The sequence below is a fragment of the Ralstonia psammae genome, from assembly GCF_958405935.1.
Classification (GTDB): domain Bacteria; phylum Pseudomonadota; class Gammaproteobacteria; order Burkholderiales; family Burkholderiaceae; genus Ralstonia; species Ralstonia psammae.
In genome coordinates this window covers 393694-503645 of sequence record NZ_CATZBU010000001.1, presented here as the reverse complement: position 1 = coordinate 503645, position 109952 = coordinate 393694, and the positions used below count along the sequence as shown (strand labels likewise).

116 protein-coding genes and 1 tRNA gene (2 of these 117 only partly in view) are annotated in these 109952 nt (G+C 64.3%); 54 read left to right on the top strand and 63 right to left on the bottom strand.

All coding sequences use genetic code 11. The annotated features are described in order from the left end of the window. Together R2N16_RS02440 and R2N16_RS02435 are read right to left on the bottom strand one after the other, a co-directional pair. Nucleotides 1–219: the 5' portion of an alpha/beta hydrolase gene (locus R2N16_RS02440; protein WP_316663995.1), read on the bottom strand. The gene continues 429 nt to the left of window position 1, outside the view; the window shows 219 of its 648 coding nt (coding positions 1–219); its start codon is at nucleotides 217–219; the stop codon falls past the left edge of the window. 28 nt (nucleotides 220–247) lie between these two features. Continuing rightward, nucleotides 248–577 (bottom strand): (2Fe-2S) ferredoxin domain-containing protein, encoded by a 330-nt coding sequence (locus tag R2N16_RS02435; RefSeq protein ID WP_316663994.1) that lies wholly within the window; start codon nucleotides 575–577, stop codon nucleotides 248–250. Between the two features lie 452 nt (nucleotides 578–1029). On the opposite strand from R2N16_RS02435, the gene R2N16_RS02430 reads away from it, so the two are divergent. The 3 genes from R2N16_RS02430 (at nucleotide 1030) to R2N16_RS02420 (ending at nucleotide 5780) form a co-directional block, all read left to right on the top strand. Beyond that, nucleotides 1030–2319 (top strand): dicarboxylate/amino acid:cation symporter, encoded by a 1290-nt coding sequence (locus R2N16_RS02430; protein WP_316663993.1) that lies wholly within the window; start codon nucleotides 1030–1032, stop codon nucleotides 2317–2319. Nucleotides 2320–2419: 100 nt separating this feature from the next. Further along, entirely contained in the window at nucleotides 2420–4438 is a 2019-nt protein-coding gene (locus R2N16_RS02425) for a sensor histidine kinase (RefSeq protein WP_316663992.1), read from the top strand. A 25-nt stretch (nucleotides 4439–4463) separates the two neighbouring features. Continuing rightward, nucleotides 4464–5780 (top strand): sigma-54-dependent transcriptional regulator, encoded by a 1317-nt coding sequence (locus tag R2N16_RS02420; protein WP_316663990.1) that lies wholly within the window; start codon nucleotides 4464–4466, stop codon nucleotides 5778–5780. Nucleotides 5781–5834: 54 nt separating this feature from the next. On the opposite strand, the gene R2N16_RS02415 is transcribed toward R2N16_RS02420, so the two are convergent. The 3 genes from R2N16_RS02415 to R2N16_RS02405 form a co-directional block, all read right to left on the bottom strand. Beyond that, complete coding sequence (locus R2N16_RS02415; RefSeq protein WP_316663987.1) at nucleotides 5835–6572, bottom strand: DUF2278 family protein; 738 nt, start codon at nucleotides 6570–6572, stop codon at nucleotides 5835–5837. A 140-nt stretch (nucleotides 6573–6712) separates the two neighbouring features. Next, the gene (locus R2N16_RS02410) at nucleotides 6713–7273 is read right to left on the bottom strand and encodes a TlpA disulfide reductase family protein (RefSeq protein ID WP_316663985.1); all 561 of its coding nucleotides are present in this window, start codon (nucleotides 7271–7273) and stop codon (nucleotides 6713–6715) included. A gap of 103 nt (nucleotides 7274–7376) precedes the next feature. Then, nucleotides 7377–7892 carry an O-acetyl-ADP-ribose deacetylase gene (locus R2N16_RS02405; protein WP_316663984.1) on the bottom strand — a complete coding sequence of 172 codons (516 nt, stop codon included), beginning with the start codon at nucleotides 7890–7892 and terminating at the stop codon, nucleotides 7377–7379. 86 nt (nucleotides 7893–7978) lie between these two features. Here R2N16_RS02405 and R2N16_RS02400 point away from each other — a divergent pair, with 86 nt between their 5' ends. Further along, nucleotides 7979–8548: a hypothetical protein gene (locus R2N16_RS02400; RefSeq protein ID WP_316663982.1), complete on the top strand. Its 570-nt coding sequence runs from the start codon at nucleotides 7979–7981 to the stop codon at nucleotides 8546–8548. A gap of 95 nt (nucleotides 8549–8643) precedes the next feature. Then, nucleotides 8644–9285 carry a LysE family transporter gene (locus tag R2N16_RS02395; protein ID WP_316663980.1) on the top strand — a complete coding sequence of 214 codons (642 nt, stop codon included), beginning with the start codon at nucleotides 8644–8646 and terminating at the stop codon, nucleotides 9283–9285. A 63-nt stretch (nucleotides 9286–9348) separates the two neighbouring features. Here the strand turns inward: R2N16_RS02395 and R2N16_RS02390 are convergent, their stop codons facing one another. The 3 genes from R2N16_RS02390 to R2N16_RS02380 form a co-directional block, all read right to left on the bottom strand. Continuing rightward, nucleotides 9349–10881, bottom strand: a complete 1533-nt coding sequence (locus R2N16_RS02390) for a YifB family Mg chelatase-like AAA ATPase (RefSeq protein ID WP_316663979.1) — start codon at nucleotides 10879–10881, stop codon at nucleotides 9349–9351. A gap of 216 nt (nucleotides 10882–11097) precedes the next feature. Further along, the gene (locus tag R2N16_RS02385) at nucleotides 11098–11610 is read right to left on the bottom strand and encodes a DUF1269 domain-containing protein (RefSeq protein ID WP_316663978.1); all 513 of its coding nucleotides are present in this window, start codon (nucleotides 11608–11610) and stop codon (nucleotides 11098–11100) included. Nucleotides 11611–11780: 170 nt separating this feature from the next. Further along, a complete protein-coding gene (locus tag R2N16_RS02380; protein WP_316663977.1) occupies nucleotides 11781–12038 on the bottom strand; it encodes an accessory factor UbiK family protein in 258 nt (85 codons plus the stop codon). 534 nt (nucleotides 12039–12572) lie between these two features. Here R2N16_RS02380 and R2N16_RS02375 point away from each other — a divergent pair. The 10 genes from R2N16_RS02375 to bfr all read left to right on the top strand — a co-directional run bounded on the left by R2N16_RS02375 (nucleotide 12573) and on the right by bfr (nucleotide 21740). Further along, on the top strand, nucleotides 12573–13388 hold the full coding sequence (locus R2N16_RS02375; RefSeq protein WP_316663975.1) for a TorF family putative porin: 816 nt from the start codon (nucleotides 12573–12575) through the stop codon (nucleotides 13386–13388). A gap of 46 nt (nucleotides 13389–13434) precedes the next feature. Continuing rightward, nucleotides 13435–13773 carry a P-II family nitrogen regulator gene (locus tag R2N16_RS02370; protein ID WP_027678364.1) on the top strand — a complete coding sequence of 113 codons (339 nt, stop codon included), beginning with the start codon at nucleotides 13435–13437 and terminating at the stop codon, nucleotides 13771–13773. 30 nt (nucleotides 13774–13803) lie between these two features. Then, complete coding sequence (locus tag R2N16_RS02365) at nucleotides 13804–15342, top strand: ammonium transporter (protein ID WP_316663973.1); 1539 nt, start codon at nucleotides 13804–13806, stop codon at nucleotides 15340–15342. A gap of 366 nt (nucleotides 15343–15708) precedes the next feature. Next, entirely contained in the window at nucleotides 15709–17004 is a 1296-nt protein-coding gene (gene gshA, locus R2N16_RS02360; protein WP_316663972.1) for a glutamate--cysteine ligase, read from the top strand. Between the two features lie 31 nt (nucleotides 17005–17035). After that, on the top strand, nucleotides 17036–18007 hold the full coding sequence (gene gshB, locus R2N16_RS02355) for a glutathione synthase (protein WP_316663971.1): 972 nt from the start codon (nucleotides 17036–17038) through the stop codon (nucleotides 18005–18007). Between the two features lie 119 nt (nucleotides 18008–18126). Then, nucleotides 18127–18582: a PTS sugar transporter subunit IIA gene (locus tag R2N16_RS02350; RefSeq protein ID WP_316663969.1), complete on the top strand. Its 456-nt coding sequence runs from the start codon at nucleotides 18127–18129 to the stop codon at nucleotides 18580–18582. Then, nucleotides 18551–18820: an HPr family phosphocarrier protein gene (locus tag R2N16_RS02345; RefSeq protein WP_004637085.1), complete on the top strand. Its 270-nt coding sequence runs from the start codon at nucleotides 18551–18553 to the stop codon at nucleotides 18818–18820. The genes R2N16_RS02350 and R2N16_RS02345 overlap by 32 nt, the downstream gene beginning before the upstream one ends. Nucleotides 18821–18864: 44 nt before the next feature. Continuing rightward, the gene (ptsP, locus tag R2N16_RS02340; protein WP_316663968.1) at nucleotides 18865–20616 is read left to right on the top strand and encodes a phosphoenolpyruvate--protein phosphotransferase; all 1752 of its coding nucleotides are present in this window, start codon (nucleotides 18865–18867) and stop codon (nucleotides 20614–20616) included. 231 nt (nucleotides 20617–20847) lie between these two features. Then, nucleotides 20848–21123, top strand: a complete 276-nt coding sequence (locus R2N16_RS02335; protein WP_316663966.1) for a (2Fe-2S)-binding protein — start codon at nucleotides 20848–20850, stop codon at nucleotides 21121–21123. A 137-nt stretch (nucleotides 21124–21260) separates the two neighbouring features. Beyond that, nucleotides 21261–21740, top strand: coding sequence for a bacterioferritin (gene bfr / locus R2N16_RS02330; protein ID WP_004637092.1), 480 nt, complete (start codon nucleotides 21261–21263; stop codon nucleotides 21738–21740). 69 nt (nucleotides 21741–21809) lie between these two features. Here bfr and R2N16_RS02325 read toward each other — a convergent pair whose 3' ends face one another. The 3 genes from R2N16_RS02325 to gpmA all read right to left on the bottom strand — a co-directional run bounded on the left by R2N16_RS02325 (nucleotide 21810) and on the right by gpmA (nucleotide 25110). Next, on the bottom strand, nucleotides 21810–22559 hold the full coding sequence (locus tag R2N16_RS02325) for a HesA/MoeB/ThiF family protein (protein WP_316663964.1): 750 nt from the start codon (nucleotides 22557–22559) through the stop codon (nucleotides 21810–21812). 69 nt (nucleotides 22560–22628) lie between these two features. Beyond that, nucleotides 22629–24245 (bottom strand): S41 family peptidase, encoded by a 1617-nt coding sequence (locus tag R2N16_RS02320; protein ID WP_316663962.1) that lies wholly within the window; start codon nucleotides 24243–24245, stop codon nucleotides 22629–22631. A gap of 118 nt (nucleotides 24246–24363) precedes the next feature. Continuing rightward, nucleotides 24364–25110 (bottom strand): 2,3-diphosphoglycerate-dependent phosphoglycerate mutase, encoded by a 747-nt coding sequence (gene gpmA, locus R2N16_RS02315; protein ID WP_316663961.1) that lies wholly within the window; start codon nucleotides 25108–25110, stop codon nucleotides 24364–24366. Nucleotides 25111–25288: 178 nt separating this feature from the next. Between gpmA and R2N16_RS02310 the strand changes: the two genes are divergently transcribed. The 4 genes from R2N16_RS02310 to R2N16_RS02295 all read left to right on the top strand — a co-directional run bounded on the left by R2N16_RS02310 (nucleotide 25289) and on the right by R2N16_RS02295 (nucleotide 27805). Next, a complete protein-coding gene (locus R2N16_RS02310) occupies nucleotides 25289–25711 on the top strand; it encodes a rhodanese-like domain-containing protein (protein WP_316663959.1) in 423 nt (140 codons plus the stop codon). A gap of 18 nt (nucleotides 25712–25729) precedes the next feature. Continuing rightward, the gene (gene grxC / locus R2N16_RS02305; RefSeq protein WP_004633497.1) at nucleotides 25730–25987 is read left to right on the top strand and encodes a glutaredoxin 3; all 258 of its coding nucleotides are present in this window, start codon (nucleotides 25730–25732) and stop codon (nucleotides 25985–25987) included. A 173-nt stretch (nucleotides 25988–26160) separates the two neighbouring features. Beyond that, on the top strand, nucleotides 26161–26679 hold the full coding sequence (gene secB, locus R2N16_RS02300) for a protein-export chaperone SecB (protein WP_316663957.1): 519 nt from the start codon (nucleotides 26161–26163) through the stop codon (nucleotides 26677–26679). 109 nt (nucleotides 26680–26788) lie between these two features. After that, on the top strand, nucleotides 26789–27805 hold the full coding sequence (locus R2N16_RS02295; protein ID WP_316663956.1) for an NAD(P)H-dependent glycerol-3-phosphate dehydrogenase: 1017 nt from the start codon (nucleotides 26789–26791) through the stop codon (nucleotides 27803–27805). A 30-nt stretch (nucleotides 27806–27835) separates the two neighbouring features. Here R2N16_RS02295 and trmL read toward each other — a convergent pair whose 3' ends face one another. After that, nucleotides 27836–28306 carry a tRNA (uridine(34)/cytosine(34)/5-carboxymethylaminomethyluridine(34)-2'-O)-methyltransferase TrmL gene (gene trmL / locus R2N16_RS02290; protein WP_316663955.1) on the bottom strand — a complete coding sequence of 157 codons (471 nt, stop codon included), beginning with the start codon at nucleotides 28304–28306 and terminating at the stop codon, nucleotides 27836–27838. A 111-nt stretch (nucleotides 28307–28417) separates the two neighbouring features. Continuing rightward, nucleotides 28418–29140 (bottom strand): ComF family protein, encoded by a 723-nt coding sequence (locus tag R2N16_RS02285; RefSeq protein WP_316663954.1) that lies wholly within the window; start codon nucleotides 29138–29140, stop codon nucleotides 28418–28420. Nucleotides 29141–29248: 108 nt separating this feature from the next. On the opposite strand from R2N16_RS02285, the gene R2N16_RS02280 reads away from it, so the two are divergent. The 8 genes from R2N16_RS02280 to R2N16_RS02245 all read left to right on the top strand — a co-directional run bounded on the left by R2N16_RS02280 (nucleotide 29249) and on the right by R2N16_RS02245 (nucleotide 35729). Next, a complete protein-coding gene (locus tag R2N16_RS02280; protein ID WP_316663953.1) occupies nucleotides 29249–30190 on the top strand; it encodes a methyltransferase domain-containing protein in 942 nt (313 codons plus the stop codon). A 193-nt stretch (nucleotides 30191–30383) separates the two neighbouring features. Continuing rightward, nucleotides 30384–30569 carry a hypothetical protein gene (locus R2N16_RS02275; RefSeq protein ID WP_316663951.1) on the top strand — a complete coding sequence of 62 codons (186 nt, stop codon included), beginning with the start codon at nucleotides 30384–30386 and terminating at the stop codon, nucleotides 30567–30569. 248 nt (nucleotides 30570–30817) lie between these two features. Beyond that, entirely contained in the window at nucleotides 30818–32074 is a 1257-nt protein-coding gene (coxB, locus tag R2N16_RS02270; RefSeq protein WP_316663949.1) for a cytochrome c oxidase subunit II, read from the top strand. A gap of 41 nt (nucleotides 32075–32115) precedes the next feature. Next, entirely contained in the window at nucleotides 32116–33720 is a 1605-nt protein-coding gene (ctaD, locus tag R2N16_RS02265) for a cytochrome c oxidase subunit I (RefSeq protein ID WP_316663948.1), read from the top strand. A gap of 52 nt (nucleotides 33721–33772) precedes the next feature. Then, nucleotides 33773–33904, top strand: coding sequence for a cytochrome oxidase small assembly protein (locus R2N16_RS02260; RefSeq protein ID WP_009277177.1), 132 nt, complete (start codon nucleotides 33773–33775; stop codon nucleotides 33902–33904). Nucleotides 33905–33953: 49 nt separating this feature from the next. Continuing rightward, complete coding sequence (locus R2N16_RS02255; RefSeq protein WP_316663947.1) at nucleotides 33954–34562, top strand: cytochrome c oxidase assembly protein; 609 nt, start codon at nucleotides 33954–33956, stop codon at nucleotides 34560–34562. A 4-nt stretch (nucleotides 34563–34566) separates the two neighbouring features. Then, a complete protein-coding gene (locus R2N16_RS02250; protein ID WP_316663945.1) occupies nucleotides 34567–34779 on the top strand; it encodes a DUF2970 domain-containing protein in 213 nt (70 codons plus the stop codon). An 89-nt stretch (nucleotides 34780–34868) separates the two neighbouring features. After that, nucleotides 34869–35729, top strand: coding sequence for a cytochrome c oxidase subunit 3 (locus R2N16_RS02245; protein WP_045202471.1), 861 nt, complete (start codon nucleotides 34869–34871; stop codon nucleotides 35727–35729). A 126-nt stretch (nucleotides 35730–35855) separates the two neighbouring features. On the opposite strand, the gene R2N16_RS02240 is transcribed toward R2N16_RS02245, so the two are convergent. Next, nucleotides 35856–36065 (bottom strand): twin transmembrane helix small protein, encoded by a 210-nt coding sequence (locus tag R2N16_RS02240; RefSeq protein WP_024976747.1) that lies wholly within the window; start codon nucleotides 36063–36065, stop codon nucleotides 35856–35858. 69 nt (nucleotides 36066–36134) lie between these two features. Here R2N16_RS02240 and R2N16_RS02235 point away from each other — a divergent pair, with 69 nt between their 5' ends. The 5 genes from R2N16_RS02235 (at nucleotide 36135) to R2N16_RS02215 (ending at nucleotide 40346) form a co-directional block, all read left to right on the top strand. Beyond that, nucleotides 36135–36905, top strand: coding sequence for an SURF1 family protein (locus tag R2N16_RS02235; protein WP_316663941.1), 771 nt, complete (start codon nucleotides 36135–36137; stop codon nucleotides 36903–36905). A gap of 52 nt (nucleotides 36906–36957) precedes the next feature. Beyond that, a complete protein-coding gene (locus tag R2N16_RS02230; protein ID WP_316663939.1) occupies nucleotides 36958–37614 on the top strand; it encodes an SCO family protein in 657 nt (218 codons plus the stop codon). Nucleotides 37615–37617: 3 nt separating this feature from the next. Further along, on the top strand, nucleotides 37618–38709 hold the full coding sequence (locus tag R2N16_RS02225; RefSeq protein WP_316663937.1) for a COX15/CtaA family protein: 1092 nt from the start codon (nucleotides 37618–37620) through the stop codon (nucleotides 38707–38709). A gap of 20 nt (nucleotides 38710–38729) precedes the next feature. Then, nucleotides 38730–39671, top strand: a complete 942-nt coding sequence (cyoE, locus tag R2N16_RS02220) for a heme o synthase (protein WP_004633461.1) — start codon at nucleotides 38730–38732, stop codon at nucleotides 39669–39671. 69 nt (nucleotides 39672–39740) lie between these two features. Continuing rightward, nucleotides 39741–40346, top strand: coding sequence for an SCO family protein (locus R2N16_RS02215; protein ID WP_316663936.1), 606 nt, complete (start codon nucleotides 39741–39743; stop codon nucleotides 40344–40346). 68 nt (nucleotides 40347–40414) lie between these two features. On the opposite strand, the gene rpoH is transcribed toward R2N16_RS02215, so the two are convergent. Beyond that, complete coding sequence (rpoH, locus tag R2N16_RS02210; RefSeq protein ID WP_428984084.1) at nucleotides 40415–41308, bottom strand: RNA polymerase sigma factor RpoH; 894 nt, start codon at nucleotides 41306–41308, stop codon at nucleotides 40415–40417. 234 nt (nucleotides 41309–41542) lie between these two features. Further along, entirely contained in the window at nucleotides 41543–44461 is a 2919-nt protein-coding gene (locus R2N16_RS02205) for a diguanylate cyclase domain-containing protein (RefSeq protein WP_316663933.1), read from the bottom strand. Nucleotides 44462–44701: 240 nt separating this feature from the next. Here R2N16_RS02205 and R2N16_RS02200 point away from each other — a divergent pair, with 240 nt between their 5' ends. Both R2N16_RS02200 and R2N16_RS02195 read left to right on the top strand, forming a co-directional pair. Further along, a complete protein-coding gene (locus R2N16_RS02200; protein ID WP_316663931.1) occupies nucleotides 44702–45106 on the top strand; it encodes an OsmC family protein in 405 nt (134 codons plus the stop codon). Between the two features lie 14 nt (nucleotides 45107–45120). Continuing rightward, nucleotides 45121–45990 (top strand): pirin family protein, encoded by an 870-nt coding sequence (locus R2N16_RS02195; protein ID WP_316663930.1) that lies wholly within the window; start codon nucleotides 45121–45123, stop codon nucleotides 45988–45990. 14 nt (nucleotides 45991–46004) lie between these two features. Here the strand turns inward: R2N16_RS02195 and ybiB are convergent, their stop codons facing one another. The 5 genes from ybiB to R2N16_RS02170 all read right to left on the bottom strand — a co-directional run bounded on the left by ybiB (nucleotide 46005) and on the right by R2N16_RS02170 (nucleotide 51589). After that, nucleotides 46005–47015, bottom strand: coding sequence for a DNA-binding protein YbiB (gene ybiB, locus R2N16_RS02190; RefSeq protein ID WP_316663928.1), 1011 nt, complete (start codon nucleotides 47013–47015; stop codon nucleotides 46005–46007). A gap of 172 nt (nucleotides 47016–47187) precedes the next feature. Continuing rightward, a complete protein-coding gene (locus R2N16_RS02185) occupies nucleotides 47188–47991 on the bottom strand; it encodes an ABC transporter ATP-binding protein (protein WP_316663927.1) in 804 nt (267 codons plus the stop codon). A gap of 20 nt (nucleotides 47992–48011) precedes the next feature. After that, nucleotides 48012–48863 (bottom strand): nitrate ABC transporter permease, encoded by an 852-nt coding sequence (ntrB, locus tag R2N16_RS02180; RefSeq protein WP_428984077.1) that lies wholly within the window; start codon nucleotides 48861–48863, stop codon nucleotides 48012–48014. Between the two features lie 55 nt (nucleotides 48864–48918). Continuing rightward, the gene (locus R2N16_RS02175; RefSeq protein ID WP_316663925.1) at nucleotides 48919–50199 is read right to left on the bottom strand and encodes a CmpA/NrtA family ABC transporter substrate-binding protein; all 1281 of its coding nucleotides are present in this window, start codon (nucleotides 50197–50199) and stop codon (nucleotides 48919–48921) included. Between the two features lie 751 nt (nucleotides 50200–50950). After that, on the bottom strand, nucleotides 50951–51589 hold the full coding sequence (locus tag R2N16_RS02170; protein ID WP_316663923.1) for an ANTAR domain-containing response regulator: 639 nt from the start codon (nucleotides 51587–51589) through the stop codon (nucleotides 50951–50953). A gap of 148 nt (nucleotides 51590–51737) precedes the next feature. Between R2N16_RS02170 and R2N16_RS02165 the strand changes: the two genes are divergently transcribed. Both R2N16_RS02165 and maiA read left to right on the top strand, forming a co-directional pair. Further along, nucleotides 51738–52439, top strand: coding sequence for a fumarylacetoacetate hydrolase family protein (locus R2N16_RS02165; protein ID WP_316663921.1), 702 nt, complete (start codon nucleotides 51738–51740; stop codon nucleotides 52437–52439). Nucleotides 52440–52457: 18 nt separating this feature from the next. Further along, the gene (gene maiA, locus R2N16_RS02160; protein ID WP_316663920.1) at nucleotides 52458–53102 is read left to right on the top strand and encodes a maleylacetoacetate isomerase; all 645 of its coding nucleotides are present in this window, start codon (nucleotides 52458–52460) and stop codon (nucleotides 53100–53102) included. Between the two features lie 118 nt (nucleotides 53103–53220). Here the strand turns inward: maiA and R2N16_RS02155 are convergent, their stop codons facing one another. The 5 genes from R2N16_RS02155 to ftsY all read right to left on the bottom strand — a co-directional run bounded on the left by R2N16_RS02155 (nucleotide 53221) and on the right by ftsY (nucleotide 57020). Continuing rightward, nucleotides 53221–53628, bottom strand: a complete 408-nt coding sequence (locus R2N16_RS02155; protein WP_316663919.1) for a hypothetical protein — start codon at nucleotides 53626–53628, stop codon at nucleotides 53221–53223. Between the two features lie 148 nt (nucleotides 53629–53776). Then, nucleotides 53777–54202: a hypothetical protein gene (locus R2N16_RS02150; protein ID WP_316663917.1), complete on the bottom strand. Its 426-nt coding sequence runs from the start codon at nucleotides 54200–54202 to the stop codon at nucleotides 53777–53779. Next, the gene (locus tag R2N16_RS02145) at nucleotides 54192–55184 is read right to left on the bottom strand and encodes a M35 family metalloendopeptidase (RefSeq protein WP_316663916.1); all 993 of its coding nucleotides are present in this window, start codon (nucleotides 55182–55184) and stop codon (nucleotides 54192–54194) included. Before R2N16_RS02145 ends, R2N16_RS02150 begins: the two co-directional genes overlap by 11 nt. Nucleotides 55185–55195: 11 nt before the next feature. After that, entirely contained in the window at nucleotides 55196–55558 is a 363-nt protein-coding gene (locus R2N16_RS02140) for a PAAR domain-containing protein (RefSeq protein ID WP_316663915.1), read from the bottom strand. A gap of 253 nt (nucleotides 55559–55811) precedes the next feature. Continuing rightward, complete coding sequence (gene ftsY / locus R2N16_RS02135; protein ID WP_316663914.1) at nucleotides 55812–57020, bottom strand: signal recognition particle-docking protein FtsY; 1209 nt, start codon at nucleotides 57018–57020, stop codon at nucleotides 55812–55814. A 61-nt stretch (nucleotides 57021–57081) separates the two neighbouring features. On the opposite strand from ftsY, the gene R2N16_RS02130 reads away from it, so the two are divergent. The 5 genes from R2N16_RS02130 (at nucleotide 57082) to R2N16_RS02110 (ending at nucleotide 61694) form a co-directional block, all read left to right on the top strand. Then, nucleotides 57082–58578, top strand: a complete 1497-nt coding sequence (locus R2N16_RS02130) for a M16 family metallopeptidase (RefSeq protein ID WP_316663913.1) — start codon at nucleotides 57082–57084, stop codon at nucleotides 58576–58578. Next, nucleotides 58578–59930: a M16 family metallopeptidase gene (locus R2N16_RS02125; protein WP_316663912.1), complete on the top strand. Its 1353-nt coding sequence runs from the start codon at nucleotides 58578–58580 to the stop codon at nucleotides 59928–59930. Before R2N16_RS02130 ends, R2N16_RS02125 begins: the two co-directional genes overlap by 1 nt. Nucleotides 59931–60025: 95 nt before the next feature. Beyond that, nucleotides 60026–60682 (top strand): 16S rRNA (guanine(966)-N(2))-methyltransferase RsmD, encoded by a 657-nt coding sequence (gene rsmD / locus R2N16_RS02120; RefSeq protein ID WP_316663911.1) that lies wholly within the window; start codon nucleotides 60026–60028, stop codon nucleotides 60680–60682. A 197-nt stretch (nucleotides 60683–60879) separates the two neighbouring features. Beyond that, nucleotides 60880–61383 carry a pantetheine-phosphate adenylyltransferase gene (coaD, locus tag R2N16_RS02115; protein WP_004633426.1) on the top strand — a complete coding sequence of 168 codons (504 nt, stop codon included), beginning with the start codon at nucleotides 60880–60882 and terminating at the stop codon, nucleotides 61381–61383. A gap of 50 nt (nucleotides 61384–61433) precedes the next feature. Further along, entirely contained in the window at nucleotides 61434–61694 is a 261-nt protein-coding gene (locus R2N16_RS02110) for a YfhL family 4Fe-4S dicluster ferredoxin (RefSeq protein ID WP_316663910.1), read from the top strand. A 68-nt stretch (nucleotides 61695–61762) separates the two neighbouring features. On the opposite strand, the gene R2N16_RS02105 is transcribed toward R2N16_RS02110, so the two are convergent. The 8 genes from R2N16_RS02105 to R2N16_RS02070 all read right to left on the bottom strand — a co-directional run bounded on the left by R2N16_RS02105 (nucleotide 61763) and on the right by R2N16_RS02070 (nucleotide 68575). Beyond that, nucleotides 61763–62398: a DUF4124 domain-containing protein gene (locus tag R2N16_RS02105; protein ID WP_316663908.1), complete on the bottom strand. Its 636-nt coding sequence runs from the start codon at nucleotides 62396–62398 to the stop codon at nucleotides 61763–61765. Between the two features lie 24 nt (nucleotides 62399–62422). Beyond that, entirely contained in the window at nucleotides 62423–63025 is a 603-nt protein-coding gene (gene pth, locus R2N16_RS02100; RefSeq protein WP_316663907.1) for an aminoacyl-tRNA hydrolase, read from the bottom strand. Between the two features lie 169 nt (nucleotides 63026–63194). Beyond that, complete coding sequence (locus R2N16_RS02095; RefSeq protein WP_316663905.1) at nucleotides 63195–63818, bottom strand: 50S ribosomal protein L25/general stress protein Ctc; 624 nt, start codon at nucleotides 63816–63818, stop codon at nucleotides 63195–63197. A gap of 152 nt (nucleotides 63819–63970) precedes the next feature. Beyond that, nucleotides 63971–64921, bottom strand: coding sequence for a ribose-phosphate pyrophosphokinase (locus R2N16_RS02090; RefSeq protein WP_004633415.1), 951 nt, complete (start codon nucleotides 64919–64921; stop codon nucleotides 63971–63973). Between the two features lie 82 nt (nucleotides 64922–65003). Continuing rightward, nucleotides 65004–65080, bottom strand: a tRNA-Gln gene (locus R2N16_RS02085). Between the two features lie 50 nt (nucleotides 65081–65130). Further along, nucleotides 65131–66000 carry a 4-(cytidine 5'-diphospho)-2-C-methyl-D-erythritol kinase gene (gene ispE, locus R2N16_RS02080; protein WP_316663904.1) on the bottom strand — a complete coding sequence of 290 codons (870 nt, stop codon included), beginning with the start codon at nucleotides 65998–66000 and terminating at the stop codon, nucleotides 65131–65133. 14 nt (nucleotides 66001–66014) lie between these two features. Next, nucleotides 66015–66638 (bottom strand): lipoprotein insertase outer membrane protein LolB, encoded by a 624-nt coding sequence (gene lolB, locus R2N16_RS02075; protein ID WP_316663903.1) that lies wholly within the window; start codon nucleotides 66636–66638, stop codon nucleotides 66015–66017. Then, a complete protein-coding gene (locus R2N16_RS02070) occupies nucleotides 66638–68575 on the bottom strand; it encodes a tetratricopeptide repeat protein (protein ID WP_316663901.1) in 1938 nt (645 codons plus the stop codon). Before R2N16_RS02070 ends, lolB begins: the two co-directional genes overlap by 1 nt. Nucleotides 68576–68676: 101 nt before the next feature. On the opposite strand from R2N16_RS02070, the gene mutM reads away from it, so the two are divergent. From mutM to mutY, 3 genes are all read left to right on the top strand, one after another. Further along, the gene (mutM, locus tag R2N16_RS02065; RefSeq protein WP_316663900.1) at nucleotides 68677–69552 is read left to right on the top strand and encodes a bifunctional DNA-formamidopyrimidine glycosylase/DNA-(apurinic or apyrimidinic site) lyase; all 876 of its coding nucleotides are present in this window, start codon (nucleotides 68677–68679) and stop codon (nucleotides 69550–69552) included. A gap of 288 nt (nucleotides 69553–69840) precedes the next feature. Continuing rightward, a complete protein-coding gene (locus R2N16_RS02060) occupies nucleotides 69841–71784 on the top strand; it encodes a dynamin family protein (RefSeq protein ID WP_316663899.1) in 1944 nt (647 codons plus the stop codon). Between the two features lie 103 nt (nucleotides 71785–71887). Beyond that, the gene (mutY, locus tag R2N16_RS02055) at nucleotides 71888–73036 is read left to right on the top strand and encodes an A/G-specific adenine glycosylase (protein ID WP_316663898.1); all 1149 of its coding nucleotides are present in this window, start codon (nucleotides 71888–71890) and stop codon (nucleotides 73034–73036) included. A 31-nt stretch (nucleotides 73037–73067) separates the two neighbouring features. Here the strand turns inward: mutY and R2N16_RS02050 are convergent, their stop codons facing one another. The 12 genes from R2N16_RS02050 to R2N16_RS01995 all read right to left on the bottom strand — a co-directional run bounded on the left by R2N16_RS02050 (nucleotide 73068) and on the right by R2N16_RS01995 (nucleotide 82893). After that, nucleotides 73068–73721: an LON peptidase substrate-binding domain-containing protein gene (locus R2N16_RS02050; protein WP_316663897.1), complete on the bottom strand. Its 654-nt coding sequence runs from the start codon at nucleotides 73719–73721 to the stop codon at nucleotides 73068–73070. A gap of 104 nt (nucleotides 73722–73825) precedes the next feature. After that, nucleotides 73826–74719, bottom strand: coding sequence for an RNase adapter RapZ (rapZ, locus tag R2N16_RS02045; RefSeq protein ID WP_316663896.1), 894 nt, complete (start codon nucleotides 74717–74719; stop codon nucleotides 73826–73828). A gap of 93 nt (nucleotides 74720–74812) precedes the next feature. After that, nucleotides 74813–75154: a PsiF family protein gene (locus R2N16_RS02040; protein ID WP_316663895.1), complete on the bottom strand. Its 342-nt coding sequence runs from the start codon at nucleotides 75152–75154 to the stop codon at nucleotides 74813–74815. A gap of 186 nt (nucleotides 75155–75340) precedes the next feature. Next, nucleotides 75341–76315 (bottom strand): HPr(Ser) kinase/phosphatase, encoded by a 975-nt coding sequence (gene hprK, locus R2N16_RS02035; RefSeq protein WP_004633393.1) that lies wholly within the window; start codon nucleotides 76313–76315, stop codon nucleotides 75341–75343. A 73-nt stretch (nucleotides 76316–76388) separates the two neighbouring features. After that, complete coding sequence (gene ptsN, locus R2N16_RS02030; protein ID WP_012761097.1) at nucleotides 76389–76844, bottom strand: PTS IIA-like nitrogen regulatory protein PtsN; 456 nt, start codon at nucleotides 76842–76844, stop codon at nucleotides 76389–76391. A gap of 346 nt (nucleotides 76845–77190) precedes the next feature. Continuing rightward, nucleotides 77191–77544 (bottom strand): ribosome hibernation-promoting factor, HPF/YfiA family, encoded by a 354-nt coding sequence (gene hpf / locus R2N16_RS02025; protein WP_004633388.1) that lies wholly within the window; start codon nucleotides 77542–77544, stop codon nucleotides 77191–77193. A 50-nt stretch (nucleotides 77545–77594) separates the two neighbouring features. Then, nucleotides 77595–79109 (bottom strand): RNA polymerase factor sigma-54, encoded by a 1515-nt coding sequence (locus tag R2N16_RS02020; protein WP_316663891.1) that lies wholly within the window; start codon nucleotides 79107–79109, stop codon nucleotides 77595–77597. Nucleotides 79110–79205: 96 nt separating this feature from the next. After that, nucleotides 79206–79994, bottom strand: a complete 789-nt coding sequence (lptB, locus tag R2N16_RS02015) for an LPS export ABC transporter ATP-binding protein (RefSeq protein ID WP_199026767.1) — start codon at nucleotides 79992–79994, stop codon at nucleotides 79206–79208. A 30-nt stretch (nucleotides 79995–80024) separates the two neighbouring features. Beyond that, nucleotides 80025–80612 carry a lipopolysaccharide transport periplasmic protein LptA gene (lptA, locus tag R2N16_RS02010; RefSeq protein ID WP_316663888.1) on the bottom strand — a complete coding sequence of 196 codons (588 nt, stop codon included), beginning with the start codon at nucleotides 80610–80612 and terminating at the stop codon, nucleotides 80025–80027. A gap of 59 nt (nucleotides 80613–80671) precedes the next feature. Then, on the bottom strand, nucleotides 80672–81304 hold the full coding sequence (lptC, locus tag R2N16_RS02005; RefSeq protein WP_316663887.1) for an LPS export ABC transporter periplasmic protein LptC: 633 nt from the start codon (nucleotides 81302–81304) through the stop codon (nucleotides 80672–80674). A 4-nt stretch (nucleotides 81305–81308) separates the two neighbouring features. Further along, nucleotides 81309–81893 carry a KdsC family phosphatase gene (locus R2N16_RS02000; RefSeq protein WP_316663886.1) on the bottom strand — a complete coding sequence of 195 codons (585 nt, stop codon included), beginning with the start codon at nucleotides 81891–81893 and terminating at the stop codon, nucleotides 81309–81311. Between the two features lie 16 nt (nucleotides 81894–81909). After that, the gene (locus tag R2N16_RS01995; RefSeq protein ID WP_316663885.1) at nucleotides 81910–82893 is read right to left on the bottom strand and encodes a KpsF/GutQ family sugar-phosphate isomerase; all 984 of its coding nucleotides are present in this window, start codon (nucleotides 82891–82893) and stop codon (nucleotides 81910–81912) included. Between the two features lie 310 nt (nucleotides 82894–83203). Between R2N16_RS01995 and R2N16_RS01990 the strand changes: the two genes are divergently transcribed. Continuing rightward, nucleotides 83204–85183, top strand: a complete 1980-nt coding sequence (locus R2N16_RS01990; RefSeq protein WP_316663884.1) for a monovalent cation:proton antiporter family protein — start codon at nucleotides 83204–83206, stop codon at nucleotides 85181–85183. A 9-nt stretch (nucleotides 85184–85192) separates the two neighbouring features. On the opposite strand, the gene R2N16_RS01985 is transcribed toward R2N16_RS01990, so the two are convergent. Beyond that, entirely contained in the window at nucleotides 85193–85597 is a 405-nt protein-coding gene (locus R2N16_RS01985; protein ID WP_316663883.1) for a ribbon-helix-helix domain-containing protein, read from the bottom strand. 40 nt (nucleotides 85598–85637) lie between these two features. Beyond that, nucleotides 85638–86216: a DJ-1/PfpI family protein gene (locus tag R2N16_RS01980; RefSeq protein ID WP_316663882.1), complete on the bottom strand. Its 579-nt coding sequence runs from the start codon at nucleotides 86214–86216 to the stop codon at nucleotides 85638–85640. A gap of 108 nt (nucleotides 86217–86324) precedes the next feature. On the opposite strand from R2N16_RS01980, the gene R2N16_RS01975 reads away from it, so the two are divergent. From R2N16_RS01975 to R2N16_RS01965, 3 genes are all read left to right on the top strand, one after another. Then, entirely contained in the window at nucleotides 86325–86933 is a 609-nt protein-coding gene (locus tag R2N16_RS01975; RefSeq protein ID WP_316663880.1) for an adenine phosphoribosyltransferase, read from the top strand. Nucleotides 86934–87057: 124 nt separating this feature from the next. Then, nucleotides 87058–87678: a LysE family translocator gene (locus tag R2N16_RS01970; RefSeq protein WP_316663879.1), complete on the top strand. Its 621-nt coding sequence runs from the start codon at nucleotides 87058–87060 to the stop codon at nucleotides 87676–87678. A 19-nt stretch (nucleotides 87679–87697) separates the two neighbouring features. Further along, a complete protein-coding gene (locus R2N16_RS01965; RefSeq protein WP_316663878.1) occupies nucleotides 87698–89374 on the top strand; it encodes a Na/Pi cotransporter family protein in 1677 nt (558 codons plus the stop codon). 68 nt (nucleotides 89375–89442) lie between these two features. On the opposite strand, the gene uvrA is transcribed toward R2N16_RS01965, so the two are convergent. Continuing rightward, complete coding sequence (gene uvrA, locus R2N16_RS01960) at nucleotides 89443–92307, bottom strand: excinuclease ABC subunit UvrA (RefSeq protein WP_316663876.1); 2865 nt, start codon at nucleotides 92305–92307, stop codon at nucleotides 89443–89445. 245 nt (nucleotides 92308–92552) lie between these two features. Here uvrA and R2N16_RS01955 point away from each other — a divergent pair, with 245 nt between their 5' ends. Next, complete coding sequence (locus R2N16_RS01955) at nucleotides 92553–93716, top strand: MFS transporter (protein WP_316664213.1); 1164 nt, start codon at nucleotides 92553–92555, stop codon at nucleotides 93714–93716. Between the two features lie 47 nt (nucleotides 93717–93763). Further along, entirely contained in the window at nucleotides 93764–94321 is a 558-nt protein-coding gene (locus tag R2N16_RS01950; protein ID WP_316663874.1) for a single-stranded DNA-binding protein, read from the top strand. Between the two features lie 87 nt (nucleotides 94322–94408). Here the strand turns inward: R2N16_RS01950 and R2N16_RS01945 are convergent, their stop codons facing one another. The 10 genes from R2N16_RS01945 to R2N16_RS01900 form a co-directional block, all read right to left on the bottom strand. Then, nucleotides 94409–94669: a hypothetical protein gene (locus R2N16_RS01945; RefSeq protein WP_316664212.1), complete on the bottom strand. Its 261-nt coding sequence runs from the start codon at nucleotides 94667–94669 to the stop codon at nucleotides 94409–94411. Between the two features lie 23 nt (nucleotides 94670–94692). Continuing rightward, nucleotides 94693–95154, bottom strand: a complete 462-nt coding sequence (locus R2N16_RS01940; RefSeq protein ID WP_316663873.1) for a hotdog family protein — start codon at nucleotides 95152–95154, stop codon at nucleotides 94693–94695. Next, nucleotides 95151–95954: a beta-ketoacyl synthase chain length factor gene (locus tag R2N16_RS01935; RefSeq protein WP_316663871.1), complete on the bottom strand. Its 804-nt coding sequence runs from the start codon at nucleotides 95952–95954 to the stop codon at nucleotides 95151–95153. The genes R2N16_RS01940 and R2N16_RS01935 overlap by 4 nt, the downstream gene beginning before the upstream one ends. Further along, nucleotides 95951–97171, bottom strand: a complete 1221-nt coding sequence (locus R2N16_RS01930; protein ID WP_316663869.1) for a beta-ketoacyl-[acyl-carrier-protein] synthase family protein — start codon at nucleotides 97169–97171, stop codon at nucleotides 95951–95953. The genes R2N16_RS01935 and R2N16_RS01930 overlap by 4 nt, the downstream gene beginning before the upstream one ends. Nucleotides 97172–97244: 73 nt before the next feature. Beyond that, the gene (locus tag R2N16_RS01925; RefSeq protein WP_316663868.1) at nucleotides 97245–98108 is read right to left on the bottom strand and encodes a polysaccharide deacetylase family protein; all 864 of its coding nucleotides are present in this window, start codon (nucleotides 98106–98108) and stop codon (nucleotides 97245–97247) included. Further along, complete coding sequence (locus tag R2N16_RS01920) at nucleotides 98105–100525, bottom strand: MMPL family transporter (protein ID WP_316663866.1); 2421 nt, start codon at nucleotides 100523–100525, stop codon at nucleotides 98105–98107. Before R2N16_RS01920 ends, R2N16_RS01925 begins: the two co-directional genes overlap by 4 nt. A 13-nt stretch (nucleotides 100526–100538) precedes the next feature. Next, entirely contained in the window at nucleotides 100539–101135 is a 597-nt protein-coding gene (locus R2N16_RS01915; protein ID WP_316663865.1) for a LolA family protein, read from the bottom strand. Next, nucleotides 101132–102094, bottom strand: coding sequence for a lysophospholipid acyltransferase family protein (locus R2N16_RS01910; protein WP_316663864.1), 963 nt, complete (start codon nucleotides 102092–102094; stop codon nucleotides 101132–101134). Before R2N16_RS01910 ends, R2N16_RS01915 begins: the two co-directional genes overlap by 4 nt. Further along, the gene (locus R2N16_RS01905) at nucleotides 102091–103788 is read right to left on the bottom strand and encodes an AMP-binding protein (RefSeq protein WP_316663862.1); all 1698 of its coding nucleotides are present in this window, start codon (nucleotides 103786–103788) and stop codon (nucleotides 102091–102093) included. Before R2N16_RS01905 ends, R2N16_RS01910 begins: the two co-directional genes overlap by 4 nt. 27 nt (nucleotides 103789–103815) lie before the next feature. Next, entirely contained in the window at nucleotides 103816–104526 is a 711-nt protein-coding gene (locus tag R2N16_RS01900; RefSeq protein WP_316663861.1) for a COG4648 family protein, read from the bottom strand. A gap of 412 nt (nucleotides 104527–104938) precedes the next feature. On the opposite strand from R2N16_RS01900, the gene R2N16_RS01895 reads away from it, so the two are divergent. Further along, a complete protein-coding gene (locus tag R2N16_RS01895; RefSeq protein ID WP_124382773.1) occupies nucleotides 104939–105199 on the top strand; it encodes a phosphopantetheine-binding protein in 261 nt (86 codons plus the stop codon). Between the two features lie 54 nt (nucleotides 105200–105253). Further along, nucleotides 105254–106024, top strand: a complete 771-nt coding sequence (locus R2N16_RS01890; RefSeq protein ID WP_316663860.1) for a glycosyltransferase family 2 protein — start codon at nucleotides 105254–105256, stop codon at nucleotides 106022–106024. A 16-nt stretch (nucleotides 106025–106040) separates the two neighbouring features. On the opposite strand, the gene R2N16_RS01885 is transcribed toward R2N16_RS01890, so the two are convergent. After that, nucleotides 106041–106619 carry a TetR/AcrR family transcriptional regulator gene (locus R2N16_RS01885; RefSeq protein WP_316663858.1) on the bottom strand — a complete coding sequence of 193 codons (579 nt, stop codon included), beginning with the start codon at nucleotides 106617–106619 and terminating at the stop codon, nucleotides 106041–106043. Between the two features lie 328 nt (nucleotides 106620–106947). Here R2N16_RS01885 and R2N16_RS01880 point away from each other — a divergent pair, with 328 nt between their 5' ends. Then, on the top strand, nucleotides 106948–107529 hold the full coding sequence (locus tag R2N16_RS01880; RefSeq protein ID WP_316663857.1) for a tetratricopeptide repeat protein: 582 nt from the start codon (nucleotides 106948–106950) through the stop codon (nucleotides 107527–107529). A 153-nt stretch (nucleotides 107530–107682) separates the two neighbouring features. Beyond that, nucleotides 107683–108516 (top strand): hypothetical protein, encoded by an 834-nt coding sequence (locus R2N16_RS01875; protein ID WP_316663856.1) that lies wholly within the window; start codon nucleotides 107683–107685, stop codon nucleotides 108514–108516. Between the two features lie 133 nt (nucleotides 108517–108649). Here R2N16_RS01875 and R2N16_RS01870 read toward each other — a convergent pair whose 3' ends face one another. The 3 genes in view from R2N16_RS01870 to R2N16_RS01860 are tightly spaced (at most 50 nt apart) and all read right to left on the bottom strand, a layout consistent with a single transcriptional unit that may run on beyond the window. After that, nucleotides 108650–109459 carry a c-type cytochrome gene (locus tag R2N16_RS01870; protein WP_316663855.1) on the bottom strand — a complete coding sequence of 270 codons (810 nt, stop codon included), beginning with the start codon at nucleotides 109457–109459 and terminating at the stop codon, nucleotides 108650–108652. 50 nt (nucleotides 109460–109509) lie between these two features. Beyond that, complete coding sequence (locus R2N16_RS01865) at nucleotides 109510–109923, bottom strand: DUF6691 family protein (RefSeq protein ID WP_316663854.1); 414 nt, start codon at nucleotides 109921–109923, stop codon at nucleotides 109510–109512. Nucleotide 109924: 1 nt separating this feature from the next. Further along, nucleotides 109925–109952, bottom strand: partial view of a YeeE/YedE family protein gene (locus R2N16_RS01860; RefSeq protein WP_316663852.1) — the 3' portion only. The gene runs 407 nt beyond the window's last position; only the last 28 of its 435 coding nucleotides appear in the window; its start codon lies beyond the right edge, outside the window — the gene reads right to left on this strand; it ends in the stop codon at nucleotides 109925–109927.

Genomic DNA, 109952 nt, shown 5'->3' with positions numbered 1-109952 from the left:
GCCTACGCCGCGAAAGTTCAGGCGCACCGTCACATAGCCCAGGCCGACGAAGGTGCGTGCCAACGTCTGCGCGACCTTGTTGTCCTTGGTGCCGCCGAACAGCGGATGCGGATGGCCGATCAGCGCCAGGCCGCGCGGGGCGCTGTCCGGCTGGTCGATCGACAGGTCGATCTGCCCGACGGGGCCGGGAATCAGGCGTTCTTCGGTATGAACGTTCATGGAAAAGCAGATGCAGTAAAGCGCTGGCTCACGCGTTGGCGGGGCGGTCGATCATCAGCCGTTCGACCGGTTTGCCTTCAATCAGATGGCCCTGGATGATCTCGTCGATGTCTTCCTTGTCGACAAAGGTGTACCAGACGGCCTCGGGGTAGACCACCATGACCGGACCGAGTTCGCAGCGGTCCAGGCAGCCTGCCTTGTTGATGCGCACGCGGCCTTCGCCGTTGATGCCCAGTTCCTTGCAGCGCTTCTTGGCGTATTCCTGCATGGCCTTGGCGCCAAAATCGGCACAGCAGCGCGAGCCGTCCTCGCGTTCGTTCAGGCAGAAGAAAACGTGGTGCTGGTAGTGGCTGCTCATGGGCTGACCGAGAGGGCTGGGAGGGCTGCGTGACGGCATGCGCGGCAGGACGCGAATGGCTTCCTGGCGTCGCACGCACCTGTGGATTTGCGTAACGAGCCGGCATTATACGGCCCGGATGTCCCCCTTCCCCCAGGATGCGGGCGCGACACCACGGCAGCGCTGCTGCGTCGCAACACGTTTTCCGGATGTCTGGACACCTCGCGTGCGCGGATTCCGGGATTGACGACGGCTGGAGCGGGTGCCATCGTAGTCACACCAAGCTGGTACAAGGGCTGGCGGGCCGCCAGTGCTGGAAATTAACGTTGGCATAGCCCTTGCGATAAAGAGCGACCTGCTGCGGGAAGCGCCGGCAACATCAGCGTATCGAGGCAGGAGAGAGACCACACCAGGGCGGGTCGGACCGGGCGAGCAGTCGAGCGCACGGCCGGTCTGTGACACTCGAGGAAGACATGAAAAAACCGTTCTACAAAATCCTGTACGTGCAGGTGCTGGCGGCCATCGTCATTGGCGTTCTGCTGGGCCATTACTCGCCCGAACTCGCCGTGAAGATGAAGCCGCTGGGCGATGGCTTCATCCAACTGATCAAGATGGTGATCGGGCCGATCATCTTCTGTACCGTCGTCTCCGGCATTGCCGGCATGCGCGACATGAAGAAGGTGGGCCGCGTGGGCGGCAAGGCGCTGATCTACTTTGAAGTTGTCTCGACCTTCGCGCTGGTGATTGGCCTGGCCGCGGGCCACATCTTCAACCCGGGCGCGGGCTTCAACGTTGATGTGAACACCATCGACGCCAAGGCCGTTGCCCAGTACGCTGCCAAGGCGCACTCGGCCAGCACGGTCGACTTCCTGCTCAACATCATCCCGAGCACGGTGGTCGACGCGTTTGCCAAGGGCGACATCCTGCAGATCCTGCTGATCGCGCTGCTGTTTGGCGGTGCGCTCTCCGCCATGGGCGACCGCGCGCAGATGGTGACGGACTTCATCGACCAGATCTCGCACGTGTTCTTCCGCATCGTGCACGTCATCACGCGCGTGGCCCCGCTCGGCGCGTTTGGCGCGATGGCCTTCACCATCGGCAAGTACGGCGTGATCTCCCTGGTGCCGCTGCTCAAGCTCGTCGGTACGTTCTACCTGACGGCCATCATCTTCGTGGTGGTGGTGCTGGGCATCATTGCCAAGCTGACGGGTTTCAACATCTTCCGCTTTGTCGCGTACATCAAGGAAGAGCTGCTGATCGTGCTGGGTACCAGCTCGTCGGAATCGGCGCTGCCGCACCTGATGGAAAAGATGGAGAAGCTGGGTTGCTCGAAATCGGTGGTGGGCCTGGTGGTTCCGACCGGTTACTCGTTCAACCTGGACGGCACCAACATCTACATGACGATGGCGGTGATCTTCATCTCGCAGGCGCTGAACATCGAGCTGACCTGGACGCAGCAATTGACCATCCTGGCCGTCGCCATGCTGACGTCGAAGGGTGCATCGGGCATCACCGGTGCGGGCTTCATCACGCTGGCGGCAACGCTGGCCGTGGTGCCGGACATTCCGGTGGCAGGCATGGTGCTGATTCTCGGTATCGACCGCTTCATGAGCGAATGCCGTGCCCTGACCAACATCACCGGCAATGGCGTGGCCTGCGTGGTGATCTCGGCCTGGGAACGTGAACTGGATCGCACCAAGCTGACGCGCGTGCTCTCGGGCGACCGTAGCGATGAGGGCGTGCCGGTCACCCCGGCAGTTTGAGCGATCGATTCTGCTGGCGCCTGCGGGCGCCAGCGCTTGAAAGCGCTAAGCGTATGATTGCGGGGCCAGTCCTTCCAGACGGCCCCGCTTCTTTTTTGGGATGCACCTCGTGAAGCACCTCGGCGACATGCCGACCGCAGGCACGGCGTTGGAAGGCACGGCAACACCCTCTGCCGCCGACCTCCAGCCGATGTCCGATCCCGATTTCTCCTTGACCAGTGCCTCCGGCTCGCGACGCGGGTTCTGGTGGCTGGTGGCGCTCGGGCTCGTGGTGGTGATGGCCATGGTGTGTGCGACCACCTTCGTGGTGGCGTGGAACCGGGGCCTCACGCAGGCCCAGCAGGCCGCCGGAGGGCGGGTCGATCGCTATGCCGCCAACCTCAAGAGCACGCTCGACCGCTACGAATACCTGCCAGCGCTGGTGGCGCTGCATCCGTTCATCCACGATCTGCTCGCCAATCCGACGCCTGGCAACGTCGACCGCGCAAACCGCTATCTGCGGGAAGTCAATGATCGGGCGCACGCCACCGCCACCTATGTGATTGCCCCGAGCGGCAAGGCGCTGGCCGCATCCAACTACAACCAGCCCGACAGCTTCGTCGGTGCCGAATATCTGTTCCGGCCATATTTCCAGCAGGCAGCGGAAGGCCACGTGGGGCGCTTTTACGGCATTGGTATCACGCGCGAAGAGCCGGGCTATTACATCTCGCAGCCGGTCATGCAGGACGGCCGCGTGATCGGCGTGACGGTCGTCAAGCTCAACCTCGAATGGTTCGGTCGCGCCAGCCACGATGCGTCGGAACCCGTGATGGTGGCCGACGAAAACGGCGTGATCTTCCTGTCGTCCGTGCCGGGGTGGCAGTACCGCACGGTGGAGCCGCTCACGCCCAGGCTGCAGGCGCAGTTGGAGGCGACGCGCCAGTATTACCGCAAGCAGATCACGCCACTGCCGCTGCAGCCCGAGACGCCGGCCTTCCTGCGATTGACCGGACGATTGCCGGAGGGGGCCGAACTGATCCGCGTTGGCGAGCGCACAAACGCCACGCGCTACCTGCAGGTTTCACGTGACCTGGTCGAGCCCGACTGGACGCTGATGTACCTCACGCCGGTGGATCCGGTGATGAGCGCCGCGCGTAGCGCCACCGTGGCGGCGGCATTTGCCTTTGCGTTTGCGTGCCTGCTGCTCTTCTACTGGCGCCAGCGCCGCCTGCGCATGATGGAGATGCTGCGTAGCCGCCGCCTGCTCGAAGCCGCGTATGACCAGCTCGAACGTCGCGTCGAAGACCGCACGGCCGACCTGATGGCCACCAACGAACAACTGCAGCACGAAATCGTCGACCGCACGCGCGCCGAGGCCGAACTGCGCGCCACGCAGGACGAGCTCGTGCAGGCCAGCAAGCTCGCCGCGCTGGGCCAGATGGCCGCCGGCATCACGCACGAACTCAACCAGCCGCTGGCCGCGCTGCGCACCTTTTCCGACAACACGCGCATCTTGCTCGAACGCGGCCAGCACGGCGCCGCCACAGACAATCTGCAGGCGATTGCCGACCTGACCGAGCGCATGGGCAAGATCACTGCGCAACTCAAGCTGTTCGCGGGCCGCTCGCGGCGCAAGGTGGTGGATGTGCAGGTGCGCGTGGCGCTCGACCATACGCTCGCGCTGCTGCGCCCGCGCCTGGGCGACGTGCGGCTCGAACTGCATTGGCGCATCCCCGAGGCAGAGGCCATCGTTCGCGCGGATGAGCTGAAGCTGGAGCAAGTGCTGATCAATCTGGTCGGCAACGCGCTTGATGCGATCCATGCCAATGAACCCGCACGCGCCGGACGCATCGACATCCATATCGGCCCCGCCGAGGGGGCCCCGTCGCAATCGAATCAACTGAACATCGCCGTGCGCGACAACGGCCCCGGCATTGCGCCCGACGCCATGCCGCACCTGTTCGAGCCGTTCTTCACCACCAAGGAGATTGGCCAGGGGCTGGGTCTTGGCCTGGCGATCTCCACCAGCATCGCGCGCGACTTTGGTGGCTCGCTGTCGGCCGTGAACATGCCGGGCGGAGGAGCGCAATTTACGCTGACATTGGTACGCGCCGAGGTCACCTCCGCGGCGCCCACCTGATCCGTTTTCTACACAGACACGAACCATGTCCGAAGGCTTGAACGTTCTCTTCATCGAAGACGACCCGCCTGTGCGCCAGGCCACCGCGCAGAGCCTGGAACTGGCCGGCTTCAACGTGCAGGCGTTCGGCAGCGCCGAAGAAGCCGTTGGCAAGATCGACGCGAACTTTCCCGGCGTGGTCGTGAGCGACCTGCGCTTGCCCGGCGCAAGTGGCCTGGATGTGCTCGCGCATTGCCAGTCGTTCGGCACGGGGATCCCCGTGGTGCTCGTCACCGGCCACGGCGACATCACCATGGCCGTGCAGGCGATGCGCGAAGGCGCGTTCGACTTCATCGAGAAGCCATTTCCCGCCGAACGCCTGACCGAAACCGTACGCCGCGCCGTCGAGCGCCGTGCGCTGGAGCTGGAAAACCGTGCGCTGCGCCGTGAACTGGCCGGGCCGGCGGCAGGCACGCGCATCATCGGGCGCTCGCCTGCGATGGGGGCCGTGCGCGCGCTGATCGAAAACGTCGCGACCACCGATGCGCCGGTGCTCATCAACGGGGAAACCGGCACGGGCAAGGAGCTGGTCGCGCGCAGTTTGCACATGCTCTCGCCGCGCCACGACAAATCGTTCATCGCGCTGAACTGCGGTGCCGTGCCCGAACAGATTTTCGAGAGCGAGATGTTCGGCCACGAAGCGGGCGCGTTCACCGGCGCGGGCAAGCGGCGCATCGGCAAGCTCGAGCATGCTTCGGGCGGCACGCTGTTCCTTGACGAGATCGAGAGCATGCCGATCGCGCTGCAGGTCAAGCTGCTGCGTGTGCTGCAGGAGGGCGCGCTGGAGCGGCTGGGCTCGAACGCTTCGGTGCGTATCGACGTGCGCATTGTTGCGGCCGCCAAGGGCGATATGGAAGCGCTGATTGAGGCGGGCGGTTTCCGGCGCGATCTGTACTACCGCCTGAACGTTGTCGCCATCGACCTGCCGCCGCTGCGTGAACGCCGCGAAGACATCATCCCGCTGTTCGAACACTTCCTGCTTGAAGCCGCCGTGCGCTATCAGCGCCCGCTGCCGATGCTGGCCGAACGCCAGCGCCACGAGCTGATGCAATCGAACTGGCCCGGCAACGTGCGCGAGCTGCGTAATGCGGCCGATCGTCTTGTGCTTGGCGTCGGCCGCACGCCGGTCGTGCCGGATGCGTCGGAAGACGGCATGCCGCTCAAGGAGCGCGTCGAACGCTACGAGCGCACGGTGATTGCCGAAACACTGGCGCGCACGGGCGGCTCGGTCCACCAGGCGGCGGACATTCTGCAGGTCGGCCGGGCGACGCTGTATGACAAGATCAAGCGTTACGGCCTCTGACGTAGCACGTCTGCAGGCAACAGCGCCCGGCATTCCACCGGGCGTTTTTTTCGCTCAGCCGAGGATGGGATGCGCATCCGCCACGGGATATCCACGATCGTCTGTCGGAATCCGCTGTGTCTGAAAAGCGATCAGCAGCGCCTGGAACTTGCCGTCGATTTCCACGATGACCGCACCGTCCTGCCGTGTGCCGTTCTCGCGCGAATGGTCCTTCGCACCTTGCGTACGCACAACCGGGTTGCCCTGGTTCATGTGCGTTTCGTGCAGGCCGCTGTGCTGCGGCTCGAACAGGAAGCCGAATCCGTAGACCGTCACATCGGTGCGCGGCGGCCAGCCTTTGCGGTCGTCGTCGCCGGAACTGCCGTGGTAGACGTAGTCGATCGGCGTGGCGGTGCGGTCGAGGTTGAGCATGTCGTCAACGAGCGCGTTGATGTCGTTGCGTTCGGTCTCGGTATCCAGCGCGATCGGCCGCATGTTCGGGAAGTCGACCAGCCCCGCGTCGCGCACGTAGTCCAGACGCGGGAAACCGCTCTCGTGCAGGCCCGGTGCCAGCGCGGCCAGATCGGTGGTGATCGGCAACTGCAGATCGGTCGTCCACTGATACAGCACGTGATAACCGGCGGCACCCGCGCCCGGCATGCTCGAGTCGGATTTCACGTTGGCGAGCACCACGAACTCCGCGCCATCCGGCGCTTCCACCACGATCGCGTAATGCGGATTGCCGTTGTAGCCCTCCAGATAAGGCACGCCGAATTTCAGCTTGCCCTTGAACATGCAGTAGTGATTAGCCATGCGCACTCCATCGCTCCAGCCATTGACGGACTGCCATTGCAACAGGCCCGCATGAACCTAGTGTGGAACCTGTGTCGCCCGGAAACAAAAACGCCCGGCATCGACCGGGCGTTTCGCTTGAATTGGGGCGCGCCGACTACTTAGGCCTGCTTGCCCAGCGTCTGCTTGAGCAACGCGTCGAACGACGACCATTCCGGTTCGCCCACGTAGCGCTTGAGGATGCGGCCGTCGCGGTCGACCAGGAAGGTGGTGGGCGTGAGCTGCACGTCGCCGAAGGCCTTTGCGGCGGAGCCGTCGGCGTCCATTGCCACCTTGAAGGGCAACTGGCGCGTCTGGCTGAAGTTCATCACGTACATCGGCGCGTCGTAGCTCATCGCCACGGCCACGTACTCCAGACCTTCGCCTTTGTACTTGTTGTACGTCTGGACCATGTTGGGCATTTCCTTGATGCAGGTGGCGCAGCTCGTGGCCCAGAAGTTGACGAGATAGACCTTGCCCTTCAGGTCCTGCGTCGAGAGCTTTTGCCCATTCAGCAGTGTGAAGGTGGCCGCGGGGACCTGCTGCGACGGCGAGAACGCACGCCAGCCGAACCAGCCGGCCACAGCCAGCACCAGCACGATCACGGGCAGCAGCCAGCGGCGACCGCCGGACGTGGCGGCGGCAGATGCTGGGGCTGCGGAGGAAGTCAGGGTCGAGGCCATGTCGGCAACGGGTCCGGTCGTGGGAATCAAACGCCTATTGTAGGCCCGCCGTGCCAGCGCCGCATGTCGGCCGCGACAATCCGTCCACGGAGCGCCCTGTGCGTCACTTTCCGCTGGCGAGGGCGGCTTCATACAAGGCCAGGTCGGCCGTCGAGAAGCAGCAAAAAGTGATCACGTCCAGACCGGCGCCATGCTCTCGCGCGGCACGTATGGCAATCGGTGCGGCCAACTGCGGCGGGAAGCCGTACACGCCGGTGCTGATGCACGGAAATGCGATGCTGCGTACGTCGTGCTTGCCCGCCAGTGCCAAGCTGTTGCGGTAGCACGCGGCCAGCAACGCCGCCTCGTCCTGCCGGCCGCCGCGCCAGATCGGCCCGACGGTGTGGATGACGTAGCGGGCACGCAGGTCAAAGCCCGGCGTGAGCTTGGCTTCGCCGGTGCGGCAGCCATGGAGTGCACGGCACGCCTCGAGCAGTTCTGGCCCGGCGGCACGGTGGATGGCGCCGTCCACGCCGCCGCCACCAAGCAACGAGCTGTTTGCCGCGTTGACGATGGCATCGCAGTCGAGCGTCGTGATGTCGGCACGCAGGGCACGGAGGGTAACGGGCGGGGTTGGCATGGCGCGGTCCTTGTCGAGCGGAGGGCGGGCCTCTGTGTCCGATAATAGGCGGCTCAGAAACGGATCGAAAAACGACGGGAGGCGACGTGACAGTCACAGCAACGGCAGGCTGGCGGGTAGGGTTAGGCACGGTGGCGTGTGCGCTGCTGATGGCCTGCTCGCCCAAGTACGACTGGCGCACGGTCCATTCCAACGAGGGCGCCTACGCCGTGGATTACCCCGCCAAGCCCACCGCAGAAGCGCGTCCCATCGCCATCAACGGCCGGCGCATGCCGATGACGATGCAGGCCGCCAGCGTCGACGGCACGCTGTTCGCCATCGGTGTGGTGGAACTGCCCGCGGACGATCCGGTCTGGCGTCAGCGCGCGGTGGAGGCGCTGCGCAATGGGTTGTCCGCCAACTTGAAGGGCAGCGTGACCGAGCGCGACATCGCCGTGCAGACCGCCGCCCAGCCGCCTTTGTCATTACCGGCGGTGGAATTGATTGCCCAGGGTGCCGGCGGAGACGATCCCGCGCCGCGCCGGCTGACCGCCCGCGTGGTCGCCACGGGCAAGCGCGCCTACCAGGCCGTTGTGCTGGAATCGGGCGATGCCGCACGCGATGCGCGCCAGCAGGAGCAGGTCGACCAGTTCCTCGCCAGCTTCCACCCGTACTAGGCCCAAGCAGGCCCGAGCGCACTGGCCGCTGCCGGTGCACAATCGTCGTATTCCGCATTTCCGCAACACAACTCACCACATCACGGGGAACCATCATGACGTTGCAAGTCTGGCTAGCCTTCTTTCTGGCGGCCTGGGTGATCGCTATTTCGCCGGGGTCGGGCGCCATCCTGTGCATGAGCCACGGCCTGACGCATGGTGTGCGCCGCACGTCGGTCACGATTGCAGGGCTGGAGCTGGGCATTGTCGTGATCCTGTTCATTGCCGGTGCGGGGCTGGGCGCGCTGCTGATTGCATCGGAGCACGCCTTCACGGCCATCAAGATCATCGGTGCGATGTATCTGATCTATCTGGGCATCGTGCAATGGCGCACGCCCATCCAGATCGCCAAGCCGGCTGAGGGCGAGCCCGTTAGGGTGTCGGGCAGTGGTGCGCGCCGCCGCTTCCTGGTTGGGTTGCTGACCAACCTGACGAACCCGAAGGGCATCCTGTTCATGGTGGCCGTGCTACCGCAGTTCATCGATCCGGCCAAGCCACTGCTTTCGCAGCTCGGCATCCTGGCGGCGACGATGGTGTTCGTCGACTTGATCGTCATGCACGGTTATGCGCTGCTGGCCTCGCGGGCGCAGCGCCTGTTCCGCAATCCGCGCGCACTGCGTTGGCAGAGCCGCTTCTTCGGCGGCATGCTGATGAGCATCGGCGCGGCCCTGTTCTTCGTGAAGCGGCAGACTGCCTGAGCTTCAGCGCGCTCAGCAGGGCTGCTCGCCAAGTGGATTGAAGGCGCAGGGCGTGGAAGAGGACTAATCTGCCTTCACCCCACGCCGATACTGAATTGCCTCGCCCACATGCACCGCGTCGATCTGTTCGTCGCCCGCCAGGTCGGCGATCGTGCGGGCGAGCTTGAGCACGCGAGCATAAGCGCGGGCGGACCACGAAAAACGCGTCATCGCGTGGCGCAGCAGGCCATCGGCTGCATCGGTGCGGCTGCAATGCAGATCGATTTCATGACCGCCCAGCAAGGCGTTGCGTTTGCCTTGCCGTGCGAGTTGTCGCGCGTGCGCGGCAGAGACACGCTCGGCCACGTTGAGCGTCGGTTCGCCCGGCGGCCCGTCGAGCAGCTCTTCTTGTGAAGGCGTCGGCACTTCGATCTGCACGTCGATGCGATCGAGCAGCGGTCCGGAAATGCGCGCCTGGTAACGCTCCACCTGATCCGGTGTGCAGCGGCACGCCCGCAACGGATGTCCGCGATAGCCGCATGGACACGGGTTCATTGCGGCAATCAGCTGGAAGCTGGCAGGGAAGTCTGTCTGATGCGCGGCGCGTGAGATCGTGATGTGGCCAGTCTCCAGTGGCTCACGCAGGACTTCGAGCACGCGGCGCTCGAACTCTGGAAGTTCGTCAAGGAAGAGCACCCCCTGATGCGCCAGCGAGATTTCGCCGGGCCTTGGCGTGTTGCCCCCGCCCACCATCGCCACAGCAGATGCCGTGTGGTGTGGCGAACGGAACGGCCGCACCTTCCAGCGCCGTGCGTCGAAGCCGCGCGTGGTCAGGCTCATCACGGCGGCGGCGGAGAGTGCTTCGTCATCGCTCATGTCCGGCAGCAAGCCGGGAAAGCGTTGCGCGAGCATCGACTTGCCGGTGCCGGGCGGCCCGATCATCAGCATTGAATGCCCGCCGGCGGCGGCCACTTCCAGCGCGCGCCGCGCTTGCGGCTGCCCACGCACGTCAGCCAAGTCGGGATAGCGGATATCGGCATCGACCGGCGCAGGCAGCGCAGGCGCAAGCTTGCGATCCGGCGCGCTCAGGTGGTCGCACACCTCGATGAGCGTGCGCGCAGGCAGGACCTTGGTGCCGCTCACGAGCGCAGCTTCGGCGGCGTTCTCGGCGGGCAGCACGAAGGCGCGGGCGAGCAGCGCATCGCCATCGGCCGGGACGGGGTTGCGCGACAGCGCATACGCCATCGCCAGCGCACCGCGAATCGGCCGCAGATCACCGGAGAGTGACAGCTCGCCCGCAAACTCGTGCGCGTCCAGATGTGTGTGCGGAATCTGCCGGCTCGCGGCGAGAATTCCCAGCGCGATTGCCAAGTCGAACCGGCCGGATTCTTTCGGGAGATCCGCGGGCGCCAGGTTGACGGTGATGCGCCGCGCCGGAAACTCGAAGCGGCTGTTTTGGATCGCCGCGCGTACGCGATCCTTGCTCTCCTTCACCTCGGTGTCCGGCAGGCCGACGATGGTGAACGATGGCAGGCCATTCGCCAGATGGACCTCCACCGAGACGGCCGGGGCATCGATGCCCGAGAGCGCGCGCGAGCGCAGCACAGCAAGGCTCATCGCGCGGCCCTCCGAGAGAACTCGCTAGCGAGGCGGAGGGCGTGGCATCGGTTCATGGCGTGACGGTGTGCGGCGGTTGCGGAACCCTCCACTGTGCCAGCGGCGTTGCGCCATCATGTTCACCGGCATCCAAATTTGACGATCGTCGCCGACATGAGAAGCGGGCAAAAAAAAAACCGGAGCACTGGGCTCCGGCTTCGTTGTCGGCAGATCAACTCAGGGGAAGGCCGGCATGGCCGTGTCTTCGCCACTGAAGTGGCCTTCGGGGTGCGTCTTCTGCAGCAGCGCGCGCACCTCTTTCACGCGCGAGCGCGGCACATCGACCATCAGCAGGATCTGCCCATCCTCCACTGCCTGCCGGAACGGTTTCAGGCGGCTGTTCGGCACCGAGCTGCCGATCATGCTCGAGGCCCACGCGCCAAACAGCGCACCAACCACGGTGGTAATGCCGACCATGCCCCACTGCGGACCTTCGCCGATCACCGGGAAGATGGCCGCCACGATGCCCGCGAGCACACCCGCGCCACCGCCGATCACCAGCCCGTTCTGGGTGGCGTGGACGATGTCGGAAGTCTGAAGGATGTTGGCTTCGTGCAGGCCGGTGAGATCGATACCGGGCTTGGAGACGAAGTGGATGTGGCGCTCGGTAATGCGCGCCAGCAGGAGGTCGTTCATCACGCGCCGGGCGCTGGCGACATCCGGCATTAGGAAGTAGAGGCGATGCTGCATGATCTTCTCCTCAAGCGCGGCTGCGCGTGCGTCTTAAGGACGTTCTAGATCAGTTCGCCAGCCGCAACAAGGCGGCGCATCGATCTTTTTCGCTGTGCGTCGCAGCAAGGGTGCGGCGGTCAGCACAGCAGCCATGCAGATGCGCATCCGGCGCAACACCGGGCGGCGGGTTACTGATCTGCGGGGGCGGCAGGCTTCAGTTTCGCTTCCAGCGCGGCTACGCGCGTTTCCAGTTCTTCCAGACGCGCACGCGTACGCGCCAGGACTTGCGATTGCACATCGAATTCCTCACGCGTGACCAGATCGAGCTTTGAAAAGCCCTGGGCCATCATCGCGCGGACGTTCTTCTCGATGTCGGCGGCTGGCGAGTTCCGCAGGGCTTCGCTTACGCGGTTTTGGAAGTCGGAAAAGAGATCGGTCGGTTTCATGGTGTTTGCTCCGTGGGTCGTGCTGTCTGCGCCAAGCCGGTGCATGCACCGCAACTGTGCGTGAAAATTGCTGTGCCGTGGTGCGAGGGCCACCGTCTGGCGCGTGGTTTCGGTGCTGCTGGCCGCGATGGTACCGGCTGAGCGCTCTGAACGGCACACCTTGCGTCAAATCTCGCTGCGATGCGGCATTGGCGGCGCCAGACAAACGGGGACAGAGCCGGTCGCCGCAGTGCCCGCGACTCACTCCATGCGCCACTGCACAGGGCTGAAATCACTCTATCACACGGTTTTCATCGCGCCATGACGGTGTAGGCCGCCAGGGCCCGAACCCGCCTGCGGCAACCGTTGGCGGGCAGCGGGGGTTGCCAAGCGTGACCCGTCCCCAATTTCACCCGCTTTCCGCCCTGGGCGCAGCGCGACGCCGCAACCGAAGACGCCCTCCAATTTGAGGACATCGACTTGGCATGACAGTTGCAGAACTGGTGCGAATTTTTTTCCATCGCCGTTGCGACTTTCTAAAGGGGGAGAGCCGTTATGAAGAAGTTTGCGTACGCAGCCAGCCTGGTACTGCTGACCGGTGCCGTTGCCGGTGTGAGCCAATCCGCCATCGCACAGTCCGCACCTGCGGCTGATGCACCGGCCGCCGCACCCGCGCCCGCGCCGGCCGCGCTCACGGCCAACGTCACGCTGGCCAGCCAATACCGCTACCGCGGCATCATGCAGACCAACAACAAGCCGGCCATCCAGGGTGGCTTTGACTACGCCATTCCGGGCGGTGTGTTGCCCGAAGGCTTCTACATCGGTAACTGGAACTCGTCGATCAGTTGGTTGAGCGATTCGAACTCGAACGTCTCCGCACCGATCGAGATGGATTTCTACGGTGGCTACAAGACCGAGATCGTCAAGGATGTGCCGATCGACGTGGGCGTGCTCCAGTACTACTACCCAGGCAGCTATCCTGATGGCTTCACGCGCCCGCACACCACCGAAGGCTATGCGCAGATCGGCTACGGCCCTGTCACGTTCAAGTATTCGCACGCATTCTCGAACCTGTTCGGCACGCCCGATTCGCATCACAGCCAGTACTTTGACCTGTCGGGCAACTTCGACACCGGCTTCTGGGGCCTGACGCTGAACCTGCATGCCGGCTACCAGCAGGTGCCGCATCAGGCGGTGCGCGCCTCGTATGCCGACTGGAAGGTCGGCGTGACGAAGGATTTCGGCAACGGCTGGGCGGCGTCGCTGGCCTACATCGATACGAATGCTTCGCGCGTGTTCTATACGAACACACGCGGCAACTACATGGGCAAGGCCACGGCCCTGCTGTCGATCACCAAGACTTTCCAATAATGATGCGCGGCGGTGCTCCGGTGCCGCCGACTGAGGAGCAACCAGCATGAAACTCATCATGGCCATCATCAAGCCGTTCAAGCTCGACGAGGTCCGCGAGGCGTTGTCCGAAGTGGGTGTATCGGGCATTACCGTCACGGAAGTCAAAGGCTTCGGGCGCCAGAAAGGTCATACCGAGCTTTACCGCGGCGCGGAGTACATCGTCGACTTCCTGCCTAAAGTAAAGATCGAAGTGGCCGTGCCCGACGACGTGGTCGAGCGCGCCGTCGAGGCCATCGAAAAATCCGCGCGTACCGGCAAGATTGGCGACGGCAAGATCTTCGTGGCCGAGGTCGAACAAGTCATCCGCATCCGCACCGGTGAGACCGGCGGCGACGCCCTATAAGCCCCAATCCGCCAAGGAAGAGGTCAAAACATGAAAACCTGGTTCACACGATTCCTGACGGCTGGGGCCGTCGTTGCCGTGCTCGCAGGCGCCGTGATGTCGGCGCCGGCCGTTGCACAGGACAAGCCGGCCGCTGAAGCTTCGGCGCCGGCTGCAGCGGCTGCCGCTTCCGAGCCGGCCGCTGCTGCACCGGCTGCAGCCCCCGCCGCCGCGGCTGCTCCGGCCGCTGCCGCCGCCGCGCCTGCTGCCGCTGCACCTGTTCCCAACAAGGGCGACACGGCGTGGCTGCTGATTTCCACCGCCTTCGTCATCCTGATGACGCTGCCGGGTCTGGCGCTGTTCTACGGCGGCCTGGTGCGCAAGAAGAACATGCTGTCGGTGCTGATGCAGTGCATGGGCATCTTCTCGCTCATCATCATCCTGTGGGCCGTCTACGGCTACAGCTTCGCGTTCACCGAGGGCAACGCGTTCTTCGGCGGGCTTGATCGTCTGTTCCTGAAGGGCCTGACGCCGGATTCGGTGGCCGCCACCTTCAGCAAGGGCGTGGTGGTGCCGGAATACGCGTACTTCGCCTTCCAGGGGGCGTTTGCGGCGATTACCTGCGCGCTGATCATCGGCGCTTTCGCCGAGCGTGCGAAGTTCTCGGCGGTCCTGCTGTTCGTGGTGCTCTGGTTCACCTTTAGCTACCTGCCGATCGCTCACATGGTCTGGTTCTGGCCGGGTCCGGACGGTTTCACGGACGCCAAGGCTGCTGAAGTCATGACGGCCAAGTCGGGCTGGCTGTTCCAGAAGGGCGCGCTGGACTTTGCCGGCGGTACCGTGGTGCACATCAATGCCGCCGTCGCGGGCCTCGTGGGTGCCTTCCTGTTCGGCAAGCGCCTCGGCTTTGGCCGTGAGGCGCTCAAGCCGCACAGCCTGACGCTGACCATGGTCGGTGCCTCGCTGCTGTGGTTCGGCTGGTTCGGCTTCAACGCCGGTTCGGCCCTGGAAGCCAACGGCAGCGCCGCGCTGGCCTTCGTCAACACGCTGCTGGCGACCGCCGCTGCCGTGCTGTCGTGGAGCTTCGGCGAGTGGGTCGGCAAGAGCAAGCCGTCGATGCTGGGTGCCGCATCGGGTGCCGTGGCTGGCCTGGTGGCCATCACCCCGGCGGCCGGTTTTGTCGGCCCGATGGGTTCGATCGTGCTCGGCATCATCGCCGGCCTGCTGTGCCTGTGGGGCGTGAATGGCCTCAAGCGCATGCTGGGCATGGACGACACGCTGGATGTGTTCGGTGTGCACGGCGTGGGCGGTATCCTCGGGGCGTTGCTGACCGGCGTGTTCGCGGCACCGAGCCTCGGCGGCACCGGCATCTACGACTATGTTGCCAACAAGGTTGCTGACGATTACTCGATCGGCGGCCAGCTGTGGATCCAGTTCCAGGGCGTGGCGACCACGGTCATCTGGTCCGCAGTGGTGGCGTTCATCTCGTACAAGATCGTCGATGCCATTGTTGGCCTGCGCGTGCCGGAAGAAGAGGAGCGCGAGGGTCTGGACATCACGTCCCACGGCGAAACCGCCTACGAAGACTGATCATCTGCCTCATCCCGCAAAAGACCCGGCCGTGCGCCGGGTTTTTTGTTATGTCGCCCCTGAGCCCGACGCCCTTAAGTCCGATGTAAAAAACCTTCAATTGCCTCTCGTTATGCGGACGCTTACATTGCAGACGTGGTTTCCTCCACCTGCAGAACGCTCCCCGTATCTGTCAGGCTATTCCCCAAGCGCGGCAGCCCCGCGCTTTTTTTTGTCCGCCTTTTTTGTGCCGCTTGCTGCACTGCCGCACTACCCCCTTGCGAATCCGCTCTCCTGACCGCATATCGATAGCCCGCTGTCGTCTGCAAGCTATTGCCTGTTCCTCTACAATCGGAGTGGGCGATAAATAACATCAATAGGAAGGGTATGGTTCCGCACTTGATCACCGCGCTGAACGGGCCGCTGCTGGAGCTCGAGCAGAAGATTCTTGACGCCACGCCCGCCATCGAACGCTGGTTCCGCCTGGAGTGGCAGGAACACACGCCGCCGTTCTACTGTTCCGTGGATCTGCGCAACGCCGGTTTCAAGCTGGCCCCGGTCGACACGAACCTGTTCCCGGGAGGCTTCAACAACCTCGCGCCCGAGATGCTGCCGTTGGCTGTGCAAGCCGCCATGGCCGCTATCGAGAAGATCTGCCCCGACGCCAAGAACCTCCTGCTGATCCCCGAGCGCCACACGCGCAACATGTTCTATCTGCAGAACGTGGCGCGCCTGTCGCAGATCATGCGACAAGCCGGGTTGAATGTGCGCCTTGGATCGCTCTCCGAAGACATCACTGAGCCGACCCCGATCGACCTGCCCGATGGACAACGCTTGGTGGTCGAACCGATCAAGCGCATCGGTACCAAGGGCCGTCGCCTGGGCATGGACGATTTCGATCCGTGCTCGATCCTGCTGAACAACGATCTGTCGGCCGGTGTGCCGCCCATCCTTGAGAACATCAACGAGCAATATCTGCTGCCGCCGCTCCATGCCGGCTGGTCGCAGCGTCGCAAGACCAACCACTTTGCCGCCTACGACGAAGTGGCCAAGAAGTTTGCCAAGCTGATCGACATCGACCCGTGGATGGTCAACCCGTACTTCACCAAATGCAGTGGGCTGGACTTCCATGAACGGGCCGGCGAGGAAGAGCTTGCCCACGCAGTGGAGACGGTGCTCAAGAAAACGGCCAAGAAGTACAAGGAATACGGGGTGCACGAGACCCCATACGTGGTGGTCAAGGCCGACGCCGGCACCTATGGCATGGGCGTGATGACCGTGCGCGATCCTTCCGAGGTCAAGGGCCTCAACCGGAAGGAGCGCAACAAGATGAGCGTGGTCAAGGAAGGCCTGGAGGTCTCGGAAGTGATCGTGCAGGAGGGCGTGCACACCTTCGAGAAGATCAACGAAGCTGTGGCCGAGCCCGTCGTCTACATGATCGACCGCTATGTGGTGGGCGGTTTCTACCGGGTTCACACGGGCCGCGGCGTGGACGAGAATCTCAATGCGCCGGGCATGCACTTCGTGCCGCTGCCGTTTGCGTCGAATTCGCTGCCGGACAGCCATGCCAAGCCGGGCGCCGGCGAGCCGAACCGCTTCTATATGTATGGCGTGGTGGCGCGCTTGGCGCTGTTGGCTGCGTCGCTCGAGCTTGAGAAAACCGACCCGAACCCGCTGATCTGATCGGCCGTACCCTGCTGCAGAAGGAACCGCCATGCGCATCCTGTTCATCGTCGATCCGCTGTCAACGTTCAAGACCTACAAGGATTCCACCTTCGCGATGATGCGCGAGGCGGCGGCGCGTGGTTACGCCATCTACACGTGCCTGCAGTCACAGCTCACGCTGGCGAACAATGTGGTCGAAACCGTTGCCACGCCTATCGCCCTGACCGGCGACGAGCACGATTGGTATCGCGCCGGCGACGCGCGCCTGCTGCCGCTCACTGGCTTTGACGCCGTGCTGATGCGCAAGGACCCCCCGTTCGACATGGAGTACGTCACCAGCACGTGGCTGCTGGAGATTGCCGAGCGTCAGGGCGCGCGCGTGTTCAACAAGCCGCAGGCGATTCGTGATCATTCGGAGAAGCTGGCCATCGCCCAGTTCCGGGAGTTCACCGTGCCGACCGTCGTGTCGCGTGATGCCAAGCGCCTGCGCGAATTCCACGCCGAGCAGGGCGACGTCATCTTCAAGCCGCTCGACGGCATGGGCGGTGCGGGCATCTTCCGCGTGGGACCCGATGGCATGAACCTCGGTGCGGTCATCGAATCGCTCACCGACAACGGCGCGCGCACGATCATGGCTCAGCAGTACATTCCGGCGATCCGCGAGGGCGACAAGCGCATCCTTCTGATCGGCGGTTCGCCCGTGCCGCATTCGCTGGCGCGCGTGCCCATGGCCGGCGAGGTACGGGGCAATCTGGCCGCGGGCGGCACAGGGAAGGCCCAGCCGCTGTCCGAGCGTGATCATGTGATTGCGCATGCACTTGCGCCGGTGCTGTGGCAACGCGGTCTGTTGCTCGTCGGCCTGGACGTGATTGGGGACTACCTCACCGAAGTCAACGTCACCAGCCCGACGTGCTTCCAGGAAATCACTCAGCAGACGGGCTTCAATGTAGCCGGCATGTTCATCGACGCACTGGAGCGCGCTGCAGGCAAGACCAGCGGATTGGGGCGCAAGCCCGCCTGATATGGCGGCATGGCCCGTCCGCCGAGGGTCCTCCACAAGGGGGAGATTCGGTACATGGGAGCACAATTGCGCCAAATGGCCCTGATACAATCGGCGTCACACCGATTCGCTTTTCGATCATGGCAGGGATTCTGATCATCGCTCATGCGCCGCTGGCCAGCGCACTGCGCGATTGCGCTGCACACGTCTATTGCGGCCAGCCCGAAGGGCTGGTCGCAATCGATGTCCTGCCCGATGCCGAGCCGGCTGCCGTGCTGGCTCAGGCGCGTGACAAGCTCGCCGAACTCATTGAGGCCAACGGCGCGCTGGTGCTGACCGACATCTTCGGGGCCACGCCCGCCAATATCGCCTCGCGTCTGGCTGATCCGGGCCGCGTGCGCGTGCTGGCAGGCGTGAACCTGCCGATGCTCGTGCGCGCCATCTGCTATCGCTCCGAAAAACTCGAACAACTTGCCGCCAAGGCCCTGGCCGGCGGCGCGCAAGGCGTACTGCAGGTCGGCTCGACAGCCGTTCAGAACCAGGTTGCCAACCATCCGGACAAATATGCTGCAGAGGGATATCACCATCATCAATAAGCTCGGGCTGCATGCCCGCGCCTCCGCAAAACTCACGCAGCTCGCCAGCAAGTTCGACAGCCAGATCAAGATGTCGCGCAACGGCCGTCAGGTCGACGCCAAGAGCATCATGGGCGTGATGATGCTGGCCGCGGGCATCGGCTCCACCGTCACGCTGGAGATCGACGGCCCCGACGAGCACGACGCCATGGATGGTCTCGTCGCGCTCATCAACGATCGCTTCGGCGAAGGCGAATAACCCCGCCCGCCGCACCCACTTCAACGCCGCTCCGGCCAGCGTCTATGCCTTTTACCCTGCACGGTATTCCGGTCTCGCGTGGCATCGCCATCGGCCGCGCCCACATGCTGGCGCGTGCGGCGCTCGATGTGTCGCACTACCTGGTCGACGAGGACAAGGTCGACGCCGAGGTCGAGCGCTTGCGCAGTGCCCGCGCCACGGTGCGCGCCGAACTGGCGGCACTCAAGCGCGACCTGCCCACCGATGTGCCCGAAGAGATGGGCGCCTTCCTCGACGTGCACGCGATGATTCTGGATGACGCGTTGCTCTCGCAGGTGCCCGAGACGTTGATTCGCCAGCGACGCTACAACGCAGAGTGGGCGCTCACAACGCAGCTTGAAGAGCTGATCCGCCAGTTTGGTGAAATCGAAGACGAATACCTGCGTGAGCGCAAAGCCGACATCGAGCAGGTGGTCGAACGCATTCTGAAGGTGCTGGCCGGCGCGCCCGCGTTGGCGCCCGCGCCGGTGGCGGTCGGCTGCGATCCGGATGCCGGCATGATTGTTGTCGCGCACGATATTGCGCCGGCCGATATGCTGCAATTTCGCGGCCAGACCTTCGCTGGCTTCGTGACCGACACGGGCGGTCGCACCTCGCACACCGCCATCGTGGCGCGCAGCCTCGACATTCCGGCGGCCGTGGGCGTGCATAACGCGAGCACGCTGATTCGCCAAGACGACATCGTCGTCATTGACGGCGACAACGGCATCGTCATCGTCGATCCGAGCGCGTCCATCCTCGAGGAATACCGCCATCGCCGCAGCGAAGGCGAGTTGCAGAAGAAGCGCCTCGAACGCCTGCGCCATACGCCCACCGTCACGCTCGACGGCACGCAAATCGATCTGCAGGCGAACATCGAAATGCCGGAAGATGCGGCGGCCGCTGTCAAAGCCGGTGCCGTGGGCGTGGGCCTTTTCCGCTCCGAATTCCTCTTCATGAACCGTCGTGGCGCGCTGCCCGACGAGGAGGAGCAGTTCCGCGCGTACCGCACTGCCGTTGAATCGATGAGGGGCCTGCCCGTCACGATCCGTACCATCGACATCGGTGCCGACAAACCGCTGGATGTCCGCGACGGCGCGTTCGAGACTGCGCCCAATCCGGCGCTGGGTTTGCGTGCAATCCGCTGGTCGCTGTCGGAGCCGGCGATGTTCCTGACGCAGTTGCGCGCGCTGTTGCGGGCGTCGGCATTCGGGCCCATCAAGATTCTCGTGCCGATGCTTGCGCACGCACGCGAAATCGACCAGACGCTCGAATTGCTGGCACGCGCCAAGGCTTCGCTCGACGCCGAAGGCGTGGCCTACGACCCGACCATCAAAGTCGGCGCCATGATCGAGATTCCGGCCGCCGTGCTGATTCTTCCGGTGTTCCTGCGCCGTATGGATTTTTTCTCGATCGGCACGAACGACCTGATCCAGTACACGCTCGCCATCGACCGCGCCGACAACGCGGTCGCGCATCTATACGACCCGCTGCATCCGGCGGTGCTGCAATTGATCGCGCGCACCATCCGCGAAGCACATCAGGCAGGCAAGCCGGTTTCGGTGTGCGGCGAGATGGCAGGCGACGCCACCATGACGCGCCTGCTGCTCGGCATGGGCCTCACTGAGTTCTCGATGCATCCGTCGCAGTTGCTGAGCGTCAAGCAGCAGATTCTGCGCTCGGACCGCCCCCGCCTGATGCGCGAGGCTGACCGCCTGCTGCACGCCTGCGAACCGGCCGAAATCGAAGAGGCGCTTGGCGCGCTGGCGCAAGCCTGATCCGCGCCTCTCTCAGGCGCCGGCCTGCACGACTGTCGCGCCGGCGCGTCGCCTTTATTGGTCGCAGCCTTCCCGTAAGTGATTGAAATTGCACGTCTTTCTCCGGAAAGACGACTCGCGCGCACCTGCGTAACCCTCCGCATGAAATGGGGTAGAACAAGAATTGTTCTCATTTCCATTCTCTGTTATTCTGGTTTTACAGCGTGTTCTGAGCGCTGCGGAGGAATCCCTGTGTACGTCTGTATCTGCAACCAAGTGACCGACCGCGAAATCCATGGCGCCGCCCGTCTGGGCGTGTCGACGATGGACGAACTCGCCGAAACGCTCGGCGTGGGTACCTGCTGCGGACAATGCCGGGACTGCGCCAAGCAGGTGCTCGCCGAAGCGGTGAGCTGCGTCCCCGTCGATCAGATCTTGGGCCGTGCCAGCACGCATGCCATAATCGAGCGTCGCGACGAGCCCGTCGCCAATGACCAGGCCATTGTGGCCGGTGCATTGGCTGCCTGATTTCCCGTTTTTCCTGTCGCTGCGAATTGCCGCCCAGGCGCTTGAGCCTCGGTGGCATTTTGTTGCTTGCTGGTCAGGCAAAGGGCTCGCCTTGAACGGACGCGTACAAGCGTCCATCACCCGCAGGAGCCCCAAGAATGAAAGGCGATAAGAAGGTCATCCAATATCTGAACGCCCAGCTCAAGAACGAGCTGACCGCCATCAACCAGTATTTCCTCCACGCACGCATGTACGGCCATTGGGGGCTCAAGCGCATTGGAGACCACGAGTACAAGGAGTCGATCGGCGAGATGAAGCATGCCGATCGCCTGATCGAGCGCATCCTGATGCTCGACGGCCTGCCTAACCTGCAGGACCTGGGTAAGATCTTCATCGGCCAAGACACGAAAGAGATCATCGAGTGCGACTTGAAGCTTGAGCGCGCCGCACACGGCACCGTGGTCGAGGGCATCGCCTACTGTGAATCGGTCAAGGACTACGTCAGCCGTGAAATCCTGGTGGACATTCTGGACGACACCGAAGAGCACATCGACTGGCTGGAAACGCAGCTTGAGCTGATCGACAAGGTGGGCATTCAGAACTACCTGCAATCGCAGATGGAGCCGGAGGGCGAGTAAGCCTCGTCAGCCGCAAAAAAAATAGAAGGAGGCCTCGGCCTCCTTTTTTGTTGCGCATGTTCAGGCGCTTCAGTGCGTGCCGCTGCAGACCGGGCATGACGGTTGGCGCGTGATGCGCATCGTCGTCCATTCCATCGACAGACCGTCGAGCATCAGCAGACGACCGGCCAGCGAACGGCCGATGCCGGCGATCAGCTTGAGTGTCTCGGCGGCCTGCACCGTACCGACCATGCCCACCAGCGGCGAGAACACGCCCATCGTTGCGCACGCCACGTCGGGCGCGGGCTCGTCGGGCGGAAACAGGCACGCGTAGCAGGGGCCGCCGGCGCGGCTGTCAAATACGCTGATCTGCCCATCGAAGCGGATGGCGGCGCCCGACACCAGCGGCACACCAGCACGCACGCAGGCGAGGTTGGCGGCCTGGCGTGTGGCGAAGTTGTCGGAGCAGTCCAGCACCACGCTGACGCCGCCGAGCCGTGCGCCGATGGCATCGGCATCGAGTCGGCGCTGCACGGCATGCACGCGCACGTCCGGGTTCAACCGGGCGATGGCCGCCTGCGCGGATGCCACCTTCGGTTGCCCGACCGATTCCGTGGTGTGGATGATCTGGCGCTGCAGGTTGGTCAGGTCCACCGTGTCGTCGTCGACGATGGTGAGCGTGCCCACGCCCGCCGCCGCCAGATAGGGCAGGGCCGCAGCGCCAAGCCCGCCCGCGCCGATGATCAGCGCATGGCTTTCAAGCAGGCGCGTCTGTCCCTCGATGCCGATTTCGTCGAGCAGGATATGGCGCGAGTAGCGCAGCAGTTGATCGTCGTTCATGGCGGTGCAATGAAAAAGGCCGTGCAGTGCACGGCCTCGTAAGTTTGCCAGCGTTTGCCGGCAGGTGTCTTAACGGGCGCCGGTGGGTTCCGGGGCAGGCTGCACGCCGCTGGCCGGAACATTGGGCTTCGGTGCAGCCGGCTCGGACGCCGGCGTGGCCTTGCCCTTGAGCAGCTTGGCCGGGGCGCTCGATTCCTTGGCCGCCGGTGATTTCACCGTCTTGTCCGGCACCGCGGCAGAAGCGGCTTCCAGCACCGATTTCGAGCGCTTGACCGGCTGACCCTTCAAGTCGGCAATGGCCTGTTGCAGCATGAAGTCTTCGGCCGAACCGAACTCGATCGGCTTCTTATTGCGCTCCTTCTCGCGCTGCTCCGGCGTTTTCTTGGCGTTTTCTTCTTCCAGGCGACGCAGCTCTTCAACGCGGCGCTTTTCGCGCTCGGTCATCTCGGCTTCTTCCGATTCCTGCTTGTTGTGCAGGTGGCGTTCGGTGTCGATTTCGCGCGTGATCAGCGCGTCGTCGGGGTCGCCGTCCGGGTTCTGGTCAACCGGAATATCCGGGCGGATGCCCTTGGCCTGGATCGACTTGCCCGACGGCGTGTAGTAGTACGCGATGGTCAGCTTGATGCCGGTGTCGTTCGACAGCGGACGCACCGTCTGCACCGAGCCCTTGCCGAAGGTCGTTTTGCCCATCGTCTTGGCGCGGTGATGATCCTGCAGCGCGCCGGCCACGATTTCGGAGGCCGAAGCCGTGTAGGCGTTGGTCAGCACGATGATCGGCACGGTCTTGAACTCGGGGTCCAGGCCCACCAACGGGTCGGAATCGAAATTGCTCAAGCGGTAGTTGGCAAAGCTCGCCTTGTACGTGCGCTTGGCATCCGGTACCTGACCGTTGGTCGAGACCACCGTCACGTCCGGCGGCAGGAACGCAGCCGACACGCCAACCGCAGCTTGCAGTACGCCGCCGCCGTTGTTGCGCAGATCCAGGATCAGGCCCTTGAGGTGAGCGTCCTGTTTGGCCAGGTCATTGAGCCTCTTGGCCAGGTCCGGCACGGTGCGTTCCTGGAAGCTGGTAATGCGCACCCAGGCGATGCCGTTGTCCAGCATCTTGGCCTTGACCGATTGCACCTGGATCTCGGCACGGGTGATGGTCAGCGGGAACGTGCGCTCTTCCTTCTTGCGGTAGATGGTGAGCGTGACCTTCGTGCCCGGCGCGCCGCGCATGCGCTTGACGGCCTGCTCCAGCGGCATGCCGCGCACGGGTTTATCGTCGATGCGGGTGATCAGGTCGCCTGGCTGCACGCCGGCGCGGAAGGCGGGGGTGTCTTCAATCGGGTTGATGACCTTGACGAGGCCTTCTTCCTGGGAGATCTCGATGCCCAGACCGGCGAAGCGGCCCTGGGTCCCTTCCTGAAGTTCCTGGAAGTCTTTCTTGTCCAGGTAGGCAGAATGCGGGTCGAGGCTGGCGACCATGCCCTTGATGGCTTCGGTCAGCAGCTTGTCGTCGTCCACCGGCTCGACATATTCGCGCTTGATCTGGCCAAAGATGTCGGCCATGAGCCTGAGTTTCTCCAGCGGAAGCGGCCCGACCGTCGCGTTTTGCGCAGTGGCGGAGAGCTGGAGCGTCGCCAGGACCCCGGTGACGAGGCCGATGGCGATCAAGCTGATGTTCTTGAGCGAAGTTCGCATGTGTCGAGCGTGGACGTGGGAACAGTAGATAAACATGGCCCGGGACGGCTCGCGCACATCCCGGGCTACAGGCTTCGACAGTATAAAGGCGTTGGAGTGCCGCAGCGCCCGTTACGGATTATTTCGACTTGCCCTGGCTGGCCACCGCCGCGAGCGACGCGGCGATCGCCTCCTGGTCGCCCAGGTAGTAATGGCGGATCGGCTTGAGGTTGGCATCCAGCTCATAGACAAGCGGCGTGCCGTTCGGGATATTCAGGCCGACGATGTCCGCGTCGGAAATGCCGTCCAGGTATTTCACCAGCGCGCGGATACTGTTGCCGTGCGCGGCGATCACCACGCGCTTGCCGCTCTTGATGGCCGGCGCAATCGACTCTTCCCACAGCGGCATCACGCGTGCGACGGTGTCTTTCAAGCATTCGGTCAGGGGCACCTGCTCGCGCGTGAGGCCCGCGTAACGGGGGTTGCCGAAGGCGTCGTTGTCGGCACCGGGCTCCAGCGCGGGCGGCGGCGTGTCGTAGCTGCGGCGCCAGACCAGTACTTGCTCGTCGCCATACTGCGCGGCAGTTTCGGCCTTGTTCAGGCCCGACAGCGCGCCGTAGTGGCGCTCGTTCAGGCGCCATTCGTTGCGGGTCGGGATCCACATCAGATCCATTTCGTCCTGCACGTGCCACAGCGTACGGATCGCGCGCTTGAGCACAGACGTGTAGGCCAGATCGAAGGTGAAGCCGGCTTCGCGCAGCAGTTTGCCGCCTGCGCGGGCCTGGGCGATGCCCGTGTCGGTCAGGTCGACGTCGACCCAGCCGGTGAAGCGGTTCTCCAGATTCCACGTCGATTCGCCGTGGCGGATGAGGACGAGCTTATGCATGACTGCCATGATGAGAAGTGAGAAAACCTGCGCGCGGCCGGCTGCGGCGACGTGTCGTACGTCATCGTGCGGCCGCTGAAACCGACTATTTTATAATGCCGCGGGCATTGGGCCCCCGAATCGTTCGGCTGATGTTCGCCCATTAGACCTGCCAGACCCATCCCAGGAAACCGATACCGTGAAGTTCTTCGCCGATTACAACAACCTCGCACTGCTTGCCGTCGCCATCGTTTCGGGTCTGCTGCTGCTCTGGGCGCCCATCCAGCGCCGCATCGCGGGCGGTGGTGGCGCCAAGGTGAGTGCCCCGGCGGCCACCCAGCTCATCAACCGCCGCAATGCCGTGGTGGTGGATGTGCGTGAAAGCGGTGAATACGCCGCCGGCCATCTGCCGCAAGCCAAGCACGCGCCCCTCGGCGAGCTTGAAGGCAAGGCGTCCGGCCTTGCAAAGAACAAACAGACCCCCATCATCCTCGTATGCCAGACCGGCCAGCGCGCGGGGCGGGCGCAAGCGGTCCTGAAGCAGGCCGGTTACAGTGAGGTGTATTCGCTCGAGGGCGGATTGGCCGCCTGGCAACAAGCTGGCCTTCCGGTTGTGAAATAAAGAAACGAGGTTGAAGTTATGGCGCACGTGGTCATGTACAGCACCACCGTCTGCCCCTATTGCGTGGCAGCGGAACGACTCCTGAAGCAGCGCGGTGTCGAGCAGATCGAGAAGATCCTGATCGATCGCGAACCGGGCAAGCGCGAAGAGATGATGACGCGCACGAACCGCCGCACGGTTCCGCAGATCTACATCGACGAGCGCCACATCGGCGGCTTCGATGATCTGTCTGCGCTGGACCGCGAAGGTGGCTTGGTTCCGTTGCTGGCTGCCTGATTCGGCGGACCGATCTGGCGACCTGCGCGCCACACAAAAACGCCCGGCTTTGACCGGGCGTTGTACTTTCGGGCTGGCGCCCATAGCGGGCCCCACTTGGTCATGTACCATACGCGTCTTGCGCGGCGGACGCTTCCGCCAAGCACCGACCACATCCCATTTGAAGGCGAGTCATGAGCGACCAGCAACAGCAGCAACCGGGCCAGGATGGCCAGCCGTTCTTCAACATCCAGCGCGTCTATCTGAAGGACCTGTCGCTGGAACAACCGAACTCGCCGCACATCTTCCTCGAGCAGGAACAGCCGTCCGTGGAAGTGCAGGTGGACGTCGCCGCTTCGCAACTGGCTGACGGCGTGTTCGAAGTGACCGTCATCGGTACGGTGACGACCAAGGTGCAAGAGAAGGTCGCATTCCTGGTGGAAGCCAAGCAAGCGGGCATCTTCGACATCCGCAACGTGCCGGCCGAACAGATGGATCCGCTGCTGGGCATCGCCTGCCCGACCATCGTGTACCCGTACCTGCGCTCGAACATTGCCGACACCATCGGCCGTGCGGGCTTCCAGCCGATCCACCTGGCGGAAATCAACTTCCAGGCGCTGTACGAACAACGCCTGGCCGCTGCCATGGAGCAGCAGGGCCAAGCCGGCGGCGCTGGCCTGGTGATGCCGGACGGCTCGAAGGCTACCCACTAAGTACGAGGCGCACTGCGCCGGAGGGCCCGCGCCAGCCGCACGCTTGCGCGGGCTTTTTTTTTGCCCGACCTGTTGCTCGACCTTTGCCTGACCGATGTTGAATACGCGCATGCGAATTTCCGTTTTGGGTGCCGGTGCCTGGGGCACGGCTCTGGCCAGCCACGCCGCGCAATCGCACGACGTCGTGCTGTGGGGGCGTGACGCGAACCTCGTCACGCAGATGGCCGCCACGCACATCAACGCACCGTATTTGCCGGGCATGCCGCTGCAGGCGTCGCTGCATTTTTCTGCTGATTTGCAGGCTGCGCTCGACCATGCGGCTGGCGATGACGGACTCGCCGTCATCGCTTCGCCTGTTGCCGGGCTGGCGGACCTGGCGCGCACGATCGCCGCGCACGGCGGTGTGCGCAACGTGATCTGGCTATGCAAGGGGTTCGATCCCGAGACCAGCGCACTGCCGCACGCCATCGTCGCCGATGTGTTGAAGCAGACAGGCCGTACCGACCTCGCTGTCGGTGTGCTGTCGGGACCGAGCTTCGCCAAGGAAGTCGCGCAGGGTTTGCCGTGCGCCATGACGGTCGCATCGACCAGCGAAGCGCTATGCAAGCTCACGCAGCGCGGCTTTCACCATCACGCGATGCGCGTGTACGCGAGCGATGACCTCGTCGGCGTGGAAGTGGGCGGTGCCGTCAAGAATGTGCTGGCCATTGCGACCGGCGCGGCAGATGGCTTGGGCCTGGGGCTGAACGCGCGCGCCGCACTGGTGACGCGCGGGCTGGCTGAGATGACGCGCCTGGGGTTGGCGCTCGGTGGTCGGCCGGAAACATTCATGGGGCTGACCGGCATGGGCGATCTGCTGCTGACCGCCACCGGTGATCTATCACGCAACCGCACGGTCGGGATGCAGCTCGCTCAGGGCCGCACGCTCGACGACATCCTGCACAGCCTCGGCCACGTGGCGGAAGGCGTGCGCTGCGCGCGGGCCGTGGCCGCTCTGGCGCGCGCCAAGGGTGTGGACATGCCGATTACCTTTACTGTCTGCGAAGTCCTGTTTGACGGGCTTGCCGCAGCGAAAGCGGTCGAACGGCTGCTGCAGCGCGACGCAAAATCAGAATCGGCACGCTAGTCCCGCCGCGCTTCAAGGGTGGCGTCTGGCTCAGGCGCCACCCGCGAAGCCGTTTTGCCGCCACGCTTCGAACACCACCACCGCCACGGTGTTCGATAGATTCAGGCTGCGGTTGTCCGGCCGCATCGGCAGGCGAATCCGCTGCGAAGCGGGAAACCATTCGCGGCGTTCTTCCGACAACCCGCGCGTTTCCGACCCGAACACAAACCAGTCGCCCGGCTGGAATGCCATGCTGGCAAACGGCGTCGAGCCGCGCGTGGTGAGCGCGAACATGCGCGTGGGATCGGGCTGTGCGTCGCGCAGGAAGGTGTCCCAATCGGCATGCACGCGCATCGTCGCGTATTCGTGGTAGTCCAGGCCGGCGCGGCGCATGCGGGCATCTTCGAGCGGAAAACCCAACGGTTCAATCAGATGCAGCTGCGCGCCCGTGTTGGCGCACAGGCGGATCACATTGCCCGTATTGGGCGGGATTTCGGGTTCGACAAGGACGACGTTGAACATGATCGGGCGGCAGGAGGCATTTCGGCGGCGAGCTTATCCACATTGGGAAGGGTTGTCACCCCGCCACAGCTTCGCATAGGCGGCGCGACACAATGTCGCATAAGCACGCAATCAGGGCGTGCGCAAGGCGACCACGTTGGTGACGCGGATGGCGCCAGCGCGTTTGAGTTGCGTGGCGATCTCGCCGAGGGTCGCGCCCGTGGTCATCACGTCGTCGACGACACCGACGTGGCGCCCCGCGATGCGCGCAGGCTCGGCGACAACGAATGCACCGTGCAGGTTGGTCAGCCGCTCGGCACGGTCCAGCGTGGCCTGGGCGGGGTTGTCGCGCACACGGTGCAGGGCGTTGGCATGGGCGGGAATGTTCTGGTGGCGCGCCAGCCGGCGGGCAATCTCCCACGCCTGGTTGTAGCCGCGCGAGCGCAGGCGTGCAGGCGAGAGCGGTACCGGCAGCAGCATGTCCGGCAACTCGCCCGGGGCAGCGGCCAGCGCGTTGCCCAATTGATCCGCCAGCCAGGCAGCCAATGGCAATTGCGCCCGAAATTTCAATCCGGTGACAAGGTGGTCGAGCGGCCAGCCATAGTCCGCAATCACGACGGTTGCGTCAAAGTCGGGTGCGCCAGCCAAACAGGTGTGGCAGTGCCGGCCGACGTGCCGCGCCTCCAGCGCGATGGCACATTGGACGCAGCGTCGCCTGTGCAGCTGTGGGGCCAGATCGGCCGTGCAGCCAGCGCACACCAGGCCACCCTGCACCGCACCGCAAAGCACGCAGGCGCACGGCAGCAGATGCCGTAGCCCGGCGCGAAACCATGCCGATAACGCGTGTTTGTGCATGCAAAAAGCTGCTATCCAAGCCGATTTGCGGCCCCTCGGCTATCGGACGGCGCCTCAAACTGCAGGCCGGTATACTTGGCAACCGCAGTATTCCGCCCCGTCTTGTCGATGTCTGATCCCGCTCTCGCCCGTCCTGCCGCCTTGCGGCGCGCCTTCGATCGCCGCGCCGCGCGTTTTGCCGACGTGGATTTCCTGCTGCGTGAAGTGGGCAGCCGCATGCAAGATCGCCTGTCCTACATCAAGGCCACGCCCGCGCGCGCCCTGGATTTGGGTTGCGGCCTGGGACAAGGCTTGGCGGTATTGCGCGCGCAATATCCGGATGCGCAGATCTGCGGAGTCGACTGGTCGTCCGCCATGCTGGCGCGGGCGCAGAAGCTTGACCCGCAGCGCACCGACGCCGGGTGGCTCGGCCGCCTGCTGAAGAAGCGCCCGGTCTTCGATTTCGCCCAGGCGGACTTCCGCGCGCTGCCGTTTGCCGGCGCGTCATTCGATCTGCTGTGGTCGAACCTGGCGCTGCACTGGGACCCGGCGCCGCACGCGATCTTTCCCGAGTGGCACCGCATCACCACGGAAGGCGGCCTGCTGATGTTCAGTCTGTTCGGTCCAGACACCTTGCGCGAACTGCGCAGCGCCCTGGCCGGCATTGACGCGGGCGTCCATACGCTGCGCTTTGTTGATATGCATGACATTGGCGACATGCTCGTGCATAGCCGCTGGTCCACGCCCGTCATGGACATGGAGCAGCTCACGATTACCTACGAGACGCCGCAGGCGCTGCTGGCCGATGTGCACTTGCTCGGCGGCATGGCTGGCTTGACGGATGAAGCGGGCCGCGGCCTCGCTGGCACCGGTCTGCACACGCCGCGCTGGCGCCAGCGGCTATTCGACGCACTCGACGCGCAACGCAATCCCGATGGGCTGATTCCGCTCACCTTCGAAATCGTTTACGGCCACGCCTGGAAGCTCGCGCCGGCCCAGCGGCAGGCGCTGGACGAGCAGGGAAGGGCGATGATTCCGATCGATCAGATCGGTCGCAAACCGCGCGCCTAAGACGTTTTTGATGCGGAAACGGCATTGGCTGCACCTTGTCAAGCCGGGACTTGCATAAAGGCGCTTTACCTTGTTTGGGGTCAATCGCGGCCATATAATGCGCCAGTTTGTCGCAGCAGTCCCCCCAAAGGCCTATCCCGTTTTTTGCCACGGGCGAACCGTTCGGGTATGCATCCGAGGCAGGAGTGGTTCAATGCACGACATTGAAACCGCGCTCCACCCAGCATGCGGCGCCTCCACCATCTCGGAATCGCCGCGCAAGACCTGGCTCATGAAGCGAAACTGCTCGCTTTCAACCCGCCAGATTGGCTGGTTCACCCCCTTGGTCGTCATTCCCCCGTTCGTCATCGCTTCGTTTTCTGCCTGGCAGGGCGCGTGATTGGTGTTGCCTGACGCGGGGCTGGAGGTCGCGATTCTCGTATGGGCATTGCTGTACTATGCCCGCCACGCCTCCGATTACTGGCGCGCTTGGCTGGAAGATGGCGCGCTCGTGATCTAGCAGGCGAGCGCCAGGCGGCGCAAGCTTGCGGACGAGCTTTCCCGGTGTTTGGGGCACGGGCAACCAACCCAGGTCTCATGAGCCGCGCGCCGGGGCAGAGTGGAATCTGTCAATTGGGTAGATAAAAAATGAAAATGTTGAATAAGACATTGGCAAGTTTGCTGGCGGCAGGTTCTCTCCTCGCCCTCAGTCAAACGGCCCTGGCAGTGGAAGACATGCCGGGCGGCCCCGCAGTGCGGCAACTCAATCTCGCGCCCCCGGTCACCAAGATCGCCGCCGAGATCCATTGGCTGCACTGGATGATGCTGATCATCTGTATCGTGATCTTCATCGGTGTATTCGGGGTGATGTTCTACTCCATTTTCAAGCACCGTAAGTCGGTCGGCCACAAACCGGCGACGTTCCACGAAAGCACCACGGTTGAAATCATCTGGACCATCGTGCCGTTCCTGATCGTGATCGGGATGGCGCTACCGGCCACCAAGGCCGTGGTCGCAATGAAGGACACCACCAATTCCGACCTCACCATCAAGGCCACCGGCTACCAGTGGAAGTGGGGTTACGACTACCTGAAGGGCGAAGGCGAGGGCATTTCATTCCTCTCCACGCTCACCACGCCGCGTGACCAGATCAACAACCAGGCGCCCAAGAGCACCACGTACCTGATCGAAGTCGACAATGAGCTGGTCGTGCCGGTCAACCGCAAGGTGCGCATCGTCACCACCGCCAACGACGTGATTCACTCGTGGATGATCCCGGCGTTTGGCGTGAAGCAGGATGCGATTCCGGGCTTCGTGCGCGACGCGTGGTTCAAGGCTGAGAAGGTCGGCGTGTATCGCGGCCAGTGCGCCGAACTGTGCGGCAAGGAACACGCCTTCATGCCCATCGTCGTGCGCGTGCTTTCGCAGGACGACTACACCAAGTGGGTCGACGGCAAGAAGAAGGAAATGGCCGCCAAGGCCGACGACCCGAACAAGACCTACACGCTGGAAGAGCTGAAGTCGCGCGGCGAGAAGGTCTACACCGCCAACTGCGCGGTCTGCCACCAGCCGAACGGCAAGGGCGGCGGCCCGTTCCCGGCGCTTGATGGTTCGAAGATCGCCAATGGCCCGCTGGCTGATCACGTTGGCATCGTGCTGCACGGCAAGGGCGCTATGCCGCCCTGGGCTTCGGCACTGAACGACGTCGAAATCGCTTCCGTCGTCACTTACGAGCGCAATCACTGGGGCAACCATACCGGTGACCTGCTGCAGCCCACGCAAGTGAAGGATGCGCGCGGCGGCAAGATGCCCGAAGGTGGCGGCGCCAAGACCGCTGCAACTGAATCCGCCGGCAAGGTGGCGTCCCAACAAGCGAATGCGGCCGAAGACCGCAACGCTGGCTGATTGATCGTCTGCGTGACGAACCGAACCCTAGGAGTTCCTCGATGAGCACCGCTGTTACGCACCCGCAAGATCACGCGCACGGTCATGGAGACGACCACGCGCACGACCATCCCCATGGCTGGCGCCGTTGGCTGTTTGCGACCAACCACAAGGACATCGGTACGCTGTACCTGCTGTTCTCTTTCATGATGCTGCTCTCGGGCGGCACGCTGGCCCTGCTGATCCGCCTTGAGCTGTTCCAGCCCGGCCTGCAGTTTTTCCATCCGGAGCTGTTCAACCAGTTCACCACGCTGCACGGCCTGATCATGGTGTTCGGCGCGATCATGCCGGCCTTCGTGGGCTTTGCGAACTGGATGATCCCGCTGCAGGTCGGCGCGTCCGACATGGCCTTTGCGCGGATGAACAACTTCAGCTTCTGGCTGCTGCCGCCTGCGGCACTGCTACTGGTGGGTTCGTTCTTCGCACCGGGCGGCGCCACGGCCGCCGGCTGGACGCTCTATGCCCCGCTGTCGGTGCAGATGGGCCCGGGCATGGACATGGCGATCTTCGCGATCCACATCATGGGCGCATCGTCGATCATGGGCGCGATCAACATCATCGTGACCATCCTGAACATGCGCGCGCCCGGCATGACGCTGATGAAGATGCCGATGTTCTGCTGGACGTGGCTGATCACGGCCTACCTGCTGATCGCCGTGATGCCGGTGCTGGCAGGTGCGATCACCATGGTGCTGACCGATCGCCACTTCGGCACGAGCTTCTTCTCGGCAGCCGGCGGCGGTGACCCGGTGATGTACCAGCACATCTTCTGGTTCTTCGGGCACCCCGAGGTGTACATCATGATCTTGCCGGCGTTCGGTATCGTCAGCCAGATCGTGCCGGCCTTCGCCCGCAAGCCGCTGTTCGGCTACAGCTCGATGGTGTACGCCACGGCGTCCATCGCCATCCTGTCGTTCATCGTGTGGGCCCACCACATGTTCACGACCGGCATGCCCGTGACCGGCCAGCTGTTCTTCATGTACGCGACGATGCTGATTGCCGTGCCGACCGGCGTGAAGATCTTCAACTGGGTGGCCACGATGTGGCGCGGCTCGATGACGTTCGAGACGCCCATGCTGTTCGCGATCGGCTTCATCTTCGTGTTCACGGTGGGCGGCTTCACGGGCCTCATCCTGGCCGTGGCCCCGATCGACATCCAGCTGCAGGACACCTACTACGTGGTGGCGCACTTCCACTACGTGCTGGTGGCCGGCTCGCTGTTCGCGCTGTTCGCGGGCTTCTATTACTGGGGTCCGAAGTGGTCTGGGTACATGTATAGCGAGACGCGCGGCAAGATCCACTTCTGGGGTTCGATGATCACCTTCAACCTCACGTTCTTCCCGATGCACTTCCTGGGCCTGGCCGGTATGCCGCGCCGCTATGCGGATTACCCGCAGCAGTTCGCCGATTTCAACGCGATCGCGTCGATCGGTGCGCTGGGTTTCGGCCTGATGCAGGTGTATTTCTTCTTCTTCGTGGTGCTGCCGTCGTACCGCGGTGGCGATAAGGCCGCCGACAAGCCGTGGGATGGCGCGGAAGGCCTGGAGTGGACCGTACCGTCGCCGGCGCCGTTCCACACCTTTGAAGAACCGCCACACGTGAAGTAATGCAGGTGTCGCGGGGCTGGCGAGCGTCGGCCCCGCGATCCTCCGGACAACGATGTCGAATCCAGAAAAAAGCCCAACGCCCGAGCAACGCGCTGCCAACCGTCGCCTGGGGTTGATCCTCGGCACGATTGCGTTGGTTTTCTTCCTGGGTGTGATTTTCAAGCGCGTGGTGTTCGGCGGTTAGCCGGGCAAGCGACGCGCTGATCGCTGAACCGAGATTTCGCGAGATCCCTATGAGCCAGACACCGGCGCGGCCGGACCCGACCCAAGACGACAAAGCCCTCGAGCGCGGCCTGAACCGCTCCATGCTCGGCAAACTGGCTGTCGTGGTCGTGATCATGTTTGGCTTCGGCTACGCGATGGTGCCGCTGTACAAGAAGATCTGCGAGATCACGAACATCAACGTGTTGAACACGCGTGATGAAGACGGCGGCGCGCTGCGCAACTCGCAGGTCGACAAGACGCGCACGATCACGGTGGAATTCGATTCGAACAGCCAAGGGCCGTTCCGTTTCCGCCCGGTCAAGAACACCATGGATGTGCACCCCGGCGAGATCAACCAGATCGTCTACGAGGTGGTGAACAAGGAGGGGCGCACGGTGGAGGCCCAGGCCATCCCGAGTTACGCGCCCAAGCAGGCAACCGAGTTCTTCAAGAAGATCGAGTGCTTCTGTTTCAAGCAGCAGACGCTGACGGCCAACGAATCGCGCGAGATGCCGGTGGTGTTTGTGATTGATCCGGATCTTCCCAAGGGCGTGAAGACGATCACCTTGTCCTACACTTTCTTCGAGATCCACGCGCCGTCGGCCGTTGCGCCGGCGATGCCAGGCAAGGGAACGTGAGGACATGGACGAACTGAAGGAAGCGACCAAGCGACGCGCATCATTCGCACAGACGATGAAGGCGGTGTTCTGGTCCTTCTTCGGTGTGCGCAAGGGCCGTGATCATGACCGTGACATGGCGCAATTGAACCCCGTGCACGTGATCATTGCGGGCATTCTGGCGGCGGTCCTGTTTGTCATTGTGCTGCTGCTGATCGTACGAGCGGTTGTCGGTTGAAGATTGAGAAGGTAGAGGAGACGGCCCGCGCAGCATGGGCCGGGCAACATCGAGTGGATTCTTAAAAAAATAGAGCTGGAGAAAAAGAGATGAGTGCGAATCGAGCAAACGCTCCGTACTACTTCGTGCCCGGGCCGTCGCGGCATCCGATTACGGCGAGCCTCGGCCTGCTGATCGTGCTGTTGAGCTCCGCCGCTTGGGTGAATGCTCAGCCATGGGCCCCGTGGACATTCCTGATCGGCCTGCTGTGGTTCCTCTTTGTGCTGCGTGCATGGTTTGCCGACGCCATCTCCGAATCCGAGACCGGCAAGTACGGCGACCGCGTGGATGCCTCGTTCCGCTGGTCGATGAGCTGGTTCATCTTCTCGGAAGTGATGTTCTTCGCGGCGTTCTTCGGCGCGCTGTTCTATGCGCGCACGATTGCCATGCCGTGGCTCGGCGATCTGAACAACAAGCTGCTGTGGCCCGACTTCAACGCGCTGTGGCCGAACGCCGGCCCGGCCGGCACGGTGGCGCCGTTCACGACGATGGGTCCGTGGCCGATCCCGACCATCAATACGGCGCTGCTGCTGACCTCCGGTGTGACGCTCACGTGGGCGCACCACGCGCTGCGGGAGGGCAAGCGCGCGCAGGTCATCCAGGGTCTGCTGCTGACGATCCTCCTGGGCTTCACGTTCATGGGCTTCCAGGCGTTCGAGTACATCCACGCCTATCACGAACTGAACCTGAAGCTGACCTCGGGTATCTATGGATCAACGTTCTTCCTGCTGACGGGCTTCCACGGCTTCCACGTGACGATGGGCGCGATCATGCTGTCGGTGGTGCTGGGCCGTGTGATCAAGGGCCACTTCACGCCGGAGCATCACTTCGCATTCGAAGGCGCCGCGTGGTACTGGCACTTTGTGGACGTGGTGTGGCTGGGCCTGTACGTGGTGGTGTACTGGCTGTAAGGTCGCATGGGATCGGGGCGGCGCAGCGTCGCCCCGTGACCCGGCCAACGACGGCCGAAGACAATGCCGCAGACGGGACACCGCTGCGGCGTTTTCGTTTTTCTGGCGTGAGAGATTTGCCGGCGGCTACTGGCCGAAGCGGATGCCGGTACTGTGGATCCACCCCAGCCGGTTCGCGACCAGGATGAAGATGAACAGCGCGATCGAGAACCCGACGCGGAACATCAAGGACCGAACGGTCCGGTTGCTGTGGCCCTTGTCGCGCATCAGGAAGAACAGTGCGGAGGCCAGGCTGCCGAGGATCAGCAGAAACGCAATGGCAACGACGATGCGCATGGAGGGCTGCGGGTTGGGCGATGAAGGGTTGGAAATGGCTGCCGAGCATTATCTCACCGAGGCCGCGCAATGACCGTGCGCGTGCCGATGCGGCGTTGGCTTGCGCCTGTGCCGATGCTGGCGGGTGTGGCGCTGATCGCGCTCACGTGCTCGCTTGGGCGTTGGCAGCTTTCGCGTGCGCACGAGCGCATCGAGCGGCAGGCCCGCATCGTGGCGCTGGCAAATGCGCCCGCCCAGCGCATCACCGCTCAGCCCGTGACGGCAGATTCGATGATGTATCGGCCGGTGTTGCTGCGCGGAACGTTCGACGTGGCGCACACGGTGCTTCTGGAGAATCGCCCACACGTCACCAATGGCGTATCGCGCCCCGGTTTCGAGGTGCTCATCCCGCTGATGCTGGAAGGCGCGGGCGGGCGTGCCGTGTTGGTCAACCGGGGCTGGTTGCCGCGCGATCCGGCCGACCGCACGCGCATCGCGCCGTACACCACGCCGGCGGGCGAAGTGCAGGTCGAAGGGATGGCGGTGCCACATGCCAGCCGGGTCTTCAGTCTGGGCAGCAAGGATGGCGCGGGTGAAGTCGGCCAGCGACTTAGGCAGAATATCGACCTCGACGCTTTCTCGCGCGAAATCGGCGTGCCGCTCCAACCGTTTGTAGTGGAGCAGCAATCCGACGTGCAGGACGGCCTGGTGCGCGATTGGCCGCGCGCAGACTCGGGCGCTGACCGCAATTACGGTTATGCATTCCAGTGGTTTGCGATGGCCGCGGCGGTGCTTGGGCTGATGGTCTTCTACAGCGTGCGGCGTTATCGCCGCTTGACGGGCACCTCCGGGCCCGCTTGAACACGAACTCGCGTTGCGGCTTAGTGCCGCAGCTGAATGTATTGGGAATCACATGGTGAATCAGGAATCCGCACCCGGCGCGCCCGGCACACTTGGGGCGTCCGAAGACCCGCGCATCGACGCGCGTACGCGTCGCGGCCGCTTGATGATGCTGTTCCTGCTGCTGGTCTGCGCCTCCCCGGTGATCGCGTCGTACCTCGCGTACTACGTCTTCACCCCAGCCGGCGGCAAGGCGGCGTACGGCGCGCTGGTTGATCCGCAGCGTCCCATCCCGACCGGCTGGATGGTGCAGGACGAGCACGGCACTGAAGTGCCGCTTGCCAGCCTCAAGGGCAAATGGCTGATGGTGTCCGTGGATGGCAGCGCCTGCGACGACAACTGTGCGCGCAAGCTTTTCACCATGCGCCAGCTGCGCATCGGCCAGGGCCCGGACCGCGACCGCATCGTCCCCGTCTGGCTTGTGACCGACCGCGGTGAAATCGACCCGCGCCTGATCAAGGCCTACAACGACGATTACGGTGCCGTGCGCTTCCTGCGCGCGCCCGAGTTGCCCAAGGACTGGCTGGCTGATGGGAAGACGCCGCCCGCAGACCACCTCTTCCTGGTCGATCCGCTTGGCAACCTGATGATGCAGTTCCCGAAAGATCCGGACCCGAAGAAGGTGCGCGGGGATATGACGCGGCTCTTGAAGTATTCGCGCATCGGATAGGCCATGCTGCTGCAACTTGCTTCCATCGGCATCCTGATTGCGCTGATCCCGCTGTGCTATGTGCTGGTCAAAGGGGATCGCAACAAGTACCGCAAGCTCGTGTGGATCACCGCTTTCCTGACGCTGGACCTCATCATGTTCGGCAGCTTCACGCGTCTGACGGATTCGGGCCTGGGCTGCCCAGATTGGCCGGGTTGCTATGGCACGTCCAACCCGTTCCACGCGCGCGATGACATCCACGCAGCGCAGACCGCCATGCCGAGTGGCCCGGTCACGTGGATGAAGGCTTGGATCGAGATGACGCATCGCTACTTCGCGCTTGCGCTGGGCGTGCTGATCATCACGCTGGTGGTGCTGGCGTGGGCCAAGCGCAAGGAGCTGAAGCAGTCTCCGTGGTATGCGACGGCCGTGCTGGCGCTGGTGTGTGTGCAGGGTGCCTTTGGCGCGTGGACGGTCACGCTCAAGCTGCAGCCGGCAATCGTAGTGACGCACTTGCTGCTCGGCATGTCGCTGCTGGCCGCGCTGATCTGGCTCGGCTGCAAGAACGACGTGCCGCGTGTGGTAGATGAGCGTGGCGCGTCGTTGCGCACGGCGGCGGCCATCGGACTCGTGCTGCTCGTTGTGCAGATTGCGCTGGGCGGCTGGGTCAGCACGAACTACGCTGTGCTGGCCTGTACCGATTTCCCGCTGTGCAACGGCCAGTGGGTCCCGCCGATGGACTTTGTGCACGGCTTCACGTTCTGGCGCCAGCTCGGCAAGACCGCCGGCGGCGATTTCATCTCGCACGATGCGCTGGTTGCCATCCATTGGACGCACCGCGTGTTTGCAGTCGTCGTGCTGAGCTACCTGGCGTGGCTGGGCGTGCGCGCACGTCGCATCGACGGCATCGGCCGTGTCGCGACGGTGCTGCTCGTCGTGTTGGCTGTGCAATTGGCGACCGGCCTTTCGAACATCGTGCTGGGCTGGCCGCTGCTGGCTGCCGTGGCGCACAACGGCGGCGCGGCCGTGCTGCTGTTGCTGATGGTGCGTCTGCATTACCTGATCGGGCTCGCACAAGCGCGAGCGCCGATGCCTGTGGCGGCTGCCGTCGTCTGAATGCCGTCTGACTGTTTTTTATGAATACCGTGGCAACCCCAACAACTTCCACTCAACTTCCTGGCTGGCGAACGACCGCATCGCAGTATGCGGCGCTCACCAAGCCGCGCGTCACGCAGCTCGCCGTGTTCTGCGCCGTGATCGGCATGTTCCTGGCCACGCCGGGCATGGTGCCGTGGCCCGTGCTGATCGGTGGCGCGGTCGGCATCTGGCTGTTTGCCGGCGCGGCCTTCGCCATCAACTGCCTGGTCGAGCGCAAGATTGACGCGATGATGCGCCGCACAGCCTGGCGCCCGTCGGCCAGCGGTGAGCTGGGCACGCGGCAGATCCTGGTGTTCTCGTTGGTGCTGGGCGGTGCGGGCATGTGGACGCTGCATGTTTTCGCCAACGACCTGACGATGTGGCTGACTTTCGCCACCTTCATCGGCTACGCGATCATCTACACGCTGCTGCTCAAGCCGGCCACACCGCAGAACATTGTCATCGGCGGCCTGTCGGGTGCAATGCCGCCGGCGCTGGGTTGGGCGGCTGTCGCCAACAGCGTGCCGGCCGAGGCGTGGATCCTGGTGTTGATCATCTTTACCTGGACGCCACCGCACTTCTGGGCGCTCGCGCTGTACCGCCGCGCAGACTACGCCAAGTCCGGCCTGCCGATGCTGCCGATCACGCACGGCGAGAAATACACGCTGCTGCATATCCTGCTGTACACGCTCATCATGATCGCCGCGACCATCCTGCCGTTCGTCTACGGGATGAGCGGCTATATCTACCTGGTGACGGCGCTCGTGCTCGGCTTTGGCTTCCTCTCGTATGCGTGGCGCATGTATCGCAAGTATTCCGACGCACTGGCGCAGAAGACCTTCCGCTACTCGATCATCTATCTGTCGATCCTGTTTGCCGCGCTGCTTGTGGACCATTACTTCAAGTTCGGCCCGGCGCTCACGCAAAGCGCGGCGCTGTGACGCACAGGGGTGCCAGCAAGCATGTGCCGTTGGCGTTACGCTAAGCGGTCTGCTCCCAACACGATGACCATGCCCTCATTCCGACACCTCCGCGCCGTGCTGTTTGCAGCGCTAGCCGTCGCCGCGCTGGCGCTGACGGCGTGCAGCGACAAGCCCGCCTTCAAGAACCTCGACATCACCGGGTCCAAAAGCTTCGGTACCGATTTTTCGTTGACCGACCACACCGGCAAGCGCCGCACGCTCGAAGATTTCCGCGGTAAGGTCGTCGTGATGTTCTTCGGTTACACGCATTGCCCGGATGTCTGTCCGACCACACTGGCTGAACTGCGCGCCGTGATGGACACCCTCGGCAAAGACGCCGACCGCGTACAGGTGCTGTTCGTCACCGTCGACCCCGAGCGCGATACGCAGGACCTGCTGGCTAAGTACGTGCCGGCATTTGATCCGCGCTTCCTCGGCATGCGTCCGGCCAACGAGGCTGAGCTGAAGAAGGTCGCGTCCGACTTCAAGGTGTTCTACAGCAAGGTGCCGGGCAGCTCGCCCGACAACTACACCATGGATCACACCGCTGGCAGCTACATGTTTGATCCGAAGGGCAATCTGCGCCTGTTCATCAAGCACGGCCAGGGCCCCGAGCCCATCGCACGCGACATCAAGCAACTGCTGGCCGACTGATCTCTGCCACCAGCGCCCAAATAAAAAGCCCGCCAAACTGGCGGGCTTTTTATTGCGAGGCGGGCTGCTTATGCGAAGGCCTGCAGTGCTCCCTTCATCTTCTTCATCGCGGCCGATTCGATCTGGCGGATGCGCTCGGCCGACACGCCAAACTCGTCAGCCAACTCGTGCAGCGTCGAGCCGCCCGTTCCGTCATCGTTCACATTCAGCCAGCGGGCTTCGATGATGCGGCGGCTGCGGTCGTCCAGCTTGGCCAGCGCGGCTTCGATGCCTTCGCTTTGCAAGCGATCGTTGCTACGCGCTTCGATCACGCGGGTCGGCTCATTGTGCGTGTCTGCCAGGTAGGCGATCGGGGCGAACGACTCTTCGCCGTCGTCCATCTGGCCTTCCAGCGCGATGTCGCCGCCCGACAGGCGCGTTTCCATCTCGCGCACTTCGGTGCCCTTGACGTTGAGTTCGGCCGCCACAGCGTCGATCTCGTCCGACGTGAAGGTCGCCTGCGCATCCTGCTTGTGGCTGCGCAGGTTGAAGAACAGCTTGCGCTGGGCCTTGGTGGTAGCCACCTTGACCATGCGCCAGTTCTTCAGGATGTACTCGTGCATCTCGGCCTTGATCCAGTGCATTGCGTACGAGACGAGACGCACGCCCTGATCCGGGTCGAAGCGCTTGACGGCCTTCATCAGGCCGATGTTGCCTTCCTGGATCAGGTCGGCATGCGGCAGGCCGTAGCCGAGGTAGCCGCGGGCAATCGACACCACCAGGCGCAGGTGGGAGAGCACCAGACGGCGGGCGGCATCGAGGTTGTCGTTGTCGCGGTATTCGCGGGCCAGACGTTGTTCTTCTTCGGCCGACAGCATCGGCACACGATTGACGCTCTGGATATAGGCGTCAATGTTGCCCAGGTTGCCGGGGAACGCCAGTGCCCATCCATTACCGGCATTGCCGGACGGCTGGGTGGCGATTGCGGAAACGGTATTCACGGGGATGACTGCGTTCACTCAGGACTCCTGTCGAAATCCAGTGGAGGTTTGGAAAGGCATCTTAGCACTCCAACCGGAAGAGTGCTAATAGGACATTTTTGTCCGGTTGATAGTTCCCGCAAATCAAGGGGCTTGCTTTAATAGTGTGATGTTTGCGCCGCAGCAAAAAACCCTGCGCACCCGTCATAGACCACGGCTGGCGAGATCAGTTCTCGACTATGCCGCCGTGTTACGACCGCGTGACTTGGCCCAATAAAGTGCGCGATCGGCCTCGCGCAGGGCGGCGTCGGGGTCGCGCACTTCGGGGCCGGGGCAAGCTACGCCAATGCTGGTTGTGACCTGCAGGATCGTGTCGCCCGGCAGGGTGATCGGCGGGCGGATCGCGCCGACGATCTTCTGCGCGGTGTGCAGCGCATCATCCGGGGCGTCGATGGGGTCGAGCAGGATGATGAATTCGTCACCTGCGAGGCGGGCGACGGTGTCGGTGCGGCGCACGGCGCGTTGCAGGCGGTGCGCGACCTCCACCAGCACGGCATCGCCGGCGGCGTGGCCGTAGGTGTCGTTGATGTGCTTGAAGTGGTCGACGTCCAGATACAGCACGCCCAGCGGCGCGGCCAGGCGCTGACGACGCTCCAGTGCGGCGCGCAGGCGCTCGTAGAGTTCGTAGCGGTTGGGCAGGCCGGTGAGGGCATCAAAGTGCGCCATGCGCGAAAGCTCCATCTCGCTGCGCTTGGCCTCGGTCACGTCCTGCACGAAGGCATAGAAGCCGCTGCGGCCGTCGTGCGTTTCTCCGGCATCGGGGACCAGCTGGCCGCGGAAATGCCGCGTGCGGCCGCGCGGGCTGCTGGCGTGCGGCTTTTCGTACCACGGCGCGGTGATCTCGAATTCGACCGATTCTCCCCGCAGGGCGCGCGCCAGATACGGGGCGAGCAGGGCGTACGTGCCCGGCGTGAACACCCGTTCCGGCTTCTGCCCGCAGACTTCCTCGGGCGTGCGCTGCAGCCAACGCGCATGCGTGACGTTGCAGAAGGTGAAGACGCCGTCGGGGTTGATGTGCGACACCAGCAGCGGCGCGTTGTCGAGCACGAGCTTGAGCGCGCGTTCGCTGCGTGCCAGGGCCAGCTCGGCGCTCGTGCGCGCCGTCAGATCCTGCAGCACCGAAAAATAGCCGCGCAGCGTGCCGCAATCATCGTAGTCAGGAAAGTAATGGCCGCTCAGGTAGCGGGGCACGCCCGTGCGCATGGACGTGATCTCGAACTGCACCGGATAGCCGGCCAGCACTTCGGTCATGTAGGGCAGCAGCGTGCGGTAGTCCTCAGGCGCGTAGATGTCGCGCACATGGCGGTCGAGCATCTCGTCTTCATTGCGGCCGAAGGCTTCGAGCAGCGTGCGGCTGGCAAAGCGGACGATGCCGTCGGGGTCGACATAGCTGAGTTGCGCCGGCACGTTGTCGGCCACCAGGCGCAGTTGTTCGCGGCTGGCGCGCAGGGCGTCGCGGCGGCGCTCGAGGCTTTCGTTGGCGGTGCGCAGAGCGCGTTCGGACGCGGCCAGCCGGTTGGCAAACGGCCGCACCGTCAGGCGGATGGCCAGCACGCTGCCGATCATGAGGCACAGCATGAAGGCCGCGAGCCGCTCGAACTGCAGGCGCATCGGCGCGTACAGCTCGGCGCTGGCGATCTTGCTGATCAGCGCCAGCCCCGTGTGGCCGATGGGCGTGTAGCTGAACGATGTCGGCATGCCGTGGATGTCCTGCCACTGGCCGTAGCCCGCCTTGCCTGCCAGCGCCAGGCGCGACGGCAGCGGCCGGTGGTCGACCGTGAGCGGCGGCAGTTCGAATACATACGCATCAAAGCGCTGCGGAAACGACATTGCGCGGCCGCGCGCATCAAAGCCCGACATCGCCAGCGTTTCCGTCATTCCGGCGCCGCGTTCGTTGGTGTAGCGGCGTGTCATGTGGGCGAGCGGTTGCTCGGCGACCAGCCAGCCGATCTGCACCCCGTCTGCCATGACTGGCGTTTCGGTGCGCATGGCAAAACCGTGGACCCATTGCAGCGTGACGCGCTCGGGTGCGAGGCCGGCGTGCAGCGCAATCGACAGCTCGGGTTCAAGCGTTTGCGTGCCCAGGCTGACGATGGCCTCGCCCGCCAGCGTACGCAGTTGCAGGTACGAATAGCCTTGCTGCCGATACGCCTGCAGCGCGCTCTCGCTGCGCAGACGCGCCGCGTTGTCGGCCGGATGGCGCAGCACTTCCTGGATGTGTGTAGCAGCGGCCACCAGGCGCGGATTCTCCGCGCGCGCGGCCAGCAGTTGGTCGAACTCTTCGGCGTAGCTCGAGAGGGCCCGCGTCCGCGTGGTGCCGAATGTCAGGCTGACACTGTCCACCTGGATGATGAACGCCGTGACGGTGGCCCCCAGGCCCGCCAGCACTACACAGCCGCCGCTGATCCACACGATGGTGTCTTCCGGCGACAAGCGCAGGCGCAACTGGCCCGGGTGCCGGACCACCGCCACGCACAGCACGCCCGTGACCACCAGCAGCGTGCAGAGGGCGGCCACGTCTGAGGCGCGCCACCGCAGCCATGCCGGGTACAGATATTCGAGTGCCATGGCGCGGCCGAGCAGGTCGCCCACGCAGAGCAGTATCGCCAGGCCGACGAGGCTCCACAACCACCGCGCGCGGTGCGGCTTGGGCAGCGTGGGCACAAGGCTCAAGGCCGTTGCCGATGCGGCCATCGCCAGCGCGTGGCTGGGGTGCATGCCGCCAATCCATCCGGTCACCCATTGGCGGTCCAGCCACGCGTGCACGCCTGGAAAGTCCAGCCCGATGGGCCACCCCGTGATCATCTCGGCCAGCCGCAGCGTCGACAGCACCGCCACCATGCCGCCCAGCCCGCGGGCCGCCCGATCCGCCCACCGCGCGTTGGGTCGTACCGTCCCGACGAGCAGCGCCCCCAGGCCTGCGCCCAGCAGCGACAGGTTGATCCCCGTGGCAAACACGATCAGCAGCCGGTCGGTGCCCAGCTTCACCGCCCATGGCCAATGCCGCAGCCAGCCGACCATCACGGTCAGCCCGACAAGGACGAGGAGAATGCCGATGCCGCCGGCAATGGCGACAAGCGGCCGGCGAGGAACCATGCAGGTGACGCGTAAGCGGGGCGGTTTCAGGGCGGATGTCTTCTAACCGGAAGATCGGCGGAAAACCGCGCTGCTTGAGCGTTTCCACCTAAATGGGTGGGCCGAATTGCCATGTCTGCAATGTCGAGTGATCGAAGCGCCGATGAATGCGATGTACGCCGCACATCGCATCGCTCCCCGTGCCGTCACGCAAGTTGGCTACACTGCCCGGACATCGCTAAAACCATTACAGGAGCCGTCATGACGATCGTCGTCAGCAAGGACACCGAAGGCCTTTTCCGCCACAAGATCACCTTTCCTGAAGGCGTGACATACACCGACGTGCCCAAGCCGACGGGCGAGGGCAGCGCGCCCGATCCGCACGCCTACTTTGATGCGGCCCTGGCAAGCTGCAAGGCGCTGACCGTCACGCTGTATGCGCGCCAGCGCAAGTACCCGCTCGATTCGATCGACGTGGCCGTCGAGCACGACGGCAGCCAGGAGCGCCAGGGCCGCTACAAGCTCCGCACGGTGCTGACCTTGCACGGCGATCTGAGCGACGAGCAGCGCGCCGACCTGCTGCGCGTGGCCGGCAAATGCCCTGTTCACAAGCTGATGACCGAGGTCGAGATCAGCGTCGACACCGAACTCGCCGAGCGCGCTTGAGGAGGCTTCCTGCCATGACTTCCATTCAGCACATCATCGGTCCGCACGTGCGCGACCTGGGTGGTTTTTCGGTCAAACGTGTGCTGCCCTCGGCGGCGCGCCAGACGGTCGGGCCGTTCATTTTCTTCGACCACATGGGGCCGGTGGATTTCGCCCCCGGCGAGGGCATCGACGTGCGCCCGCACCCGCACATCGGACTGGCCACCGTCACGTATCTGTTTGACGGCAGCATGGTCCACCGCGACAGCCTCGGCAGCGTGCAGACCATCACGCCCGGCGACGTGAACTGGATGACGGCCGGCAACGGCATCGTCCACTCCGAGCGCTCGTCGCCCGACGGGCGTGAAAAGGGTGCGCGTGTGCATGGCATCCAGACCTGGGTGGCGCTGCCGAAGGATCAGGAAAAGGTGGACGCCAGCTTCGCCCATCACGCTGCCGAAACGCTGCCCAAGCTCGAGTGCCCCGGCGTGCAGGGTGTGGTCATCGCGGGTGATGCGTTCGGGCTGGTGTCGCCGGTGAAGGTGAGTTCGCGCACGCTGTATGTGGCGCTGGAACTGGCGGCCGGCGCGTCGCTGGTGATTCCGCCCGAGCATGCAGACCGCGGCCTGTATCTCGTCGACGGCGCTGTCACGATCGATGGCGAGGCGCTCGACCCCCACCACCTGGCCGTGCTGGAGCCGGGCGGCGACGTGACGCTCACCGCGCAGGTGTCGTCACGCGTGATGCTGCTGGGCGGTGACCCGACCGACGGCCACCGCCACATCTACTGGAACTTCGTCGCCAGCGACAAGGCCGACATTGAAGACGCCAAGCAGCGCTGGGAGCGCGATGCCTTCGCCCACGTGCCAGGCGAAACGGAGCGCATTCCGCTGCCGTCCAAGTAAGACCGAGCGATCGATCAGGCAGCCTGCGCCGGTCGTGCACACCGCACGATCGCGCGAACTTGCTTGGCAATCGGCTCCGGCACCGGCTGCCCGCCGTCGAGCACGGCTTCAATCCACCGCGCCGTCGCAGCCGCGTCCGTCCCCACGGGCAATTCAGGCGGTGCGTCGCTTGAGCCTTCCACCGCGTCGATCACCGTTTCATGCGCGCCGTCGTGTAGCCACTCCACCGCGCTGCCGCGCCGCGCGTCCGCTACGGTCTCGCCTTCGGTGCCGCGTGCCAGCAGCACGTTGGCCGGATGGCGCAGAAAGTAATCGGTGAGCGTGTCGCGGTATTCCGGGTGCGTGTAGCTGACCAGCCGCAGCGCCTCATGCGGTGCGTGCCCGCCAATGGGCTGCAGCATCTTCACCACCGTGTGCGCGGAATTGCGCAGGCCGACGATCTCGCGCTTGTCCAGCAGCGACGCCAGCTCGGGGGAGAGCACGTCGATGGGCACGTAGGCCAGGCGATCGGTTTCCAGGCGCTCGCGGGCGTCGTCCATGTGTTCGCAGACCGGCCAGCGGAGGGCTTCGAACAGGGCGGCGGTGGTGATGCGGCCGTCGAAGCGGCGGATGCCATGCACCAGCACCGGCACACCTTCGCGCGCCAGCAGCTTGACCAGCAGCGGCACCAGGTTCGGCTGGCGGCGGGCACCGTTGTAGCTGGGGATGACGACAGGCAGCGCGTGGTCTGGCGTGTCCGGTGCCGGCAGCGGCCGGCAATGCGCGTGCGCGGCTTCGAGCATGCCGTCGAGTTCTTCCGGGGTCTCGCCTTTGATGCGGTAGGCCATGAGGATGGCGCCGAGCTGCACGTCGGTGATGCGGCCTTCCAGCATGGCGCTGAAGAGCGCACGGGCGTCGTGCTTGACCAGGGCGCGTGCGCCGTCTGCGCCACGGCCGATTTCCTTGATGAAGCGGGCTGCGGGGAAGGGGCCGGTCGCGAAGGCGTCTTCAGCGGCGTTGTCGGGGAGGATGGGGGGAGCGGGCATTGTTCATGGCGGGGTGATTGGCGTGGGGTTGATCATAGCGCTGTGGGTTGGCGCTGACGCCATGTCATGGTGTTTTTTGCCCGGGTGGTGCATCCCCTGTTTCTGCCCCGGCAGGGGATGAAACAGGGGATAGACCACCAAGCTCAAACAACAAGTCCATCCCAACAGCGAATCAGGCAGCCTCCGCCACCGGATGCCTCTGCTTCCGATACAAAAAGTCCAACACCGCCGTCCGACAAGCGTGATACGCCGGATCATCCGCCAACGCCATCCGATCCCGCGGGCGCGGCAAGTTCACGGTCAACACCTCGCCGATGGTCGCGGCCGGCCCATTCGTCATCATCACGATGCGGTCTGCCAGCAGCACGGCTTCATCCACGTCGTGCGTCACCATCACCACGGTGCTGCCGGTGGCGGCAACGATCTTCAGCAGCTCATCCTGCAGATGCGCCCGCGTCAGCGCATCCAGCGCGCCAAAGGGCTCATCCATCAGCAGTACCTTCGGCTCCATGGAAAGCGCCCGCGCAATCCCCACCCGCTGCTTCATCCCGCCAGAGATCTCGTGCGGATGCTTCTGCTCGGCATGAGACAAGCCGACCAGTGCCAGCGCCGCATGCGTGCGCTCACGCAATTGCACCTTCGTCTCGGTCTTGCCGAATACCCGCTCGACGGCGAGATACACGTTGTCAAAGCACGTGAGCCACGGCAGCAGTGAGTGGTTCTGAAACACCACCGCGCGATCCGGCCCCGGCCCGGCGATCTCGCGTTCGGCCAGGATCAGCCCACCCGCGGTCGGCCGCGTGAGCCCGGCAATGAGGTTCAGCAACGTCGATTTACCGCACCCCGAGTGCCCGATGAGCGCGATGCACTCACCGCGCGCAACGGTCAGGTCGATGTCGCGCAGGGCGACGAACGGGCCGCTCTTGGTCTTGAACGTTTGGCCGACGCTTTCGATGCGCAGGAATTTGTCTGTCATGGCGATCCCCCCAATTTCCCTTAAACCGCGTCGTACGAGAACCGCCGCGCAATCGCCAGCAGCGCGTGCTCCAGCAGCAAGCCCACCACCCCAATCACAAAGATGGCGATGACGATGTGCTCGACCTTCAGGTTGTTCCATTCGTCCCACAGCCAGAAGCCGATGCCGACGCCGCCGGTGAGCATCTCCGCTGCCACGATCACCAGCCACGCCGTGCCGATGGACAGCCGCACGCCGGTCAGCATGTACGGCAGCACCGCCGGAAACAGCACGCGCGTGAACACCTTCCATTCCGACAGGTTCAGCACGCGAGCAACATTGAGATAGTCCTGCGGCACGCGCGTGACACCCACGGCGGTGTTGATGACCATCGGCCAGATCGAGCAGATGAAGATCGCCCAGATGGCCGCCGGGTTGGCCGACTTGAACAGCAACAGCCCGATCGGCAGCCACGCCAGCGGCGACACCGGCCGCAGCAGGCTGATGATGGGCGAGGCCATCGCATTGAGAAACGCAAAGCGCCCGATGAGGAAACCCGCCGGAATGCCGATGACCGCCGCCATGCCGAAGCCCGCACCCACGCGGGCCAGCGACGCCAGCACGTTCCAGCCCACGCCCTGGTCATTGGGGCCATTGCGATAGAACGGATCGGCAAACAGCGCGAGCGCCGCTTTCCACGTCACTGCCGGTGTCGGCAGCGCGGGGATGGCCGTGGCGATGCCTTGCCACGCCAGCACAAACAGCACAAAGCCCAGCACGGGCGGAAAGCCGCGCACCACCGCGGCGACAAGCCAGTCGCGCACAACAAGGCTGCGACGTTCAGGGGCGGCGTCGGACTGCACGCCGGACAACGTTTTGACGAGCGTGTTCATGTCGGGCTCCATCGACGTGAGGGACCGCAATCAGAGATTCAGGAGGGCCGAGGCGTCAGGCTTTCAGCTTGAAGCCGTCGGCATACGCGGCAGGATTCTTCGCATCCCACACCACCCCGTCGATCAACTTGGCCGTGCGCATATCGCTCTTGGGAAGCGGCGTGCCCGTGGCTGTTGCAGCTTGCTTGAAGATGTCGATGCGGTTGATCTGCTTGGCGACGGCCAGGTAATCCGGATGCGTCTTCAAGAGGCCCCAGCGCTTGTGCTGCGTGAGGAACCACATGCCGTCCGACAGGTACGGGAAGTTGACCGCGCCGTCGTGATAGAAGCGCATCGGGTCCGGGTCGTCCCACGTCTTGCCCAGGCCATTGGTGTAGCGGCCCAGCATGCGGTCGAGGATGATGTCCATGTCGGTGTTGACGTAGGACTTGGCGGCGATGGTCTCGGCCGTCTTGCGGCGGTTCGACGCCGACGCATCGATGAACTTGGACGCTTCCAGTACCGCCGCGGTGAGTGCGCGTGCCGTGTTCGGATACTTCTGCACGAACTCTGCCGTGGTGCCCAGCACCTTCTCCGGGTGGTCTTTCCAGATGGCTTGTGTGGTCTCGGCGGTAAAGCCGATGTTGTCTGCAATCGCGCGGGCACCCCACGGCTCGCCCACGCAGTAGCCATCCATGTTGCCCACGCGCATGTTCGCGACCATCTGCGGCGGCGGCACGGTAATCGCCTTCGCATCCTGCAGCGGGTGGATGCCGTGCGCGGCCAGCCAGTAGTACAGCCACATCGCGTGCGTACCAGTCGGGAAGGTCTGCGCGAAGACGTATTCGCGCTTCTCTTTCGCCATGACCGCCTTCAACGACGCGCCATCCTTGACGCCTGCTTCCTTCAGCTTGGACGACAGCGTGATCGCCTGGCCGTTGTTGTTGAGTGTCATCAGCACGGCCATGTCTTTCTTCGGGCCGCCAATGCCGAGCTGCACGCCGTAGATCAACCCGTAGAGCACGTGCGCCGCATCCAGGTCGCCCGACACCAGCTTGTCGCGCACGCCGGCCCACGAGGCTTCTTTCGACGGCGTGATCTTGATGCCGTACTTCTTGTCGATGCCCAGCGTGGACGCCATGACCACCGAGGCGCAGTCCGTGAGCGGGATGAAGCCGACCTTCAGCTCCGTCTTCTCGGGCGCATCGGAGCCGGCGGCCCAGGCACCGGCACGCACCAGCGGATCAATCAATGCCACGGCACTGCCTCCTGCAATCGTCGCCGCGGCTTTCATGATGCTGCGGCGCTTGGGGTTGATCGGATTGACGAGGGCGTCGGTCTTGTCTGGCGCGGCCATCCATGGCTCCAAAGAAAAGGCGTCCCGACGCGCGCCATCGCCGCCCATCGCCGGGGATGGGTCGCAGAGTCGTGCGTCGGGACGCCGTTGTCCCATGCCGATACCCACGTTGGCACCGGCTTCGCAGCGACACTTGCAAGGGGTATGCCAACGTCGTGCGATGGGTTGTGGATTCCGCGTTCGGAGCCCGGCGTGTGAGGCTTTTAGCTCGGTGGTTGAGGCTCGGAGCCCGGCGCGTGAGGCTTTTAGCTTGGCGGTTGAGGCTCGGAGCCTGGCGCGTGAGGCTTTTAGCTCGGCGGTTGAGGCTCGGAGCCTGGCGCGTGAGGCTTTTAGCTTGGCGGTTGAGGCTCGGAGCCTGGCGTGTGAGGCTTTTAGCTCGGTGGTTGAGGCTCGGAGCCTGGCGTGTGAGGCTTTTAGCTTGGCGGTTGAGGTTCGGAGCCTGGCGCGTGAGGCTTTTAGCTTGGCGGTTGAGGCTCAGAGCCTGGCGAACGAGGTTCTGAACTCCGGTAGCGCGAGGTTTTCTGCCCCGCGGTTGGCACGCAGCGCTCGGTGCATCAGGCTTTTTGCTCGGGGTTTGACGGTCGGAACGCGGCAGGCGAGGGTTTGCGCTCGGCAAATTGGCTCCTCGGAGCTTGACGCGCAACGGTCTGGACGCGGCGTTCGAGCCGCACACCGTAGCGCGCGACTGGTGCGTTTACGGCGCCGGACTTGTGCGGCGCACCAAAACTGGGCGACGGCCCGAGTGCTCAACTCAACTGGCCATCACATCGATCACGCGCTGGGCGGCTTCCACCAGCTTGATGTTGCGATCCATTGCCATCTTGCGCAGACGCTTGAAGGCATCGTCCTCCGACAGGCTCATCTGCTTCATCAGCAGGCCCTTGGCGCGTTCGAGCACCTTGCGTTCGGCCAGTTGCGTCTTGGCGTTGTCCAGTTCGGCCCGCAGGGCGCGGTCGTGCTCGAAGCGGGCGTAGGCGACGTCCAGCACTGCCTTTACACGCGTGGGCTTGATGCCGTCGACGATGTAGGCGGTGATGCCGGCGGCAAATGCCGTCTTGATGCGCGTGGCGTCGTCGTTGTCGGTGAACAGCACGATGGGGCGCGGCGCGTGCTGCGTGGCTACGCACACGTGCTCGATGGTGTCCCGCGCGGCCGATTCGGACGCGACGATCACCATGTCGGGCTGGGTCTGGGCGATGCGGTCAGGCAAGGTAAGGTCGGCGTCGGCCAGTCCCACGTCGACGAAGCCGGCTTCCGCCAGCCCGGCGCGGATCAGTTCCAGGTTGATCTGTTCGGCATCCAGCGGATCGCGCACCAGCAGCACGCGCATCGGCGCAGCCGGGTGGGATGCGGCGGGCGAGGCGGATGAGGTGGGCGGTTTCACGTGCATGATGCAAAGTGGGGCAGGGTGCACGCTGGGCATGCAAGAACCGCGCCGGGCCGGTGCGGGTGTATTCTCGCAAACTCGTCGGTCGCCGGGGGGCGGTGGCCGCAGTGTCCCCACCTGTTCCACTCCAGCTTAGTCCGAGGAGACCCGCATGACCGATTTCGTCGTCACCCCGCCCGCCGTCAATGGCATTCCCGTGCGTGGCGGGCAAGGCCAGTTTCCGGTGCGCCGCGTGTATTGCGTCGGCCGCAACTACGCCGCCCACGCCCGCGAGATGGGTTCCGACCCCGACCGCGAACCGCCGTTCTTCTTCTGCAAGCCGGCTGATGCTGTGCGTTACATCGCCGACGGCGAGACCGGCCAGTTCGTCTACCCGACCGAAACCAAGGATTGCCACTACGAGATCGAACTCGTGGTCGCCATCGGTACGGGCGGCCGCGACATCTCCGTGGAAACTGCGGCCAATCACATCTACGGTTACGCCATCGGCCTGGACATGACGCGCCGCGATCTGCAGAACGCGGCCAAGAAGGGCGGCCGCCCGTGGGAAACCGGCAAGGCCTTTGACGGCTCCGCGCCCATCGGCCCCATCGTGCCGGCCAAGGACGTGGCGCATCCGGACAAGGGTGCCGTCACGCTGTCGGTCAACGGCCGCGAACACCAGCGCGGTGATCTGTCGGACCTGATCTGGTCGGTGCCGGAAACCATTGCGTATCTGTCGCGCCTGTTCGAACTGCGCCCCGGCGATCTGATCTACACCGGCACGCCCGAAGGCGTCGGCCCGGTCGTCGTCGGCGACCTGATGGTCGGGAAGATCGACGGCGTGGGCGAGCTGCACGTGAAGGTCATTTGAGCGCAAGAGTCAGAAGCCATGTCGATCAAGCTGTACAACTACTTCCGCAGTTCGGCGTCGTTCCGGGTGCGCATCGCCCTGGAGGTCAAGGGACTGCCGTACGACTACGCACCAGTGCACCTGCTCAAGGGCGAGCAACTGGCCCCCGACTTCGTCAAGCTGAACCCCGATGCGCTGGTGCCCGTGCTGTGCGACGGCACCGACGTGCTGAACCAGTCCTTGGCCATCGTCGAATACCTGGAAGAGACGCACCCCGAGCCCACGCTGCTACCGGGCTCGCCGAGCAACCGCGCACACATCCGGGCGATTGCGCTGGCCATCGCGTGCGAGATCCATCCGCTGAACAACCCGCGCGTGCTCAAGTACCTGAAGAACACGTTCAACGTGGAAGAAGAGGCGCGCAACGAGTGGTATCGCCACTGGGTGAAGCTGGGGTTTGCGGCGCTGGAAACGCGGCTGTCACAGTCGCCGCTCACGGGCGCCTACTGCGTGGGCGACACGCCAACACTGGCCGACGTGTGCCTCGTGCCGCAGGTGTTCAACGGCAAGCGGTTTGATGTGGCGGTGGAGGATTACCCGACGCTTGCGCGGATCTTCGAGCACTGCATGGCGCAGGGGGCGTTCCAGAGGGCGGCGCCTGGGGTGCAGCCGGATGCGGGGTGATTGAGATGGGGGGCGTTGCGTTGGCGACGCCTTTTTTTTCGTCTTGAGGGTGCGACGACGTACCGCTATCCATAATGCGACGGGCGCGATATTTCCGTCCTGATCATTCGATTTCTGGTTACCACCGCGACATCTCCAGAAGAGCTTTCAGAAATGAATTCTGAGATTCTCTCAATTTATAAATGCAGCCTTCATAAATTGCGGGGTACATTGTTCCATCAGTAACTTCCTTCCATTTTGTGCCTGCGTCACGCTGCAGATCGCAAAATTTTTCGGATCTTCTTTGTGATGTCATGTACTCGTCAAGTAAGCGTGCATGAGGACTTCGTGGTGGGATGCTTTTCGCTAACTCCTTGTAGATATTCTCATTTTCTTCGGTAAGTTTTGCGCTCAATGCTTGATAGCATTGAGCATCTCCGTATCCACCGCCAAGATGTTTAACGCAATCAGACGAGTTATCCGAGTTTGCAAGCGAATAATTGGATGCGGTCAGGAAAAATAGCGCCCACATCTTAGTGGGATGCATCGTAGACCCCCAAGGTGAAAAGTCGTGCTTCCGACGCGATAGGTCGGCAAGAACGCCTCTGTTGTCACGTAGTCAGCCGTGGATGCGGCCGCTACAAGCAAGGAGTGCGGAGAATAGGAGCCTGCGCATTGAGGACAGCCAGGCTCGCCTATCTCTTGGTAGGCATGTCGCCGTCAGAGCAGCACGGGTTGGGGCACGCAGGCAAGATCGAGATCTCGACTCGCCGTCCGTTTCCTACATCATCTGACCGGTAGACGCCGGAGTGTTCATCCACCGGTACTTGGTTGAAGTGTTGGGTTTTCAGGATGGATACGACAGCTCGTAAGCGTGCTTTTGCCAGCGCACGCGCGTTGCGCTCATGGTCTTCTGCCCGTCCATCGACCTGAAACACCTCTTGCGTCGGATACTTGATGCGCTGATCTACCATCCAATTCGCTAGGCGAAGTATTTCCGACGAAGATACCGCCGCGGAATCCGAAGAAAAGTACACATCAAAATTCTGACCCGGCATGCAGGCATACGTGACGCGGGCACTCAAGAGCAGAAACGCCGCCAGCGTATTTCTAATCTTCATAGATGACATAACCTGCGATGCTATCGGCGTTATGGAGCGTGATCTCCGGGTTGGATTTCGCAAGATCTCGGCACTTCCTCATGAAGTAAACAGGATCTCCGGTGTTCATGGTGTCGTGGAAGTGCGATACCTCATGAATTAGCGTAGATACCTGCGAGTCCATGCTGTAGGCGAAGTCTCGTAGCTCGCAGAAATCCAAATGAATGGCGATCGTATGTGTTGCCGTATCGGGTGCGCATACCTCTGCGACAACCCCGAGTTTTCTCTTTGAGTCTGAAACGCAGCCGACATGCGCCATGGTCGCCTCAGAATAGCGAACAAAATTGTTCGGAGTTAGCCCAGCGAGTACATGACGTATGCGGGCAAGTCCACCAGCTAGATAGTCCCGCGTTACACCGTCGCTATTACCGAACCACTGGGCGACGCGAACCCGAGCGGCGGTAGACCATCCTGCTAATTCGGTTAGCCGCTTATCGATAAGCGACACAGCTTTGTCTCGTCGCTGCATGACCATCTGAGCGAACTCCGCGTTGCTCATGTTGGGGCAGATCAATTGGGGATCGTCTTCAAGCGTCGATTTCTGATCTGTCTCTTTGAGCGACGATGAGGGCAACGGCGCCCGGTTATGGCCTCCCAGCGGCGCGGTGAAGGCTGACTTCGCAGTCACCGAAACATGCATTCCACTGCCCGCCCGATTCACTGCAACCCGAAATTTATCCGTCGAAGCAATCGCGCGAGGGGGATTGGCGCATTTGCAGAAAATCCACGCACCTTGAATGGCGAGCTGCCGGCCGCCCGGAAGCCCAAACGCTGGGTAGGCATCGTTGATTAGGTGGCCCACAGATTTGCAGGCTGGGCAAGTTGCCAGATCCCCTTCCGCAGCCACCTCTTTGCCGTGGAACCGCATCCTGCCGGTGGCAATTACGACGCCACCCGTCGTTGTTAAGTCACCATGCCTGAGGCCGGGGCGCATGTCTTCCATGTCCGGCCCCCTCAGATCACGCTGCCGGTCGCCGGCTCCGGACGGTACGCCGGGTCAAGCAGGCCGATGACGGGCGCGTCCGCCGGTTCATCGAAAGTCAGGGCGGTGATTGGTGACGAAACAATGGTGTCGCCGTTGCTCAGTGGGCTGCCAATCATCGCAACGGGACGATCGTCGTCCACCATCGCCATGCCCGCACCCGCGGTAATGGCAGCCACGCTGCCGTCTGGGTAGACAGCTTCATCGCCCACGAGCAGGAGCGTGTGTCCGCTATCTCGGATGCTGCAGGAGCCCTGAATGATCTCGCCGCCGTTGGCTGTCTTCGCGCCGTTGAACGCCGCAACGTAGACCTTGCCGGATTGTGTGTCTTGCATCTGCCATCTCCACATGAGAGCACTTCGCTGAAGTGCTCCATTGGAGCAGCGCCATGCGCTGAATCTCAATCAGGCAATTCCAATTCGGTGGGTGTTTGAAATCAGCGCTGGCGGGCATGCTGATCGGAGGCTACTAGTTGAGCCTTAACACGCGCGATGTGCTGGTAAATGCTGAGCGCCGATAAGTTCGACCGCAAATAGAAACGCCCTGAACAATTCAGGGCGTTTCTGTGCAACGAGGTTTCGCAGGACGTTAACCCAACAGCGCATCCGCAAATTCCCGCGCAGAGAACGGCTGCAAGTCTTCCACCTGCTCGCCCACGCCGATGAAGTACACCGGCACCGGCCGCTGCCGCGCGATGGCGGCCAGGATGCCGCCCTTTGCGGTGCCATCCAGCTTGGTGACGATCAGGCCCGTGAGGCCCAGTGCTTCGTCAAAGGCTTTGACCTGCGCGAGGGCGTTCTGCCCCGTGTTGCCGTCGATCACCAGCAGCGTTTCGTGCGGGGCCGTGGCCATCGCCTTGGCAGTCACGCGGCGCACTTTCTTGAGCTCTTCCATCAGGTGCAACTGCGTGGGCAGGCGGCCAGCGGTGTCGGCCATGACGATGTCGATGCCGCGTGCGCGTGCGGCGTTCACTGCATCGAAGATCACGGCAGCCGGGTCGCCCGATTCCTGCGCCACCACTGTGACGTTGTTGCGCTGGCCCCAGACCACGAGTTGCTCGCGTGCGGCGGCGCGGAACGTGTCGCCCGCGGCCAGCAGCACCGATTGGCCGTAGGTCTGGAAGTGCTTGCACAGTTTGCCGATGCTGGTCGTCTTGCCGGCGCCGTTCACGCCCGCGATCATGATCACCATCGGCTGTTCGCGGCCGAGCACCATGGTTTTTTCCAAGGGGTGCAGCAGCTCGACCAGCAGGTCGCGCAGGGCGGTCTTCACGCCTTCGGCGGTTTCGATGCGCTGGGCCTTGATGCGGCGGCGCAGTTCGCCCAGCAGGTATTCGGTGGCGTCGACACCGGCGTCGGCCATCAGCAGCGCGGTCTCCAACTCTTCGAACAGCGCTTCGTCCACCTTCACGCCAACGAACAGCGTGGTCAGGCCCTTGCTCGTTTTCGACAGGCCCGAGCGCAGGCGCGACATCCAGCCCTTGCGGGCCTGCTCGATCACGGCGGGCGTGGGCACGGTTTCGACATCGTCGGCCTGCACGTCGAGCGAGGGCTGCGTGGCAGATGCGTCCGGCACGGCAACGTGGGCCGGCGCAGCGACAGGACCAGGCGCGACGGCAGGGGCTGCGACGGGCTGGGGTGCCGCAATCGGGGCGGGTACGGGCGTGGGGGTGGGGATAGCAGCCGGGGCAGGTGCCGGCACGGCTATGGGTGCCTGCGCGGCTTCGGGCGCCGCCGCGGGCGTGGGTTCGGCGGCCGGTTGGGGCTCTGCCTTGCGCTTCTTCCAGAAACTAAACATCGTAAAAGGCAGTCTATTTCGCCGTTAGAATCAAGCGTCGAATTTTATCAGACAGGCCCTTATGCGCTCTTCCATGCGAATCGTTTCAAACCGGGCTCGGTCGCGAGTCTGGAAATTGGCCGCGATGGCCCTGGCGGCAGGCCTGCTGGCCGGCCATGTCGGCGCGCAGGAGCTGGCCGCTGCACCGGGGCGTCCGGCAGCCACCGCCAGCGGTGCCAAGGTGGGCGCGAGCCAGTCCGACACGCACGAATACAAGTTGCCCAACGGTCTGCGCCTGATCGTCAAGGAAGACCACCGCGCCCCTACCGTGGCCCACATGGTCTGGTATCACGCTGGCAGCATCGACGAGCACAACGGCACCACGGGTGTCGCCCACATGCTCGAGCACATGATGTTCAAGGGCACCAAGGCAGTCGGCCCAGGCGAGTTCTCCCGCCGCGTGGCGGCCATGGGCGGCCGTGAAAACGCCATGACCACGCGCGACTTCACGATGTACTTCCAGCAGATCGAGAAATCGCACCTGGCCGATGTGATGGGGCTTGAAGCCGATCGCATGGCCAATCTCCAGCTGACCGACAAGGAGTTCAAGCCGGAGATGAACGTGGTGAAGGAAGAGCGCCGCATGCGCATCGACGACTCCGCCCGTTCCACCGTCTATGAGCAGATGCTCGCCACGCTGTTCAACGCTGCGCCGTACCGCAACCCGACCATTGGCTGGCCGGGCGATCTCGACACGATGACGGTGCAGGACGCGCAGAACTGGTACCACGCCTGGTACACGCCCAACAACGTCACCGTGATCGTCGCGGGCGATGTGAACCCCGGTGAGGTCTTCCGCCTCGCCCAGCGCACCTACGGCAAGCTCAAGCCGCATGCGCTGCCGCGCCGCTATGCCCAGGAAGAGCCCAAGCAGATCGGCGTGAAGCGTATCTGGGTGAAGGCGCCGGCCGAAAACCCGTACGTTGTGCTGGCGTACAAGGTGCCGCGCTTGAGTGATGTGGAAAAGGACGTCGATCCGTACGCACTGGAAGTTCTATCGGCCGTGCTCGATGGCTATGACAACGCGCGCCTGTCGAGCCAGCTCGTCAAGGGCGAAAAGCGCATCGCCGACGACGTCAACGCCGGCTACGACGGCTTGAACCGCGGCCCGTCGATCTTCCTGATGGACGGCACGCCCGCCGACGGCCACACCACCGCCGAGATCGAGCAGGCCCTGCGCGCGCAGATCGAGCGCATCGCCAAGGAAGGCGTGACCGATGCCGAACTCAAGCGCGTCAAGGCGCAGGTGGTGGCCGCGCAGATCTACAAGCGCGACTCGGTGTTCGGCCAGGGCATGGAGATCGGCATGAACGAGATGTCCGGCCTGTCGTGGCGATCCGTCGATCGACAGCTTGAGAAGATCAAGGCCGTCACGTCGGCGCAGATTCAGCATGTGGCACAGACGTACTTCAGTGAAGACAACCTCGTTGTCGCCACGCTGCTGCCACAACCGATCGATCCCAACAAACCGGCGCGCAAGCCTGTTCCGGGCATGCGCGATGAAGGAGGGCTGCGTTGATGCGCGCCATGTCTCTGACCCTGAAGACGGCGTTGGTCGCCATTGTTGCAGCGGCCGCGCAGAATGCTCTGGCCGCGCTGCCCATCGAACACTGGACGGCCCCGACCGGCGCGCGCGTGTTCTTTGTGCCGAGCCCGTCGATTCCGATGCTCGACATCAACCTCGACGTGGATGCGGGCTCGCGCTATGAGCCGGCTGCCAAGGTGGGCCTCGCTTCGCTCACGGCCGGCATGCTCGACAAGGGCGTCGCAGCGCAGGGCAACGCCCCGGCGCGCGATGAAGCGGCGATTGCCGATGCGTTCGCCGATGTGGGAGCGAGCTTTGGCGGCGGTGCCGGCGGCGATCGCACCAGCTTGCGCCTGCGCACGCTGTCCGACCCCGTTGAGCGGGGCCCGGCCATCGCGCTGATGACGCAGATCATCTCGGCGCCGACCTTCCCTGACGCCGTGCTCGCACGGGACAAGCAGCGCCTGGTGGCGGCCATTCGCGAATCGCTGACCAAGCCGTCGGTGCTGGCCGAGCGTGCTTTCGGCACGGCCATCTACGGCACGCATCCGTACGGGCAGACTGCTTCGCCGGAAACGGTGGAGGGCATCACCCGCGACGACATCGTGCACTACTACCAAGCCAACTACACGGCCAAGCGCGCGGTGGTCACACTCATCGGCGCGATCAGCCGTCAGGAAGCCGAGGCCATCGCCGAGCAGATCACGCGCGGCCTGCCGGCTGACGGCGCCACGCCAGCGACGCTGCCCGACGTGAAGATGCCGCTGGCCAAGGCCGAGACGATCCGCATTCCGCATCCGGCGCAGCAGGCGACCATCATCCTCGGGCAGCCGGGCATTGCGCGCGGTGACAAGGATTATTTCCCGCTGCTGGTCGGCAACTACGTGCTGGGCGGGGGCGGCTTCAGCGCGCGCCTGACCAACGAAGTACGCGAGAAGCGGGGGCTGACGTACAGCATCGGCAGCTACTTCGCGCCCGCTGCACAGCCCGGCCCGTTCGAGCTGGCGCTGCAGACGCGCAAGGACCAGACAGAGGAAGCGCTGGGCGTGGTGCGTGACACCGTTGCCAAGTTCGTCGCCGATGGCCCGACCGACGCGGAGCTGAAGGCCGCCAAGGACAACCTCGTCAACGGCTTCCCGCTGCGTCTGGACAGCAACCGCAAGCTGCTGGACAACGTGGCCAACATCGGCTGGTACAACCTGCCGCTCGACTACCTCGATACGTGGACGCAGCGCATCGCGGCTGTCACGCGTGATCAGGTGCGCGCGGCATTCCAGCGCGTGCTGCAGCCGCAGACCATGGCGACGATCGTGGTGGGCGGTCCGGAGAAAGCCGTCGCGAACTGACGCACGGCGTCTGTATCCGAAAAAAGCCGGCGGTATCTCCCGCCGGTTTTTGTTTGCGCTCGTTTTATGGGGCAACACCCCCTAAAATCGCGCCCATGGCACCTCGTACCTCCAGCTCCAAAGGCCCCAAGGCCAAGACCGCCACGTCGCATGCGCGCGCACCGCAGCAGGTGCGCATCATCGGCGGGCAATACAAGCGCACGCCGCTCCCGGTGGTCGACGCCGACGGCCTGCGCCCGACCAGCGACCGCGTCCGCGAAACCGTCTTCAACTGGCTCGGCCAGGACCTGACCGGCTGGCGCTGCGCCGACCTCTTTGCCGGCACGGGCGCGCTCGGTTTTGAGGCGGCTTCGCGCGGCGCCGCGCACGTGACGCTCATCGAAAACCACGCGCCCGCCGTACGCGCGTTGCACGCCATTCGCGACAAGCTGGGCGCACGCATGGTCGAGATCGTCTCCGGCGACGCCTTTGCTTGGCTCGCTCGCCAGCCCGACGCGACGCTCGATGCGGTGTTCATCGATCCGCCGTTTGCACAGGATTGGACGCAGCGCGCATTGGAAGCGGCGACCCGCGTGGTCAAGCCGGGTGGCGTGATCTACGTTGAAGCGGCGCAGCCGTTGGCGAATGTAAGCACTGATTCACATGAGAGCGAGCCGGCTGCCGACACCGCGCTGCCTCCCGATCTGGTGCTCCATAAACACCTGCGCGCCGGTGCGGTGCATGCACATTTGCTGCTCCGCAAAAACGGTTAAACTACGCCGCTCGCAACCGATGCATGGGCATCGGGCGGCACCTGCAACGCGGGTGCCCTCGGTCGATTTCGGTGGCACAGGCGGCAGGTTCGGGACCTGGCGCGCTCGATAACGCAACGGTGTCCGAACGCAGTACAGGCGCGGCCATGTCCCTCGCCGACGCTTGCGGATGCTATTTTCCCCTTGGTGGAGGAACCATGGTGATCGCGGTTTATCCCGGCACTTTCGATCCGTTCACGCGCGGCCACGAAGACCTCGTGCGGCGTGCGTCCAACATCTTCGACGAACTGATCGTCGGCGTGGCGCAGAGCCCGAACAAGCGGCCGTTCTTCGCGCTGGAAGAGCGCATCGAGATCGCCCGTGAAGTGCTCGGCCATTACCCCAACGTGCGGGTCGAGGGGTTTTCCGGCCTCTTGAAGGATTTCGTGCGTAAGAACGGTGCGCGCGTCATCGTGCGGGGCCTGCGTGCCGTGTCGGACTTCGAGTACGAATTCCAGATGGCCGGCATGAACCGCTACCTCCTGCCGGACGTGGAAACCATGTTCCTCACGCCGTCGGATCAGTACCAGTTCATCTCGGGCACGTTCGTGCGCGAAATCGCCGTGCTTGGCGGTGATGTGAGCAAGTTCGTGTTCCCGTCGGTCGAAAAGTGGCTCAAGGAAAAGACCGGCAAGACGGAAGGGTCAGGCAAATCGGAATAAAATGATGCTTTGGCGAGCGTTGGCTTGCCGGTCATTTCAAGGAAGGCATCATGGCGCTCATAATTACCGATGAGTGCATCAATTGCGACGTGTGCGAGCCTGAGTGCCCCAACGGCGCGATTTCGATGGGCCCGGAGATCTACGTGATCGATCCGGGCAAATGTACCGAATGCGTCGGCCACTTTGACGAGCCGCAGTGCCAGCAGGTCTGTCCGGTGGAGTGCATCCCCAAGGACCCCGCCCATGAGGAAACGCACGAGCAGTTGATGCAGAAGTACACCCAGTTGACCGCCGCACCACGCGCGGCGTGAGCATACAAAAAAGAGACGGCCTTGGCCGTCTCTTTTCATTGGTGCCTACCGTTTCGTTGGCGCTACGTTCACTGGATCGGCAACAGATCTTCCGGCCCTTCGTACACATAGCCCGGCTCGCAGACGATGCGGTAGTGCGGGTAATGCGGACGCGGCGGACGCGGCACGATCGGCGTGGGCGTCACTGGTGCTTGTGCGAACGGTTTCGGGCCGCTGCCAGGTTGGCGTAGCGCGCCGGCGGCAGGTGCAGGAGGCTGGCTGATCACCGGCATCGGCGTCGGATAGGGTTGCGGATATGGCACCGGTCCGACGTAGATGCGATGGCAGTAGCGGACGCCTTCCTGCGCAACCACGACTTTCTGCCGTTGCTCGCGGCGCGCCTGTTCGGCAGCCTGTGCCGCCATCTGGGCTTGGCGAGCGTCTTCCGCAGCCTGGGCTTTGCGGCGCGCGGTTTCCATCTGATGCACTTCGGCGGCTTCGGCGCTGGCGCGTTCGCGGGCAGCCTTTTGATCGGCGGCGCTGGGCGTGTTGTCGATCATCGGCACCGGCTTCGCGCGCGTACCGCAGGGGTGGTCGGAATAGGTCGTCTGGCCGTTCTCGCTGCAGCGATACACCTGCGCGTGCGCCGGCAGGCTAGCTGCCAGTCCGAGCGCCAGACCCGCCAGCACGGCGGCGCGTGAGGTCAGTATGGCGAACGGTGTCATGGCGGTGTCCTTGGTGTGGGCGGATCAGCGTGCGGTATGCAGGCGCATCATGGCTTTCTCGGCGTTGCCGGTGATCAGGTCGGGCAGCGCATCCAGGCTCTGATCGATGGCGCGGTCGATGAGATCCTGCTCTTCCTTGCGAGGCGCTTTGAGCACGAAGTTGGCGACGTCATGCTGACCGGAGGCTGCCGTGCCCGGTGGCAACAGGTTGCGCGGGTGGCCGATGCCCAGGCGTAGCCGCCAGAACTGTTGCGTGGTCAGATGTGCGGCAATGTCCTTCAGGCCGTTGTGGCCACCCGAACCCCCGCCGAGCTTGAGCTTGACGGCGCCGGGCGGCAAATCCAGTTCGTCATGCACGACCAGGATTTCATCGGGCATCACCTTGTAGAAGCGTGCCAGCGCCACGGTGGCCAAGCCGGAGCGGTTCATGAAGGTTTGCGGCTGCAGCAGCCACACCTCGTTGCCCCAAAGGTTGGCGCGCGCTGCATAGCCGTGAAAACGGGTCTCGTTGCGCAGCGTGACGTTGCCCATGCGCGCGAGCTGGTCGACCAGCCAGAAGCCGGCGTTGTGTCGCGTCGCCGCATATTCGGCGCCCGGATTGCCGAGGCCGACGATGAGTTTGATCATGCGATTCGTATCAGGTTGAGGTGCAGGAAGCGCCCCTTGATCGTACAAGCATAGCTGCTTTCCACAGCATGGAGGCGGGGCGGCTCGCGCCGCTCAGGCAGAAAAAAAGCCCGGCGAGACAGGCTCGGCGGGCTTTTTTGACTCGCACCGAAGTGCGAGTTGCGGCAACTTAGGCTGCCGGCTTGTCTTCGCCTGCAGCAGCGCCTTCTTCGGCGGCAGCGGACTTCTCGCCAGCCGGCACGCTGATGTTGGCAACAGCCGGGTTCTCATCGCCACCGTGGGTGAGGATGGTCACGCCCTTCGGCAGCTTCAGGTCAGCGATGTGCAGGGTCTGGCCGATTTCCAGCGTACCCAGATCCACTTCGATGAACTCCGGCAGGTCGGCCGGCAGGCACGACACTTCAACGTCGTTCAGGATGTGGTTCACAATGCCGTGACCCAGCTTCACGCCCGGTGCGGTTTCCTGGTTCAGGAAGTGCAGCGGCACCTTGACGTGGATCTTTTCCTTGGCCGACACGCGTTGGAAGTCGACGTGCAGAACCAGTTGCTTGAACGGGTGAAGTTGGAAGTCGCGCAGCAGCGCCTTTTCCACCTTGCCAGCCACTTCGATGTCCAGGATCGACGAGTGGAAGGCTTCCTTCTTCAGCGCGTGGTACAGCGCGTTGTGATCGAGTTCGATCATCTTCGGGTCGGCTTCGCCGCCGTAGATGATGCCCGGGGTCTTGCCGGCGTTGCGCAGGCGGCGGCTCGCACCAGTGCCCTGAACGCTACGCTCGAAAGCGACAACTTTCATGATTGCTCCAAACGAAAAAGACGACTCGCGACCAAGCCGTCTGGTGAACGGGGCGCCATATTGCGCCCCGCAGACACCGCAGAAGCGCCGTCTAATCGACGTTTTCTGCAGTAAAGCCTTGAATTATAACAGTAAGCTGTTGGGGTGCCGAATTATTCAGCAAACAGCGACATGATCGAGTCACCGCGCACGATGCGGGTGAAGGTCTCGGCCAGCAGTGGTGCCGTCGATAGTTGACGGATCTTGCCGCACTTGATGGCGTCTTCGCGCAGCGGGATGGTATCGGTCACGACCACTTCGTCGAGCGCCGAGTCTGCAATGCGGGCAGCTGCGCCGCCCGACAGCACCGGATGCGTGCAATACGAGAACACTTGCTTTGCACCGCGCTCCTTGAGCACCTGCGCGGCTTTGCACAGCGTGCCACCGGTGTCGATCATGTCGTCCATGATCACGCAGTTGCGGCCGTCGACTTCACCGATGATGTTCATCACCTCGGCCACGTTGGCCTTCGGGCGACGCTTGTCGATGATCGCCAGATCAACGCCGAGTTGCTTGGCGAGCGCACGTGCGCGCACCACGCCGCCGACGTCGGGCGATACGACCAGCAGGTCTTCGTAGTTCTTCTTGCGCAGGTCTTCGAGCAGGATCGGCGACGCGTAGATGTTGTCGACCGGGATATCGAAGAAGCCTTGGATCTGGTCAGCGTGGAGGTCCATCGTCAGCACGCGCTCGACGCCGGCGACTTCCAGCATGTTGGCCACGACCTTGGCCGTGATCGCCACGCGCGCCGAGCGTGGGCGGCGGTCCTGGCGGGCATAGCCGAAGTAGGGGATGGCGGCCGTGATGCGTCGGGCAGACGCGCGCTTGAGCGCATCGACCATCACCATCAGTTCCATCAGGTTGTCGTTGGTCGGGGCGCAGGTGGATTGCAGGATGAACACGTGCTTGCCGCGCACGTTTTCCTGGATCTCGACCTGAACTTCACCATCGGAGAATCGGCCGACGAGGGCCTTGCCGAGCGGGATGCCTAGGTGCTTGACGACCGCTTCGGCGAGTTTCGGGTTGGCGTTGCCGGTAAAAACCATCAAGCCTTCGCTGCTCATCGGGGCACCTGTTTTTCGACTTCAGACGCGCCGGTCAGTTAAAGCACCAACCGGGCTATTGCTGGGAACATGAGGAAGAAAATGGCAGGGGCGGAAGGATTCGAACCTACGCATGCCGGAATCAAAATCCGGTGCCTTAACCAGCTTGGCGACGCCCCTACACAACCTATCGGTTACCGCCTCCATTGCAGAAGCAATAACTGTAAACCTTACACAGCAAATCTTGCGAGCGGATGATGCGCCAGACCTGCCGCACATCGACCTTCCCATTCGGAAGGCACCTGATCCGCCACCGCTTGCGCATGCTCGACGTTGTCGAACGGAGCAAACACGCAGGCGCCGGATCCGGTCATTCTTGCCAGCGGGCTGAACTGACGCAGCCAGACAAGTGCTCGGGCGATTTCGCCGTATTTCCTTTCCGCCACTGCTTGCAGGTCGTTGCGACCGTAAGCAAAAACAATTTGTTGGTCAGGAAAGTCCGTAATTATGGTGAGTGGCGTATCGCGTGTCAACCCTTCATCGGAAAAAATTGCGGGGGTAGGCACATGCACGCGTGGGTGAATCACCACGAACGCAGCCGGGGGCAGCGTGACGGGCGTGAGTTTTTCGCCGATACCCTCGGCGAAGGCGTTCTGGCCGAACACGAAGAAGGGCACGTCGGCGCCGAGCTTGAGGCCGATCGCCATCAGTTGCGTGCGTGGCAGATCGAGGCCCCAAAGACGATTGAGTGCGAGCAGCGTGGTGGCTGCATCAGACGAGCCGCCGCCAATGCCACCGCCCATTGGCAGGCGTTTCTCGATGGCGATGTCGACGCCGTAGGTGCAGCCCGTTTCCGCTTGCAGCAGGCGCGCGGCGCGGATGACGAGGTCGTCATCGGGAGGCACGCCGGGGATGTCGGTGGTGCGCACGAGACGGCCGTCGGTACGGCGCGTGAAATGCAGCGTGTCGCTCCAGTCGATCAACTGGAAGACGGTCTGCAGCAGGTGATAGCCATCGGGCCGGCGGCCGACCACGTGCAGGAAAAGGTTGAGCTTGGCGGGCGCGGGGCAGTCACGCAGCTCGACGGGGGCGGAAGACATGACGAAGCGAGGTGTTACTGGTCGAGCACGAGCCGCACCGAGAGCGGGCCGTTGGTGCCCTGCGGGCGATCAAGATCGAGTCGGCGGATGCTGGCCTTGGCGCCGTCAGTGTTGTTGCCGTCGTCAGTCCACGCGACGTAGTGCACGGTCCAGCCGTTCTGCTCGATGGTTTCGGGGCGCGATTGCGCATCACGTGCCACGCGTGCCGGCGTGCCGGGAGCGGGGCGGGCGCGCAGCCAGTCGCGCAGGCCGGAGACCGGCAGCGAAAAGCCGAGCGCATCCTGCATCAGCGTGTCGACTTCGGGGGCGCGGCGCGGCTGCTGGTTCGGCAGTTCGAGCGTGGCACCCTGGTTGCTCTGACTGATGATGGCCAGCGTCTGGCCCAGCGGTGACATCAACTCAAGCTGCACGTCGGGTCCGCGCTCGCGCCAGAGGAAGCTGCCCACGGCGCTTTGCTCCGCGTTGTTCTGCGTGTAATGGGCTGAGAAGCGACCCTGATAGCGCGTGATGGTGGTGTCGGCATCTTGCGTGCCAGCGAAGAGATCGTTGGCTGGCCGCAAGGTGGTGCAGCCGCTGAATAGCGCGCAGCCAGTGCCGAGCATCAGCGCGCCAAGCGCGCGCGTGAACCGCATCCCCATCAATTCGCGCTCATGGGAACGTTGGGCACCGGCTGGCCGAAGCGGCGCAGCGTGTCGCGCAGGGTGATGTCGTTCACGTCGAGCTTGGACGCTTCGGTCCAGATCTGGCGCGCGTCATCCTGTTTGCCCGATTGCCACAGCACTTCGCCCAGGTGTGCGCCGATTTCGGCTTGAGGGGCGGCAGTCCACGCCTTGCGCAGGATGTCGGTGGCGGCGGGCAGATCGCCGCGACGGTATTTGACCCAGCCCAGGCTGTCGGCGATGTAGGGATCATCCGGTGCGAGCGACACGGCTTTCTCCAGCAGCTCCTGCGCTTCCTGCAGGCGCACGTTGCGATCGGCCAGCGAGTAGCCGAGCGCGTTGTAACCGATGGCCTGGCCGGGGCGCAGGTCGATCACCTTGCGCAGCAGTGTTTCCATGTTGTCGTAGTGGCCGTCGTGCTCTTCGAGCATCGCGAGCTGGTACGAGTATTCGACGTTGTCCGGGTCGCTCTTGAGCAGTTCGTTGACGCGGGCGCGGGCGCGGCCGTAGGCCTTGGCGTCCATCAGCATGCCGATTTCGGCCTGACGGATGCCGTCCATCAGGGCCTGGCGGCGCGGGCCATCCGGCACGTCTTCGGAATCGGCGACGAGTTCGTCGAAGGTCTGTTGTGCCTCGTCAATGCGGCGCAGCTTGCCGAGCAACTGGCCGCGCTTGATGCCGGCTGCCAGCGCGGTCTGGCCATCGGCGTCGCCATTGGCGGAACCGGTGATTTTGTCGACCCAGCCCAGCGCGCCGGCGTAGTCGTGCTTTTCCTCGGCCAGTTGGGCGAGGCCCTGGTAGCCGGGCTCGGGGCTCAGCGTGGGCGACTTGGCGGTGGCCGTGACGTATTCCTTCAGGTAACGCTCCGCGTCGTCGTACTGGCGCTGCTGCAGGTTCAGCAGGCCCAGCGCAAGCGTGATGCGCGCATCGTTGGGCGCGATCTTCTTGAGCGTTTCGAATTCAGCGCGCGCCTTGTCCTGCTGATTGCGCACGAGGTACATGCGGGCGAGCGCCAGGTGTCCGTCGATGGACGCCGGTGCGGCTTTCAAGAAGCTGCGCAGGCCAGCGATGGCGGCATCGGGGTCGCTGTCGGCACGCAGTTCGGCGGCGAGGATGGCTGCGTCTTCATAACCGGGGCGCAGCTTGAGCGCGGTGTCCAGTTCCGTCAGCGCGCCGGTGACATCCTTGGCGGCAACCTTCGCGCGGGCCAAGGCCAGATGCGTTTCGGGACGCTGCATGTCATGCGAGGCGATGCGCTGCAGCGCGCCTACGGCACCCGCCGGATCGTTGCTCTTGGACATCTGCTGCTGCAATTGCAGCAGGGCATCCGCGCGCTGGCCGGGCGAGACCTTGTTCAACTGCGCCTGCAGCATCGGCTCGACTTCCGACCACTGGCCCGTTGCCACCAGCAAGAGCTGCTGCACCTGGCGTGCCGGCATGGACGTCGGCGACAGCTCCACCCATAGGCGCGAGGCGGTCAGCGCTTGCGCTGGGGAGCGCGTCAGAAAAGCGATTTCGGTGGCGCGCTGGGCAAAGCGGGGGTCGCGCGTGTCTTGTGCGAGCCCGAGGTAAGTGCGGTAGGCCGGTTCGACCAGCCCGCGCTGCAGCGACACTTCCGAGGCCAACACGCGGTACATGATGTCTTCGGTGAGCGCGACTCGCGGCAGATCGGTACGCTCCGAACTCAGCAGGCCGGTGCGCGGCCGCGAGCGTTCAATCTGGATGGCTGCGCGGCCGCCCGTGCCGCCTTCCTGTGCCGCTTGCGCAATGAGCGGGGCGGCAGTCACCGACTGCGACGACCAAGCCGGCAGACTCGTCAGCCCCCCCGCCACCAGCGCGGCCAGCAGGGCCGTTCGGCTGCGTGGGAATCGCCGCGGGCGTTGCGTCGCGGGCGAACGGGAGAGGGCGTGAGGCATGGTCTCGAAGCTCCGGATAGGGGTTCGGGTCATTGTAGCCTGACCGCTACAATCGCCCGCATCGTAAAAAAGGTTGGAGCAGCACATGGGACGGAGGTTCGATGCCTGAGTTGCCGGAGGTCGAGGTGACTCGGCTGGGTTTGCTACCGCATATTACGGGGCGACGTATCGTGCGCGCCGTAGTGCGCCATCACGGGCTGCGCTGGCCGATCGACCCGGCGCTGCCCGATTTGCTCGCGGGCCTGACCGTCACGCGTTTGCTGCGCCGGGGCAAATACCTGCTCATTGAATGCATGCCCGAGATGAGTCAATCCGCAAGCCACGCCGATGCCGCAGGCGGCTGGCTGCTGATCCACCTTGGCATGACCGGCACCTTGCGCGTGCTGGAAGCACCTGTGTCGCCCGGCCCGCATGATCACGTCGATATCGAACTCGCTGGCGCAACTGGCGTACCGATCACACTGCGCTATCGAGACCCGCGCCGCTTTGGTGCCGTGCTCTGGCACGCTGGCGACGAAGCCGGCTTGGCCGAGCACCCGCTCCTGCGCAATCTCGGCATTGAGCCGTTCGATGCGCGATTCGACGGTGACTGGATGTTTGCCCGCACGCGGGGGCGCCGGGTTGCCATCAAGTCGGCGCTGTTGGCGGGCGACATCGTCGTCGGCGTGGGCAATATCTATTGTTCGGAGAGCCTGTTTCGCGCCGGTATCCGGCCGACCACGGCGGCGGGCCGCATCAGTCGACCGCGCTATGCGGCGCTGGCCGAGGCCATTCGTGCCACGCTGGCCGATGCCATCGAGCGGGGCGGCAGCACGCTGCGCGACTTTGTCGGCTCGGACGGGCAAAGCGGCTACTTTCAGCTGGAAGCCTTTGTATACGACCGCGCCGGTCTGCCGTGCCGCGTGTGCGGCACACCGATCCGCCAGATCGTGCAGGGGCAGCGCTCCACATTTTACTGTCCGACCTGTCAGCGCTGAGTGGTCTGCCAAGGGCATCGGAAGCCGCCTGAAAACGCCTCGCTGGAGCGATCTGGCCGTCATTTCGCAAGGTTTTTGAAGTGGGGTGTCAGGCCGCCGATGGCATCCCGCAACACTTGCCTGCCCGGGCTGGAGAACCGTGCGGAAAGTTCGCCCGGAAGCTGGCGGTTCCCTGTATCGTTCCACCTAAATTTGTGCATTTCTGTGCCGTAATTGGGCGGTAACAGCGATGTCGAGGGGCGCGCGCATTTTTTCGCGGTCGGGTCGCGCACACAATAAGACAGAACGATGAACAACACACTGAGCACACAGTTCGAGCAGTACAGCGCTTGGCGCGCTTCGGTACTGCAGTCGGTGGGGGAATTCCAGGATTGGCTGCAAGCCCAGGAGCTGTACGACGCGCAGGCTGACATGCGCGCGCAGCGCATCCGCGGCGTCCTGCGCAGCGACAAGCTCAAGGTCGCCTTCATTGCCGAGTTCTCGCGCGGCAAGAGTGAGCTGATCAACGCCATCTTCTTCGCGGACTTTGGCCGCCGCATCCTGCCGTCGTCGGCTGGCCGGACTACGATGTGTCCGACCGAACTGATGTACGACGAAAGCTATCCGCCGTCGATCCGTCTGCTGCCGATCGAGACGCGCCTGCATGATGCATCGACGGCAGATTTTCGCGATGCGGGCAGCCACTGGCTGTCGGTGCCGCTCGATCCGTCGTCGCCCGAAGGCATGCTCGAAGCGTTCCGCCACGTGGTGGAAACCGTGCGCGTGCCCAAGGAGGAGGCCGAGCAGTTGGGCCTCTACAACGACGCCGATCCCGACGCCGCGTTCTCGGTGGATGCCGCGGGCACGGTCGAAGTGTCGAAGTGGCGTCACGCGATCATCAATTTCCCGCACCCGATGCTCAAGCAGGGCTTGGTGATCCTGGATACGCCGGGCCTGAACGCCATCGGTACCGAGCCGGAGCTGACGCTGCGCCTGATTCCGGATGCGCACGTCGTCGTGTTCGTGCTGGCAGCGGATGCCGGCGTCACCAAGAGCGACCTGGAACTCTGGCGCTCGCATGTGGGTGGCGGCCAGCGCAAGGGTTGCATCGCGGTGCTCAATAAGGTCGATGGCCTGTGGGATCCGCTCAAGTCCGAAGAGGAAGTCGAGAACGAAGTCAGCCGCCAGATCATGACGACGGCGCAGGTGCTCGATATCGATGTCGAGCGCGTGTATCCGGTGTCCGCGCAGAAGGGGCTGGTGGCCAAAGTCAGCCATGACCATGAGTTGCTGGCCAAGAGCCGGTTGCCGGAGCTGGAGTCGGTGCTGTCGGATCAGTTGATCCCGCAGCGTCGCGAGATCGTCACCGAGCAAGTGCAACTGGCGGTGAAGGACATGGCCACCGGTGCGCAGCAGCTGCTGCAGATGCGCCGCCGCGACATCGTCGAGCAGTTGTTCGAACTGCGCGGCCTGCGCGGCAAGAACCACACGATGGTCAAGCATATGCTGATGCGTGTGCAGGGCGAGAAGGAAGAGTTCGAACAGAGCATCGCCAAATTCCAGGCGCTGCGCACGGTGTTCGGCCGCCACAGCGCGGAGATCATCAAGAGCGTGCAGCTCAAGCAGATCCGCACGACCATGCGCGAAGCGCGCGAGAAGATGAAGGAGCGCGTGTTCTCGCGCGGCCTGCGCGACGACATGGACAAGCTGTTCGGCCACCTGACCGGCCTGGTGCGGGACGCCGCCAACCGCATCGACCAACTGCATCAGATGGTGGATGGCATGTACAAGAAGTTCAACGCCGAGCACGGCTTCACGCTGTCGCCGCCGCTGCGCTTCCTGGGTACGCGCTACGACGCAGATCTGAAAGAAACGCTGATGCTGGCGCACAACCACTTTGGCGCGTTCAGCTTCCTGACCCGTCCGAAGCCGCAGCTCGTGCACGGCGCGTTCTCGACGGTGGCCAGCCGCGTGTTGGATACCTTCCAGGACATGAACCGCGATATCGAGATCTGGCTGAAGTCGGTCATGACACCGCTCGAAGCACAGGTGCGCGATCACCAGAAGCAACTGCGCAAGCGTGTCGATTCGATTGAGCGCATTCACGAGGCCACCGATACGCTCGAAGCGCGCATCACCGAACTCGAGGCGCTGCTCAACACGCTCGACGAGCGCAGCGGCACGATCGCCCAGTACACCGACCGCATTCTCGCGGCCGGAACGATTCTGGAGCGGCAGTCGTTCGCAGCCTGACGCATATCGTTGTTCACGGAAAAGGCGCCTACGGGCGCTTTTTTCGTTCTGGTAGGATCGCCGCCAGCGAGCACCTTCTGCTCGCTGCTTCTTCTCCACACGCATGACCGCCACCCCTCGCCGTCCGCGCCGCGCCGCGCAACCTGCTGCCGTTTTGCCTCCGCTTGCCGATGATTTCGCCGTGCGCGTCATCGCCTGGCAGCAGCGTCATGGCCGTCACCATCTGCCATGGCAGAACACTGGCGATGCGTATCGCACGTGGCTCTCCGAGATCATGCTGCAGCAGACGCAGGTGAGCGCGGTGCTGGGCTACTACGCGCGCTTTATCGAGCGCTTCCCGACCGTGCAGGCCCTGGCCGCTGCGCCGGCGGATGACGTGATGGCTGCGTGGGCCGGCCTCGGCTATTACACGCGCGCGCGCAACCTGCATCGCTGCGCGCAGATCGTGGTGGCGGAGCACGGCGGCATCTTCCCGAACGATCCCGACGTGTTGGCGACGCTGCCCGGCATCGGGCGTTCAACCGCCGCGGCCATTGCCGCGTTTTCGTACGGCGTGCGCGCAGCCATTCTCGATGGCAACGTCAAGCGCGTGTTTGCGCGTGCGTTCGGCATCGAGGGCTTTCCAGGCGACAAACGCGTCGAAGACACCATGTGGCGCATCGCCGAAGCCGTGCTGCCGCCGGCCGAAAGCATTCAACCGTACACGCAGGGTTTGATGGATCTGGGGGCCACCGTCTGCACGCGCGGCAAGCCGGCATGCCTGAGTGGTGAACGCGCCTGTCCGCTCGAATCGGTCTGCGAAGCGCGCAGTACCGATCGCGTGATGGAGCTGCCCGTGCCGCGCCCGCGCAAGGCGATACCCGAACGCGCCGCGACGCTGGTCATCGCGCTGCACGCCGACGCGGTGCTGCTGCAGCGTCGTCCGCAACGCGGCATCTGGGGTGGGTTGTGGTCTTTGCCGCTGGTGGGCGAGATGGACAACGCGCTCGACGCGCATCCCCTGGATGTCGACATCGTGCGTGGTGCCGCGCAGGCATATGGCGCGGTCTCAACCGTGGAGATGGCAGGCGCGCTCACGCACACCTTCACCCACTTCCGCCTGCATATGCACCTGCTGCGCGCGGAGATCTCCACGCCCGCCGCGCTCGAAGACGACTGGCGCTGGATACCGCTTGCGCAACTCAATTCAGTGGGGCTGCCAGCGCCGGTGAAGTTGGCGCTGGAGACGCTGGTGCAGCCAAGCTTGATCTAGCCGGCTTGGCCCGGGTTTGCCCAACACGGCATCACAGAATGTGGTGCTGCTTCATGTAGCGATGGACGATTTCGATGCGCATGCCGGCATCCATCAGTTCCATCAACTTCTGCTTGGCCTTGAGCGGCACCGGTAGCAGTTCGCACAGCCGATTCGCGACCCAGCTCGGGCTGGTCCACTCATAGGGTTCCACCATCGGGACGTTGCCGTCTTCGCGTGAGCCGAGCGTGGCGATGATGCGCCGCAGGGCGCCCACGCAATCGTCGAAGAGCTCACCCTTGCAGTCTTCCACGTCGGCGCCGATGGGCTCCACCGTGCCGCGCATAAGGCCGTCTGGCGTGGTCTCGAACGACAGCACCTTGAAGCGCTGCGTGCCGCGCACCTTGATCATGAGCAGGCCGAGCTGCTCCATATCGCATTCGATGATGTGGGCGATGCAACCCACGTCAACCGGCACGGTCGGGCCGTCTGTGGTGGCGACTTCGTTGCCGCGCTCGATCAGGCAGACGCCGAACGGCGTCTTGTCGCGCAGGCACGTGCGCACCATGTCCATGTAGCGGGCTTCGAAGATGCGTAGCGGAAGAAGGCCGCCGGGAAACAGTACCGTGTGCAGCGGAAACAGCGGCAACTCGGTGGGCAGCGGCGGCAGCGGCGAGAACGGTGAGAGAGCGATGTCTTCTTGCATAGACGGGCTTTCAGCAGGCGGCGGCAAGACCTTCGCGTGGCGCCGCGCAAGAAGCCGCATCCAAATCAAGCTGCCCGGCGCGCGGGGTGTGTCTGGCGCGCGGTTCAGCCGTCGACGGCCAATTCGCGGTGGCGGACCAACACATTACCATGCGCCCGGAAGTACGTGGCAAGCCGTTCCGCGATGTACACGGAGCGATGCTGGCCACCTGTGCAGCCGATCGCGACGGTCAAGTAGCTGCGGTTGTCGGCGATGAAACTCGGCAGCCACTTTTCCACGTAGGCGCGGATGTCCTCGGCCATCGCAAGCACCATCGGCTGGCTTTGCAGAAAGTCGATGACGGGCTGGTCGCGGCCGGTGAGTGGTCGCAGCTGCGTGTCGTAGTACGGGTTGGGCAGCGAACGCACGTCGAAGACGAGATCGGCGTCGGTCGGCACGCCATGCTTGAAGCCAAACGATTCAAACATCAACGTGATGTCGTGCGGCTCGTCGCTGATGAATTCTTTGATGTACGCGCGCAGGGCGTTCGTGCGCAGCGTGCTGGTGTCGATGCGATGCGCCGGATCGGCCAGCGGGCTGAGCAACTCGCGCTCCATCTCGATCGCTTCGATGAGCGATGTGTCGAGCCCCTTGGTGGCGGCCTGCACGTTGGCGGCGGCATCTGGGCGCCCGTTACGGATCGACAGCGGATGCCGGCGGCGCGTCTCGGAATAGCGCTGCACCAGCGCGTTCGTATTCGCAGTCAGGAACAGCATGCGCACGTCGTGTTCCTTGCGCAGCACGGTGACCGTCTCGGGCACCTTGCGCAGCGATTCACGGCTGCGGATGTCAGTGGCCACGCCGAGGTGCGTATAACCCTGGTCCGCCAGATAGCGCGCCAGTTCGGGGATGAACTGCGCAGGGAGGTTGTCGACGCAGTAGTAACCTGCGTCTTCGAGCACGTTCAGGGCGACCGATTTCCCTGAACCCGACATACCGGTGATGAGAATGATCCGCATGCCGCGAGGATAGCATCCCTGTGTTGCAAAGCAGCGACCAGCAAAAAAGGCGACCGATCCGGCCGCCTTTTTCTAAGCGAGGCTAAGGGACGCTCAGCCCTTCGAGAGGCACTCTTTCTGGGCGTTCTTGTACGCGTCACCCTTCTTGCCCTTGTTGGCCTTGGAGCAGGCTGCCATCTTTTCCTGCTGCGTCATCGGCTTAGCGGCGGCAGCCGGCTTGTCCGACAGGCAGCCTTTCATGAAAGCCTTACGCTCGTCGCCCTTCTTGCCTGCGGCGTCCATGTTGCATTGCTTCATCTTGTCTTGCTGCGAGTTCTTGGCTGCCGGGGCGGCAGCAGGCGCGGCCGGCGCAGCCGCCGGGGCGCTGCCTTGGGCGAAAGCCTGGCCGGCCAGGAACGGGAGCGCCAGGGCGCAAGCGGCAATCAGTTGTTTCATCGTCGTATTCTCCTTGGTACCGTCAGAAAAGCGGGCGGAGACAAGCCGCCGCGCTCGCGATGAACGCCGCCGCGTGTGTGCTCGGCGCATTCCCTCCCACAACGGTGCGGCTGCACGTCGGGTTGACGTTTCGCAACGAAAACTAGGGTAAAACCGGCCCAAGGGCGAAACTTTGTAGCGGCTTTGTTAAAGCAGACGGCCTTGGGGCGAGTGCGAAGCGGCTTCGGCCTGCATGGCGGCACGCTGGCGGTCCATGAAGTCGCGCAACGTATCGATGCCGCGCAGGCGCAGGATGGTGTTGCGCACGGCAGCTTCGACCAGCACGGCCAAGTTGCGGCCGGCGGCCACCTGGATCTTCACCATGTGGATCGGCAAACCGAGTACATCGAGGTACTGCGAATCGAGCGGCAGGCGCTCAAACTCGCCATCGTTGCGACGCACGAGCTGGACGATCAGCTTGATCTTCATCTTCCGGCGCACCGCCGTCTCACCGAAGATGGTCTTGATGTCGAGCAGGCCCAGGCCGCGCACTTCCAGCAGATTCTGCAGCAGCGGCGGGCAGCGGCCTTCGATGAAGTCCGGCCCCAGGCGCACGAAGTCGACGGCATCGTCGGCAACCAGGCCGTGACCACGCGAGATCAACTCCAGGCCAAGTTCGCTTTTGCCCAAGCCTGAATCGCCCATGATCAGCACGCCCATGCCCAGGATGTCGAGAAACACCCCGTGCATCGTCACGCGCGGTGCCGAGATGCGCGACAGATACAAGCGCAGATGGTCAATGACCGCAGCCGACGAAATCGGTGACGTGAACAGCGGTGTGGACGAGCGCGTGCAGCGCAGTTCCAGATCGGGCGGCGGATCAACGCCATCGGCCACCACCAGGAAGGGTGGCTCCAGCAGGATCAACTCGCCCATCTGGCGCTTGCGGTTTTCTTCCGACAGGCGCTGGTAGTAGGTGATCTCGGGTTTGCCGAGCACCTGGATGCGATTCGGGTGGATGAGGTTCAAGTGCCCGACCAGATCAGCGGCTGAGGTCGCTTCCTTGGCGAAATCCACGTCGAACGCACGGTCCGCGCCTTCCAGGCCGGCGACCCACGACAGCTTCAGATCGGCTGCGTTGTCGTCAAAGATCGATTGGGCGATGACGCCGGTCAGTTCCATAGCAGGGCACAGTGGTGCCGACGGGGCATAGCGCGTTCGCAATCGGTTGCGCGTGCCACCGATTGCGCGGCGATCAGGGCCGCCAGTCGGTCAGTAGCTGGTGAATCGCCTCGGGCGACGGCAGGGTGGCGAGGCCTTCGCGCATGTCACGGTCGGACAGCAACTGGGCGATTTCAGACAGGATTTCCAGATGCTGCTGGGTGGCCTGTTCGGGCACCAGCAGGAAGATCAGCAGCGAGACAGGTTTGCCGTCGGGTGACTCAAAGGGCACCGGTTCGGACAGGCGCATGAACGCAGCCAGCGGTTGCTTGAGTCCCTTGATGCGGCCGTGCGGGATGGCCACACCGGCGCCCAGGCCCGTGGAGCCAAGCGACTCGCGCGCGAACAGGTTGTCGGTGACGACTGCGCGCGTCACGCCGTGGTTATTCTCGAACAGCAGGCCAGCCTGTTCAAATACCCGCTTTTTGCTGGTTACGCTGACGTCGAGGGCAATGTTCCCGGGCGGCAGCAGTTTGGCCAAGCGATTCATGTGCAATGCGTGAAATGAGCGGCGTCCTTCTGCACCAAGATGGCGCGCGGACAATGAGGTCATTATAGACCACGTGCCGCGCGGCTTTGTGCGGCGCACCAGCGGTACACCGCGTAGGGCAGAGAAGCGAATCCCCCAGGGCTGCGATCAGCCGGTGCCGGCAATGTGCGCGCGGCATCGACCCTGTTTTTGCCAACGTCGCGCCAAAAGCCGCGCCACGTCAGCATTCGTACTTTCGTCAGATTTTAGCCCGACTTAAATCGGTTGCAATCGGATTCGTCACGAATGCACCACGGCATAAAAAAACCGCGCCAACTCGGGGCGCGGTTTTTTCGGTACGGTCCTGCTATTGCTGCATCTGCACGGCCTGGAAGGCTTGGTGCTTCATGCTGTCACGGTCGTGCCCCTGCACGCGGTCCTTGTACTTGATCACTTGCCTGTCCAGCTTATCGACGAGTAGGTCGATGGCCGCATAAAGATCTTCATGGTGTGATTCGACGAAGACGTCCTTACCTTTGAGGTGCAAGTTGATTTCCGCGTACTGACGCCGATCCTTCTCCTTGTGGTTATCGACCGATAGCAACACGCTGACGCCAATCACCTGATCGAAGTGCCTGATCACACGCTCCAGTTTCGTTTCCACGTACTCACGCAAAGCGGGCGTGATGTCCAGGTGGTGTCCACTGAGTTTGAAGTTCATAGCGGTTCTCCTTCTCAAGATGAGCCGCACCGGAACTGCCCGCGATGCGGCTATAAAGACTTGCGCAAATTCACTGCAGGGATCTTGAGGGCTTCGCGGTATTTGGCCACCGTCCGACGGGCCACCACGAATCCTTGTTCGCCTAACAGCTCGGCAATTCTGCTATCGGACAGAGGATTCTTCGGGTCTTCGGCTCCTACAAGTTGCTTGATGAGCGCGCGTATCGCTGTCGATGACGCAGCCCCGCCGGTTTCCGTCGATACATGGCTGCCGAAGAAGTACTTCAACTCGAACGTCCCCATCGGGGTCGCCATGTATTTGTTGGTCGTCACACGGGAGATCGTGGACTCGTGTAGACCCAGTGTATCGGCTATTTCCCGCAAAACCAAGGGGCGCATGGCGATTTCGCCGTGCGTGAAGAAGCTCTTTTGACGCTCGACAATCGCTTGCGAGACACGCAGGATCGTATCGAAGCGCTGCTGAATGTTCTTGATCAGCCAGCGCGCTTCCTGCAGCTTCTGCTGCAGATTGGCCGCGCCCGATTCGCCGCGGCTGCTGCGCAGAATCTGTGCGTACATGTCGTTGATGCGCAGGCGCGGCATGACGTCGGGGTTCAACTGCGCCGTCCATCCTGCGCTTGTCTTGCGCACGATCACATCCGGCACCACGAAATCGGCCTCGGCGCGGCCGAATGCGTGACCCGGGAATGGTGTCAATGAACGAATCAGCTCATGCGCTGCTTTCAGTGCGGGCTCGTCGACGGCCAGCGACTTCTTCAGGCGCGTGTAGTCGCGCGCGGCGAGCAGTTCGAGATGCTGATTGACGATGATGAGCGCCAGCGCTTTCGCAGGCGATTCGAGCCGGTGCAATTGCAGTGACAGGCACTCGGCGGCTGAGCGCGCGCCGATGCCGGGCGGATCAAAGCTCTGCAACATGCACAGCGCGGCTTGCAGTTCATCGAGTTCGACTTCGAGTTCGGCGGGCAGATCCGCGAGGATTTCGTCGAGCGTGCCTGAGAGATAGCCTTCGTCGTCGAGCGATTCGATCAGGAAGATGAGGAGGCCCTTGTCGCGCATCGACAGCTTGAGCGGCGCGAGTTGTTCCATGAGGAATTCGCGCAGGCTTTGCTCCGCTTCGCGCAACTGCAGCGGGGCGCGATCGTCTTCGTCGGATTGCGGCTTACGGGCGAAGTCGTCAAGGCTCCAGTCGGAGCGGTCGGAGCCGTAATCGTTGTCGAAATCCGCACCGCTGTCGTGGCCGTTTTCGTAGCCGTTGTCGGGGGTGTCGCTGCTGTCGGCACCGCCGTTGGGTGCGGGGGGAGGTGATTCGGTGGGCAGGGGCGTGGCGCTGTTGCTTTGCAGCGCGTTCACGGAGCCGTCCGCGCCAATGCGGGCGGAGGTCTCGAGCCACTCGTTCTCCCGCTCCAGCAGCGGGTTCTCGGTCAGGGCCTGCTCAACTTCTTGCTGCAGCTCGATGGTCGACAACTGCAGCAGTCGGATCGATTGCTGCAACTGCGGCGTGAGCGCGAGATGCTGAGAGAGACGGAGCTGGAGCGACTGTTTCATGCGGGCTATTCTATGCCCAACACCCGGTCGATGGAACGGATTTTGCTTTAAGGTGCGGGTTTGCCACGTCCTTAAGGCGTAAGCGTGCAGCGTGGCTTACATCCGGAAGTTATCGCCCAGATACACCTTGCGTACATCCTCGTTTTCGATGATCTGTTCGGGCATGCCTGCAGCCAGCACGGTGCCTTCGCTGATGATGTAGGCGTGATCGCAGATGCCCAGCGTTTCGCGCACGTTGTGATCGGTGATCAGCACGCCGATGTTACGGTCTTTCAGGAAGCTGACGATGCGTTGAATCTCGCCCACTGCGATCGGATCGACGCCGGCAAACGGTTCATCGAGCAGGATGAAGCGCGGCGATGAGGCCAGCGCGCGGGCAATCTCCACGCGGCGACGTTCACCACCCGAGAGCGACAGCGCGGGGTTGTCGCGCAGATGGGCAATCTGCAAGTCGTCGAGCAGGCCGTCGAGGCGGCGATTGACTTCGTCTTGCGAAAGCTTCTTGCCGTCCTGCTCCTGCAGTTCGAGCACCGCGCGGATGTTTTCCTGCACGTTGAGCTTGCGGAACACCGACGCTTCCTGCGGCAAATACGACAGGCCCATGCGGGCACGCTGGTGGATGGGCAGGCGGCTGATGTGCTCGCCGTCGAGCACGATGTCGCCGGCGTCCAGAGCCACCAGGCCGACGATCATGTAGAACGAGGTCGTCTTACCCGCGCCGTTGGGGCCGAGCAGGCCGACCACCTCGCCACTTTTCACGTCGAGCGACACGTCCTTGACCACCGTGCGCGTGCCGTAGCGCTTCTTCAGATGGCGGACGACCAGCGTGCTGGAAGTCGTGGCCTGCGGCGCTGCGGTTTTGGGGGCGAGGGTGGTGGCGGACATAAGCGAAACAGGAAAGACAGGCGGTACGGATCAGGGCTTGGCAGCCGGGGTAGATGCCGGCGCAGCAGGCGTGCTCGTGCGCGGTGCGAGAACGGCGCGCACGCGGCCCGACGGGTTGGCGGCGGTGGCGTTCTCAGCACCCCCCGAGGCCGTGTAGAACTCCTTCTGGCCGTCGTACGTAATGACCGCACCGCGGATCTCGTCGAGCTGCGTCGCGCCTTGCAGGCGTTCCATGCGTGCGCGGGTGATCAGCTTGGAAATCTCTTGCTTGCCGTCGTATTCGATGCGCTCGCCCCAACCCTGGATGTATTCGTCGACGTTGTCGCGCTTCTGGCGGATGAAGGCGAGATTGCCAGGCTTGGACGTGGCGACGGCGTAGTTGTAGCCCTCGGGGTCGGTCCGCAGATCGGCCTGGTCGGAGCGAAGCACCATGGTGCCCTTGGTCAGCACCACGTTGCCGGTCAAGTGATAGACCTGCTTCAGATCGTCGTAGCTGGCGTTGTCGGCTTCGAGCACGAGCGGCTTGTCGCGGTCGGCGCGCTCGGCGTGCGCGGGCAGGGCCGGGAGCAGCAGCGCAGCGACGATGGCGAGGCCGGCAGCACGGAGGGAGTCAGTCATGGGGATCACGTCGGAGAAGGGCGCGCTCGGTGGGCGTTGTCAGGTGTCGGGGGCAGAGTTTACTGCTTCGGCGCCCCCAGCCCTTCGATTCGGCCGCGCACATTGCCCAGCAATTGTACTTGGCGCGTCACGTTGTTGAAGGTGAGGCCGTTGGCGTTCATGATTGACGGCCCGCGGTGCAGCTCGACCGGCTTGTCGGTGCGTACGATGTCGTCGTTGAGCAGCACCTGGAAGTAGGTCGAATCGGCCGTCATCAGCGGGTCCTGGCGGGCATCGGGCCCCTGCGCGCGGATGACCTTGGCGTTGTTGTAGAGATCGATGATGGTGCCGTCGCCGTTCATCTTCCCAAGGTCTGCGCGGGCGGTGACCTGCGGTCGGTCGGGCGCATATACGCGCAGTGCCGGATACGTGACGTCGTAGGTCAGGTCGTCCTCATAGTGGTTCATGTGGACGCCGGTGAAGCGGTATTTGGTGGTGCCGGTCTCGTCCAGCGCGGTGGCCGAGATGCCGTCCATGGTGTAGTCGGCGGTGTGGCGCTTGGGCTGCGTGGCGGCTTCGTCGGTTTGTGGCGTGTTGACCTGCACGAGCAGGAACGTGACGCCGCAGACGACCGCCATCAGCAGGATCGGCAGCCCGCGCAGCATGATCTGCAGCACGGTGGAGACGAGGCGTTGTGAGCGTTCGCTGGCCATGGAGTCAGAAGGATTGCGGGACCTGCAGCAGTTGCGCGAGCAGGGCGTTGTAGGCGCCTTGGGCCTTGAGGATCAAGTCAGCCACTTCGCGCACGGCGCCGCGTCCGCCCGTGGCCTGGGCGACATAGTGGGCGCGGCTGCGCAGTTCGGCATGTGCCTGGGCGGGGCAGGCGGTAAAGCCCACCATCGTCATCACCGGCAGGTCGGGCCAGTCGTCGCCCATGTAGCCGGCGTCGGTGGCCTGAAGTTGCGTGGCGGACAGCAGGTGGGCAAAGGCCTCGCGCTTATCGGCTACGCCTTGGTACAGATGTTCGATGCCGAGTTCCCCTGCGCGCCAGGCCACGATTTCGGATTGCCGCCCGGTGATGATGGCCGGCGTGACGCCCGCCTGTGCCAGCAGCTTGATGCCGTGGCCGTCGAGCGTGTCGAAAGCCTTGCTGATCTCGCCCTCGGGGCCCACCAGTAGGCGCCCGTCGGTCAGCACGCCATCCACATCGAACACCATCAGGCGCACGCGCGCGGCGCGTTCCAATGCCTGCGGAAAGCGTGCGTCGATGTTGCTGTGGACAGGGTCGGCCGGCGTGATCATCAGCGTCGTGGGCGGGTCAGATGACCTTGGCCCGCGTCAGGTCGTGGATATGCAGCGCGCCCACCAGCAGGCCGGCGGCATCAACCACCAGCAACTGGTTGATGCGGTGCGTTTCCATGACTTCGACGGCTTCAACGGCGAGCTGGTCGGGGCCAACCGCGCGCGGGTTGCGGTGCATGACCTCGTGGATGGGCACGGTGCGCCAGTCGCGCGGGGTTTCGAGCAGGCGGCGCAGGTCGCCGTCGGTGAACACGCCCACGGCGCGGCCTTCGGCATCGACCACGGCGGTCATCGCCATGCCCTTGCGGGTGATCTCCATCAGCGCTTGCGACAGCGGCGTGTCTTCGTTCACGCGCGGGATGGCGTCGCCGGCGCGCATAACGTCACGCACGTGCGTCAGCAGCTTGCGGCCGAGCGATCCGCCCGGATGCGAGCGCGCGAAATCTTCGGCACCGAAGCCGCGTGCATCGAGCACGGCCACGGCCAGCGCATCGCCCAGCGCGATCTGCGCTGTGGTGCTGGCGGTGGGCGCCAGGTTCAGCGGGCAGGCTTCGACATCGACGTGCGAGTTGAGCACCACGTCGGCATGCTTGCCGAGCGAGGACTCCGGGTTGCCCGTCACGGCGATCAGCTTGGCGCCCAGTCGCTTGACCAGCGGCAGGATGGCGTTCAGCTCCGACACTTCGCCGGAATTGGAAAAGCCGATGAAGACGTCGTCGCGGGTGACCATGCCGAGATCGCCATGGCTGGCTTCGGCCGGGTGCACGAAGAAGGCCGGCGTGCCGGTCGAGGCCAGCGTGGCGGCAATCTTGCGCGCGACATGGCCCGACTTGCCCATGCCGGACACGACGACGCGGCCGGTGCAGCCGAGCACCATTTCGACCGCATGCGCAAAGTCGGCGGACACCTGGGATTTGAGGCCGAGTACGGCTTGCGCTTCGATGTCGAAGGTCTGCTGCGCCAGCGCAAGTGCTCGATCCGGATTGAAATTCGCTATCATGGCGGCGAAGTATAACAACGATTGACACAGTCCTCGGCCATGCTGGTGGCGCGTTGGGGCTTGGCTTGCGGGGAGTCGCGGAGCGTGCGGGCGCTCCGTTTTGCTGCCCCGCGGCATTCAACTTTCAAATCACTTTTCTTCCCGTCGCCACGCCGTCATTTTTCGATCTGCGGCGTCTCGCGTATCGCGTTCTTCGTTTATACCCTGGCATCGGTCTTGCAGCGCTTGGGTGCGCGTTTGCGCACGCACCGTCTTGATGCGCGGGCGCTGTCCCTCCTGTCCAACCCTTTCGATTGGTTTTTCGCGTCGCATGCATTCGCCGCTGGAACTCACCCTCGTGTTGTTGGCCGCTGCCGTCATCGGCGTGGTGCTGTTCCGCATGCTGCAATTGCCGCCGATGCTGGCGTACCTGGTGGTGGGTGTGCTGATCGGGCCGAAGGCGACGGGGCTGGAGTCCGATTCTGCCCAGACGCGCTATTTGGCCGAGTTCGGGGTGGTGTTCCTGATGTTCTCGATCGGGCTCGAGTTCAACCTCTCCAAGCTGCGTTCAATGCGGAGGCTGGTGCTGGGGCTGGGCGCGTCACAGGTGATGCTGACCATCCTGCTGACGATTCCGGTGTCGATGCTGCTGTCGCACTGGTATCCGCTGTCGTGGCAGGCGGGACTGGCGCTGGGCGGCGCGTTGGCGATGTCGTCCACGGCTATCGTCTCGAAGATGCTGGCCGAGCGCCTGCAGCTGGAAACCGAACACGGCCGCAACATCATCAGCGTGCTGCTGTTCCAGGATCTGGCGGTGGTGCTCCTGCTGATCGTTGTCCCGTCGCTGGGCAAGAACCCGACCGACCTGGTGCTGACGCTGTCGATTGCGGCTCTCAAGATCGCCGTCGCGCTGGTGCTGATCCTGTTCCTGGGGCAGAAGCTGCTGTCGCGCTGGTTCCACCTGGTGGCGGCGCGGCGCTCGCAAGAGCTGTTCATGCTGAACCTGCTGCTGGTCACACTGGGCATGGCGGCGCTGACCGAGCGGCTGGGCCTGTCGATGGCGCTGGGTGCGTTCCTGGCCGGCATGCTGGTGTCGGAAACGCCGTACAAGCTGCAGGTGGAAGAAGACATCAAGCCGTTCCGCGACGTGCTGCTGGGGCTGTTCTTCGTGACGGTCGGCATGCTGCTGGACCCGCGTGTGGTCTTCGAGCACTGGGCGCTCGTGCTGGGGCTGGTGATGGCGCCGGTGCTGTTCAAGTTCGTGCTGATTGCGCTGCTGGCGCGGGCCTTCGGTTCGGGGGGCGGCGCGGCGATCCGCACGGCGCTGGGCCTGGCGCAGGCCGGTGAGTTCGGCTTCGTGCTGCTCAACCAGATTGACGGCATGAAGCTGATCGACCCGCTGCTCGGCCAGGCGATCCTGGCCGCGATGCTGCTGTCGATGCTGATGGCGCCGTTCCTCATCCAGTACAGCGATGTGATCGCCATGCGGCTGTCACGCACGGACTGGCTGATGCAATCGCTGGCAATGACCAAGATCGCCGCGCAGAGCATCGCCACCGAGCGCCACGTCATCATCTGCGGCTATGGGCGCAGCGGCCAGAACCTGGCGCACATGGTTGAGCAGGAAGGCATCGGCTATGTCGCGCTGGATCTGGACCCCGACCGCGTGCGCGAGGCCGCGGCCGCCGGCGAGCATGTCGTCTATGGCGATGCGGCGCGCCGCGAGTCGCTGGTGGCTGCTGGTATCCACCGCGCAGCGGCGGTCGCCATTACCTATGCCGACACGGCATCCGCATTGAAGGTGCTGCACCACGTGCAGGCGCTGGAGCCGACCCTGCCCGTGATCGTGCGCACCATCGACGATGCCGACCTGGATCGCCTGCAGCAAGCGGGCGCCACCGAGGTCGTTCCGGAGATCATCGAAGGGAGCCTGATGCTGGCCTCGCACGCGCTGGTGCTGCTGGGCGTGCCGTTGCGCCGCGTGGTGCGCCGGGCGCAAGAGATGCGCGACGCACGCTACAGCCTGCTGCGCGGCTACTTCCACGGTCAGGATGACGAGGAGGACATGCTCGAGCGCGACGCCGTGCGCCTGCATTCCGTGCCGTTGGCCAAGGGCTCGCCTGCCATCGGCCACAAGCTCGGCACGATGGGGCTGGAGACGTTCAAGACGTCGGTCACGGCGATCCGGCGCCAGGGCATTCGGGCGCTCGATCCTGATCCGGACACAGTGCTGGAGCTGGGCGATATCGTTGTGCTGCGCGGCACGCCCGAGGGGCTGCAGATGGCAGAGGAGCGGCTCTCGCCGCGCTAATGCCGGCGCTTACTTGACGAGCGCTTCGAGCAGCGGCCCGCGCGAACGGCGTGGCGGCGGGGCATCCGCCATGTTGGCCGGCAGGCCGTCGAGCACCGCCGCGGCATCGAGCGAGCGGATCGACACCCGCGTATCGGCAGGAATGCGCCCGTCCTGCTGCAGCATCAAATAGCGCAGACAGCAGACGCGCAGGAACGACGCGAAGTTTGCCACCTCGCCGCGACGCTCCAGCAACTCGTCATAGAGCTTGCTGATGAGCTGGTTGACGGTCAGGCCGTCGCGTTGGCCGATCTCTTCGAGCACCTCCCAGAACAGGCACTCCAGCCGCACGCTGGTCGCTACGCCGTGCAGGCGTAGCGAACGCGCGAGGCTGTCGTACGAATGAGGATTGGCGCGGATGAAGATTTCGCACATGGCCGGGGCTCCTGGAGTGCCCGGCGTGCGGGCAACCGGATCAGTGTAGAACCCGCGTGCCCAGGACTTCAAGAAACTGCGCCAACCAGGCCGGATGTGCCGGCCAGGCGGGCGCCGTGACGAGCTTGCCGTCGGTGTGGGCCTGGTCGACGGGGATGTCCTTGAAGGTGCCACCCGCCGCCGTGACTTCCGGGCCACATGCCGGGTATGCCGAGCACGCCTTGCCTTCCAGCACACCCGCCGCCGACAGCAGTTGTGCGCCATGGCAGATGGCCGCAATGGGTTTGTCCGCGCGGGCGAAGTGCCGCACGACGTCAAGCACGCGGGCGTTCAGTCGCAGGTATTCGGGCGCACGGCCGCCGGGTACGACAAGTGCGTCATACGTTGCCGGGTCGACGTCGGCAAAGGTGGCGTTGAGGGTGAAACGATGTCCTGGTTTTTCGGAGTACGTCTGTGCGCCTTCGAAATCGTGGACCGCGGTAGCGACGGAATCGCCCGCACGCTTGTCCGGGCAGACGGCGTGCACCGTGTGGCCGACCATCTGCAGCGCCTGGAAGGGGACCATGACTTCGTAGTCCTCCACATAGTCGCCGACCAGCATCAGAATTTTCTTTGCCATCGCCGTGTCTCCTGTATGGTTGCGGTCTGCCCATTGTGGTTCGGTGCCTTTCGGCCGGGGTGGTAGCCCATTACCGCAGACGACGTTTCCTGCATTCCCGTTTTTGCCATGAGCCAGATCCCCCATCACCAGGCGGCGTTGCTGACGCCGTCCTCCCTTCCCGCTTCCACCGAGCTGGGCGATGTGTCGCGCTACCTGCGCGACCGCATCCGCACGGTGCCGGACTGGCCGCAGGCCGGGGTGATGTTTCGCGATATCACGCCGGTGCTGCAGGACCCAAAGAGCCTGCGCGTGCTGGTGGACGTGTTCGTCCACCGCTACATGGGGCAAGGGCTGAATCTGGTGGCGGGCATCGATGCGCGGGGGTTCATCCTCGGCTCGATCGTGGCGTATGAGCTGAACCTGGGCTTTGTGCCGATCCGCAAGAAGGGCAAGCTGCCGTTCACCACGGTGACCGAGGAGTACATGCTCGAATACGGCAGCGCGACGGTGGAAATCCACGCCGATGCCTGCAAGCCCGGCGACCGCGTCCTGTTGATCGACGACCTGATCGCAACCGGCGGCACCATGATGGGCGGCAAGCGCCTGCTCGAACGGCTGGGCGCAACGGTGGTGGAGGGCGCGGCCATTGTCGACCTGCCTGAACTGGGTGGCTCGCAACTGCTGATCGAAGGCGGGCTGCCGCTTTTCACGGTCTGCCGCTTTGATGGGCACTGAGCGGCCACCGGCTGCCTTCGCGTGATGCGCTGGTCGCATACGCTCATGTGACAAAAACATGTCGTTTTGCTGCCGCGCGCAGTAGCATGATCCTTTCCATTTCCGCCGGGCCTCGGAGTCGTCAATGCCGCACGTATTGCTGTTCCTGCTGACCTCGATCGCCATCACGGTGATGCCAGGGCCGGACAACCTGCAAGTGATTGCGCGCGGCGCCAGTCAGGGCCGTCAGGCGGGGCTCTCGGCGGCGGCAGGGTTTGCCTCGGGGTGCCTGTTTCACACGACGCTGGCGGCGCTCGGGCTGGCCGCAGTGCTGCAATCGTCGCCTGTGGCGTTCCAAGCAATCCGGTGGCTGGGCGCGGCGTATCTGATCTGGTTGGGCATCCAGGCGCTGCGCAGCAAGGGCGGCGTCGGTCCGAATCATGCTGGACCGCAGGCGGCGCCGGACCTGTGGCAGGTGTATCGCCAGAGTGTCTTTGCCAATCTGCTCAACCCGAAGGTGACGTTGTTCTTCGTGGTGTTCCTGCCGCAGTTTGTGGATGCGCAGGCCGGCCACGCAGCGTTGCAGATGTTGCTGCTCGGCGGCGTGTTCATGGCGCAGACCATCGTGGTGTTCAGCATCTACGGCTGGTGCGCGGCCGCACTGGGCGGCTGGATGCGCCGTACACCGCGCGCCGCGCTGTGGCTTGACCGGGTGAGCGGCTGTATTTTCATCGGGCTGGGCCTGCGGGTGGCCCTGACCAAATAAGCAAGACTGCACGGCATCAATGATCACCCTGCTCAAGCTGCTTTCCGGCGTCGCCCTGTTGGTATGGGGCACGCAGACTGTCAAAGTCGGCATGTTGCGCCTGTACGGCGCGGACTTGCGCCGCCTGTTGTCGCGTAGCGTGTCGAACCGGTTCTCTGCGCTGCTGGCCGGCATTGGCGTGACGTGCCTGGTGCAGAGCAGTAACGCGACGGCCACGATCGTCGGGGCGTTTGTCGCACAAGGGCTGATGGGCGTGTCGTCGGCACTGGCGATTCTTCTGGGCGCCAATGTGGGCACGGCCATCATGGCGCAGGTATTTGCGCTGGACTTGTCGTGGCTGTCGCCGCTGCTGATCTTCTTTGGCGTGATCCTGCATCTGTCGCGCAAGGGCAGTGCGGTGGGACACTTCGGGCGGGTGCTGATCGGCCTGGGGCTGATCATGATGGCGCTGGAGCTGATCTCTGTCGCGTCGAGCCCGATGGTTGAAGCCAACGCATTGCGCGTGCTGCTCAGCTCCATCTCGTCAGACACCGGCCTGAACATGCTGATTGGCGCGGTGCTCACGCTGCTGTGCTATTCGAGCCTCGCTGTGGTGCTGTTCTGCGCGACGCTGGCGACGTCGGCCGCGGTGTCGGTCAAGGTGGCGTTTGCGATTGTGCTGGGCGCAAATATCGGCAGTGCCATGGCCGCGTTGGCGACCACGCCATCGTCGAGTCAGGCCGCACGCCGCGCGACGCTGGGCAACTTGCTCTCGCGCATGCTTGGCGCCGCGCTGGCACTACCGTTCCTGGGCAAGCTGGCAGAGTGGGCGCCGCACGCGGGCGTGGCGCCGCAGCACGTGGTCGTGGCGTTCCATGTGGTGTTCAACGTGGCGCTGGCGGTGCTGCTGATCGGCTTTACCGAAGCGATGGCGCGGCTGTGCGCTCGCATCCTGCCGGGCGGCGCGCATATCGACGACCTCGTTGCGCCGCGCTATCTCGATCCTTCCGCGCTTGCCACGCCAACGTTGGCGCTGGGCAATGCGGCGCGCGAGGTGCTGCGCATCGGCGATCGCGTTGAACACATGCTCGATAACACCTTGCGCGTGCTCAAGACCAACGACGTGCGCCTGCTGCAAACCACGCGTGCCATCGACGACGAGGTGGATGCGCTCTACACCGCCATCAAGCTCTATCTCACGCAACTGAGCCACGAAGCGCTGGATGCGCGCGAGGGCAAGCGTTGGGCCGACATCATCTCGCTCACCATCAACCTGGAGCACGCAGGCGATATTCTCGACCGCCTGCTGCAAGACGTGCGCGAGAAGAAGATCGCGCACAAGCTGGCCTTTTCCGAGGCCGGCATGGAAGAGCTGGAAGACATGCACGCGCGCCTCGTCACGAACCTGAAGCTGGCGCTGTCGGTGTTCCTGACGGGGGACCTGCGCAGCGCGCAGAAGCTGATGCTGGAAAAGGCGCACTTCCGCGATCTGGAGAAACGCTACGCGCGCAGCCACCTCACACGGGTGTCCGCGCAGACGGCCGAGAGTATCGAGACCAGTTCGTTGCACTTGGACATCATCAGCGATTTCAAGCGGCTGAATTCGTTGTTCTGCGCGGCCGCGTATCCCGTGCTGGATGAAGCGGGGGCATTGAATCGCAGCCGCATGAAAGATGCAGATGAGTTGGGGGCCGAGACGGCGCCGGCCGGCCACTGATGCCCCCGCATCGGCTCAAGAAAAAAGCGCAGCCGAAGCTGCGCTTTTTTGTTGCCGGTTGACCGCGCTTACTTCCGCTTGAGCAGCGGCGCCAGGTACTTGCCGGTAAAGCTCGCCTTGCTCTTGGCTACATCCTCGGGGGTGCCCTTGGCGATGATCTGTCCGCCGCCCGCACCTCCTTCGGGCCCGAGATCGAGCAGCCAGTCCGCCGTTTTGATCACGTCGAGGTTGTGCTCGATGATGACGATCGTATTGCCGTGGTCGCGCAGCTTGTAGATGACCTTGAGCAGCAGCTCGATATCGTGGAAGTGCAGGCCGGTGGTCGGCTCATCCAGGATGTACAGCGTGCGGCCCGTGTCGCGCTTGGACAGCTCCAGCGACAGCTTCACGCGCTGCGCTTCACCGCCCGATAGCGTCGTCGCCGATTGCCCTAGGCGGATGTAGCCCAGGCCCACATCCAGCAGCGTCTGCAGCTTACGGCGTACCACCGGCACCGGCGCGAAGAACTCGTGCGCCTGCTCCACCGTCATCTCCAGCACTTCGGTGATGTTCTTGCCCTTGTAGAGCACTTCGAGCGTCTCGCGGTTGTAGCGCTTGCCGTGGCACACGTCGCACGGTACGTACACGTCGGGCAGGAAGTGCATCTCGACCTTGAGCACGCCGTCGCCCTGGCACGCCTCGCAGCGGCCACCCTTGACGTTGAACGAGAAGCGCCCCGGGTCATACCCGCGCTCCTTGGCCGAGGGCACGCCCGCAAACAGTTCGCGGATCGGCGTGAACAGGCCCGTGTAGGTAGCGGGGTTCGAACGCGGCGTGCGGCCGATGGGGGACTGGTCGACGTTGATGACCTTGTCGAAATGCTCCAGCCCGTCGATGCGGTCGTGCGCGGCGGGCTCCGGCGTCGAGCCATACAGATGGCGCGCCACCGCGTGGTACAGCGTGTCGTTGATCAGCGTCGACTTGCCCGAACCCGACACGCCCGTGATGCACGTCAGCAGCCCGACCGGAATGTCTGCCGACACGTTTCTCAGGTTGTTGCCGCTGGCGTTGATGATGCGCAGCCAGCGCGCTTCATCGGGCGCCGTGCGCTGCTTGGGCACCTCGATGCGGCGCTTGCCCGACAAGTAATCGCCTGTGAGCGACGCCGGCGATTGCTCGACTTGCTTGGGCGTGCCCTCGGCGATGATCTGACCGCCATGCACGCCGGCCCCGGGGCCGATGTCGACCACGTAGTCCGACGCGCGGATCATGTCTTCATCGTGCTCCACCACCAGCACCGAGTTGCCGAGATCGCGCAGGTGCTTGAGCGTGCCGATCAGCCGATCGTTGTCGCGCTGGTGCAGGCCGATGGACGGCTCGTCCAACACGTACATCACGCCGGTCAGCCCCGAGCCGATCTGCGACGCCAGCCGAATGCGCTGCGCCTCGCCGCCCGAGAGCGTGTCGGCGCTGCGCTCCAGCGACAGGTAGTCCAGCCCGACGTTATTCAGGAAGTTCAGCCGTGCGGTGATTTCTTTGACGATCTTGTCGGCAATCTCGCGCTTGGCGCCGTGCATATTGAGCGTCAGGAAATACGTGAGCGCATCGCGCAGCGGCCAGCCATTGATCTCGTAGATGCCGCGTGCCTGATCGTTTTCGCCAATCTTGACGAAGCGGGCCTCGCGGCGCAGGCGGGTGCCGTGGCACTCCGGGCACTGCTGGTTGTTCTGGTACTTGGCCAGCTCCTCGCGCACGGCGATGGAGTCGGTCTCCTTGTAGCGCCGCTCCAGATTGGGGATGATCCCCTCGAACGCGTGCTCGCGCACCGTGGTCTTGCCGCGCTCGTTGATATACGTGAACGGAATCTGCTGCTTGCCGGAGCCGTGCAGCACGATCTGCTGTGTCTCAGGCGGCAGGTCTTCAAATGCGACATCGATGTCGACGTCGTAGAACGCCGCCAGGCTCTGCAGCATCTGGAAGTAGAACTGATTGCGGCGGTCCCACCCCTTGATGGCGCCTGACGCCAGCGACAGATTGGGAAAAGCCACCACACGCTTCGGATCGAAGAACGTGATCTGGCCCAGGCCGTCGCAGTGCGGGCAGGCACCCATCGGGTTGTTGAACGAGAACAGCCGCGGCTCCAGCTCTTGCAGCGAATACGAGCAGATCGGGCAGGCGAACTTGGAGCTGAAGCCGTGCTCGCGGCCGGTGTCCATTTCCAGCGCGATGGCGCGGCCGTCGGCCAAGCGTAGCGCGGTCTCAAACGATTCGGCCAGGCGCTGCTTGAGTTCCGGGTTGACCTTCACGCGGTCGACCACGACCTCGATCGAGTGCTTGTCGTTCTTCTTGAGCTTGGGCAGGTTGTCGACTTCGTAGACTTTTGCCTCAGCCTCGTGCGCGGTACCGCCGCCCGAGCGGATGCGAAAGCGGACGAAGCCCTGCGCCTGCATCGCTTCAAACAGGTCGACGTGCTCGCCCTTGCGGTTGGCCACCACGGGCGCCAGGATCATCAGCTTGGTGTCGGCCGGCAACGCCAGCACCGCATCCACCATTTGCGACACGCTTTGCGCCTCGAGCGGCTGGCCGTGATCGGGGCAGTAGGGCGTACCGGCGCGCGCATACAGCAGACGCAGGTAGTCGTGAATCTCGGTCACGGTGCCGACCGTCGAGCGCGGGTTGTGGCTCGTGGCCTTCTGCTCGATGGAAATGGCCGGCGACAGACCTTCGATCAGGTCCACATCGGGTTTTTCCATCAGTTGCAGAAATTGCCGGGCATACGCCGACAGCGATTCCACATAGCGCCGTTGCCCCTCCGCATAGAGCGTGTCGAACGCGAGCGACGACTTGCCCGACCCCGAAAGCCCGGTGATCACGATCAGCTGGTTGCGCGGCAGATCGAGGTTGATGTTCTTCAGGTTGTGGGTGCGGGCCCCACGAATCTTGATTTCGTCCATGTGCGGCTGAGTGCTGCTGAATGCGGCGTCGGAGTGCAGACCGCCTGCGGCAATCGGCGGGAGGGGTGGAAAAGGGTAAGCCTGCTAATATACCGAACTTCGGTTTTGCTGGTATCTGCGCCCAGATGGGAGCAATCTGCGAAACCGTTCAAGTGTCCTTGTCGCCGCTTTTCTTCCTGGTTTTTCGCGGCAGTTTCCGCACCATGTCCTCGGCTTCCCCATCCATGACTTCCGCTTCCGGCCGCATGAACGGCCTTGAGCTGCGCGCGGCCGCCTCGCTGGCCGGCATCTTCGCGCTGCGCATGTTGGGTTTGTTCATGATCATGCCGGTCTTCGCGGTGTTCGCGAAAACGCTGCCCGACGGCAACAACACCCAACTCGTCGCCTTCGCCATCGGCGTGTATGGCCTTACGCAGGCGGTGCTCTATATCCCCTACGGCTGGCTATCGGATCGCTTCGGACGCAAGCCGGTCATCGTGACAGGGCTGGTGATCTTTGCGGTAGGCAGCCTGGTGGCGGCGTTTTCGCATAGCGTGGCGGGCATCGCCGTGGGGCGCGCCATCCAGGGCGCGGGGGCAATCTCGTCGGCGGTGATCGCCTTCGTGGCCGACCTCACGCGCGAGGAGCAGCGCACCAAGGCCATGGCCATGATCGGCGGCAGCATCGGCCTGTCGTTTGCCGTGGCCATCGTGAGTGCGCCGGTCATCTTCCGTTGGGTCGGCATGCCCGGCATGTTCACGGCGATTGGCGTGCTGGCCATCATCGCCATCGGCGTGGTGCTGTGGGTCGTGCCCAACCCGCCGCGTCCGCCCGAGCATGTGAAAGCGCCGTTCCGCGAAGTCCTGCACAACCCCGAACTGCTGCGGCTGAACTTTGGCGTGTTCGCCCTGCATGCCACGCAGACGGCGTTGTTCGTCGTGCTGCCGCACATGCTGGAAGCCGCCGGCCTGCCGGTCGATTCGCACTGGAAGATTTACCTGCCGGTGATGGGCGTGTCGTTCGTGCTGATGGTGCCGGCCATCATTGCCGCCGAGAAGCGCGGCAAGATGAAGGCGGTGCTGCTGTCCGCCGTGGCACTGGTCATGGTGGCGCAACTGGCGCTGGGCGAGGTGAATCCGACGCTGACCGCGCTGGCGATTGCGCTGCTGGTCTACTTCCTCGGTTTCAACGTGCTGGAGGCGTCGCAGCCGTCACTGGTGTCAAAGTACGCGCCGGGCGTGCGCAAGGGCGCGGCCATGGGCGTGTACAACACGACGCAGGCCCTGGGCCTGTTTGCGGGCGGTGCGGGCGGCGGCTGGATTCTGCTGCACGCAGGGCAGCATGCGGTATTTCTGAGCTGCGCCGCGCTGGCTTTTGCCTGGCTTATAATTGCGAGCCCCATGCAGATGCCGGCGCTGCGCCGACACTAACCCGGGCCCCACGGCGGCATCACTTCAATTACCTTCGGAAACTCATCATGGCGTCCGTCAACAAAGTCATCATCGTCGGCAATCTCGGCGCCGATCCTGAAACGCGTTACATGCCCAGCGGCGACGCTGTCACCAACATTCGCGTGGCAACCACCGACCGCTACAAAGACAAAGCCAGCGGCGAAATGAAAGAGGCCACTGAGTGGCACCGCATCGCCTTCTTCGGCCGCCTGGCTGAAATCGCCGGCGAATACCTGAAGAAGGGCTCGCAGGTCTACGTCGAAGGCCGCCTCAAGACCCGTCAATGGGAAAAGGACGGCCAGAAGCAATACAGCACCGAAATCGTCGCGGAACAAATGCAGATGCTCGGCGGCCGCGGTGGTGAGGGCGGCGGCGGCGGTGGCAGCAGCGGTGGTGGCTACTCGCGCGGCGGCGAAGGCGGCGGCGGTGGTGGTGGTTACGGCGGTGGCCGTAGCCAAGGTCAAGGCCAAGGCGGCGGTTACTCGCGCGGTGGCGAAGGTGGCGGTGGCCAGGGTGGCGGTGCGCGCCGCCAGCCGGCACCGTCGAACGGTTTTGAGGATATGGACGACGATATTCCGTTCTAAGTCCGTCCCGCCATACAACAGAAACCCGGCAGTCCGCCAAGGACGCCGGGTTTTTTGTTGTCGTCAGCACGCAGACTGGTAGCCGTTCTAGTCACTCTCACACGGCTTCTTGAAGAGGTGCTTAACCCCGCATTTGGTCGCATGCGCCGCGTTCTTCACGCCATGCCCCACGGTTCGTGCAGCGTTGGCGGTCGCATGACCGGCTTCCTTCGCGGCGTGGCCGGTTTTGCGGGCGGCGTCCTTCGTGCCCTGCTTGATGTTTTCCTTGGTCTCGGACAAGTCGGCATGGGCCAGGGGGCTGAGCAGGGCCAGCATCAGCGCGGGAATCAAAAGCAGGCGACCTTTCACGGCGGGAATCCTCACAAGCAGGTTCATGCAACGGACGCGTCGAGCACCACAGCGGCGCGGCCGGTCAACAGGATGCGCGCACCACTGCGCAAGGTGAAGCGGTACAGCACGTTGTTGCCGTCGCCGCCGATGCGATCGGCCTCGATGTCGAGCGGCGTGTCGATGGTGTCGAGGCGCGGGACGTGGGCTTCAACGCTGCGCACGCTGGCGAGAAAGCCCGTGCGCGGGCGTGCTTGCGCAGCATTGCACAGGGCGCCATGCACGGCCATCGCCTGAGCGGCGTATTCGATGCCGCAGACAGCAGCCAATTGACCGTGGGAGCGCAACGGGTTGGCAGCGTCACGATGGCTCGTGGCACTGCAATGGATGTGCGCGTCGTCCCAGGCGACGACGGTATCGAGCAGGCACATCGCGCCACTGTGCGGGATGCGCGCCGCGATCCAGTTGCGATCGAGCGGCGGAGATGGCTGCGCGTTTGACGTCATGGCGTGCCAAAGGTGATGTCGATCTGCACGCGGGTCTCGGGCAGGTACTCGAGCACGACGTTGGCTGTGCGTCGTGCAGCCAACGCTTCCAACAGCGGCAGCGCGCGGGCCGCGGCGTTGCCGTGCCACAGCGTTTCGAGCCCGGTATGTGCCAACGCCGTCGACGCCACATCGGTCAGCGCAACGTCAATGCGCGCGAGCGTGCGGGGGCTGGCTTCGGGCGCGAGCACCAGCGCCACTGCAAAGGTATCGGGCACAGGGCGCACCGCGTTCAGCGGTTCGGGGTAGTCGCCGTCATACGCGATCAACAGGGTGGGCGTGGCGTCAATCGCAACCTGGCAGAGGCTGTCCAAGAGGCCGGCCGCAAAGCTGCCGTCGTACGCGCACAGCACGTTGGATGGTGCCATCGCATGCGTGGCGATGCTCCAGTAACCGGCCGGCGCGTTGTGCACGGAGTTGTGGAAGCGCGTGGGCGAGAGCTTGCGGTCGTCGCCCGCCAGGGTCTCGCAGATGGCGTGGCAGTTATGGCCATCGCCGCCGGACGAACTGAAGACCGTGGCCAGCGCGGCGGCATCGCGTTCGCTGGCTGAGACGGCCTCGTGGCCGACTGCCAGTGCGAGCTTGACCACGGGCCCCGTGCGGCGGCGCTCGACCGATGGCAGGCCGGCTGGCGGCGGCAACTCCGTCGGCGCGTGTACGTAGGGCGCGCGGCCGGCGAGCACGTCGGCCGCGTGCGGCCAATCCCGCAGACCGGGACCTAGCACGCCGATGCTTTCGATGAAGGCGCTGAGTCGTCTCATGACGATAGGCCCACGTGGTCGGCGGCGCGGCCGAAGACTAGGCTGCAATTCGTGCCGCCAAAGCCAAAGGCGTTGCTGAGCGCCGTGCGAACGCGCGCCGGGTGGCTTGTTGTCAGATAGTTGACGGCCAACGCCGGATCGGGCTGCGTGGTGTTGATGCCGGCCGGTAGCAGTTGATGGCGCAGCGCCAGCGCCGTGATCACCGCTTCCAATGCCCCGGCCGCGCCGAGCGTGTGGCCGGTCGCGCCCTTGGTGGAGCTGCACGCCGTGCCGTCGAACAGCGCCTGGATGGCGCGCGCTTCTGCCGCGTCATTGCTGGGCGTGCCGGTGCCGTGCAGGTTGATGTAATCGATGTCCGTTGCGGCCAGGCCGCTGGTGGCCAGCGCTTGCGCCATGGCAGCGCGCGCCCCGAGCCCTTCCGGATGCGGCGAGGACATGTGATACGCGTCGCTTGATTCGCCGATGCCGAGCAGCAGGATTGCATCGTCGTCCAGCGCGTCTTTCGCTTCGGGCGCGCGCTCCAGCAGCGCAAAGGCCGCGGCCTCGCCGATGGAGATGCCGTCGCGCGCCGCATCGTACGGCCGGCACGGTTGCGCCGACAGCAGCTCCAGCGAGTTGAACCCGTAGAGCGCGGTCAGGCACAGCGAATCGACGCCGCCCACCACTGCCGCATCGATCAGGCCCGCCGCCAGCGTGCGCCGCGCCGAGGCAAACACCTTGGCCCCCGACGAACATGCCGACGAGATCACCATGGCCGGCCCGCTCAACCCAAAGTACGCACGCACAAACGCGGCGGGCGAATAGATGTTGTGCGTGTGCGCATAGTGAAAGCTGGCCGGCAGCGCCCCCGTTTGCGGGTCGCGCTGCTGGTAGGCGCGTTCGGTTTCGAGAATGCCCGAGGTGCTGGTGCCAATGAATACGCCGACGCGCCCGGCGCCATGGCGCGCCTTGGCGGCTTCCACGTGTTCGGCAAAACCATCCTGTGTGAGGCCGATCTGGGCAAGCCGGTTGTTGCGGCAGTCGAAATCGGCCAGGTCTGCCCGCACGGGCGTGGCATCGGCGCCATGCAATTCCCCGATCCACGTGTCGAGATCGGCGCGTGGGAAGTTGCACGGCGCGAGGCCGCCTCGTTGCCCGCGCAACGCATCGAGCGTGGCGTCAAGGCCACGTCCGAGGCAGCTTGTGGCGGTGAAATGCGTGAGCAGGACGGGCTTCACTGGGGATGGTGTCGCGGCAATTGTTGGGTGGGATGACTCGGCAGACGGGTGTGCCGATCATGGACAAATTTTATCAAAGGGTCATTTGCGAGCGGGCGGCCTGCGCGGGCTCCGGCACGAGAGCAGCACGCAACGTCGTGCACTGCAATTGCGCGCGCGCGGCCGCTTCCAGCACCTTTGGCAAAACGGCCAGTATGACGGGCACGCCGTGTGCATCGCGCGCCGCATGACCGTCGTGGAGCAGCAAGATGTCTTGCGGCGCCAGACCACGCAGCAGGCGCTGTGCAATGGTGTCGGCATTGCGCGAGCGTGTGTCGAAGCCGCGCCGCGTCCAACTCGCCAGTTGCAGGCCAAGCTGACACAGCACCGGTTCGAGGAACGGATTGCGCAGTCCGGCTGGCGCGCGGAAGAACAGCGGGCGCGTGCCGGTGATGTGCGTGAGCGTGTCCTGTGCGGCGGCAATCTCGCGCCGCAACGCGGCCGGCCCCTGCAGCGAGAACGTATGCCGATGGCGCTGACTGTGGTTTTCCACCGCATGCCCGCGCGCGACGATGGCTTCAACGCAGTGCGGGTGCCGCTGTGCCAATTCGCCGATGCAGAAGAAGGTGGCCTTGGCACCGTACTTGTCGAGCAAGTCCAGTACGCGCGGCGTGACATCGGGGTCGGGGCCGTCGTCGATGGTCAATGCGATCTGCTGGCCGGCCGTCGCGGGCAGATGCGTCCAGTTCGGGCCGAGCCATGCGCTGCGCGGCCACAGTCCGCCGGCCATCAACACCAGATGCGAGGCGATGACGCTGCCGCCCGCCCACGGCCACGTCGATGGATCGGCCACAACGGCCGCCGCCGCGCCAGCGTGCAGCGCGAGCGCCCCGCTGATCAGCGGCGCTGGCTTCCAGCGGCGGGTAGTGCCAAGCGGTGTGGCGATCGGTGGGTTCATGCGGCGGCGTGCTGATCGTGATTGGCGCGTGGCGCGAGGATGGCGGCAAACACCAGCGCAAGCATGGCGCCCGGGCCGACGGTCAGCCCGAACGTTTCCAGCATCGGCACGCGAGAGAGCGCCAGCAGGCCGAAGCCGGCCACGGTCGCCAGGTTTGCCACCAGCAGTGACACCAGCGTCTGCGGCGCAATGGTCTGCGCGCGTTGATTGAAGAACAGCGCGTAGTTCGATCCCACCGCCACGATCAGCAGCATGCCAACCAGATGCAGGATGGTCAGCGGCACGCGTGCCAGCGCAAAGCCGCCTGTCACCACCAGCACCGCCGCCACCAGGGGCGCCAACGCGCGGAGTGTCCGCTGTGGTGAGCGCAGCGCCACGAGCAGCAGCAACGCGATCGCCGCAAAACCGGCGAGCGACAGGCGAAGGTCTTCTCGCACGTAGTTCACATACAGCCGATCGGCTTCGGCCTTCAGGTCGACGAAGAGGGCGCCGGGCACGTTCGCATGCTCAACGGCCGCGCGAACCGGCACAGCATCCAGGCTGGGTGGATTGGATGCGTTCTTCATGACGGCGGGCGCGCCCGATGGTGCGCGCAATGGCAGCATGGCGCTCCATTGGCCAGCGCGTTCCGTCAGCAGTGCGTCCACCGCCAATGCCATCGACGTCCCCTTCAGGTCTGCGCGCCGCAAAAGGGGCTGCGTGCGCGCCGCTTCCACATCGGCGATAAACGGGGCGAAGAGATCGGGCTTCACGCCGATCGGCTGATCTTTAACGGCGCTGCGCATGCGTGCCGTCAGTGCGTCCGGGGCGGGCAGGCTTGCGAGGCGCGCGCGCTGCGTGGCATCGCTCGGCAGATAGCGTGCGGGGTTCTCGAAGCCAGCCAGCACGCCGTTGTCTACCAGCGGTTGCAGTTGCGCGGCGATCTTCTCGGCGCCTTCAAGCGCGGCCTGTTCCGTTGCGGCAGGGATCACCACCAGATAGCGCACGTCGGGCGCACCGACGTCGGCGCGCAGGCTGGCGTCAAGCGCCTGGCTCTTCGCGGGCACGGGGCTGAGCGCGGCGAGTTCGCGGCTCCACAGACCATCGCGATGCAGCGCAAGCGTGCCACATGCAAGGATGAGCACTGCCGCCAACAGCCAGCGCAGGCGTGGTGCCGCATGCGTTGCCCGTGCCAGCCACGCCGCCCTGCGCGACACATCTCGCGTCGCCACTTCTGCGCCACGCAGATGCGGCAGCACGTAGCGCGTGACGAGCGCCGCCGTCACCAGCCCGACAATCGAATACAGCCCCAACTGCACGAGCCCCGGAAAGCCGGAGAACAGCATCGACGCAAAGCCGCACACCGAGGTCAGCACACCCAGGCGGATGGTCGGCCAGTACGTGGTGATCCATGCACGCAGGCTGTCGTTGGGCGTGGCGCCGCGCAGGCGGGCCGATTGCACGAACAGGTAGATCGAATAGTCGACCGCCTCGCCAATGAGCGTGGTGCCGAATCCGAGCGTGAGCCCGTGCACCGCGCCAAACGTGAGGCTGACCGCCGCCACGCCTGCCGCGACCCCGGACAGCACCGGCAGCAACCCCAGCACCACGGTGCGCGGCGAGCGGTACACCGTCAGCAGCAGCGCCACCACCAGCGCGAGGCTCACGGTGGAAAGCCGCTCGACGTCGTGCTTGATGGTGTCGCGCGACTCGACGGAGAACACGCCCGGGCCGGTCATCAGGATGCGTGTAGACCCAGCGTTCGGCACCGTGCGTGCAACCGCATCGAATGCGCGCCGCACGGTCTCGATGGCATGCGCCTGCGCATCGGTGTCGGAGCCGGCGGCCGTGGTCTGCACGACCAGCACGGCACGCTGCCCATCGCGCGACGCCCACACGCCGTGCATCGACGATGGCAGTGCGGTGCTGTCGAACTGGCTGACGAGTGCTGCTACCTCGCCGGTCGGGTCGCGCGGCAGCATGTTCTTGGCAATCAGCCCTGCGGATGAACTCAGCAGGTCCAGACTTTCGCCCAGCGCCGCGTGCAGACCTTCGGCGGAAAAGTGCTGCGGCGTGACAGCGGGGCTGAGCACGTAGCGGTGGTCGAAGACGAACTGCCGGTCGCGCGCTTCGCTCACGGGCTCACCGTTGTTGACAACGCTGAACTGCGCGTCGGTGCGCAGCGTGGCGGCAAGCTGCTTCGACAGCGTTGCGCGGGTGGCCGGGTCACTGCCCTCGATGCCGACGAGGATGAGCCGCGACACGAGCCCTTCGCGCAACTGATCGACCAGGACGCGTTGCTCGGCACTCGGCGAGCGCGGCAGAAACGCCGACAGGTCTGCCGTAAAGCTCGTACGTCCGATCACGACCATGCACAGCAGCAGGCCGGTCAACCAGACCAGTACTGCGGGCCGGCGCAGGGCGTGCAAGCGTTCCATGTGCGCGGCGTCCTCAGTTGCCTGGCACGCGTTGCAGGCGCATCAGCGAATGATCGCCGTCGGCCTGGCGGATGGCGACGCTGCGCAGCACATCGCGAGTGCCTTCCAGCGTGATGGTGCTGACGACCTTCTGCATGCGCGCGTCGATCGGCGAGAGGGTGAGCGTCCAGTCATCGCCGTGGCTGGCAATGGCGACTTTGTAGAGCGCTTCGAGCGCGTAGCGGTTACCGGCCAGCGTGGCGCGGATGCTCTCAATGAACGCACCCAGCTCCGGGTATTGCGACAGGGGCATCGTGAACTTGCGCTGGTTGCGCTCCACGGTCAGCTTGTCGCCGTCAATCACGAGGTGTTCGGGCTTCGGCGCCAGCGTGTGCTTTTCCAGATGATCGGGCGCCACGAACACCAGTTCGCCGGAGGATTCAATGGGCTGTGCCGCAATCGACAGCGTCTTTGTTTCGCTGAACGTGGCGCGCCCCGACTTGTTGCGTGCGAGCGTGGACATCAAGCGGTCGAGTGTCCAGTCGGTATTCCCTGCCTGGGCGCTCGTTGCCAACATGCTGGCCGCAAGCATGGCCAGAAAGGCGCGGAGGAATGGGCGCGTTGCAATCATGGCGTGTGGGTGGTCTGGGGGGCGGCCGGGGCGTGATCCTGCGAGCCGGCCGCGTCGGCATCCTGCCAGAAGTCGAAGTAATTGAACCAGTTGTATGGCGCGACGCGGCAGTAGTGTTCAACGCGTTCCACATAGCGGGCCAGGGCGGTTTGCACGGCCGTGGCGCGATCCTCGCGGCGCACATCGGAGAAGTCCGCCAACGGATCGAAATGTACGGCGTAGCGATTGCCGCCCAGGTGCAGCCCCGTCATGAAGAGCACTGGCCGCTTCAGCATGGCCGCCATGTGCAGCGGCCCCAAAGGGAACGCCGCCGGGCTGCCAAGAAAGTCCATGCGCTGGATTGACGGCCCCGCATCGCGCAGCAGCGTGCGATCGGCCAGCATGCCGACGAGCAGGTTGTCGTCCAGCGCCTCGCGCACGGCCAGCATTGCGTCTACGCGCCCCAGCGGAATGACCTCCGGCGCCGCCGCTGGGTTGATGGCGGCAACGACGGCGTTGATGTTGCGCGCGTTCTCTTCATACATGGCGACGGCCACGCGCAGGTTTGGCACCGTACGGCCGAGCGCGCGCACGACCTCCAAGCTGCCCAGGTGCGCGCCCAGCAGGAATGCGCCGCGCCCCTGCGCCAACACATCGTGCACGTGGTGCTGGCCCTGCAACTGGATGTCGAACAGATCGAAGCGCCCGCTGATCAGATAGATGCGGTCATGGATGGTCGCGCCGAACGTGAGCATGTGGCGGAACACGTCGCGCAGCGTTGCTGGTCGGCCCAGCGCGCGGCGCAGGTAGTCACGCGAAGCACCCCGCGCCGCTGGCGAGGCCGCCACGAAGTACACCGCAATCAGCCGCAGCAGGACCCGGCCGAACGGCCGCCCGAGCCGCAGGGAGAGCCACGTCATCACGCGCAGCAGCGCAAGGTTGCTGCGCTCCGGACGCTCGGCCCAGTCGGTGCGTTTCATGCAGCAACGCCCTCCGGCGCTGAAGCGGACAGCACGCCGCTGGCCACTTCGCGTTCGCCCGCGCGGATCGTGAAGCGGACGGCGTTGCTCGCCGTCGTCTCGAACGCGAGGTCGAGCAACTCCCCGGGTGCCGCAGGGCTGAGAAACTTGGCCGAGCTGATCTTGCAAGCATCAAGCGAGCGGCCCAGCGCCGCACCGATCGTGTGGAGCGCGTGGTCAAGTAGCACCACACCCGGCACGATCGGGTGGCCGGGAAAGTGCCCCGGCAGCGCTGGATGATCAGCGGGAATGGTGAAGCGCATGGCGGGCTTGTGTGCGTTGCGGTGCGAATGTTGTGCGACCAGCGCGGCCAGCACATCGCGCGCCAGTTTGCCGGTTTCGTTGCGCGGCAGCGCGTCCACCAGCAGCAGCGGGCGCGGCAGAAATGCCGCATCGATGCGGTCTTGCAGGGCGCGTAGCACGTCGGCCGCGCTGAGGCCCGGCGCCACAACGAGTGCCACCAGGCGCGTGACTGCGGCGCCGCCGTGCGTATGCGGGGCAGCCGGCGCATCGTCCGGCATGTAGAACACGCCGTCCTCCACGCCCACAATCGCGTTGAGCTGATGGTTCAGATACGCCAGCGACGACCGCTTGCCGGCAATGTTGATGAGATCGGCCTTTCGGCCGTGCAGCAGAAAGTGCGTGTCGTCGATCAGCTCAATCGCATCGCCCATCGGCACCGGGGTTTCGACATGTCCGCCATCGACCCACACCGTCGGGCCGTCGTCTTCCTGTGTGCCAGGGCGCGATTCCATGCGGACGTCGGGGTACAGGTGCCAGGCGGTTTCCAGCGCGGTACGGCGCGTCGCGACCTGGCCGGTTTCGGTGCTGCCGTAGATTTCCAGGAGCGGCGCGGACAGGCGCGTCTCGGCCTCCTGCGCCAGCGCTTGCGACAGCGGCGCGGTGGCCGACAGCACGAGCGATGCGTTCGGCAACGTGGGCTCCGATGCCAGCAGCGCCCGCAGATGCACGGGCGAGGTCACCAGCACGCGCGGCTGCGGCACGCGCTCCAGCGCCTCGCGAATGTCCGCCGGATAGAACGGCTGCTCATTGCTGAACGCCAGACTGCCCTGCAGCGCCAGCAGTACCGTCACCTCAAAGCCGTACATATGCTGCGCCGGCACGGTGCCGACCAGCGTGAATGCGCGCCCATCGTTCAGGCCAAGGTGCGCGACTGCCGTGTGCATGCAGCGCACCAGTGCGCCCCACGTCTTGCGATGCGGCACCGGCGTGCCGGTGGAGCCGGACGTGAACAACACCGCCATGACTTGCGATGCGTCGATCTGCGGCACGTCGTTGAGCGCTGCGTCGGCAGCCAACGCTTCGGGATAACGGAAGCCCGGCAGGTCGACCGGGCAGGCGGCCGCATCGTGCAGGCAGAACACATCGGGTGCGAACGCCGAAAGCTGACGCACCATCTGCGGCGTCTGCATGGGCGGCAGCAGGCTGATCTTGCCGGCCACCAGCGTCGCGCACAGCCCGACGGCAAAGCGGTAGCGGTCTGCACAGGCGTTGAACACGTGGCCGCCCAGCGGCAGCATCGGGGCCAGCGCCATCACGTCGGCCAGGAACGCGCGTGCTGAAACGGGCGTTCCGTCACGCCATGCAAGCGCGTGGTCGAGCGTTGGATGGGAGACCAGCGGGTAAGTCGGCATGAAGCAAATCTTTGGAGACGTGTGGGCTCAGCGGGAGCGTTCTGCGGCGGCGGGTGTGGACTGCCCTGATGGTCTCGATGGCCCTGATGGTCCCGATGGTCCCGATGGTCCGGACTGTCGATAAGCGCGCACGGCATCGAACAGGCTGGAGCGCGGTTCGCCGCGCAGCACGATGCGGCGGCAGAGGTATTCCGCCACGAACATCACGCCCACCAGCGGCAGCGACAGGTAGTTCGCAAATGTCGACCACGTGACGGTCGATGCCGTGGCAAACAGCAGGGTGGACACGGCGGCGGTCGCCAGGAAGAACAGCGTCCATGCCAGCGTGACCTGTCGCGAGTAACGCACAATGCGCGGCGTGAGCGTGCCGTGGACCACGTGGGCAAAGCGCGTGCACAGCGGCTCGCGTCCCGCCACCAGCGTGCGGCCGAAAACGTAGGCCATCATCAGGTTGAAGCTCGCATGTTCGAGGTACAGGCCCCAGTCAAAGTGCTCTGCCAGCGGTGCGCGCGCCATCCATAGCACGCCGCAGACGAGCAGCCACAGCGGCAACAGCCATGCACGATGCGCGGAACGTGTGGCCGCAACCAGCGCCACTGCCAACGGCGGCACCAGCACCATCGCCAGGCCCAAGCCATGCGCCCCCGGCGTGGCCGCTGCGTAATGCGCACCGACCTGATACGCCACGACCGCGCCCACGCCCGCTGCGCCCCGCACAAAGCTGGTCAGTCGATGCATGGCAGGGCAAGGTGGGAGGAGCGACGCTGCATGGTTGTCGAAAGGAAGGGCCGGCAGTTTCATCATAGGGCGGGGCACATTCTAGGGCCCCGGGCCTGTCTCGCCCGATCCTTCATCGGCGTGTTTGTAACCGGATGTACGGCGCCCGGCCAGCCGTACTGCCACGTCCCTTGCCGCTTTGCGGCGCCACACAAGCCGTTGAATCGTTTGCGTCACTTCGTGTAGCCGCCGCGATATGCGGTCTTTGTCACGGTTTCGCGCTATACGGGGTGTAACCCTTCGTCTAGAATCCGCGTAGCTTAAACGACCCCCTTCACAGGCTGGGCTGGACAAGGCAGGGGCTTCGGGCAAGGAGATCGTCGTTGTTTCTGGCCGCAATCCCCGCTGCGCGCCGCCTGTGGTTGCAAGACCGATGAACGACCTGGAAAAAGAGCTCGCCGCGCTGATGATCGGCGAACTGAATCTCGAAGACATTCAACTCGATGCCCTGAGCGCCGATACACCGCTGTATGGCGAAGGGTTCGGGCTCGACTCCATCGATATCCTCGAAGTTGCGCTGCTGATCTCCAAGAAATACGGCTTCGAGCTGCGCTCGGGCAATCCCGACAACCAGAAGATCTTCGCCTCGCTGGGCTCGCTCGCGGCCTACGTGGCAGAACACCGCACGCGATAGGCTCGCGCCAGCGCCCGACGCATTCCGTTTTCAATGTTTCGCCGGACCGACGCCATGCCGATGACCGGCGCTTCCACTTCGCACCTCGTCCTGATTCCAAGCTACAACCCTGGCCCCAAGGTTGACGACACCGTGCGCAGTGCGCGCGCGCAGTGGAACCCGGTCTGGGTGGTGGTGGACGGCAGCACCGACGGCAGCACCGAACGTCTGCAGGCCATGGCCGCGCAAGACCCGGGGCTGCGCGTGATCGTGCTGCCGCGCAATCGCGGCAAGGGCGTGGCCGTGCTGGCCGGGCTGGAAGCTGCTGCCGCGGCAGGCTTTACCTACGTGCTGACCATGGACGCCGATGGCCAGCATCCCGCCCACCTGATCCCCGAATTCATGGCCGCCTCGCAGGCTGCGCCCGACGCGATGATCCTCGGCCAGCCAGTGTTCGACGCAACGGCGCCGCAGGTGCGCGTGCAGGGTCGGCGCCTGTCCAACGGCTGCGCAGACATCGAGACTCTGTGGGCCGGTATTGGCGATACGTTGTTCGGCTTTCGCGTCTATCCGATTGCGCCGCTGGCCGAGATCATGCGCCGGCAGACATGGATGCGCGGTTTCGATTTCGACCCGGAAGCGGCGGTGCGCCTGTGCTGGGCCGGCGTGCGTCCAGTCCGCCTGGCGGCGCCGGTGCGCTACTTTCGCGCGCACGAGGGCGGCGTGTCGCATTTCCGGTATCTGCGAGACAACATCCTGCTGTTCGGGATGCATCTGCGCCTGGCAGCTGAGGGCATGCTGCGCCTGCCCTCGATGATTGCGCGGCGGGTGCAGCGCGGCTGGTAGTCTGCAGCGGCCGGGTTTAGACCGTTTCCGCGGCGGCCTTGGCCTGGCTCAGGAGGGTTTCGGCGGCGTGCCACGCCTGTGACGCGGCGGACGGATCGCCAATGGCGCGGGCGTCGGCTGTGGCGCCCGACAGCAGCATCACGTACACCCCGGCAAGCTGCCGCGCCGTAGTGGCGGGCACCACATCCTTGAGCAGCGTTTCCATCATTGCGAGCAGATCGTCGCGGTAGCGCACCGCCACGTCGGTCACCTTGGGGCAGGTGGCGCCAAACTCCGCCAGCGCGCGCTCGAACAGGCAGCCCGCAAAATCGGGGGTGCGGAACCACGTGCCGTACCACTCGAAGATGCCCTTCAGGCGGGCGGTGGCGTTGGGCATGGGACTGAGCTTCTCCGCAATGCTGCCCATGACGAAGGTGTAGCGCTGCTCCAGCACTTCCTTGATCAGATCTTCCTTGCCGGCAAAGTGCCGGTACAGCGTCATACGGGCGACGCCGGACTCGTCGATGATCCAATCGACGCCCACGGGGTGAAAGCCGTGCTTGGAAAACAGTTCGCCGGCCTTGTCCACCACCTGTTGGCGCTTGCTTGCGCGCATTGCCACCTCTCTTGATTGCTGGGCCGCATCTTAGCATCGGCCCTTTGTTGCGGCCCTGAGGATTGGGTCCGAACACGGTTGGCCGCGGCGTGTTGTTGCCACGTCAGCTTTACGCTTTGATAACACAACTGCACACGGTTCACGCTAAAGTAGACCGATCTATATCATGTGCCCGCAAATCCTATGGGGCGCGGAAGAGAAAGCGTTATGCAGCCGATTTGGCGGCGCCGGTTTTTGCGAACGGGATCGCAAAAAAAGACCGGCACTGACCAGGCTGTCAGCGGAGTTTCTCTCGGTCAACAGCAACAATAAAAATGAGGTCAGGCGAATGCGGAATCGTTTGCTGATGTTGGGAGTCGTGTCACTGCTGGCCGCGTGTGCCCAGCCGCAGCCGCCCAGCGATGTGGTGCGGGTGTGCGACGACCGCGGCTGCGCCGATCGGCCGAAGGCCCAGGTGGCGTTTGACCAGGCGAATATCCCTGACGAAGATCCGCGCATTGCCGCTCTCAAGGAAGTCGCCAAGCGCGAGCCCAAGGCCGCCTACGACCTGGGCCTGCGCTACTTCCGCGGCGACGGCGTCCGCCAGGACAGCTACCAGGCACTGAACTGGATGCGCGAGGCTGCCGAGCACGGCAACCTGCAGGCGCAGAAGGCGCTTGGCGCGTTCTACCTGTTCGGGCTGGAAGAGATGGGCTCCGACCCGCGCGAAGCTGAAAAATGGCTCTCGATTGCGGTGAGCCGCGGCGACAAGGAATCGAAGAAGCTGCTTGAGCAAGCACGCGCCGCCAAGAAATCCGACGAAGACGACTACAAGTGGCGCGCGCAATGGCGCAGCACTTACTACGGCTATTGGTATTCGGGTTATCCGTACCTCGGCGTCTGGCGCCAGACGAGCTGGTACTGGTACTGAGCAGGCACTGCAGTCATTCGTTTCAAAGCGTTTCAAGGCAGTTCGGGGAGGGGGGAAAGCCTGTTGCACACCTCGCACGCCTGATCAAGGGGGGCTTATTGAGTCGCAGGACGCATAAGCCGAACATCGACTCAATTTGAGCCACACAACAATATGAAAACCAATCCTCTCATTCGCACTGCCAAGGCCGTAGGCATGGCACTGATCACTGCTTCCCTGGCCGCGTGCGCAGGCGGCGGCATCGTGACCCCGGGCGGCCAGAACGCCGGCGTGAGCGGTGCTGCGGCTGGCGGCTCCAGCGTGGGCGCAGACCCGACGCTTGAGCGCTGCGCCTCGCCGCTGGGCACCATTGCCATGGACGACGGCCGCAACGCTGACTGGTACGGCCAGTTCGGCAGCGCCACCAAGGTGACGACCATCGACCCGCTGCTGCGCATGGCCGTGCAGCAATCGAACTGCTTCGTGATCACGTCGATCGGCAACCAGAAGACCGACGCACGCCTGTCGCGCATCACCGATCTGCAGCGCAATTCCGGCGAATACCGTGCAGGCTCCAAGCAGCAGAAGGGCCAGCGCGTGGCGGCTGACTACTACATGGAGCCGCAGATCATCATCAACGACTCGCCGATCGGCGGTGTGGCGGGTGCCGTTGGCGGCCTGCTGGGCAACAGCGCCATCGCCGCGCTGGCCGGCAGCGTGAAGTCGAAGGCTTCGGTTGTGACGCTAACGCTGTTTGACGTGCGTTCGGCCGTGCAGATCGCAGCCGCCGAGGGCAGCTCGACGGCCACGAACTACGGCGCTGTGCTGGCCGGCTTCGGCGGTGGCGTGGGTGGCGGTCTGGCAGGCTTCTCCAGCACGCCGGAAGGCAAGGCCACGGTGGTCGCCTTTATCGACGCGTGGAACAAGATGGTCGTCGCGCTGCGCAGCTACAAGGCGCAAGACGTCAAGGGCGGCCTGGGCCGCGGCGGTCAGCTCAAGGTCAACTGATCGGGGTTGAGCGGGGCCAGCACTGAAAGGGCGTTCAGCGCCCCAAGGTGCGAAAGCAAAAAGCCTGTGGCGGTGGCGTCGCAGGCTTTTTGCTTTTGAGGTGGGCGAATCTGCGCGGGTTGGCGCAGGGCGTTTAGCGCGCGTCTTTCGGCTTGTCGCCCTTGGGCCAGTCTTTGGCGCGCGCGGCATAGTCCGGGCGCGGCTGTTGGGTAAAGAAGGCCGCCACGTCCACCGCCTCCTGTGCGGTGAGCGTGCCGCCCTGGCCCAGGGGCATGTTGTGCTTTACGAAGGCGGCGGCGGTGTACATGCGCGCCATGCCCGCCCCCACGTTGAACGAATCGTGGCCCCACAGCGGAGGCATCAGGTAGCCGCCTTGCGGGTTGGGCAGCCCCTGGCCTTCGGCGCCGTGGCAGGCGGCACAGCGCTGTGCGTAGATAACTTTGCCGTTCTCGCGGTGGGGGGCAAGGGCGGTATCGATCTTCTCGAAACCGCGTCCCGTCACGTTGGTGCCCACGGGCACGCCGCTGGAGAGCCATTTCATGTAGGCGAGGATGGCGTTCATGTCTTCGCCGTCGAAGGCGATGGGCTTGCCGTTCATCGAGCGCTGGAAGCAATCATTCACGCGCTGTTGCAGCGAGATGACGGCACCGCTGCGCGAGCGGTACTCCGGAAACGCAGCGGTCAGCCCCACCCATGGCGATGCGTAGGGCGTCGTGCCGCCATTCAGGTGGCAGCTTGTGCAGTTCAGGCCGTTGCCGACGTTGTGCGGCAGCTGGCGCTTGGTGTCGGTGAGGATCAGCTTGCCGCGCTTGATCGCGTCGCCCACGGGCCCGGCGGGGATGGCGGCTTCGTCCGGCACCGGCAGCGTGGCCGGTGCGGTTTGTGCGAATGCGGATGTGCCAATGACCAGCGCCAATGCGGCACCGAGCTTGCGGAGCGTCATGTTGTCCCCTGTGGGTGGGTTATCGGTTTGAATGCGGCAGTGCCGCCTGGCTACTGCTTGCGTTGCAGCCAACTGAAGACGGCCATGCCCGCCAGCATGGCGGCGACAAAGCCGACAGCCTTTGGCACGCCCGCGCCCAGCGCCACCAGTGCCGGCCCCGGGCAGAAGCCTGCCAGCCCCCAGCCGATGCCGAACACGGCGCTGCCGAGCACGAGCCGCGCGGTTACGCCCGTGGTTGACGGGAATTGGATCAGCGTGCCGAGCCACGAGCGCCCGCGCCGGCGCGCCACGAAGAAGGCGATCACGCCGACGGCAATCGCTCCGGCCATCACGAACGCCAATGAAGGGTCCCATTGGCCGAACAGATCCAGAAAGCCGAGCACCTTGGCCGGATTGGCCATGCCCGACACGATGAGCCCCGCGCCAAACAGCAGGCCCGCAACGAGTGCGATCACGATGGCCATGTCAGCCTCCCACCACGTGGCGCACCACG

Bases quoted from the DNA above. Each gene is read 5' to 3' on its own strand.
- R2N16_RS02090 (WP_004633415.1), bottom strand. From the start codon at position 64,921: ATGAGCAGCGAAGGCTTGATGGTTTTTACCGGCAACGCCAACCCGAAA.
- R2N16_RS02250 (WP_316663945.1), top strand. From the start codon at position 34,567: ATGGACGAACTGAAGGAAGCGACCAAGCGACGCGCATCATTCGCACAG.
- R2N16_RS02370 (WP_027678364.1), top strand. From the start codon at position 13,435: ATGAAACTCATCATGGCCATCATCAAGCCGTTCAAGCTCGACGAGGTC.
- mutY (WP_316663898.1), top strand. From the start codon at position 71,888: ATGACCGCCACCCCTCGCCGTCCGCGCCGCGCCGCGCAACCTGCTGCC.
- R2N16_RS01985 (WP_316663883.1), bottom strand. From the start codon at position 85,597: ATGTGCGAAATCTTCATCCGCGCCAATCCTCATTCGTACGACAGCCTC.
- R2N16_RS01925 (WP_316663868.1), bottom strand. From the start codon at position 98,108: ATGAACCCACCGATCGCCACACCGCTTGGCACTACCCGCCGCTGGAAG.
- R2N16_RS02020 (WP_316663891.1), bottom strand. From the start codon at position 79,109: ATGAAACAGTCGCTCCAGCTCCGTCTCTCTCAGCATCTCGCGCTCACG.
- pth (WP_316663907.1), bottom strand. From the start codon at position 63,025: ATGATCAAACTCATCGTCGGCCTCGGCAATCCGGGCGCCGAATATGCG.
- lolB (WP_316663903.1), bottom strand. From the start codon at position 66,638: ATGGGGATGCGGTTCACGCGCGCGCTTGGCGCGCTGATGCTCGGCACT.
- gpmA (WP_316663961.1), bottom strand. From the start codon at position 25,110: ATGCATAAGCTCGTCCTCATCCGCCACGGCGAATCGACGTGGAATCTG.
- R2N16_RS02185 (WP_316663927.1), bottom strand. From the start codon at position 47,991: ATGACAGACAAATTCCTGCGCATCGAAAGCGTCGGCCAAACGTTCAAG.
- R2N16_RS02420 (WP_316663990.1), top strand. From the start codon at position 4,464: ATGTCCGAAGGCTTGAACGTTCTCTTCATCGAAGACGACCCGCCTGTG.
- R2N16_RS01920 (WP_316663866.1), bottom strand. From the start codon at position 100,525: ATGGAACGCTTGCACGCCCTGCGCCGGCCCGCAGTACTGGTCTGGTTG.
- R2N16_RS02260 (WP_009277177.1), top strand. From the start codon at position 33,773: ATGTCGAATCCAGAAAAAAGCCCAACGCCCGAGCAACGCGCTGCCAAC.
- R2N16_RS01965 (WP_316663878.1), top strand. From the start codon at position 87,698: ATGATCACCCTGCTCAAGCTGCTTTCCGGCGTCGCCCTGTTGGTATGG.
- ptsP (WP_316663968.1), top strand. From the start codon at position 18,865: ATGCCTTTTACCCTGCACGGTATTCCGGTCTCGCGTGGCATCGCCATC.
- R2N16_RS01935 (WP_316663871.1), bottom strand. From the start codon at position 95,954: ATGAGACGACTCAGCGCCTTCATCGAAAGCATCGGCGTGCTAGGTCCC.
- R2N16_RS02415 (WP_316663987.1), bottom strand. From the start codon at position 6,572: ATGGCTAATCACTACTGCATGTTCAAGGGCAAGCTGAAATTCGGCGTG.
- R2N16_RS02000 (WP_316663886.1), bottom strand. From the start codon at position 81,893: ATGATCACGCCGGCCGACCCTGTCCACAGCAACATCGACGCACGCTTT.
- R2N16_RS02040 (WP_316663895.1), bottom strand. From the start codon at position 75,154: ATGAAACAACTGATTGCCGCTTGCGCCCTGGCGCTCCCGTTCCTGGCC.
- rapZ (WP_316663896.1), bottom strand. From the start codon at position 74,719: ATGCGGATCATTCTCATCACCGGTATGTCGGGTTCAGGGAAATCGGTC.
- grxC (WP_004633497.1), top strand. From the start codon at position 25,730: ATGGCGCACGTGGTCATGTACAGCACCACCGTCTGCCCCTATTGCGTG.
- ispE (WP_316663904.1), bottom strand. From the start codon at position 66,000: ATGTCTTCCGCCCCCGTCGAGCTGCGTGACTGCCCCGCGCCCGCCAAG.
- R2N16_RS01865 (WP_316663854.1), bottom strand. From the start codon at position 109,923: ATGGCCATCGTGATCGCACTCGTTGCGGGCCTGCTGTTTGGCGCGGGG.
- R2N16_RS01970 (WP_316663879.1), top strand. From the start codon at position 87,058: ATGCCGCACGTATTGCTGTTCCTGCTGACCTCGATCGCCATCACGGTG.
- R2N16_RS02140 (WP_316663915.1), bottom strand. From the start codon at position 55,558: ATGCAAGACACACAATCCGGCAAGGTCTACGTTGCGGCGTTCAACGGC.
- R2N16_RS01875 (WP_316663856.1), top strand. From the start codon at position 107,683: ATGAAAACCAATCCTCTCATTCGCACTGCCAAGGCCGTAGGCATGGCA.
- uvrA (WP_316663876.1), bottom strand. From the start codon at position 92,307: ATGGACGAAATCAAGATTCGTGGGGCCCGCACCCACAACCTGAAGAAC.
- R2N16_RS02130 (WP_316663913.1), top strand. From the start codon at position 57,082: ATGCGCTCTTCCATGCGAATCGTTTCAAACCGGGCTCGGTCGCGAGTC.
- R2N16_RS02405 (WP_316663984.1), bottom strand. From the start codon at position 7,892: ATGCCAACCCCGCCCGTTACCCTCCGTGCCCTGCGTGCCGACATCACG.
- ybiB (WP_316663928.1), bottom strand. From the start codon at position 47,015: ATGCCCGCTCCCCCCATCCTCCCCGACAACGCCGCTGAAGACGCCTTC.
- R2N16_RS02235 (WP_316663941.1), top strand. From the start codon at position 36,135: ATGACCGTGCGCGTGCCGATGCGGCGTTGGCTTGCGCCTGTGCCGATG.
- R2N16_RS02095 (WP_316663905.1), bottom strand. From the start codon at position 63,818: ATGAAAGTTGTCGCTTTCGAGCGTAGCGTTCAGGGCACTGGTGCGAGC.
- R2N16_RS02165 (WP_316663921.1), top strand. From the start codon at position 51,738: ATGACCGATTTCGTCGTCACCCCGCCCGCCGTCAATGGCATTCCCGTG.
- R2N16_RS02410 (WP_316663985.1), bottom strand. From the start codon at position 7,273: ATGGCCTCGACCCTGACTTCCTCCGCAGCCCCAGCATCTGCCGCCGCC.
- R2N16_RS01870 (WP_316663855.1), bottom strand. From the start codon at position 109,459: ATGACGCTCCGCAAGCTCGGTGCCGCATTGGCGCTGGTCATTGGCACA.
- trmL (WP_316663955.1), bottom strand. From the start codon at position 28,306: ATGTTCAACGTCGTCCTTGTCGAACCCGAAATCCCGCCCAATACGGGC.
- R2N16_RS02225 (WP_316663937.1), top strand. From the start codon at position 37,618: ATGCTGCTGCAACTTGCTTCCATCGGCATCCTGATTGCGCTGATCCCG.
- coxB (WP_316663949.1), top strand. From the start codon at position 30,818: ATGAAAATGTTGAATAAGACATTGGCAAGTTTGCTGGCGGCAGGTTCT.
- R2N16_RS01890 (WP_316663860.1), top strand. From the start codon at position 105,254: ATGCCGATGACCGGCGCTTCCACTTCGCACCTCGTCCTGATTCCAAGC.
- rsmD (WP_316663911.1), top strand. From the start codon at position 60,026: ATGGCACCTCGTACCTCCAGCTCCAAAGGCCCCAAGGCCAAGACCGCC.
- lptB (WP_199026767.1), bottom strand. From the start codon at position 79,994: ATGTCCGCCACCACCCTCGCCCCCAAAACCGCAGCGCCGCAGGCCACG.
- R2N16_RS01880 (WP_316663857.1), top strand. From the start codon at position 106,948: ATGCGGAATCGTTTGCTGATGTTGGGAGTCGTGTCACTGCTGGCCGCG.
- R2N16_RS02435 (WP_316663994.1), bottom strand. From the start codon at position 577: ATGAGCAGCCACTACCAGCACCACGTTTTCTTCTGCCTGAACGAACGC.
- R2N16_RS02325 (WP_316663964.1), bottom strand. From the start codon at position 22,559: ATGAACGACGATCAACTGCTGCGCTACTCGCGCCATATCCTGCTCGAC.
- secB (WP_316663957.1), top strand. From the start codon at position 26,161: ATGAGCGACCAGCAACAGCAGCAACCGGGCCAGGATGGCCAGCCGTTC.
- R2N16_RS02345 (WP_004637085.1), top strand. From the start codon at position 18,551: ATGCTGCAGAGGGATATCACCATCATCAATAAGCTCGGGCTGCATGCC.
- R2N16_RS02380 (WP_316663977.1), bottom strand. From the start codon at position 12,038: ATGAAACCGACCGATCTCTTTTCCGACTTCCAAAACCGCGTAAGCGAA.
- R2N16_RS02230 (WP_316663939.1), top strand. From the start codon at position 36,958: ATGGTGAATCAGGAATCCGCACCCGGCGCGCCCGGCACACTTGGGGCG.
- ptsN (WP_012761097.1), bottom strand. From the start codon at position 76,844: ATGAATCGCTTGGCCAAACTGCTGCCGCCCGGGAACATTGCCCTCGAC.
- R2N16_RS02425 (WP_316663992.1), top strand. From the start codon at position 2,420: ATGCACCTCGTGAAGCACCTCGGCGACATGCCGACCGCAGGCACGGCG.
- R2N16_RS02145 (WP_316663916.1), bottom strand. From the start codon at position 55,184: ATGGAAGACATGCGCCCCGGCCTCAGGCATGGTGACTTAACAACGACG.
- mutM (WP_316663900.1), top strand. From the start codon at position 68,677: ATGCCTGAGTTGCCGGAGGTCGAGGTGACTCGGCTGGGTTTGCTACCG.
- R2N16_RS01910 (WP_316663864.1), bottom strand. From the start codon at position 102,094: ATGAAACGCACCGACTGGGCCGAGCGTCCGGAGCGCAGCAACCTTGCG.
- R2N16_RS02240 (WP_024976747.1), bottom strand. From the start codon at position 36,065: ATGCGCATCGTCGTTGCCATTGCGTTTCTGCTGATCCTCGGCAGCCTG.
- R2N16_RS02365 (WP_316663973.1), top strand. From the start codon at position 13,804: ATGAAAACCTGGTTCACACGATTCCTGACGGCTGGGGCCGTCGTTGCC.
- R2N16_RS02110 (WP_316663910.1), top strand. From the start codon at position 61,434: ATGGCGCTCATAATTACCGATGAGTGCATCAATTGCGACGTGTGCGAG.
- R2N16_RS02320 (WP_316663962.1), bottom strand. From the start codon at position 24,245: ATGCGAACTTCGCTCAAGAACATCAGCTTGATCGCCATCGGCCTCGTC.
- ntrB (WP_428984077.1), bottom strand. From the start codon at position 48,863: ATGAACACGCTCGTCAAAACGTTGTCCGGCGTGCAGTCCGACGCCGCC.
- bfr (WP_004637092.1), top strand. From the start codon at position 21,261: ATGAAAGGCGATAAGAAGGTCATCCAATATCTGAACGCCCAGCTCAAG.
- R2N16_RS01905 (WP_316663862.1), bottom strand. From the start codon at position 103,788: ATGCCGACTTACCCGCTGGTCTCCCATCCAACGCTCGACCACGCGCTT.
- ftsY (WP_316663914.1), bottom strand. From the start codon at position 57,020: ATGTTTAGTTTCTGGAAGAAGCGCAAGGCAGAGCCCCAACCGGCCGCC.
- R2N16_RS01955 (WP_316664213.1), top strand. From the start codon at position 92,553: ATGAACGGCCTTGAGCTGCGCGCGGCCGCCTCGCTGGCCGGCATCTTC.
- R2N16_RS01900 (WP_316663861.1), bottom strand. From the start codon at position 104,526: ATGCATCGACTGACCAGCTTTGTGCGGGGCGCAGCGGGCGTGGGCGCG.
- R2N16_RS02105 (WP_316663908.1), bottom strand. From the start codon at position 62,398: ATGACACCGTTCGCCATACTGACCTCACGCGCCGCCGTGCTGGCGGGT.
- lptA (WP_316663888.1), bottom strand. From the start codon at position 80,612: ATGACTGACTCCCTCCGTGCTGCCGGCCTCGCCATCGTCGCTGCGCTG.
- R2N16_RS01950 (WP_316663874.1), top strand. From the start codon at position 93,764: ATGGCGTCCGTCAACAAAGTCATCATCGTCGGCAATCTCGGCGCCGAT.
- R2N16_RS02200 (WP_316663931.1), top strand. From the start codon at position 44,702: ATGACGATCGTCGTCAGCAAGGACACCGAAGGCCTTTTCCGCCACAAG.
- gshB (WP_316663971.1), top strand. From the start codon at position 17,036: ATGCGCATCCTGTTCATCGTCGATCCGCTGTCAACGTTCAAGACCTAC.
- R2N16_RS02375 (WP_316663975.1), top strand. From the start codon at position 12,573: ATGAAGAAGTTTGCGTACGCAGCCAGCCTGGTACTGCTGACCGGTGCC.
- R2N16_RS02050 (WP_316663897.1), bottom strand. From the start codon at position 73,721: ATGCAAGAAGACATCGCTCTCTCACCGTTCTCGCCGCTGCCGCCGCTG.
- R2N16_RS02385 (WP_316663978.1), bottom strand. From the start codon at position 11,610: ATGCAGCATCGCCTCTACTTCCTAATGCCGGATGTCGCCAGCGCCCGG.
- R2N16_RS02215 (WP_316663936.1), top strand. From the start codon at position 39,741: ATGCCCTCATTCCGACACCTCCGCGCCGTGCTGTTTGCAGCGCTAGCC.
- R2N16_RS02395 (WP_316663980.1), top strand. From the start codon at position 8,644: ATGACGTTGCAAGTCTGGCTAGCCTTCTTTCTGGCGGCCTGGGTGATC.
- R2N16_RS02430 (WP_316663993.1), top strand. From the start codon at position 1,030: ATGAAAAAACCGTTCTACAAAATCCTGTACGTGCAGGTGCTGGCGGCC.
- R2N16_RS02060 (WP_316663899.1), top strand. From the start codon at position 69,841: ATGAACAACACACTGAGCACACAGTTCGAGCAGTACAGCGCTTGGCGC.
- R2N16_RS02295 (WP_316663956.1), top strand. From the start codon at position 26,789: ATGCGAATTTCCGTTTTGGGTGCCGGTGCCTGGGGCACGGCTCTGGCC.
- R2N16_RS02155 (WP_316663919.1), bottom strand. From the start codon at position 53,628: ATGCATCCCACTAAGATGTGGGCGCTATTTTTCCTGACCGCATCCAAT.
- R2N16_RS02390 (WP_316663979.1), bottom strand. From the start codon at position 10,881: ATGAGCCTTGCTGTGCTGCGCTCGCGCGCGCTCTCGGGCATCGATGCC.
- R2N16_RS01885 (WP_316663858.1), bottom strand. From the start codon at position 106,619: ATGCGCGCAAGCAAGCGCCAACAGGTGGTGGACAAGGCCGGCGAACTG.
- gshA (WP_316663972.1), top strand. From the start codon at position 15,709: ATGGTTCCGCACTTGATCACCGCGCTGAACGGGCCGCTGCTGGAGCTC.
- R2N16_RS02070 (WP_316663901.1), bottom strand. From the start codon at position 68,575: ATGCCTCACGCCCTCTCCCGTTCGCCCGCGACGCAACGCCCGCGGCGA.
- R2N16_RS02255 (WP_316663947.1), top strand. From the start codon at position 33,954: ATGAGCCAGACACCGGCGCGGCCGGACCCGACCCAAGACGACAAAGCC.
- R2N16_RS01975 (WP_316663880.1), top strand. From the start codon at position 86,325: ATGAGCCAGATCCCCCATCACCAGGCGGCGTTGCTGACGCCGTCCTCC.
- R2N16_RS02205 (WP_316663933.1), bottom strand. From the start codon at position 44,461: ATGGTTCCTCGCCGGCCGCTTGTCGCCATTGCCGGCGGCATCGGCATT.
- R2N16_RS02170 (WP_316663923.1), bottom strand. From the start codon at position 51,589: ATGCACGTGAAACCGCCCACCTCATCCGCCTCGCCCGCCGCATCCCAC.
- R2N16_RS02280 (WP_316663953.1), top strand. From the start codon at position 29,249: ATGTCTGATCCCGCTCTCGCCCGTCCTGCCGCCTTGCGGCGCGCCTTC.
- cyoE (WP_004633461.1), top strand. From the start codon at position 38,730: ATGAATACCGTGGCAACCCCAACAACTTCCACTCAACTTCCTGGCTGG.
- R2N16_RS02150 (WP_316663917.1), bottom strand. From the start codon at position 54,202: ATGAAGATTAGAAATACGCTGGCGGCGTTTCTGCTCTTGAGTGCCCGC.
- hprK (WP_004633393.1), bottom strand. From the start codon at position 76,315: ATGGAACTGACCGGCGTCATCGCCCAATCGATCTTTGACGACAACGCA.
- R2N16_RS02245 (WP_045202471.1), top strand. From the start codon at position 34,869: ATGAGTGCGAATCGAGCAAACGCTCCGTACTACTTCGTGCCCGGGCCG.
- R2N16_RS02175 (WP_316663925.1), bottom strand. From the start codon at position 50,199: ATGGCCGCGCCAGACAAGACCGACGCCCTCGTCAATCCGATCAACCCC.
- R2N16_RS02350 (WP_316663969.1), top strand. From the start codon at position 18,127: ATGGCAGGGATTCTGATCATCGCTCATGCGCCGCTGGCCAGCGCACTG.
- R2N16_RS02285 (WP_316663954.1), bottom strand. From the start codon at position 29,140: ATGCACAAACACGCGTTATCGGCATGGTTTCGCGCCGGGCTACGGCAT.
- R2N16_RS01915 (WP_316663865.1), bottom strand. From the start codon at position 101,135: ATGATTGCAACGCGCCCATTCCTCCGCGCCTTTCTGGCCATGCTTGCG.
- R2N16_RS01895 (WP_124382773.1), top strand. From the start codon at position 104,939: ATGAACGACCTGGAAAAAGAGCTCGCCGCGCTGATGATCGGCGAACTG.
- R2N16_RS02275 (WP_316663951.1), top strand. From the start codon at position 30,384: ATGCACGACATTGAAACCGCGCTCCACCCAGCATGCGGCGCCTCCACC.
- R2N16_RS01980 (WP_316663882.1), bottom strand. From the start codon at position 86,216: ATGGCAAAGAAAATTCTGATGCTGGTCGGCGACTATGTGGAGGACTAC.
- maiA (WP_316663920.1), top strand. From the start codon at position 52,458: ATGTCGATCAAGCTGTACAACTACTTCCGCAGTTCGGCGTCGTTCCGG.
- R2N16_RS01995 (WP_316663885.1), bottom strand. From the start codon at position 82,893: ATGATAGCGAATTTCAATCCGGATCGAGCACTTGCGCTGGCGCAGCAG.
- ctaD (WP_316663948.1), top strand. From the start codon at position 32,116: ATGAGCACCGCTGTTACGCACCCGCAAGATCACGCGCACGGTCATGGA.
- R2N16_RS01940 (WP_316663873.1), bottom strand. From the start codon at position 95,154: ATGACGTCAAACGCGCAGCCATCTCCGCCGCTCGATCGCAACTGGATC.
- R2N16_RS02125 (WP_316663912.1), top strand. From the start codon at position 58,578: ATGCGCGCCATGTCTCTGACCCTGAAGACGGCGTTGGTCGCCATTGTT.
- coaD (WP_004633426.1), top strand. From the start codon at position 60,880: ATGGTGATCGCGGTTTATCCCGGCACTTTCGATCCGTTCACGCGCGGC.
- R2N16_RS01990 (WP_316663884.1), top strand. From the start codon at position 83,204: ATGCATTCGCCGCTGGAACTCACCCTCGTGTTGTTGGCCGCTGCCGTC.
- lptC (WP_316663887.1), bottom strand. From the start codon at position 81,304: ATGGCCAGCGAACGCTCACAACGCCTCGTCTCCACCGTGCTGCAGATC.
- R2N16_RS02195 (WP_316663930.1), top strand. From the start codon at position 45,121: ATGACTTCCATTCAGCACATCATCGGTCCGCACGTGCGCGACCTGGGT.
- hpf (WP_004633388.1), bottom strand. From the start codon at position 77,544: ATGAACTTCAAACTCAGTGGACACCACCTGGACATCACGCCCGCTTTG.